The 114,498-nt window shown below is 43.4% G+C and carries 112 protein-coding genes and 1 other RNA gene (2 of these 113 only partly in view); 64 read left to right on the top strand and 49 right to left on the bottom strand.

Annotated elements, in window-relative coordinates; genetic code table 11:
- On the bottom strand, positions 1-431 hold the beginning of the coding sequence (locus MP3633_RS11105; protein ID WP_176335592.1) for a 2Fe-2S iron-sulfur cluster-binding protein. Its footprint begins 556 nt before the window's first position; only the first 431 of its 987 coding nucleotides appear in the window; the start codon lies at positions 429-431; the stop codon falls past the left edge of the window.
- A gap of 130 nt (positions 432-561) precedes the next feature.
- On the opposite strand from MP3633_RS11105, the gene MP3633_RS11100 reads away from it, so the two are divergent.
- From MP3633_RS11100 to MP3633_RS11090, 3 genes are all read left to right on the top strand, one after another.
- Positions 562-1,467, top strand: a complete 906-nt coding sequence (locus MP3633_RS11100; protein WP_176335591.1) for a LysR family transcriptional regulator — start codon at positions 562-564, stop codon at positions 1,465-1,467.
- Between the two features lie 943 nt (positions 1,468-2,410).
- On the top strand, positions 2,411-4,180 hold the full coding sequence (locus MP3633_RS11095) for a sensor domain-containing diguanylate cyclase (protein WP_176335590.1): 1,770 nt from the start codon (positions 2,411-2,413) through the stop codon (positions 4,178-4,180).
- Between the two features lie 239 nt (positions 4,181-4,419).
- Positions 4,420-5,934, top strand: coding sequence for a sensor domain-containing diguanylate cyclase (locus MP3633_RS11090; RefSeq protein WP_176335589.1), 1,515 nt, complete (start codon positions 4,420-4,422; stop codon positions 5,932-5,934).
- A 68-nt stretch (positions 5,935-6,002) separates the two neighbouring features.
- On the opposite strand, the gene csrA (MP3633_RS11085) is transcribed toward MP3633_RS11090, so the two are convergent.
- Both csrA (MP3633_RS11085) and MP3633_RS11080 read right to left on the bottom strand, forming a co-directional pair.
- Complete coding sequence (gene csrA, locus MP3633_RS11085; RefSeq protein WP_176335588.1) at positions 6,003-6,224, bottom strand: carbon storage regulator CsrA; 222 nt, start codon at positions 6,222-6,224, stop codon at positions 6,003-6,005.
- 130 nt (positions 6,225-6,354) lie between these two features.
- Complete coding sequence (locus tag MP3633_RS11080) at positions 6,355-7,002, bottom strand: LexA family protein (protein WP_176335587.1); 648 nt, start codon at positions 7,000-7,002, stop codon at positions 6,355-6,357.
- Between the two features lie 83 nt (positions 7,003-7,085).
- Here MP3633_RS11080 and MP3633_RS11075 point away from each other — a divergent pair, with 83 nt between their 5' ends.
- Complete coding sequence (locus MP3633_RS11075; RefSeq protein ID WP_112138188.1) at positions 7,086-7,289, top strand: YdaS family helix-turn-helix protein; 204 nt, start codon at positions 7,086-7,088, stop codon at positions 7,287-7,289.
- Between the two features lie 140 nt (positions 7,290-7,429).
- Positions 7,430-7,882 (top strand): S24 family peptidase, encoded by a 453-nt coding sequence (locus MP3633_RS11070; protein WP_112138189.1) that lies wholly within the window; start codon positions 7,430-7,432, stop codon positions 7,880-7,882.
- A 112-nt stretch (positions 7,883-7,994) separates the two neighbouring features.
- On the opposite strand, the gene MP3633_RS11065 is transcribed toward MP3633_RS11070, so the two are convergent.
- Positions 7,995-8,210 (bottom strand): DUF1127 domain-containing protein, encoded by a 216-nt coding sequence (locus tag MP3633_RS11065; RefSeq protein WP_112138191.1) that lies wholly within the window; start codon positions 8,208-8,210, stop codon positions 7,995-7,997.
- Positions 8,211-8,648: 438 nt separating this feature from the next.
- On the opposite strand from MP3633_RS11065, the gene MP3633_RS11060 reads away from it, so the two are divergent.
- On the top strand, positions 8,649-9,203 hold the full coding sequence (locus MP3633_RS11060) for a YaeQ family protein (RefSeq protein ID WP_112138192.1): 555 nt from the start codon (positions 8,649-8,651) through the stop codon (positions 9,201-9,203).
- Between the two features lie 34 nt (positions 9,204-9,237).
- Here MP3633_RS11060 and MP3633_RS11055 read toward each other — a convergent pair whose 3' ends face one another.
- The gene (locus MP3633_RS11055; protein ID WP_176335586.1) at positions 9,238-9,981 is read right to left on the bottom strand and encodes a dienelactone hydrolase family protein; all 744 of its coding nucleotides are present in this window, start codon (positions 9,979-9,981) and stop codon (positions 9,238-9,240) included.
- A 144-nt stretch (positions 9,982-10,125) separates the two neighbouring features.
- On the opposite strand from MP3633_RS11055, the gene MP3633_RS11050 reads away from it, so the two are divergent.
- The 3 genes from MP3633_RS11050 to MP3633_RS11040 all read left to right on the top strand — a co-directional run bounded on the left by MP3633_RS11050 (position 10,126) and on the right by MP3633_RS11040 (position 13,692).
- The gene (locus MP3633_RS11050) at positions 10,126-11,226 is read left to right on the top strand and encodes a tRNA-queuosine alpha-mannosyltransferase domain-containing protein (RefSeq protein ID WP_176335585.1); all 1,101 of its coding nucleotides are present in this window, start codon (positions 10,126-10,128) and stop codon (positions 11,224-11,226) included.
- Between the two features lie 294 nt (positions 11,227-11,520).
- A complete protein-coding gene (locus tag MP3633_RS11045; RefSeq protein ID WP_244959607.1) occupies positions 11,521-12,840 on the top strand; it encodes a YjiH family protein in 1,320 nt (439 codons plus the stop codon).
- Positions 12,841-12,957: 117 nt separating this feature from the next.
- Positions 12,958-13,692, top strand: coding sequence for a hypothetical protein (locus MP3633_RS11040; protein ID WP_176335583.1), 735 nt, complete (start codon positions 12,958-12,960; stop codon positions 13,690-13,692).
- Positions 13,693-13,811: 119 nt separating this feature from the next.
- On the opposite strand, the gene MP3633_RS11035 is transcribed toward MP3633_RS11040, so the two are convergent.
- From MP3633_RS11035 to MP3633_RS11000, 8 genes are all read right to left on the bottom strand, one after another.
- Positions 13,812-15,119 (bottom strand): alpha/beta fold hydrolase, encoded by a 1,308-nt coding sequence (locus MP3633_RS11035; protein ID WP_176335582.1) that lies wholly within the window; start codon positions 15,117-15,119, stop codon positions 13,812-13,814.
- A 177-nt stretch (positions 15,120-15,296) separates the two neighbouring features.
- A complete protein-coding gene (locus MP3633_RS11030; RefSeq protein WP_176335581.1) occupies positions 15,297-16,658 on the bottom strand; it encodes an NAD-dependent succinate-semialdehyde dehydrogenase in 1,362 nt (453 codons plus the stop codon).
- A 12-nt stretch (positions 16,659-16,670) separates the two neighbouring features.
- Positions 16,671-17,933, bottom strand: coding sequence for an ectoine hydrolase (gene doeA / locus MP3633_RS11025; RefSeq protein WP_112138207.1), 1,263 nt, complete (start codon positions 17,931-17,933; stop codon positions 16,671-16,673).
- Positions 17,930-19,189, bottom strand: a complete 1,260-nt coding sequence (locus MP3633_RS11020; protein WP_112138209.1) for an aspartate aminotransferase family protein — start codon at positions 19,187-19,189, stop codon at positions 17,930-17,932. Before MP3633_RS11020 ends, doeA begins: the two co-directional genes overlap by 4 nt.
- A 28-nt stretch (positions 19,190-19,217) precedes the next feature.
- Positions 19,218-20,387 carry a N(2)-acetyl-L-2,4-diaminobutanoate deacetylase DoeB2 gene (gene doeB2 / locus MP3633_RS11015; protein ID WP_176335580.1) on the bottom strand — a complete coding sequence of 390 codons (1,170 nt, stop codon included), beginning with the start codon at positions 20,385-20,387 and terminating at the stop codon, positions 19,218-19,220.
- A 593-nt stretch (positions 20,388-20,980) separates the two neighbouring features.
- Positions 20,981-21,454, bottom strand: coding sequence for an acyl-CoA thioesterase (locus tag MP3633_RS11010; RefSeq protein WP_176335579.1), 474 nt, complete (start codon positions 21,452-21,454; stop codon positions 20,981-20,983).
- 310 nt (positions 21,455-21,764) lie between these two features.
- Positions 21,765-22,115, bottom strand: a complete 351-nt coding sequence (locus tag MP3633_RS11005) for a hypothetical protein (protein WP_176335578.1) — start codon at positions 22,113-22,115, stop codon at positions 21,765-21,767.
- 133 nt (positions 22,116-22,248) lie between these two features.
- On the bottom strand, positions 22,249-22,860 hold the full coding sequence (locus tag MP3633_RS11000; RefSeq protein WP_176335577.1) for a LysE family translocator: 612 nt from the start codon (positions 22,858-22,860) through the stop codon (positions 22,249-22,251).
- Between the two features lie 104 nt (positions 22,861-22,964).
- Here MP3633_RS11000 and MP3633_RS10995 point away from each other — a divergent pair, with 104 nt between their 5' ends.
- Positions 22,965-23,741 carry an AraC family transcriptional regulator gene (locus MP3633_RS10995; protein WP_176335576.1) on the top strand — a complete coding sequence of 259 codons (777 nt, stop codon included), beginning with the start codon at positions 22,965-22,967 and terminating at the stop codon, positions 23,739-23,741.
- Between the two features lie 89 nt (positions 23,742-23,830).
- Here MP3633_RS10995 and MP3633_RS10990 read toward each other — a convergent pair whose 3' ends face one another.
- The 5 genes from MP3633_RS10990 to MP3633_RS10970 all read right to left on the bottom strand — a co-directional run bounded on the left by MP3633_RS10990 (position 23,831) and on the right by MP3633_RS10970 (position 30,872).
- Positions 23,831-25,903, bottom strand: a complete 2,073-nt coding sequence (locus tag MP3633_RS10990) for an AAA family ATPase (protein WP_176335575.1) — start codon at positions 25,901-25,903, stop codon at positions 23,831-23,833.
- Positions 25,884-27,065: an AAA family ATPase gene (locus MP3633_RS10985; protein WP_176335574.1), complete on the bottom strand. Its 1,182-nt coding sequence runs from the start codon at positions 27,063-27,065 to the stop codon at positions 25,884-25,886. Before MP3633_RS10985 ends, MP3633_RS10990 begins: the two co-directional genes overlap by 20 nt.
- A gap of 164 nt (positions 27,066-27,229) precedes the next feature.
- On the bottom strand, positions 27,230-27,865 hold the full coding sequence (locus tag MP3633_RS10980; RefSeq protein ID WP_176335573.1) for an ATP-binding cassette domain-containing protein: 636 nt from the start codon (positions 27,863-27,865) through the stop codon (positions 27,230-27,232).
- Positions 27,853-29,601: an ABC transporter permease gene (locus MP3633_RS10975; protein WP_176335572.1), complete on the bottom strand. Its 1,749-nt coding sequence runs from the start codon at positions 29,599-29,601 to the stop codon at positions 27,853-27,855. Before MP3633_RS10975 ends, MP3633_RS10980 begins: the two co-directional genes overlap by 13 nt.
- A 41-nt stretch (positions 29,602-29,642) precedes the next feature.
- Positions 29,643-30,872, bottom strand: coding sequence for an ABC transporter substrate-binding protein (locus MP3633_RS10970; RefSeq protein WP_176335571.1), 1,230 nt, complete (start codon positions 30,870-30,872; stop codon positions 29,643-29,645).
- A 186-nt stretch (positions 30,873-31,058) separates the two neighbouring features.
- Here MP3633_RS10970 and MP3633_RS10965 point away from each other — a divergent pair, with 186 nt between their 5' ends.
- Genes MP3633_RS10965 through MP3633_RS10955 form a run of 3 tightly spaced genes read left to right on the top strand, consistent with a single transcriptional unit; the run spans position 31,059 to position 35,531 of the window.
- Positions 31,059-32,201, top strand: a complete 1,143-nt coding sequence (locus tag MP3633_RS10965; protein ID WP_176335570.1) for a succinylglutamate desuccinylase/aspartoacylase family protein — start codon at positions 31,059-31,061, stop codon at positions 32,199-32,201.
- A 43-nt stretch (positions 32,202-32,244) separates the two neighbouring features.
- Complete coding sequence (locus MP3633_RS10960; RefSeq protein ID WP_244959605.1) at positions 32,245-34,551, top strand: ATP-dependent helicase; 2,307 nt, start codon at positions 32,245-32,247, stop codon at positions 34,549-34,551.
- A 20-nt stretch (positions 34,552-34,571) separates the two neighbouring features.
- Positions 34,572-35,531 (top strand): isopenicillin N synthase family dioxygenase, encoded by a 960-nt coding sequence (locus tag MP3633_RS10955; protein WP_176335569.1) that lies wholly within the window; start codon positions 34,572-34,574, stop codon positions 35,529-35,531.
- A 78-nt stretch (positions 35,532-35,609) separates the two neighbouring features.
- On the opposite strand, the gene MP3633_RS10950 is transcribed toward MP3633_RS10955, so the two are convergent.
- Together MP3633_RS10950 and MP3633_RS10945 are read right to left on the bottom strand one after the other, a co-directional pair.
- Positions 35,610-36,395: a class II glutamine amidotransferase gene (locus MP3633_RS10950; RefSeq protein WP_112138226.1), complete on the bottom strand. Its 786-nt coding sequence runs from the start codon at positions 36,393-36,395 to the stop codon at positions 35,610-35,612.
- Between the two features lie 80 nt (positions 36,396-36,475).
- Entirely contained in the window at positions 36,476-37,996 is a 1,521-nt protein-coding gene (locus MP3633_RS10945; RefSeq protein WP_244959603.1) for a methyl-accepting chemotaxis protein, read from the bottom strand.
- Positions 37,997-38,066: 70 nt separating this feature from the next.
- On the opposite strand from MP3633_RS10945, the gene MP3633_RS10940 reads away from it, so the two are divergent.
- Positions 38,067-38,228 (top strand): hypothetical protein, encoded by a 162-nt coding sequence (locus MP3633_RS10940; protein ID WP_176333944.1) that lies wholly within the window; start codon positions 38,067-38,069, stop codon positions 38,226-38,228.
- A 231-nt stretch (positions 38,229-38,459) separates the two neighbouring features.
- On the opposite strand, the gene hisI is transcribed toward MP3633_RS10940, so the two are convergent.
- Positions 38,460-38,873 carry a phosphoribosyl-AMP cyclohydrolase gene (gene hisI / locus MP3633_RS10935; RefSeq protein ID WP_176335567.1) on the bottom strand — a complete coding sequence of 138 codons (414 nt, stop codon included), beginning with the start codon at positions 38,871-38,873 and terminating at the stop codon, positions 38,460-38,462.
- 75 nt (positions 38,874-38,948) lie between these two features.
- A complete protein-coding gene (locus MP3633_RS10930; RefSeq protein ID WP_176335566.1) occupies positions 38,949-39,827 on the bottom strand; it encodes a 6-carboxytetrahydropterin synthase in 879 nt (292 codons plus the stop codon).
- Positions 39,828-40,036: 209 nt separating this feature from the next.
- On the opposite strand from MP3633_RS10930, the gene ffs reads away from it, so the two are divergent.
- Positions 40,037-40,133, top strand: an RNA gene (ffs, locus tag MP3633_RS10925) — signal recognition particle sRNA small type.
- A 142-nt stretch (positions 40,134-40,275) separates the two neighbouring features.
- Here the strand turns inward: ffs and csrA (MP3633_RS10920) are convergent.
- The gene (csrA, locus tag MP3633_RS10920) at positions 40,276-40,473 is read right to left on the bottom strand and encodes a carbon storage regulator CsrA (protein ID WP_176335565.1); all 198 of its coding nucleotides are present in this window, start codon (positions 40,471-40,473) and stop codon (positions 40,276-40,278) included.
- A gap of 154 nt (positions 40,474-40,627) precedes the next feature.
- On the bottom strand, positions 40,628-41,275 hold the full coding sequence (locus tag MP3633_RS10915) for a helix-turn-helix domain-containing protein (protein ID WP_176335564.1): 648 nt from the start codon (positions 41,273-41,275) through the stop codon (positions 40,628-40,630).
- Positions 41,276-41,362: 87 nt separating this feature from the next.
- Between MP3633_RS10915 and MP3633_RS10910 the strand changes: the two genes are divergently transcribed.
- The 3 genes from MP3633_RS10910 to MP3633_RS10900 all read left to right on the top strand — a co-directional run bounded on the left by MP3633_RS10910 (position 41,363) and on the right by MP3633_RS10900 (position 42,451).
- Positions 41,363-41,548, top strand: coding sequence for a Cro/CI family transcriptional regulator (locus MP3633_RS10910; RefSeq protein ID WP_084545987.1), 186 nt, complete (start codon positions 41,363-41,365; stop codon positions 41,546-41,548).
- A gap of 127 nt (positions 41,549-41,675) precedes the next feature.
- The gene (locus MP3633_RS10905) at positions 41,676-41,999 is read left to right on the top strand and encodes a hypothetical protein (RefSeq protein ID WP_176335563.1); all 324 of its coding nucleotides are present in this window, start codon (positions 41,676-41,678) and stop codon (positions 41,997-41,999) included.
- A 17-nt stretch (positions 42,000-42,016) separates the two neighbouring features.
- A complete protein-coding gene (locus MP3633_RS10900) occupies positions 42,017-42,451 on the top strand; it encodes an integrase (RefSeq protein WP_176335562.1) in 435 nt (144 codons plus the stop codon).
- A gap of 3 nt (positions 42,452-42,454) precedes the next feature.
- On the opposite strand, the gene MP3633_RS10895 is transcribed toward MP3633_RS10900, so the two are convergent.
- Positions 42,455-42,727: a hypothetical protein gene (locus MP3633_RS10895; RefSeq protein ID WP_176335561.1), complete on the bottom strand. Its 273-nt coding sequence runs from the start codon at positions 42,725-42,727 to the stop codon at positions 42,455-42,457.
- Between the two features lie 237 nt (positions 42,728-42,964).
- Between MP3633_RS10895 and MP3633_RS10890 the strand changes: the two genes are divergently transcribed.
- The 8 genes from MP3633_RS10890 (at position 42,965) to MP3633_RS10855 (ending at position 49,970) form a co-directional block, all read left to right on the top strand.
- Entirely contained in the window at positions 42,965-44,038 is a 1,074-nt protein-coding gene (locus MP3633_RS10890; protein WP_176335560.1) for a hypothetical protein, read from the top strand.
- Entirely contained in the window at positions 44,038-45,645 is a 1,608-nt protein-coding gene (locus MP3633_RS10885; protein ID WP_176335559.1) for a hypothetical protein, read from the top strand. The genes MP3633_RS10890 and MP3633_RS10885 overlap by 1 nt, the downstream gene beginning before the upstream one ends.
- A gap of 250 nt (positions 45,646-45,895) precedes the next feature.
- Entirely contained in the window at positions 45,896-46,468 is a 573-nt protein-coding gene (locus MP3633_RS10880; protein ID WP_176335558.1) for a KilA-N domain-containing protein, read from the top strand.
- 141 nt (positions 46,469-46,609) lie between these two features.
- Positions 46,610-46,909 carry a hypothetical protein gene (locus MP3633_RS10875; RefSeq protein ID WP_176335557.1) on the top strand — a complete coding sequence of 100 codons (300 nt, stop codon included), beginning with the start codon at positions 46,610-46,612 and terminating at the stop codon, positions 46,907-46,909.
- Between the two features lie 50 nt (positions 46,910-46,959).
- Positions 46,960-47,493, top strand: coding sequence for a hypothetical protein (locus MP3633_RS10870; protein ID WP_176335556.1), 534 nt, complete (start codon positions 46,960-46,962; stop codon positions 47,491-47,493).
- A gap of 328 nt (positions 47,494-47,821) precedes the next feature.
- A complete protein-coding gene (gene umuD, locus MP3633_RS10865; RefSeq protein WP_176335555.1) occupies positions 47,822-48,268 on the top strand; it encodes a translesion error-prone DNA polymerase V autoproteolytic subunit in 447 nt (148 codons plus the stop codon).
- Positions 48,268-49,539 (top strand): translesion error-prone DNA polymerase V subunit UmuC, encoded by a 1,272-nt coding sequence (umuC, locus tag MP3633_RS10860; protein WP_176335554.1) that lies wholly within the window; start codon positions 48,268-48,270, stop codon positions 49,537-49,539. The genes umuD and umuC overlap by 1 nt, the downstream gene beginning before the upstream one ends.
- A 128-nt stretch (positions 49,540-49,667) precedes the next feature.
- Positions 49,668-49,970 carry a transposase gene (locus MP3633_RS10855; protein WP_217909089.1) on the top strand — a complete coding sequence of 101 codons (303 nt, stop codon included), beginning with the start codon at positions 49,668-49,670 and terminating at the stop codon, positions 49,968-49,970.
- A 162-nt stretch (positions 49,971-50,132) separates the two neighbouring features.
- Here MP3633_RS10855 and MP3633_RS10850 read toward each other — a convergent pair whose 3' ends face one another.
- The 3 genes from MP3633_RS10850 to MP3633_RS10840 form a co-directional block, all read right to left on the bottom strand.
- Positions 50,133-50,873 (bottom strand): MipA/OmpV family protein, encoded by a 741-nt coding sequence (locus MP3633_RS10850; protein ID WP_176335553.1) that lies wholly within the window; start codon positions 50,871-50,873, stop codon positions 50,133-50,135.
- Between the two features lie 170 nt (positions 50,874-51,043).
- Positions 51,044-51,907 carry a sterol desaturase family protein gene (locus MP3633_RS10845; RefSeq protein ID WP_112138255.1) on the bottom strand — a complete coding sequence of 288 codons (864 nt, stop codon included), beginning with the start codon at positions 51,905-51,907 and terminating at the stop codon, positions 51,044-51,046.
- Positions 51,907-52,086, bottom strand: coding sequence for a hypothetical protein (locus MP3633_RS10840; RefSeq protein WP_176335552.1), 180 nt, complete (start codon positions 52,084-52,086; stop codon positions 51,907-51,909). The genes MP3633_RS10845 and MP3633_RS10840 overlap by 1 nt, the downstream gene beginning before the upstream one ends.
- A gap of 102 nt (positions 52,087-52,188) precedes the next feature.
- Between MP3633_RS10840 and MP3633_RS10835 the strand changes: the two genes are divergently transcribed.
- Complete coding sequence (locus tag MP3633_RS10835; protein WP_112138257.1) at positions 52,189-52,800, top strand: TetR/AcrR family transcriptional regulator; 612 nt, start codon at positions 52,189-52,191, stop codon at positions 52,798-52,800.
- A gap of 96 nt (positions 52,801-52,896) precedes the next feature.
- Here the strand turns inward: MP3633_RS10835 and MP3633_RS10830 are convergent, their stop codons facing one another.
- Positions 52,897-53,328 carry an Lrp/AsnC family transcriptional regulator gene (locus tag MP3633_RS10830; RefSeq protein WP_112138258.1) on the bottom strand — a complete coding sequence of 144 codons (432 nt, stop codon included), beginning with the start codon at positions 53,326-53,328 and terminating at the stop codon, positions 52,897-52,899.
- A 172-nt stretch (positions 53,329-53,500) separates the two neighbouring features.
- On the opposite strand from MP3633_RS10830, the gene ctlX reads away from it, so the two are divergent.
- Positions 53,501-54,421, top strand: a complete 921-nt coding sequence (gene ctlX, locus MP3633_RS10825; protein ID WP_217909003.1) for a citrulline utilization hydrolase CtlX — start codon at positions 53,501-53,503, stop codon at positions 54,419-54,421.
- Positions 54,422-54,498: 77 nt separating this feature from the next.
- Here the strand turns inward: ctlX and MP3633_RS10820 are convergent, their stop codons facing one another.
- Together MP3633_RS10820 and MP3633_RS10815 are read right to left on the bottom strand one after the other, a co-directional pair.
- Positions 54,499-54,867 carry a methionine-R-sulfoxide reductase gene (locus MP3633_RS10820; protein ID WP_112138261.1) on the bottom strand — a complete coding sequence of 123 codons (369 nt, stop codon included), beginning with the start codon at positions 54,865-54,867 and terminating at the stop codon, positions 54,499-54,501.
- A 156-nt stretch (positions 54,868-55,023) separates the two neighbouring features.
- On the bottom strand, positions 55,024-55,425 hold the full coding sequence (locus tag MP3633_RS10815) for a GFA family protein (protein WP_176335551.1): 402 nt from the start codon (positions 55,423-55,425) through the stop codon (positions 55,024-55,026).
- 254 nt (positions 55,426-55,679) lie between these two features.
- Here MP3633_RS10815 and MP3633_RS10810 point away from each other — a divergent pair, with 254 nt between their 5' ends.
- From MP3633_RS10810 to MP3633_RS10775, 8 genes are all read left to right on the top strand, one after another.
- Positions 55,680-56,390, top strand: coding sequence for a dienelactone hydrolase family protein (locus MP3633_RS10810; RefSeq protein ID WP_176335550.1), 711 nt, complete (start codon positions 55,680-55,682; stop codon positions 56,388-56,390).
- Positions 56,391-56,598: 208 nt separating this feature from the next.
- On the top strand, positions 56,599-57,618 hold the full coding sequence (locus tag MP3633_RS10805) for a LacI family DNA-binding transcriptional regulator (RefSeq protein ID WP_176335549.1): 1,020 nt from the start codon (positions 56,599-56,601) through the stop codon (positions 57,616-57,618).
- A 337-nt stretch (positions 57,619-57,955) separates the two neighbouring features.
- Positions 57,956-59,011 (top strand): ABC transporter substrate-binding protein, encoded by a 1,056-nt coding sequence (locus MP3633_RS10800; RefSeq protein ID WP_112138268.1) that lies wholly within the window; start codon positions 57,956-57,958, stop codon positions 59,009-59,011.
- Positions 59,012-59,092: 81 nt separating this feature from the next.
- Positions 59,093-59,911, top strand: coding sequence for an ATP-binding cassette domain-containing protein (locus MP3633_RS10795; protein WP_176335548.1), 819 nt, complete (start codon positions 59,093-59,095; stop codon positions 59,909-59,911).
- Positions 59,908-61,167 (top strand): sugar ABC transporter permease, encoded by a 1,260-nt coding sequence (locus MP3633_RS10790; protein WP_176335547.1) that lies wholly within the window; start codon positions 59,908-59,910, stop codon positions 61,165-61,167. Before MP3633_RS10795 ends, MP3633_RS10790 begins: the two co-directional genes overlap by 4 nt.
- A 23-nt stretch (positions 61,168-61,190) precedes the next feature.
- The gene (locus tag MP3633_RS10785; protein WP_112138273.1) at positions 61,191-61,922 is read left to right on the top strand and encodes an SDR family oxidoreductase; all 732 of its coding nucleotides are present in this window, start codon (positions 61,191-61,193) and stop codon (positions 61,920-61,922) included.
- Positions 61,923-63,557 (top strand): FGGY-family carbohydrate kinase, encoded by a 1,635-nt coding sequence (locus MP3633_RS10780; protein ID WP_176335546.1) that lies wholly within the window; start codon positions 61,923-61,925, stop codon positions 63,555-63,557.
- Positions 63,558-63,559: 2 nt separating this feature from the next.
- A complete protein-coding gene (locus tag MP3633_RS10775; RefSeq protein ID WP_176335545.1) occupies positions 63,560-64,255 on the top strand; it encodes an HAD family hydrolase in 696 nt (231 codons plus the stop codon).
- A gap of 108 nt (positions 64,256-64,363) precedes the next feature.
- On the opposite strand, the gene MP3633_RS10770 is transcribed toward MP3633_RS10775, so the two are convergent.
- Positions 64,364-65,467, bottom strand: a complete 1,104-nt coding sequence (locus MP3633_RS10770) for an ABC transporter ATP-binding protein (RefSeq protein ID WP_176335544.1) — start codon at positions 65,465-65,467, stop codon at positions 64,364-64,366.
- 16 nt (positions 65,468-65,483) lie between these two features.
- Positions 65,484-66,266 (bottom strand): IclR family transcriptional regulator, encoded by a 783-nt coding sequence (locus MP3633_RS10765; RefSeq protein ID WP_176335543.1) that lies wholly within the window; start codon positions 66,264-66,266, stop codon positions 65,484-65,486.
- 202 nt (positions 66,267-66,468) lie between these two features.
- Here MP3633_RS10765 and MP3633_RS10760 point away from each other — a divergent pair, with 202 nt between their 5' ends.
- The 16 genes from MP3633_RS10760 to MP3633_RS10685 all read left to right on the top strand — a co-directional run bounded on the left by MP3633_RS10760 (position 66,469) and on the right by MP3633_RS10685 (position 87,202).
- Positions 66,469-67,344 carry a carbohydrate ABC transporter permease gene (locus tag MP3633_RS10760; RefSeq protein WP_112138284.1) on the top strand — a complete coding sequence of 292 codons (876 nt, stop codon included), beginning with the start codon at positions 66,469-66,471 and terminating at the stop codon, positions 67,342-67,344.
- Positions 67,344-68,195, top strand: coding sequence for a carbohydrate ABC transporter permease (locus tag MP3633_RS10755; RefSeq protein ID WP_112138286.1), 852 nt, complete (start codon positions 67,344-67,346; stop codon positions 68,193-68,195). The genes MP3633_RS10760 and MP3633_RS10755 overlap by 1 nt, the downstream gene beginning before the upstream one ends.
- A gap of 23 nt (positions 68,196-68,218) precedes the next feature.
- Positions 68,219-70,363, top strand: coding sequence for an alpha-galactosidase (locus MP3633_RS10750; protein WP_244959600.1), 2,145 nt, complete (start codon positions 68,219-68,221; stop codon positions 70,361-70,363).
- A complete protein-coding gene (locus MP3633_RS10745) occupies positions 70,360-70,527 on the top strand; it encodes a hypothetical protein (protein WP_176335542.1) in 168 nt (55 codons plus the stop codon). The genes MP3633_RS10750 and MP3633_RS10745 overlap by 4 nt, the downstream gene beginning before the upstream one ends.
- Complete coding sequence (locus tag MP3633_RS10740) at positions 70,527-71,483, top strand: 2-dehydro-3-deoxygalactonokinase (protein WP_176335541.1); 957 nt, start codon at positions 70,527-70,529, stop codon at positions 71,481-71,483. The genes MP3633_RS10745 and MP3633_RS10740 overlap by 1 nt, the downstream gene beginning before the upstream one ends.
- Positions 71,483-72,133, top strand: coding sequence for a 2-dehydro-3-deoxy-6-phosphogalactonate aldolase (locus MP3633_RS10735; RefSeq protein WP_244959598.1), 651 nt, complete (start codon positions 71,483-71,485; stop codon positions 72,131-72,133). Before MP3633_RS10740 ends, MP3633_RS10735 begins: the two co-directional genes overlap by 1 nt.
- 75 nt (positions 72,134-72,208) lie before the next feature.
- Positions 72,209-73,078: an SMP-30/gluconolactonase/LRE family protein gene (locus MP3633_RS10730; RefSeq protein WP_176335540.1), complete on the top strand. Its 870-nt coding sequence runs from the start codon at positions 72,209-72,211 to the stop codon at positions 73,076-73,078.
- A gap of 3 nt (positions 73,079-73,081) precedes the next feature.
- The gene (locus MP3633_RS10725; protein WP_176335539.1) at positions 73,082-75,052 is read left to right on the top strand and encodes a beta-galactosidase; all 1,971 of its coding nucleotides are present in this window, start codon (positions 73,082-73,084) and stop codon (positions 75,050-75,052) included.
- 110 nt (positions 75,053-75,162) lie between these two features.
- A complete protein-coding gene (locus tag MP3633_RS10720) occupies positions 75,163-76,386 on the top strand; it encodes an ABC transporter substrate-binding protein (RefSeq protein WP_176335538.1) in 1,224 nt (407 codons plus the stop codon).
- A 195-nt stretch (positions 76,387-76,581) separates the two neighbouring features.
- Positions 76,582-78,141, top strand: coding sequence for an ABC transporter substrate-binding protein (locus MP3633_RS10715; protein ID WP_244959597.1), 1,560 nt, complete (start codon positions 76,582-76,584; stop codon positions 78,139-78,141).
- Positions 78,138-79,073, top strand: a complete 936-nt coding sequence (locus MP3633_RS10710; protein ID WP_176335536.1) for an ABC transporter permease — start codon at positions 78,138-78,140, stop codon at positions 79,071-79,073. The genes MP3633_RS10715 and MP3633_RS10710 overlap by 4 nt, the downstream gene beginning before the upstream one ends.
- Before the next feature lie 2 nt (positions 79,074-79,075).
- A complete protein-coding gene (locus MP3633_RS10705; RefSeq protein ID WP_244959595.1) occupies positions 79,076-79,852 on the top strand; it encodes an ABC transporter permease in 777 nt (258 codons plus the stop codon).
- Positions 79,849-81,237, top strand: a complete 1,389-nt coding sequence (locus MP3633_RS10700; RefSeq protein ID WP_176335534.1) for an ABC transporter ATP-binding protein — start codon at positions 79,849-79,851, stop codon at positions 81,235-81,237. Before MP3633_RS10705 ends, MP3633_RS10700 begins: the two co-directional genes overlap by 4 nt.
- Positions 81,238-81,442: 205 nt before the next feature.
- Positions 81,443-81,691, top strand: a complete 249-nt coding sequence (locus tag MP3633_RS10695; RefSeq protein ID WP_176335533.1) for a hypothetical protein — start codon at positions 81,443-81,445, stop codon at positions 81,689-81,691.
- Between the two features lie 118 nt (positions 81,692-81,809).
- Positions 81,810-86,288 (top strand): PAS domain S-box protein, encoded by a 4,479-nt coding sequence (locus MP3633_RS10690; protein ID WP_176335532.1) that lies wholly within the window; start codon positions 81,810-81,812, stop codon positions 86,286-86,288.
- A complete protein-coding gene (locus MP3633_RS10685) occupies positions 86,285-87,202 on the top strand; it encodes a GGDEF domain-containing response regulator (RefSeq protein ID WP_176335531.1) in 918 nt (305 codons plus the stop codon). The genes MP3633_RS10690 and MP3633_RS10685 overlap by 4 nt, the downstream gene beginning before the upstream one ends.
- A gap of 106 nt (positions 87,203-87,308) precedes the next feature.
- On the opposite strand, the gene leuA is transcribed toward MP3633_RS10685, so the two are convergent.
- Entirely contained in the window at positions 87,309-88,997 is a 1,689-nt protein-coding gene (gene leuA, locus MP3633_RS10680; protein WP_176335530.1) for a 2-isopropylmalate synthase, read from the bottom strand.
- 193 nt (positions 88,998-89,190) lie between these two features.
- Here leuA and MP3633_RS10675 point away from each other — a divergent pair, with 193 nt between their 5' ends.
- Together MP3633_RS10675 and ribA are read left to right on the top strand one after the other, a co-directional pair.
- Positions 89,191-89,664, top strand: coding sequence for an Lrp/AsnC family transcriptional regulator (locus tag MP3633_RS10675; protein ID WP_112138303.1), 474 nt, complete (start codon positions 89,191-89,193; stop codon positions 89,662-89,664).
- A gap of 98 nt (positions 89,665-89,762) precedes the next feature.
- Positions 89,763-90,377 carry a GTP cyclohydrolase II gene (ribA, locus tag MP3633_RS10670; RefSeq protein ID WP_176335529.1) on the top strand — a complete coding sequence of 205 codons (615 nt, stop codon included), beginning with the start codon at positions 89,763-89,765 and terminating at the stop codon, positions 90,375-90,377.
- Between the two features lie 93 nt (positions 90,378-90,470).
- Here the strand turns inward: ribA and MP3633_RS10665 are convergent, their stop codons facing one another.
- Positions 90,471-91,673 carry a DEAD/DEAH box helicase gene (locus tag MP3633_RS10665; protein WP_176335528.1) on the bottom strand — a complete coding sequence of 401 codons (1,203 nt, stop codon included), beginning with the start codon at positions 91,671-91,673 and terminating at the stop codon, positions 90,471-90,473.
- Positions 91,674-91,884: 211 nt separating this feature from the next.
- On the opposite strand from MP3633_RS10665, the gene MP3633_RS10660 reads away from it, so the two are divergent.
- Both MP3633_RS10660 and MP3633_RS10655 read left to right on the top strand, forming a co-directional pair.
- Positions 91,885-92,445: a DUF1415 domain-containing protein gene (locus tag MP3633_RS10660; RefSeq protein ID WP_176335527.1), complete on the top strand. Its 561-nt coding sequence runs from the start codon at positions 91,885-91,887 to the stop codon at positions 92,443-92,445.
- 79 nt (positions 92,446-92,524) lie between these two features.
- Positions 92,525-93,358, top strand: a complete 834-nt coding sequence (locus MP3633_RS10655; protein ID WP_112141651.1) for a CvfB family protein — start codon at positions 92,525-92,527, stop codon at positions 93,356-93,358.
- Between the two features lie 55 nt (positions 93,359-93,413).
- On the opposite strand, the gene MP3633_RS10650 is transcribed toward MP3633_RS10655, so the two are convergent.
- Positions 93,414-94,361 (bottom strand): ketopantoate reductase family protein, encoded by a 948-nt coding sequence (locus tag MP3633_RS10650; protein ID WP_176335526.1) that lies wholly within the window; start codon positions 94,359-94,361, stop codon positions 93,414-93,416.
- An 83-nt stretch (positions 94,362-94,444) separates the two neighbouring features.
- Between MP3633_RS10650 and MP3633_RS10645 the strand changes: the two genes are divergently transcribed.
- On the top strand, positions 94,445-94,930 hold the full coding sequence (locus tag MP3633_RS10645; protein ID WP_112138312.1) for a YajQ family cyclic di-GMP-binding protein: 486 nt from the start codon (positions 94,445-94,447) through the stop codon (positions 94,928-94,930).
- Between the two features lie 75 nt (positions 94,931-95,005).
- Here MP3633_RS10645 and MP3633_RS10640 read toward each other — a convergent pair whose 3' ends face one another.
- Complete coding sequence (locus tag MP3633_RS10640; RefSeq protein WP_244959593.1) at positions 95,006-95,317, bottom strand: MGMT family protein; 312 nt, start codon at positions 95,315-95,317, stop codon at positions 95,006-95,008.
- A 61-nt stretch (positions 95,318-95,378) separates the two neighbouring features.
- Between MP3633_RS10640 and MP3633_RS10635 the strand changes: the two genes are divergently transcribed.
- From MP3633_RS10635 to MP3633_RS10620, 4 genes are all read left to right on the top strand, one after another.
- Positions 95,379-95,849 carry an FxsA family protein gene (locus MP3633_RS10635; RefSeq protein ID WP_112138314.1) on the top strand — a complete coding sequence of 157 codons (471 nt, stop codon included), beginning with the start codon at positions 95,379-95,381 and terminating at the stop codon, positions 95,847-95,849.
- Between the two features lie 128 nt (positions 95,850-95,977).
- Positions 95,978-96,268: a co-chaperone GroES gene (locus tag MP3633_RS10630; protein WP_024022707.1), complete on the top strand. Its 291-nt coding sequence runs from the start codon at positions 95,978-95,980 to the stop codon at positions 96,266-96,268.
- 59 nt (positions 96,269-96,327) lie between these two features.
- Complete coding sequence (gene groL, locus MP3633_RS10625) at positions 96,328-97,971, top strand: chaperonin GroEL (protein ID WP_112138321.1); 1,644 nt, start codon at positions 96,328-96,330, stop codon at positions 97,969-97,971.
- Positions 97,972-98,414: 443 nt separating this feature from the next.
- Positions 98,415-99,320: a DMT family transporter gene (locus MP3633_RS10620; protein ID WP_176335525.1), complete on the top strand. Its 906-nt coding sequence runs from the start codon at positions 98,415-98,417 to the stop codon at positions 99,318-99,320.
- A gap of 65 nt (positions 99,321-99,385) precedes the next feature.
- Here the strand turns inward: MP3633_RS10620 and MP3633_RS10615 are convergent, their stop codons facing one another.
- The 10 genes from MP3633_RS10615 to MP3633_RS10570 form a co-directional block, all read right to left on the bottom strand.
- Positions 99,386-99,556, bottom strand: a complete 171-nt coding sequence (locus tag MP3633_RS10615) for a hypothetical protein (RefSeq protein ID WP_176335524.1) — start codon at positions 99,554-99,556, stop codon at positions 99,386-99,388.
- Positions 99,557-99,585: 29 nt separating this feature from the next.
- Positions 99,586-100,530, bottom strand: coding sequence for a class I SAM-dependent methyltransferase (locus MP3633_RS10610; protein WP_176335523.1), 945 nt, complete (start codon positions 100,528-100,530; stop codon positions 99,586-99,588).
- 168 nt (positions 100,531-100,698) lie between these two features.
- Positions 100,699-102,108 (bottom strand): PepSY-associated TM helix domain-containing protein, encoded by a 1,410-nt coding sequence (locus MP3633_RS10605; protein ID WP_244959592.1) that lies wholly within the window; start codon positions 102,106-102,108, stop codon positions 100,699-100,701.
- Positions 102,109-102,218: 110 nt separating this feature from the next.
- Positions 102,219-102,695, bottom strand: coding sequence for a DUF2946 domain-containing protein (locus tag MP3633_RS10600; protein WP_176335522.1), 477 nt, complete (start codon positions 102,693-102,695; stop codon positions 102,219-102,221).
- Positions 102,696-102,728: 33 nt separating this feature from the next.
- Positions 102,729-103,097 carry a DUF2750 domain-containing protein gene (locus tag MP3633_RS10595; RefSeq protein WP_176335521.1) on the bottom strand — a complete coding sequence of 123 codons (369 nt, stop codon included), beginning with the start codon at positions 103,095-103,097 and terminating at the stop codon, positions 102,729-102,731.
- Positions 103,098-103,222: 125 nt separating this feature from the next.
- The gene (locus MP3633_RS10590) at positions 103,223-104,239 is read right to left on the bottom strand and encodes an adenosine deaminase (RefSeq protein WP_176335520.1); all 1,017 of its coding nucleotides are present in this window, start codon (positions 104,237-104,239) and stop codon (positions 103,223-103,225) included.
- Between the two features lie 151 nt (positions 104,240-104,390).
- The gene (locus tag MP3633_RS10585; protein ID WP_176335519.1) at positions 104,391-105,458 is read right to left on the bottom strand and encodes a BMP family ABC transporter substrate-binding protein; all 1,068 of its coding nucleotides are present in this window, start codon (positions 105,456-105,458) and stop codon (positions 104,391-104,393) included.
- Between the two features lie 70 nt (positions 105,459-105,528).
- Entirely contained in the window at positions 105,529-106,461 is a 933-nt protein-coding gene (locus MP3633_RS10580; RefSeq protein WP_112138334.1) for an ABC transporter permease, read from the bottom strand.
- A 9-nt stretch (positions 106,462-106,470) separates the two neighbouring features.
- Positions 106,471-107,538: an ABC transporter permease gene (locus MP3633_RS10575; protein ID WP_176335518.1), complete on the bottom strand. Its 1,068-nt coding sequence runs from the start codon at positions 107,536-107,538 to the stop codon at positions 106,471-106,473.
- Positions 107,535-109,088: an ABC transporter ATP-binding protein gene (locus MP3633_RS10570; protein ID WP_176335517.1), complete on the bottom strand. Its 1,554-nt coding sequence runs from the start codon at positions 109,086-109,088 to the stop codon at positions 107,535-107,537. Before MP3633_RS10570 ends, MP3633_RS10575 begins: the two co-directional genes overlap by 4 nt.
- A gap of 527 nt (positions 109,089-109,615) precedes the next feature.
- On the opposite strand from MP3633_RS10570, the gene MP3633_RS10565 reads away from it, so the two are divergent.
- The 3 genes from MP3633_RS10565 to rlmM all read left to right on the top strand — a co-directional run bounded on the left by MP3633_RS10565 (position 109,616) and on the right by rlmM (position 112,566).
- Complete coding sequence (locus tag MP3633_RS10565) at positions 109,616-110,692, top strand: GGDEF domain-containing protein (protein ID WP_244959590.1); 1,077 nt, start codon at positions 109,616-109,618, stop codon at positions 110,690-110,692.
- 106 nt (positions 110,693-110,798) lie between these two features.
- On the top strand, positions 110,799-111,467 hold the full coding sequence (locus MP3633_RS10560; RefSeq protein WP_176336783.1) for a TIGR01621 family pseudouridine synthase: 669 nt from the start codon (positions 110,799-110,801) through the stop codon (positions 111,465-111,467).
- Positions 111,468-111,513: 46 nt separating this feature from the next.
- Positions 111,514-112,566: a 23S rRNA (cytidine(2498)-2'-O)-methyltransferase RlmM gene (rlmM, locus tag MP3633_RS10555; protein ID WP_176335515.1), complete on the top strand. Its 1,053-nt coding sequence runs from the start codon at positions 111,514-111,516 to the stop codon at positions 112,564-112,566.
- Between the two features lie 104 nt (positions 112,567-112,670).
- On the opposite strand, the gene MP3633_RS10550 is transcribed toward rlmM, so the two are convergent.
- Together MP3633_RS10550 and MP3633_RS10545 are read right to left on the bottom strand one after the other, a co-directional pair.
- Positions 112,671-114,341: a L,D-transpeptidase family protein gene (locus MP3633_RS10550; protein ID WP_176335514.1), complete on the bottom strand. Its 1,671-nt coding sequence runs from the start codon at positions 114,339-114,341 to the stop codon at positions 112,671-112,673.
- Positions 114,338-114,498: the 3' portion of a YkgJ family cysteine cluster protein gene (locus MP3633_RS10545; protein WP_176335513.1), read on the bottom strand. The gene runs 127 nt beyond the window's last position; 161 of the gene's 288 nt are visible here — the last part of the coding sequence; its start codon lies beyond the right edge, outside the window; the stop codon is at positions 114,338-114,340. Before MP3633_RS10545 ends, MP3633_RS10550 begins: the two co-directional genes overlap by 4 nt.

Genomic DNA, 114,498 nt, shown 5'->3' with positions numbered 1-114,498 from the left:
TAAGAGCGAGTACCGCCGTCTTTCCAAAAGCTGAGGTTGGCGAATTGACCAGGAGAATAGTCTAGGCCCTTGTTGGCTTTAAGCTTCAGTCTACGAACGTCATTGGAAAGAATGTCGTAAGAAACGACTTGAGCCTTTATTGTTTTGGTTGGGTGCGTAATGATTTCATCTGGTTCAGGAATCTCAATGATGGAATCAGTTTCTATACGACTCTGGCAGGCTAAAACAAATTGGCCATGTTGTGCTAAACGACCCTCAGCGGCGGATGGTCCGCTTACTGTGCCCTTAATTACTTTGCAACGGCAGGTGCCACAGCGACCAGATAAGCAACTATAGGAGATAGGAATTTGATTTTCCAAAAACGCTTCTAGCAACGTGCTGCCTTGAGAGGCTGTTATCGTTTTATTGGTGGGTTTAATTAAAATTTCCATCTTCGCTCTTACTTATTATTGTTTGATTTATGTGCGATGCTTTTGCATAAAATCGACTATAGAAGTTGTTGAGATATTCAGATATAAAATAACTCTTATAATGTATATTCACGACAGTGAGACCTCTATCATGATTCGCCTACAAAATATTGACTTAAACTTATTGGTTGTATTTCAACTAATGTACCGAGAACGTAAGACTGGTCTAGTTGCAGAACAGCTTGGACTAACCCAACCCGCCGTGAGTAATGCCTTAGCTAGATTAAGGCTAGCGTTGAATGATGAGTTGTTTGAACGAACAGCTCGTGGAATGAGGCCTACACCATTTGCTGACAGTATTGCTGAGTCTATTGGCTACGCATTAAGTACTCTGCAAGATGGTTTAAATTATCAAGAACGCTTCGATCCGCTTTCTAGTAATCGATCCTTTTGTATCAATATGACGGATTTAGGTGAGATCTATATGTTGCCGCGTTTGATGGCATATATTGCTGAACATGCGCCAAATATTTCAGTGAGTACTGTGAGAGACCAGGGTCAATCTCTTAAGGAAGAGTTGGAAATGGGCAGTGTGGATCTTGCAATTGGATTATTACCACAGTTAGAAGCTGGTTTTTATCAAAGACGGTTATTTGACCAAGATTACGTTTGTTTGATGCGTAAAGGGCACCCCTATTCTGAGGGAACACTCACGTTAGAAAAATTTTCTGAATCTGAGCATATTGTCATAGAAGCGAAAGATACAGGGCATGGACGAGTAGAAAAATTATTAGCAAAAAGCGGAGTTTTACGAGTCAGTAAATTGAAACTGCCACACTTCATTTCTGCACCGTATATTGTAGCAAAAACGGATCTTATCGCTACAGTGACAGAGAAGCTTGCCTTACAAACATCCGAAAATCTTGGTTTGATTGTCAAGCCACATCCCGTCGATATTCCTCCAGCACAAATCAACATGTTTTGGCACCGACGTTATCATCAAGATACCGGCAATATTTGGTTTCGCAATTTGGTTTTTGAATTATTTTCGGAGTAAATTAAAGAGTCGATGGGCTCCTAGTGTTTAACAGGCCGTGGTGGCCTTTAGATGCAAGAGTCTGGACTTGATCTGACTGCTTTACTTGATAGTTTCTCGTTTCGATAAATGGACTTCCTAGAAGTGGTTACCTCTAAAAAATACATTTCTTTGAACTTAGCTGGTGGTGCCACACCGCCTGTATGCGAGCAACGTGTTATGAATTAAGATTTCTTCTATACTGCTATACCAGATGGCGAATCTGAAATACACCATATGGTCTGAATGTTGGCTTGTTGCCGTTACCCTAATGAGGTAAAGGCGCATTAGCCGTTAAAAAATGAGATGCTTCTTTTTGCTGCTTTTTTGTAGCGAGAATTAATTCAAAAACATATTTTTGTAAAACTCGTTTTTTGATAAATCTTAAATTATGTATTTTTAAATATAACTAAATGATTTTAAAAGATTTATTCCTTCTTAATTTATTTATATCAAATTATATAAATTAAAGTAACGTATGAAAATCGGGCTCATAACCCGAAGGTCGTAGGTTCGAACCCTGCTCCCGCAACCATTTCTTATATTCCAATCAAAGCTATAACTTTTTCATCAAAAATTTTACGTTATTTTCTTTCCTCTATTGCTTCTTTGATCTTCTATGTCGTGCCTTTTAAAGGCTCATATGGCGAATCTGCGACCATATTGTAACCAAAATACATATCTACCCCTCAAAAAATCATACTACAAAGAAAGAGATCCTGAGTTTGATGTACTTCTTTGGCTCTTCTGCAATGGGGCTATCAATGATAGTGCCTTAGCTTTATCTGATAACAAATAATATTCGTGTCGTGTGTTTTCGTCATGAAAGGAGGTTATAGTTTAATGATAGAGGCTTTTTAAGTGCGACGAATTTTCTGGTAGTACTTAAGTTTAAATGACACATCATAAATTGAGTTAACTACACATGAAGACTGTTCCGTTACGCTGGTTGATTGTTGCCCCATTCGTAGTGCTTGCATTGATATCGGGTGTAACGATGTACTTGGTTTCCACGATAACAATATCGAATATTGCAAATACGGTGGGAATACAATATATCAAAGAGGTAGAGGGGCGTATTTATGACCGTGTGCAGGATTTCGTGGCACCGCTGAACAATATTGTTGAGGTTAATCTCAATGCTTTTTCTCACAGGCCTGAACTGCTTAATAATCTGATTCCTATCGCTAGCCGATTTTACGAGCAAGCTGCACCTTACGCGCAAATGACGTTTATTTCTATTGCAACGGTCGATGGGCGTTACCTTGCTTCAGCGCAAGACCCTATCAGAAGAGGGCAGCATAATATTGCAGCTAATTTTGTTTACAAAGCCCTCACAATGGAGGGGTTTGAATACGATCCAGTAAACGCTATTGGCGCTAAGATACAGTCCGATCCAACCTTTAGTTATGACCCTAGAGTACGGCCATTTTATACGGATGCTATAAAAGAAAGGGGAATGACGTGGAGTGACATTCATCCTTACTATGGTTATCCCGCGCTTGGTATTGGGTTGTCTGCTCCTATATACAATGTGAAAGGAGCGCTCCTAGGCGTTACCGCGACAAGCATTGCTCTGATCGAGTTGGATCAATACCTTGAATCTCTAAAACTAGTCGATGGTGCTTATATTTTTTTGGCCGAAGAAAATGGAGCACTAATTGCAACCTCGGAGCAGGGTGAACTATACAGAACCGCTGATGGTGTGACGACTCGAGCTAATCTTAATAACCATCCTAATGAAATTTTTCAGTTGGCGAGTCAGAACTTAGAAGAAGGAACGCAAACACTTAATATTAAAGGACAAGAGTATTTATATTATGTTCGACCGATAACGCTAAAATATGGAAAAAGTTGGCTGATAGGTATTTTAATTCCTAGTGCATATCATAAGAAAGTTTTAACAGATTACACCCACAGTACGATTATTATTACGCTGGTATTGTTTGTGTGCATTGGGTTAATTGGTTCATTGATTGCTCGCTATATTGGCAAGCCAATTCAGCTTCTCAATAAAGCAGCAAATGATAATAATATCAAGAGCATTCAAGTGCTACCTCAGCCTCTAAGTGGAATTCGAGAGATTAACTCTCTTAGCCAAGGGTTGAGCTCAATGGCAGATAACCTTTTTGATATAATGCAGAATTTGGAAGAAAAAGTGTCGGAAAGAACCTCTTATCTACAAGGTGAAAATAAACATTTACTAGAAAGCTCTCTAACCGATGAGCTAACGGGCTTATATAACCGCCGTGGATTCAACCTAGCATTTGATCAAGTCTTAAAGAATGTTCAGAAAAACAAACAGCAATTCACTTTAGTTTTGTGTGATATTGACCATTTTAAATACATTAATGACAAATTTGGGCATACAGTGGGTGATTTTGCTCTGGTTTCTGTTGCCATGAGCCTTAAGAAATATGCACGAGCTTCTATAGACATTGTTGTGCGCTATGGTGGTGATGAGTTTGCATTGGTGTTTCTAAATACCGATGTTGCTCAAGTGGAAAAAAGACTCAATAGCATCCAAGAAGAATGTGCTAGTACCCCAGTGGTTAAAAGCGAATATATCACGATGAGTTTTGGCGTTGTTCATGTCAGTGAGGGTTCATCTATTTCTGCGGAAGAGCTGATTGAACAAGCAGATAAGAAGCTATACCAAGCTAAGAATGATGGTAGAAATAAAATAGTCATCTAATTTTTTGTAGTATTTCCACCTATATTTAACGCCAACTACTTTGATAAGAAGGGAATGCTAATGGGTAAGTGGATAAAGGAGATCAGCCACGGTTACTCTTTATCACACTGGGAACTATATCTTATTGATTTATATAAAAGGTTTTATATGACAAAATCGTGAGTAAGACCCTAAAGAATATAGTTATGCGAAGGTGGAGAGGGATTTTGAAATTTATGTTATCACTTAGGTTTTTGATTGTGTCACTTTCTCTCTCTGGTGTCTTATTTACTATTGGGAATGGATATTATTCAACGTATCAATTACAAAAGAATCTTTTGATAGATGTATCACTAGAATCCAACCGAGTCTATGCGGAGAAGTTAGCCCATATGACAGAGAGTTTTTTAGAAAATGCTAAATCTCAGTTGGGCACTGGTGCTGTATTTGTCGCTCCTATGTTAGAGCGTAAAGTCATTCAACCTGCTGAATTACAATCAGGGTTAGACCAAATTAGAAATATGAGTCAAGGTTTTAATTCTGTCTCTATATTGGACCGAAATGGTGTAATTCTATCTATTTCACCAAAATTCATAGGTTTAGAAGGCAGCCGTTTAAGCGATTCTATAACCAGTAACTTTGAAGATAGCTCAGCGAAATTCATTGGTCCTATTACTGGACCCACAGGAACTTACCTCTCTTTTTTATCACACCCAATATTTAGTAAAACCGGTGAGTATATTGGTGACTTGCTGGGAACTATCTACCTTCACGAAAACCGATTTTTGGATCGTTTACTCTCACAGCATGGCTATGTGGATGGTTCTTATGTCTACGTTGTATCACCACAGAAAGACCTCATTTACCATCCATTGAAAAACCGAATAGGGGAAAAGGTAACCAATAACGAGGTTATAAATCGCGTTACAAAAGGTCAAAGTGGCTCGTTGGAAGTTGTTAATTCAAAAGGCGTTCCTATGGTCACTGGCTACGCGTATGTTAAAGAGTCAGGTTGGGGGATTGTTGCTCAAAGTCCACGAGCCACAGTCTTGAAGGAGCTAGATAGACAGCTATGGTTAGTGATGAAGCAGGCTATCCCTATGCAAATTCTTATCCTTACCTTTATTGTCGGCTCGGCTTATTTTATTGCTAGGCCCCTTCGTCAATTAGCTCAAAGTACAACAAATCGAGATAGAACGATCAAAATAAAAGCTTGGTTTTATGAAGCGTATTTACTTAAAAAAGTCATTCGGAAGGAAATCGATTTTTTGAATGATAAAGTGTCTAGGTTTGATGAAGATCGAAAAAAAGACGCTTTAACTGGTTTGATGAACCGTCGTGCAATGGATGAGCTTGTTGCAGATTTGGTTGCGCAGTTGACGCCCTTTAGTGTGATTTTCTTTGATATTGACCATTTTAAATACGTAAATGATGAGTTTGGCCATGATGTTGGCGATGACGTGCTTAAAGCTCTTACCAGAATAGTCAGTCAAAAAATAAATGATGAGGGGATTTTAATCCGTTCAGGTGGGGAGGAGTTTATAGTAATACTGCCAGGTAAAAAACCACAGCACGCGATAGACTTAGCCGAAGAAATACGCGTGCTTGTGGCGCAAGAAGTGATACCGCAAATTGCTAGACCCATTACTATTTCGCTTGGTGTTTCTAATTGGAATCATACAATGGAGGAAGGAGATGCATTCAAGCGCGCCGACCTTGCTATGTACGAGTCAAAAAACGCAGGACGTAACCGTGTTACAAGTCGTTTTTACTAATTGCATTTAAGCGCAAGTCAATCAGACCGAGGGGCTTCCCAGAACTTACTAGGTGGTATAGACCCATTTTACAGCGACGAGCTCGCAGTGTTTGTTTTTTGATTAGATGGATCCGTTTTTTGTGCCTGGGAGGATTGAATTCGGTTATAAATTTCTTCTCGATGAACGCTCACATCTTTTGGTGCTTTAATGCCAATGCGAACTTGAGGGCCTTGTACACTGATCACCATGATTTCCGTATCGTCTCCGATAATGATTTTCTCGCCGGGGCGTCGAGTGACTACGAGCATGATTCCATTCCTTTATTGGTTGTAGGCGATATTAAAAATACAGTTTATGTTGTTAGTTTGTCAACAATTTACAGTTTAAGATTTCTTAATTAGCTAGGGCTTGCTAGGAGTTTTGTGCTTGCTGGGTGGCTTAAAAGAGGGCTCTTGCTTGTTTGACAACGCCAATAATATTGACTTTTTTAGATACTTCAATCGGTCGGTAATTGGGATTTAATGGTTTTAAGTAGATTTGACCTGCGTCTATGACGAGCTTTTTAAAGGTAACTTCGTTGTTGCCTTCGGTATTGGCAACAATCAAATCACCATTTTTGGCGTTTTGATTTGGTTCAACAAGGATAAGGTATCCTTCTGGAATACTAATGCCGGAAACCGACGTCATGCTGTCGCCAACTACTGTTAGCCAAAATGCATTTCTAGATGTCTCAATAGGTGAATCTAACCATTCCGAATGATTGCTTAGATTTTTGTGTGCTGGCCATGCCGCTGCTTGCAAAGCGGTAATAATAGGTCGCTGATTATCTAATAGTGACTGCTGGGAAGGGGTGCCATTGTTATAACTGGACAGATTTTCTCTAACTTCGCACGCCGTTCCAAGTAATAACCACTCAGGGTCACAGCCAATCTCTTTAGATAGGCTTATTAATTTTCGAGGATTTTGTGTTCTGCCGTCCTCGATTTTTTGCAGCGATTGCTGTGTAATGCCAACACGTTTTGCTAACTCTGCTTGAGTTAGTCCTAGTTCTGTTCTTTTTTTCTTAACACGTTCAGCGATAGTCATTTCCTAATGATTACAACTTTATCTGTATTTGACAAACAATAAAAACTGTTATCATATACAGTAAAGGTTGTTAAGGAGGTTATATGTCAGCCATTGCAAAAGTAGTCGTAGTTGTAGGAAGTCAAACGGCACTTGCTCGAATGTTAGGTGTGAAACAAGCTCATGTTTGGAACTGGTTACATGTCCATAAGCGTTGCCCTGCCAAATATATACGGCGAGCCTCGTTAGTAACTAAGGGGGAAGTAACTGAAAGTGAGCTTCTGCAAGATCATGAAAGGATATCTTGAGTGTTAATTAAACAGAATCATTATGATGGTGTTTCTAATCTGTTCAATCGTCGTTTAATTGTGTTTGTTTATTAAAATTTACTAGGTTATTCGCGGTGTTTAAATCATACTGTACAGATATACAGTTTGAGTGTTTTTTTATGCGCGTTTCGTATCTTGGTTCTTCAGAGTCTGCTGCTTTCATTGCGGCAAACAGTATCCGAATTCCTCTTTACTCGGAGTCAGCTAAGCTTTCTCCGAAGAGTCAGCCGTCTAAAGATAAATCTTTGGACCTTAATACCTTATGTATTCAAAACCCGACGTCGACCTTTTTTGTACGAGCTCAAGGTGAATCGATTGCCAAAGTCGATATTCAAACGGGTGACGTGTTAGTAGCGGATCGTTCATTAACGGCTCGCCATGGGGATATTGTTATTGCCTATGAGCATGGCAAGATGTCGGTCATGATATTGGAGTTAAAACCTGATGTACTGCTTCGACCTAAAAACAAAGCCTATGCGGCAAGCGCTGCTCCTGTTGTCACATCAGAAACGTCGAGCTTAGAAATATTTGGCGTTGTGACCAGTGTGGTTCGTCAGTTAGATCGTGGTTAACATTTATCTATTGTAATAAAAACGCCTTTCACTACATGGTAGTGAAAGGCGTATTGGCCATCCAGCCTAGTGTTTTACCGTCACTTTAGAGCCTTCTATGGTGACGATCGAATTATCCGTCGCTCGGTTGCTCTCCCGGCGGAATTTGAGACTTTCCTATTACTGTCTTTTCGATGTCTTTGTTACCCGCTAATGGACGAATGTGCCCGTTGTCACGATAGAAACCAATGTCTTTTAAGTAGTGGTCGTCAAGTTGACGAAAAACTTGGTTGGTGCGGCGAGTTTCGAAGTAGTCTTTGGCTGCGTTGAATAGGGCAATGATACTCATAAATGTTCTCCAAATTAGTGTTATTGGCGGAACTTACGAGGCTTTTTTATAGAAGTGACCGCGTAAATTCCGCGGTCAATAGTGAATTACACAGGCATTGAACGCGTGGACAAAGTTGAGCGAATTCGTGAATAGCAAGTCGCCATCGAAGAAGCATAATGATTCAGTGTTTGTTTAGTCATCTGTCTTCTCCTTCATCTTTGTGTGGTATTCAATTGTGTAATTTTTGCTCTTTGAGCTCCTCGATTGAGCCTTTTTTCATGCCTTATGTCAATTGCTTATATCGAAATAATGTTTTTTTATTTTGTTTTTTTTGCTGGCCTCTTTTTGTCATAAAAACAATTGGCTGGTGATGATATTGCTGCTGCTTTTTGCTGTACAATTCATCGCGATTTTTATTGTCCTTTTTTTGTATTTAATCAGTGTAGTAGACCCCCCATGGCGACAAAAGCAACAGTTTATAAAGCATCGGTTCAAGTGTCTGATATGGACCGAAACCATTACCAAAGTTATGATTTAACCTTGGCATTACACCCTTCTGAAACCGAAGAGCGAATGATGGTTCGCTTGGCGGCGTTTGCTTTGTTAGCAGATGAAAAAGAAGGCGGTGAACAGTTAGGTTTTTCTAAGGGAATTAGCACAGAAGATGAGCCAGATCTTTGGCAGAAGAATTATTCCGATGAAATTTTACTGTGGGTGGAACTAGGTCAGCCAGATGAAAAGCGTTTACGAAAAGCCTGTGGGCGTGCTCAACAAGTAGTGGTCGTGAACTATAATGACAAATCAGATATTTGGTGGGAACAAAATAAAGGCAAAAATAGCCGTTTTGATAACATGCGAGTGTTGCAGTTTTCAGAAGTACAAGTACAAGCTTTGGCGAAAATTTGTACGCGCTCTATGCAGCTAAATGTCACGATTCAAGACAGCGAAATGTGGATCTCTGGTGAGTTGGGCGAATGCGCGTTAACACCAATGTGGCGAGGCGAGTCATAAGCTCGCTTCACACATTGATGTAAGTTTTACCGAATCAGGCTTTGTGTAGCGTGCTATGAAACAGGGCAACCGCCTTGTTATAGCATTCTAAAGCGAGGGCTGGGTCGTAACGATCGCCTTCGTCTCGCATGAACGCATGTTGACCGTTAAACTCATGCCACGTAAATAAGCGATCCGTATCGATCAATTGTTGATATACCTTTTGTCGACCTTGTGTTGAAACATGCGGGTCTTGCTTACCCCACACCATGACCAATTCTCCTTGAATGTCCTTGGTACGAGTGAAGGAGTCGTTATCTTCTTCGCAAGGGATGGTGTTGGAGTGAATGTCAGTTGCATACAGGCAAAAAGCCGATTGGATACAAGGGTTCAAAGCCGCTCGATACGCCAAATGACCGCCTAAGCAAACGCCCATCGCACCAAATTGGCCTGTGCAATACTCTTCCTGTTCAAAGTAACTAATCATCGCAACAGTGTCGCTGTCGTGAGCTTCAAGCGTTTTAGTGAATTTGTCGGAATTGCCTTTGTCTTTCCCCTCGTCATCGTAGCCCAAGACGGTACCAATTGGATTAAGCTCATGAAAAACTTCTGGAACGATAACCACAAAACCATGCCCTGCCATCATCGCGGCTGAACGAGCGATAGGTGAGGTTTGTTGGAAAATTTCAGAATAAAAGAAGATACAAGGAAAGCGACCTTCGGCTTGAGGGCGATAAACAGTACAGCGCATGGTGCCAGTTGGCGTGTTAATATCTTGATCGTGTCGTTGAATGATCATGGTTTTCCTTAAACGATTCGTTATTTTCCTACATGATATTCGACCCAAGACAGATGAGCTAGCAGTAAGCCGTGAATAATGTGCTTCGGAAAGGCTGAAAGCATTCGATTTAAAATCGACAAAAAAGATAAGTGAGAAGAACACGTGCGAATTTTATTGATTAGTGCTTATGAGGCGAGCAGCCATAAGGCTTGGGCAAACACCTTAATGAAGGGTCTGAGTGAGCATCGCTGGAGCTATTTATTTTTACCTGCTCGACATTTTGCTTGGCGTATTCGAGGCAATGCCATGAGTTTTGCTTTTGATCCTAGGTTCAAATCTACGCTGGAACAACCTTATGATTTGGTGGTCGCCACGTCGATGACGGATTGTGTTGGTCTAAAAGCCTTTTGCCCAGATTTACAAAATATTCCTTGGTTACTCTACTTCCACGAGAACCAATTTGCCTATCCTGCCAGCGACAAACAACAAGGTTTGATCGAAATGCAAATGGTGACTTTATACAGTGCTTTGGCGGCGGATTTATGTGTTTTTAATAGTCAGTTCAATAAAGATTCTTTTTTTGATGGTGCACGAGCATTATTGAAAAAACTACCTGATTACGTTTCACCAGATTGGTTGATCAATACTGAGCAAAAATCGCAAGTACTGCCTGTGCCGCTGGATATTCAGAGTCAACCAGAAAAGAGCGGTAGTCGAACGCCAGTAGAGGCACAGACCATTAAATTGGTGTGGTCTGCGCGTTGGGAGTTTGATAAAGGGCCTGATCGATTGCTAGCTATCTTGGAAGAACTGGAATGTCGCGATGTTGCTTATGAAATTGCGATACTTGGAGAGCAATTTCGTTCTATTCCAAAAGAATTTAATCAGATCAAAACCCAGTTCTCACATCGTATTACGCAATTTGGCTTTGCTCAAAGTAGGGTGGACTACTTGGCTTTTTTGGCGTCAGCCGACATCGTACTGTCTACCGCACTGCATGAGTTTCAAGGTCTTTCTGTTCTTGAAGCGGTTGCACTTGGTTGTGTTCCTGTATTGCCCAATCGACAAGTGTATCCTGAGTTGTTTGGCGACGAATATTTGTATTCAAGTGACATTAAAAATAGACAGGTAGAAGCCAATGCGGCGGTTGACCTAATTCAGCGTCTTGTTGTAAATGCTCAAAAAGCCCCGCTTGTTAGTCAATATTTAGCGAATGAGCTGCTACCACACTATGATGCGCTGATTAAGAAAATAAGTGGCTAACTCGTTTGTTATGTATAGACAACCTATCTTAATCCCCTAGTCTTCAACACCTGTCTTCATGTCAACAGCAATGCATGCTGTCTATATTTGTTGTGTATTATTAGTGCATAACGCTTTATTTTGCTCTTTACTTGTGCGATTCTCGCGGTGTTGGCGTTAAAAAATAAAAACAAAACTCTATTTATCTCTGTTTATAAAGCGGTGTTCATACAAATGTTTTAAATGTATATACATGTTGGTATGTATGTTGCTTTTTACTTAGTGATTAATAACGTTCTCATAGGAAGTCGCAATATGAATGCAACAGATTCAAACCAAAAAGGTCTATCACCGCTATCGCTTTTGAAGCTGGTAGTTTATAGCTGTATCGGTATTTTCTTCTTTTTTGTCCCCATCGACATTGGCGGTAAAGAAACGATTCCACTGGATCATATCGTTTCATGGCTAAGAAAAGATTTTGCTCAAGCCGCTGAAATTTATGCTGTATTGGCCGTTCTTGCTGGCGGCGCGTACCCCTTTGTAACGGGGAAATGGCGTGTAAGCAAAACGCAAACTGTCTTGTCTATTTTTAAAGTATTGGGTGTTATCACGGCCTTGATGGCATTTTTATCGATGGGTCCTGCGTTTTTATTCGAAAAGGACATGCTGCCATTCTTGTTTAGTAAATTGGTGGTTCCTGTTGGTTTGATTGTTCCTATTGGTGCGGTGTTTCTAGCCTTCTTAATTGGTTATGGATTATTGGAGTTTGCTGGCGTGCTTTTACAGCCGATCATGAAACCGCTCTTCAAAACACCGGGTAAGTCAGCGATTGATGCGGTAGCGTCTTTTGTAGGAAGTTACTCCATCGGTTTGCTGATCACCAATCGAGTGTATAAATCGGGTCAGTATTCAGCAAAAGAGGCAGCGATTATCGCAACGGGCTTTTCCACAGTATCCGCAACCTTCATGGTGATTGTGGCGAAAACCCTTGGTTTGATGGAGGTTTGGAACGTGTTTTTCTGGGCTACGTTATTGATCACCTTCGTCGTGACGGCCATCACGGTGCGTTTATTTCCGCTTAGCAAAATGGATGACACAGCAGAGCATCGTGAAATCGAAGTATTTGAACACTCGCGCTTTAAACAAGCCTTATTGGAAGGTTTAGAAGTGGCCAGCAATGCGGATTCTATTGGCCGTAACATTCTAAAAAACCTTAAAGAAGGCATGTTAATGGCGATGAGTATTTTGCCATCTATTATGTCTGTCGGTTTGTGTGGTTTGTTGTTAGCGAAATACACGCCTGTTTTCGAATGGATAGGGTATTTGTTTTACCCGTTCGCTTGGATTGCTCAATTACCCGATCCAATGATGGTTGCCACAGCGTCTGCAACCGGCTTAGCAGAAATGTTTTTGCCCGCATTAATCGCAGCAAAAAGTGTGTTTGTGGTGAAGTTTGTTGTCGGCGTCGTGTCTATTTCATCGATACTCTTTTTCTCCGCGTCGATTCCTTGCATCCTATCAACAGAGATTCCGTTGAATATTAAGCAAATGTTAATCGTTTGGTATCAACGTGTGGCGCTAACAATTTTGATCGCTTCGCCTGTCGCGTTTTGGGCAGAGCAATTCGTTCAATAACAAGCAGTTTACTTTAGTCGCCAAAGCAAAAATAAAACACGCTGTATTTGCGTGTTTTATTTTTTGCTTCTGAGTTTTCATTGGTGTCAGTCGAAGGCTTCGCTTATCATCCCAACAATGACCTCAACACTTCAGTATAAATCCGTTTACCTTCCCGTTTTCCTTGTGCTATGGCTGGGTTTGTTTTTAGACAGCCAAGTGGTGGCCGCTCGTCTGGAGTACAGCCAATGGCTGACTAATGGGTTGGTCTTACTGTGTTTTACTTGGGTGTATTTCAAAGCTACGCGAAAAATAAAGAAGTTAATGTTGTATGGTGTCGGCTTGGCTTTTTTGGGTGAAGTGGTTTTCTCCATTGTCTTAGGCATGTATGAATATCGTTTAGCGAATGTCCCGATTTATGTGCCTTTGGGGCACAGTTTGGTTTACGCCGCCGTGTTTTATATACACAAAGAAAAAGTTATTCAACACCACAAAACGATGATTACCTCGATGTTGTATTGGGGAATGATTGTTTATTCCAGTCTCTGGTTAATCTTCGATCAAGACTTGCTTGGCTTTCTTTGCATGCTAGCAGTCGTGCTACTGCTGAAAAAGAAAACGGGGAATGAGCTGTTCTTTCTCATTATGTTTTTCATGGTGGTGTATTTGGAATTACTTGGTACTTATTACGATTGTTGGGTTTGGCCTGATACGTGGTTTTCAACAATCTCTTTTATCACTAGTAGTAATCCACCGAGCGGTATCAGTGTTTTCTATTTTGGTTTCGACATCGGTTGTTTGTGGATGTATAAAAAACTCAATAGCCAGAAGTGGAAGCGAATGAAATCACTTCGGCTTTTGAGAAATTCTTAGGCAAACAACACCCTAATACAAGATTCTAATACAACAGGGCGTAAATAATAACATGAGGCCGTTACATGACACCGCTTGTGACGCCGAGCAAAGACCTCAAATATATGCCGTGCCAATCGTTAGCTTTTTAACGCCCCACCTTGATCTAAAAGCAATTCACGTAGTTTGCAAAAAACCTCAGAAGATTGGCGAACGCCATCATGTTCGTAACTGTTTGTCAGCCACACTTGTGTATTGCCAACGTGCTTGGCCGTCGCCATAGAAAGCTCCTGTGGCACATACATGTCGTTATAATAAACGGCTGCGACAACGGGCACTTTATTTTGTGCAAGCTTGGCGAGGTCGTAAAGTGGCGTGTAGTCTTGATAGTCCGCAAGGGCGTTGGCGGCACCAGCAAAGGGACTCAACGACGTGATTTGCTCGAACATCCACGGATACATCATTTCCCCTGTTAACATTAAAGGGGAATGGTCAGCATTGAATTCGCTGTATTGTCCACGGAGCTGTTCTGCCGCCCAGCTGGTGCTTTCGTTAGGCCGACCATAGATGCTTTCATGAATCACCGCAAAAAGAGGGCCTTCGTGATAACTGGTCAAGTTCATAGCTTGCTCTAAAAATGCATCGCTGAGTCGAGTTTTATCGCTGCCAGCAAAGGCTTCGTCAATAAACCAATGAACTTGATCGATACCGGGCCCCATGCCTAAAAGAATACCAATACTTTGGAATCGCTCTAGTGTGAGTACATCACCATCTGGTAAAAGTACTTTCTCGTTCGTTAGGCACTCTGCAATTTTTGCCATGATCTTGGCGTCATCTGGGTAGCGAGCATAATAGTTTTGGTTTTTTTCTATCACGCGCTGATACGTTAGCTGGTAAACATCGTGTGCCGAGGCTTCTAAACCAACAAGCCCTCCTGTGATATAGCAAGCAGCAAGACCTTCTGGCGCTTGGGATAAATACGCGAGAGTAATAAAGCCGCCATAACTTTGACCCAATGTTTCAAATAAGCGACCCGCATAAACCGTTTTCCGAAGGTGCTCGCAATCCGCGACAATGCTATCGGCACGAAATTTAAGCAGATAATCTCGGCCTTCTTCAGCAGACAGTTTACTAATCAGATGTTTATCAATACGACTGCTTTTACCTGTGCCACGTTGGTCTATTAAAACGACGCGGTGAGTTTTTAATGCTTCAATCATCCAAGGCAGCGAATCGGGCATAGGGCGAGGGGATTTCCCACCAGGGCCACCTTGTAAAAACAGCAGCAATGGCAGTTCGTCATGAACTTGGTTCAAGCTCACGACTTCGCGGGCAAAGAGTGTAATGCTTGGGCTGGTGGTGGGTGACTGCCAATCCAAAGGAACCTCTAGCTCATAATCGGTAATGAACATTCCTTTCATTTTGTATTGCTGATTTGTTACGTTCATTGTTTCTCCGTTATCTTTTGCAATAGCCTCATGGTGTGATGACTCGTTTGCGCTGACTGCTACTCTAGCATATTCGCAAGGCGTTCTTTATCCCGTTTTGTGGGTGCGATACCGATAAAAAAAAGAGCCTCAAATGAGACTCTTTAGATAATTCTTAAACACGATAGCAATATAAAGTTAGGCTACCCAAATCTGTTGTACATTGACGAACTCTCGAATCCCTTGTGGGCCAAGCTCGCGGCCATACCCTGATTTTCCAATACCGCCAGACGGTAAGCGGGGGTCACTTTTGACAATACCGTTCACCGCAATTTGTCCCGATTGTAATGTATTAATCGCTTGATCAATGATGGTTTGGTTTCGTGTCCAAATACTGGCGCCTAAGCCGTATTCCGTATTGTTGGCCAGTTCAAGGGCTTGGTCTATGTCTTTAATCGAACTGACGCTTAGCACTGGGCCAAAGGTTTCCTCATCAAAGGCGGCCATACCGGGTTTCATGTCCACCAGTAAAGTCGGTGGATAAAAGAAGCCTGAGCGAGAGGGTAAATCCCCCCCCACTAAGCAACGTGCTCCAGCGTCGATGCTCTGTGTTACTTGAAGGTGGAGTTGGTCTCGTAAATCCTCTCGTGCCAATGGCCCTAGATTCGTACTTTCATCTGTTGGATCACCACATTTTAGTTTGCTAAAGCGCTGTCGTAACGCTTCGCATACCTCATCGTAAATTGTCTGTTCGACGAACAAGCGTTTCACGGAAATACACGACTGCCCCGCATTAACCATCCGCGACAGCGTAATCACATTTAGAGCTTTCTCTAAATCCGCATCTGCCATTAAGATGCAAGGATCGGAGCCGCCCAACTCAAGCACGGCGGGTTTTAATCCAGCGGCAGCCTGCGAAGCAATGGATTGTCCCGCCTTACTTGAGCCAGTAAAAGACACCGCTTTAACAAGAGGGTGATCGATCATTTTACTAGCTACCGAATTCGGTACGGTTAAGTTTACCAGCACGTTTTTTGGTACGCCGGCGTGATAAAAACACTCAATTAATTTATTCGCCGTGGCAGGCACATTTGGATCGGCTTTTAACACGCAGGTGTTGCCCGCCATCAACGTGGGGGCAAGAAATCGTAACGCCAACCAAACCGGTGCGTTCCAAGGCAAAATCCCCAATACGGTGCCAAGAGGAGGGTATTGCACATAACTGTGACTAGCATCGGACTCCAGCGTTTCGGGTGCTAAAAATTTGGCGCCATTATTGGCGTAATACTCGGCACACCCTGCGCTTTTTTCTACTTCAGCAAGACCTTCTTTAATAGGTTTGCCCATTTCTAATGCCATTAAACCAGCAAGCTCGGCCTTGTTGTTACGCAAAGTGGCAGCGACAGCCTGTAACATTGTCGCACGCTTCGCCATGCTTTTTTCTTTCCATTGAGTAAACCCCTCTGCCACGCTATTGATGGCGGAATGAGCTTGTTCTAAAGTCATTGCAGGACAAGGGGGTAAAGCTTGTCCAGTGGTTGGGTTCGTTGTTTCTAGCATAGTCACCTCTTATCAGCTGGCGGCTTTCTTGTTGCTCGCCTTGGTTTTCTTTGCGGCATTTTTGGCTGGAAACGCACTGGAAAGGTCAATGGCGGACGTTTGGTCAGCAAGAGTCGGTTTCACTGTGAAGTCACGATCCATATTGAAAAAGGATCGACAGCCGTCTTCGGTTATTTCAATGGTGTCTGAAATACCGCAGGTTTTATTGCCTTCAATGCCCCACATCCATGGAATCATATGGAAGGTCATACCGGGTTTTAACACCGCCGAACTCCCTTGTTTTAAGCTAATGATATAGCCTTCATCCCAGCTCGGAGGGAAGGCGATGCCAATGGAATAGCCCGAGCGGGTAATCAGACTCGCACCCACTTGATTGTCCATAATGATATTGCGCACCATATTATCTACGTCCGACACCGTCATGCCCGGTTGCACCACACGGTGGATTTCATTGAGCGCGCGTTTCATAATTTCCTGCGATTGATACATGGCGTCCGACAGCTCGCCTAAAATGACCGTGCGCATCATGGCGGTATGATAACGACGATAACAACCGCCTACTTCCAAAAAGACATGTTCGCCATCTTGTACTGTGCGGCCTTCGAAAGTAGCGTGGCCAATCATGGTTCGTGGGCCAGAAGTGACATACGGCATCACGGCTGGCGTTTCGCCGCCCGCACGGAACATCGCCGCCGCAATCTCGGCGCCGATTTCATTTTCCGTAATACCCGGTCGACAAATTTCAATGCCCGCTTTCATGCCCGCTTCCGTGGCGAGCGCGGCGCGACGCATGACCATGATTTCTTCTTGCGACTTACAAATCCGACCTTCTTCCACAATGCCGAAGCAATCCATTAATTTGGCATTTTTCAAGGTGGTATGAATGCAATCTTGTTGATAAGCAGGAAAGAAATAGCTGTTTCTTTCATAGCCAATGCGTTTGTCACCTAAACCGAATTCACGCAATGCATCGACCAACATTTGAATGGCATCGCCCGTATCTGGGTAAGGGCGCGTTATTTCCACCCAAGTGCGCGCAAACACGTTAGATTCTTCCAGCGCACGCGTAATCATAAAGGGCTCTTTATCCAGCGGGATCACTAACGCCTGAAAGAAGGAATAACCCGTCGTCTGATAATCGGTTAAATAAGTGATGTTTTCTGGATCGGTGATCACAATGGCATCCAAACGGCGCTCTGCTATACGTACGCGCAATTCGCCTAACCGACGCTGATATTCAGCAAACGTAAACGTCATATCATCGCGTTCAATCATGCGGCTTCCTCCATAACAAAGCGTACGGCGCTTTTTAAAATATCCAAGCCTTCCATCAAATCCGCCTCAGGAATCGTCAACGGAGGAATGATCTTCAACACTCGACCCCCTTTGCCGCAAGCGCCAATCATTAAGCCTTTTTTAAAACAACGCTGTACAACTTTGGCCGCTACTTCACCGCTGCCCATATCCAAGCCTAAAATAAACCCTTTGCCGCGCAGCGCTTTGGCACTGTTTTCGGTGAGTAAAGGTTCAAGAGCATGACGGACTTGCTCCGCTTTTATCGTCACTTCAGACATCAACTTGTCGTCTTCAAAATAGCTCAAGGCTTCTGCGCCAGCGACAAACGACAAGTTTTGTCCACGGAATGTTCCGGTATGCTCACCTGGCGACCAATGTTTGTCCAAATCTGGATGCACCAGATTCATTGCCATGGGCGTGCCTGCGCCGCCGATGCCTTTTGCCAGCGTAATAATGTCAGGATTAATGCCCATGTCATCAAAGCTGAAGTACGAGCCAGTACGACCACAGCCGACTTGAATGTCATCTACAATCAACACAGAACCAAATTCCTTGGCGAGTTTTTCCAATGCCTGCATCCACTGAGCGCTGGCGATGTTGACACCGCCTTCTGCTTGAATGGTTTCGACCATGAACGCCGCAGGAGGCTTGATGCCGCTAGCAGGGTCGCGATACTGGCTTGCCAGCGTTTCTAGTGCGTTAAGTGCCGCTTCTTTGTCGTGCTCTTGATCAAATAATTCATGGCTGACGTGCAATAAAGGTACGCCAGACGCTTGGCGAAAATAGTCGTTCGCCGTCGCGGCCAATGCACCAAGCGTCATGCCGTGAAAGCCTTGGCTAAACGCCACGATATCGTGTCGTCCGGTGGCCTTTCTGGCCAACTTCATCGCGGCTTCCACTGCGTTTGTGCCTGTTGGTCCCATAAACTGCATACAATGGGGCATGTTTCTAGGTTCTAAAATAACGTCGGTAAATTTCTGCATAAAGTGCGCTTTGGCTTGTGTCTTCATATCGAGACTGTGTAACACGCCGTCTTTTTGCAGGTAATCAATCATGGCTTGCTTCATACGAGGGTTGTTGTGACCAAAGTTCAACACCCCAGCGCCAGCAAAGAAATCGATGTATTCCTTACCATCTTCGTCAACCTGACGAGCGTTTTTCGCCGTAACAAAAACCGTTGGGTACGTGCGAGCGTAAGCTCGAATGTTGGATTCTCGTTGTTCAAAAATGCTCATATCGTCTCCTAAGTAGCCGTTTGGTTATCTATTTGGTAAGTGATTGATTACGAAGGCCAGCCAGTTGGCAAAACCAACGGCAAACATCCGCAATCAGTCGATCATTGAAATCGTAATGGGGGCTATGGCAAGGAACGTCATGTCCTTCGCCATCGTTGCTGCCAATCAAGGCGAATGCTCCAGGAATGGCTTGCAAGTAGTAGCTAAAATCTTCCGACGCCATAATAGGTAAGGCTTGACCATGGTTTAGCGCTTGTTCCCCATAAAGCGCTTGCCAAACGTCTCGGGCTTGAGTGGCTGGTTCTTTATGGTTGATGGTTGCTTGGTAGCGGGTGTCATGTTGCACGACACACTCCACGCCATAAGCGGCCGAAGTTTGCGTTGCCACCGCAGAAATATGCTGATTAAGAAGCTGACGTGTTGCTTCATCTGGTACTCGAATACTGCCACTTAGCGTGGCGCTTTCTGGAATCACGGTCGGCGCTGAACCGCCATTCATTTGCGTGACACTAATCACCGCGGTCGCTTGTGGCGCAATGCGTCGGCTAACAATTTGCTGTAATGCCACATTCACCGCACTGGCGGCTAGTAGTGGGTCAGCGCATAATTCTGGTTGACTGGCGTGTCCGCCGCGACCTTTAAATTCCATACTAAAAGTGCCATTACCGCACATCACAATACCGTCTGGGCAAGCAATGGTGCCGTAAGGTAAAGCGGGCCAATTATGCCAACCGTAAATAGCGTCAACGCCTTCCAATGCGCCATCTTTAATCATTTCACGAGCGCCGTGAAAACCTTCTTCAGCGGGCTGAAAAATCAATACCACCGGTTGAGGGAGTTCACTTTCAAACTGTTTTAGCCAACGAGCGGTCGCTAATAGGGTCGCTGTATGCCCGTCATGACCGCAAGCGTGCATGCAGCCCTGATTCAGCGACTGCCACTCTTTGCCCGTTTGTTCATGAATCGGTAGGGCGTCCATATCGCCACGCAAGGCAATTGCCGCGCCTTTAGCGTCTTTATTCAGCCAAGCCACGGTGCCAGTCTCTGCGCAAGCCCGCCATGGAATATTCAGCGTATCAAGTTGACTACGAACCAGCGACGCGGTGTTTTTTTCTTGCCAGCTCAATTCGGGATGAGCATGCAATTTCTTACGCAATGTTTCAGCAAAGACAATATTTTCTTGCCATGAATTCTGCATAACGAACCCCTTAATAAAATCCAAAGTGATAAAGAATCTCGTAAGACTTCATACAGTAGTAATTAAATAATGAAGGGGTTGCAAGTGCGTAAAATCAAAATAACGTCAAGAAAAAGCAGAAATAGCAGGAAATAAAACGCGAAAGAAACAAAATAAACGCTCAAAACAAACACATAGAGAAATATGAAAAAACTTTAAAAAAACCTAAAATTTCACATTTATTTCTCTAAATATTGCCTAAAATCGGCATTTTTACGTGCTCTAAAAATACGCGTGAACGCCCTAAAATTAAGCAGTCAGCAAAAAAAGCATTTTTAAAAAGATGTCATCTCTAGCAATTAGATGTCTAAGGTTTATTTTTTATAAAAATTACAACTATAATGATTAGATATGTAATTTCTGTATATTAAACAAATTGACTTATTTAATGGGAAAGCAGAAAAGACGTGTGTGAATAATTGAGACAGGATGAAGCGGCATGTCTTTGCTAGGTTGAATGTTTAGTGCTCCACACTGAAGAGAGAAAAATTCCCAATTGGCTTTTCGCCACCAAATTAAAGCCTTTCGCAAATAGGTATAAACGTACTGTTTTTTTAGGTTTTTTTTGCTTCAAGTCTGGCCGTTACTTTTGCCATGACATACTCAGGCGAAATGGTTCCTGCTTTACTGATAACACAGCCAATGGACGTGCCTTCCGCGACCACTTTATCACCAACAAAGAAGGTGTGTATCATGTGAAAATATTTCTCATCCCAATTGATTATTTCCATCGTCACTACGTATTTTTGAAACGGTTTTAGTGAGCGTTTATATTTCATCGTATGCTCTGCGATAACAGGCATCCAACCTTCTTTTTGCATGGTTCTGGCTAAACCTGAGCGGATAAACATATCGACTCTCGATAGATCGCAAATGGTCAAATAGCGGCCGTTATTCATGTGCAAATTAATGTCTAAATCATTGGGTAAAACGCGTAACTTGAGCGAATTCTTCGGGTGCTTAATCGGTAATTGCGGTTTGAATTTTGACGCGATCAACAACATGATCATTCGAAAAATCAAGCTCATTGTAGGTTCCTTTATTATACTTATTAGCAATATGTTATGTGTGTTACTTGTCTTACTGACAGGCCTGCATTAATGCTAATTTTCTTTCTTTTTCGAAACCAGTACAGAAAAAGTCAACAATGCTAACAATTTACGCTTTAAACCGTATGAATTTTGGGAGGATTTAGAAGAAATATTGATTTGAAGTGTTGTCTCAAATTGTCTTAAAAGACCATAAGTCACAAAGGCATCAAAACACTTTTAAATACGCTGCGTTTATCGACTCATAGCAAATATTGAGGTTCTTAGGTTTTATTCCAGTGCATTCACGTTAGCGAACCGAGGATTCATTGATATACCAAGTATCGTCTTTACGGTGAATGCCAATAACGATCAAGGCTTCACGTTTTTCATAAAGGCCTTTCCATACAAATCGAAAGCAGCCGTCATGATCGCCTTCGCGATAGCCTTTTAAGGCACCAAAATACTCGTAACCGAGATTCATGCCATTTCGCGCTTGCATGTGTTTGATGTCGTTTTGAAAGCGCTCTATTGAAAAGCCGACTAGATCTTTTTCTTCATAGTGCTTAATGAATAGCTCATAATTGCCTGTATCGTCCGCCTCAAGCATTACCTTGAGGAAGTTCTCCGCGATGGATTTTTCATTTTCTAATTCAAGCATGGAAGGTTTCCTTTGTCTGGTACCAATTTATTTGTCAGAAGCGATTTGGAAAATATAGCAGATGCATCATGATAACTTTTATCAAAGTAAGCACTAAGTATAGTATTTTAATATGAACTAAATTTAGTGCTAACTAATCAATATTTTTGACCCCAAGAACCATAGCGGCAGCAATCAAAAGCGAGCCTGATATTTTATTTAAATACTGCCCGATATTTGATTGAAATTTCTCTGCAAAAAACGCAGCCAATTTACCGTAGAAGCATAAGAACAAACCATCTATAACAAGATAGGTGATACTTAAGGCGATAAATTGAGGGAGTAAAGGCTCTGACGCAGAGATAAATTGAGGGAACAGCGCTGCAAAGAAAATAATCGCCTTAGGATTTGATGCTGACGTGATAAATCCTTGCCAATATAAAGACTTAATGGAGCGAGGCGGAGAGCTTTTAAGGGGTGACTGATTTGAAAAAAGCAATCTCAGCCCCGAGTAAACAAGATACGCAACGCCTGCCCACTTAATCACTATGAAGACTTGTTGTGAAGAGTGAAGGCTCGCGGCTAAGCCAATGGACGCGGCCATCATTTGCAAAAAGTTAGCTGAAAGGTCACCACAAGCTGTAGCGATTGATTTTTTAAACCCGCTGCCAATGCTGTTAGACAGCATAAGAATATGGCTTGCTCCCGGTGGAAACATGAACGCCAACACTGTCCCAAAATACACTAACCATACTTCAATACTCATAAACCTTACCTTCTGATAACTTATTGGGTGAAGGTATATGCTATTTCATATTCAAATGGCTTAATTTATCCTATATGACATAAAACATTGATAAGTTGCCAATCATGAATGCAAACGAACTCATCCAACATTTATCTGATCATCAAGTTGTTTCGAAAATAATCGATCTGCCAGCGAATGAAGTAGAGGAATGGCACGCGCATCCATGGCATCAAGTGTTGTTTCCCACCTCTGGGTTACTGCAATCCAATATTGAAAGTAAAAGCATTATCGTTCCACATAATGGAATGCTCTTCATACCAGCTAATACCCTTCATAAGTCAGTGTCCGTAACGAAAACACAGTTTTTAGCGGTGTATTTAAATCCCCAAAGCCCAGTGAATTATGGAGATAATCCAAAGTCTTGTTTGGTCACGCCGTTCTTGAAAGAACTGATTGTGTTTTTGGTCGAGCATGGCTTGGATAATCACACAGAGCAAATGACGACGAGCTTACTTTGTGTGTTACGAGATCAAATTGCCATAGCAGAGCATTACGAAATTCCCTTACTCCTTCCAAGTGACAGAAGGTTGATGGCGATCTTCGTAGAATTGAACCAGCAGCCAGATTTGGCCTTAACCCTTGCAGAGTGGGCAGTAAAAGTCGGCGCATCTTCGCGTACACTGTCGAGGCTTTGTGCCAAAGAATTTAATCAATCATTCGCAATGTGGCGACAAAATATTAGATTGGTTTTATCGCTACAGTTACTTGAAAAAAACATATCCATTCAAAACATCGCTTTGGAGTTAGGCTACCAATCTGACTCCGCCTACATCCATGCCTTTAAAGGATTATTTACCCAAACGCCCAGCCAATATCGTAAAAAGTACTTATTGGTTTAGATTGTTATTTTGTTTTGGGCTTAAATACGAAAAGTCAGACATTTAAAATGACTGGCTTTGGGGGTCTGTTAGAGAATTAGCAAAGCACCTTATTGATATATTATTGCCAACTGATCAACCTTCTCCAATATTTCTGTGACTGTTTCCTCTAACTCTGAACCCATGCGCAAATATTCATTTGGATATTCATCTTTCATCAAAAGCATTAATACATAATGTATCGGCTTAAATTTTTCTATTAAATTATATTCTTTAAACCATTTGTTCACTAAGTGGGTTTGTTTTTTAGCTAAAAACAACATTAGTAAACCAATGATGGCTTGAGCGTGTTCTTCTAAATCTTGAGGCCATGTATCTCTAATAAATGTTTTTTCCATAGAATTCGCGGCTATTTTAAGCTCATTATTCCATAGAGCAATAGTCGAAAGGGTATGCAAACTATGAAAGTTTTCTTCATTGTCTACTCCTTGTTGTGCATAAATAAGGGCTTGGCCGTTCTTTTCCATAAACATATAATCAAAGTACAGTTTCGCTATTGGGGTGTAGACAAAACCAAAGCCGTGTTCTATTGCTTTAAGATAATTTTTCTCCGCCAGTTGAAAATCATTTAATACGAAATGATACAAGCAACCAATCATAAAGTGATTTCGAACAAGACCTTTTTCGACCGCTTTTTCGAAATGTTTGAGTGCTTGCTCAAAGTCATTTTTGCCCATGCAAGTAAATGCTTGATCAGCATATTCATCACCTTCTATTTCGGGCAATGATCTTAAATAACTGGCGTCATTTTGTTGTTTGAAAAAGGCATGAGCATGCTGATATATCTGTTCTTTTTCATTCACAGAGATGTTTTTACAGCCCAGTAGAGCTGAAGTATAGGCCAAGGTGCCAGGTAGGTAAGCGTCATTACTTAATCCCGAAGAAAATTGTGTAACTCGATGAGTTAAGTCTTCTTGGGTGCACCACATTTCAATAAACCGAGTTAGCCAAAGCAGTTTGTTTTTATCTCGACGACGGCCATAGCGCATGAGATACCAAATATTGAAAAACCGTTCTTGGATGCGGTAAAGATGGTTTTTATTGTCGGTGGGAATTTTCTCTACTATCCATTGCTTTTGTAGTTGGGATAGTTGAGCCGATATGGTTTTGCTGTCTATACGAGTTTTTTGGGCGATTTCTTTTACTGAGATGGCATCCCAGTGTTTGGCAATGGCGTGAACGATGGGCTTTTGCTGTTTACTTAGGTCGTCCATTCGATGTTTGTAAATGGGAGAAGCCATGTCGAGAGTGTCATCTAAATAACCAAAAGTGGTGCCGTGTGGGCCTTCGGCCAAAATATCAAATAATAACGCCATGGTTCTTGGTACGCCGCCAGTGAGTCGACGGATGGATTCTATTTTTTCAGGTTGCTGTTCGATGGCTAGTTTTATTTGTTGAACGGTACCTTCTCCTGCAGCTTCTGCCAGAGCTAATAGCAAATCTAGGGTTTCATCTTTCGTAAGCTTGCCTAAAGTGATGACGTTAAAAAACTGATAAAAAGGGTGTTTGTGATCATAGAAATTTTCAAGAGACACCGCAGAGCCGCCAATGATTCTCAGGTTAGCATTTTGACTTAATACTTCTCTGAGTATGGCTAAATCGAGCTTAGAGAAGTGATCAAATAATTCGGCGATATTATCGATAAAGATAATGATTTTTTGCTGATGCTTGTTTAGGGCGTTGTTGAGTAATTTGAATGCCGCTTTTGCGTCCTCGCCATCCTCTGGTTCAATGTCTTCTATTGTTTCTGCTAGACCTTTAAAGTTTGTCCCATATAAAGGGTGCTCTTCTAGATCTTCCGCGATACGCAACCAAAAACTAAACAAAGAGCTAATGCCATATTCTTCTTCTTTTAGTTGAATCGGGATTAACCAAGCTGATAACGCTTCACTTTCTTCAACCTCAATACATAATCGGGTGAGTAAGGTAGTTTTCCCCGCACCTCTTACACCTTGAATAATGTAATGCTGTTCAGGCGATGCCATATCAGACTGCGAAATTTCTTTCCATAGGCGTTTAAACTCTTTCAACCTGATGGCAAAGGTTTTCTTTAATACCGCTGTGGACGTATTTTGCGGGTTGTACTTTTTCGGTATTTCGTTTTTATAAGGCACGGTTGGCATATCGATTCCACCAGTCTTTTAATAGGGGCGAGGTAAAACGGTAAGTATTTGGTTCTGATTCAAAAATATAGCCATCATGCTCTAAGCAATTAATGACATAACCATGGTTGGTATCTTGATATTTTTCTTGTTGGCTTAAATTGAAATAATCGTTAAATGAGGCCTGTTCAGATTGAGCCAATAGATTCAAAAACTCTTTTGCCAGTTCTCTTTCTGACTTTTCAAGGCGATTGAGTCGTTCAACCCAATGGTTAAAGTTAGAGCGATAAGCTTGGTCAAATAAGGTGGTATAAGCAGTGTCAACGTCGCTGCATGTTGGGGTGAGGTTTTCAATTTCTAAGCAGTGGTCTTCAAGCCTCTCCCATAGAATTTCAATATAGTAAGGCATCAACCATTGAACTTTGCCAAGCATGTATATAGCAACGTCTGGCGTAATGTTTAATTCGCTGTCATTTTTGTTACTTAGAAAATCAATAAACGCCAATCCATCAGGTTGGCTTAAGGTAGAGAGACTTAATTTTTCTTGATCATTAATGAGATTCGACACACCGAGTCGATTGGCTAATGAATCTAATCCAATGGAACCGGTAAAAATAAACTGCACCATTTCGTTCAATGATGTGTCTTGGCACAAGGTGCGGGTGTTTTTCATGAATTTTTTGACTGCGGTTAAACCACCATCCTCATGAATCGCTTCAATTACATCGGGATATTCATCAAAAACAATGACCAGTTTTTTATCCAATTGAAGTTTACGAATCACCGTTGCTAAGTCTTGGTAAGTGATATGTCGAGTTTTGTCGGTTAACTTGATGCCTGAACCCGCTATGCTTATGTTATCAATCTTACTTAATATAGAACTAAGCCACTCTTTGCTTTTTTGGCTGTTTTTTTCTAGGTTTTTAATAAAGTCAGTATCGTACAATTGATCAAATATTTGCTTGTAGAAAGCTTGTTCCGTGGTACAGGATTGAACCATGGTATATAGGAAAATGTACTCTTCTTTAGGATTTTGCTCTAAATGCCTGAGCATTGAGGTTTTGCCAGATCGCCTAGGGGCAAGCAAAATGATGTGAGCGCCTCTATCTAAGCAACGCCATATTTTTTGTTGATCTTTGTGACGTTCGAAATACTTTTTTCCGAATACAACCTGACCTGACATATAACCTCCATGTTTTTGACAATGAATATTTTGTCAATATAGATAACAATAAATTCATTGTCAAATTTTTAGGCTATGAATTTATAGTCAAAACTGAAGGTGAGCAAAAATCTTTAAACAATATCGTTATCTTTAAAGGTATATTGTCATCTGGAGCAAAGTGATTATTTCACGACCCCCAATTCCAAACATTCCCCTTCCATTGCCTTAGCGTCTTCAGAGTCATGGGTAACAAGCAACGCGGGTATATTCGCTTGGCGTATTTCGGCAAGCACGAAGGCGCGTACGTCGCGGCGTAGTGCTGGGTCGAGTTTGCTGAATGGTTCATCGAGCAGTAGGTAGTGAGGCTGAGAAAGCAACGTGCGAAGTAGCGCGACGCGGGCTTGTTGGCCGCCGGAGAGCTCTTTCGGTAACGCGTTGGCTTTGTCGGTCATACCGAGCCGTTTTAGTGCATCGTGGGCTAATGGGAGTCGATCCGGTTTGCGCGTTTTGTCTGGTAACGCAAACAACAAATTTTCGATGATGCTCATGTGTGGAAACAACAAAGGCATTTGTTGTAGCAGGCCGACTTTCCGCATTTCTGTCGGTTTTGTATGGAGTGCGTCGCCATTAAGAAACGCTTCGCCAGACGCGGTAAACGATGGCGCTAGCGTGCCACTTAAAAAATTCAACAAGCTGGATTTTCCAATGCCGCTTGGTCCCATGATAGACAAGACGTGACCGTCGGCGATGTCGAAGCTTAAATTTTGAATCAGTGTTTTGCCATTTGATGACAAAGAAAATGCATTCACGCGGAGCACGTTTTATCCTTTTTTGTTAATGCCTTTTTAAGCCGTTTTTTGATGGTGAGTCGCCATTCCGTCCAGCGGCTTGGGATGATCTGCGCTAGCCAAAATACCATAACGGGAAAGAAAGCTTGTAGCAGCGCCATACTGCCTACTTGTTTTCGGTCGCCAGACGCCGCTTGCGCCACCGCTTCGGTGGTTAATGTACTGTAACGGCCTTCGCCTGCAATTAACGTTGGCAAGTATTGGGCAATACTGACGGAAAACCCCATGGCAAACGCGGTAAATAACGCCGGTTTGAGCATGGCGATTTTGACACTGACGTAATGACGCCAAGGTCGATTGTTTAAACGATTGGCTTGTAATAAATAGTCTTCGTTATAGGCCAAATAGGGGCCTTTTAGCGTGAGATAAACATAGGGCAATACGTACATGAGGTGCAAGGCGATAATGGCGCAAAGATCGCCATTTAGGTTGAGGTATATCAGCAACACATGCAGACCAAATAAAAAGCCAATTTGCGGCAGCAAGATTGGCACATAAATGAGCCAGTCAAAGGCGTATTGCTGTGAAGGGTTAGCAGAATTCGTCATGCTATGACGCTTTATTTCCAACATAAGCAAGCTTATGGCGCAGGCGATCAACGTTGAAAACAACGCAATGATTAGGGTGTTGGCGCTGAGTTCCATCAGTAAGGGTGCGGCGCGTTCTATGTTGTCCCAAGTCCACTGAGATGGCAGCGCGTCGGGGAAACGCCAGCGTTTGGCCAAAGACCAAAAAGGCAGCAGAATGAGGGCGATAAATGCGCTCAGTAAAGTGAACGCTCCTAGAATAACGCCAGTGCCCAGCAAGATGTCTGACACGCCGTGACGTTTGCCATTGCTGCGTTCACAGCGCGTCATGGCGCTAAACACCTTATGAGCCAGTTCCCACCCCCCAAGCGTTAAAACAATCGTAATCATCAAGAATATTGCGCCCGCGCTGGCCGTGTAACGCATGGCCAAATCGGGATCATTGAACCAGCGGAATAAAGTCACCGCTAGGGTGGACGGCGTATTTGGCCCAATGACTAATGCCAAATCCACGACGGTTAAGCTAAACGCCACGACGATAAAAATAGGCAAACGAATAATTGGATAAAGCTGAGGAATAAGTACTTTACGCCACAAAGTGAAGCGGCTGTAGCCTAGGGCTTGGCATGCTTGCATGCTTTCTCGTGCTTGAATGCTTTTCATCGCGGCGAGCATGACAAACAACAAGTAGGGCATTTCTTTGATGATTAACGCGAAGATCAATGAAATACCATAAGGGTCTTGTACGGTTATCCAATTCGGTGGGCGTTCAAAGCCGGTTAACCAAGGGCTAAAGAGTCGTACAATCCAACCCGATGGGCTCAATAAAAACAATAAACCGATCGCTATGGCGGCGTGAGGAATGGCTAAAATGGGAGAAAGCAGAGCTTCTATCTTTTTGAAAAAAGGTCGTTGATAGCCCCAAGCTAATAAAGACAGCGCCAGCCAAAGTGCCAATACGGGCGCACCAATGCCCGTGATTAAGGTCAGTTTTAGGCCCGCGTAAAATTCCCCTTGGGAAAACACGTTATACCAAGGGGATAAAGAAAAGTCATATTCGCCCAGTGGGGGGAAATAATGAAAAGCAGGAAGCAAGGTACCGACCAAGCCAATGACAATGGGAAGGGCCAGTAAAACAGTGATAAAACCTGTGATCCATTGAATGTGTTTTAGCGGCATCTTGCTTCTTATTGCTTATGTGGTTTTTGTTGAATGATGATTTACTGGGCGTAACGCTGACGCCATTTTTTTTCTAATGCGCCAACCCAGCTGGCGTGAGGTTCTGGTAGCGTTTTTCCAAGTTCTTCAATGTTCAGTGTTGCGATGCCACGTGGCAATGCATCGAATTTGGCTTGCTCGTCTTTAGAGAGCTTTGTGTATGACAAAACGCTTAAATCCCCCCAAACGGTCGGCGTTTGTTTTTTGATTTGTGCCTCGGGTGACAGTAAAAAATTAGCGACAACTTGTGCGCCAGCTTTCACGCCGCTGTTGTAGGGAATCGCTAAAAAGTGCGTGTTGCCAATAGTCCCGCCGGTAAATACATAAGAGCGTACAGTGTCGGGTAAGTTGCCTTTGTCGATCTGTACGGAAGCCGCCGAAATATCAAAGCTCAGGGCAACGTCTATTTCTTGATCGTCCAGTAAACGCATCATTTCTTCTGAACTGGATGGAAAGCTTTCGCCGCTGCGCCATGCGACGGTGTGTAGTTCATCAAGATAGGCCCACATTGGCGCGGTAATCTTATCAAAATCAACGCTGTCTACTGGCTGAGAGAGGGCTTTTCGGTGAGGTGAAAGTTCGTATAAAGCTTGCTTTAAAAAAGTCGAGCCAAGGAACTGCGGTGGCTCAGGGTACGTAATTCGACCCGGATGCGCTTTGGCATAAGTGAGCAGTTCGGGAATAGATTTAGGCGGGTTGCTTAAGGTTGCAGTGTCATGCATAAAGATGACTTGTGCCATGCCCCAAGGGGATTCCATGCCATCGACTGGCGTACCGAAATCTTGAGTGAGGCTTTGACGCGCGTTTTCATCGACGTATTTTGTGTAGCTGGGTAAAGTTTGGCTAAAAGGGCCAAACAGTAAGTGGTTGTCTTTCATGGCACGGAAGTTCTCGCCGTTAAGCCAAATAAGATCGATGGACCCTTTGGTGTTTTTACCTGCGGCTTTTTCAGCGAGTACGCGATTTACGGCATCGGATGTGTCGGTCAGCTTTACTTGTTTTAAGGTGACATTGTAGTCGTCTTTAATACGATCTGCCGCCCATTGAATGTAGTCGTTAATGTTGTCTGCGCCGCCCCAAGCATTAAAGTAAACGGTCTGTCCTTTGGCTTTTTGTAGGGTGTTTTTCCACTTTTCTGAGGTTGAGTTGGTTTGAGCTGAATGGGCTAGCATGGATGAGGTGGACAGTACTAATGTGGCGGCGATGGAAGCGGCAACGAACGATTTTTTCATTCCTTATCTCCTAATTATTATGGGCTATTGAGTCTAAGACGGTATGGATGTCGAATTTCTTACAGTTCTGGGAATTGTTTTTTATTAAAAATCGGTTTTAGCGTACCATGTTGCAGGCTCAAATTGGCGAATCTCACACTGTGCCTTTTCTCATTATAATATGAGCACAGCAATGTACGAGGTGTTATGTCTTATCAAATTTATTCTCATGTCTTGCCGAGTGCGACACCCGGTACCCAGCGCATTTTAAAAGCACATCATTTTGGTGAAGCGGGCGCTCGCCCTAAAGTGTATTTTCAAGCGGGTCTTCATGCTGACGAATGGCCTGGTTTTTTGGTGTTGAATAGACTGATTAAGCTACTGAAAAAAGCAGACAAATCTGGCTTGATTCAAGGTGAAATAGTCATTGTCCCAGTGGCGAATCCGATTGGTTTGGCGCAAAATTTCCACGGTTACATTCCGGGGCGCTTTGCCTTTTCGGATGGTGGCGGTAATTTCAATCGCAATTGGCCACAGCTCGGCTCAAAAGTACACAAACGCATTAAACACGATGTGACGGGTGATGCGGAAACGAATGTCACGCTGATTCGCAAGGCGATTCGAGAAGAGCTGACGTTGTTGCCAGAGAATACCGAGTTACAAGGTATGAAAAAGATGTTGTTGGCGTTGTCGATGGACGCCGATGACATTATCGATCTGCATTGTTCTGGCGAAGCGTGTATGCACGCGTATGTGGCACAAGAATTTGAGGATCACTTTAGGCCTTTGTTGGCGTTACTGGGTGCCAAGGTCGGTTTGTCAGAACTAGAAACCGGTGCGGCATCGTTTGATGAAACCAATGTCAGCGTGTGGCGGGATTTAAAAAGCCATTACGCGCATTTAGTGCCTTGGGGCAGTCGTTCTTTGACCGTGGAATTGCGCGGTGAAAATGACATTTCAGAGGAATACGCACAACAGGATGCCAAAGCGCTGCTCGATTATTTGATACTGCGCGAGGTCGTGTCCGGCGAAGCGCCAATCATTGATGACAGCGAGGTAAAATATTACCCATTAGATGCCATGGACTTAGTGAAAGCGCCGTGCGCTGGTATTGTGTGTTATCACAAAGCCATCGGCGAGGAGGTCGAAGCGGGTGAGGAAATTGGCGAAGTGGTCAACTTGATGGAAGACGATGTGGATACCTCCAGTTACCCTTTGATTGCTCGCACTAATGGTGTGTTTTTTGCTCGAGTTCAACGACGTTTGGTGGTGTATGGCGAATCCATCGCAAAAATCGCCGGTAGGGAGCATCTTGCTTTTCGTGAAATTGGGCACCTTTTCGAAGACTAGCACGTTCGAAGATTAGTAAGTTTTAACACTAGGCAAGATTATTTTGATACAAGCACAACCTAAAATAGAGGCTCATACCTCATTAACCGATGAGCAAAAGCTTGTTGTCCATCATGACCTTATGACACCCGCGAAAGTGATCGCCGTGGCGGGTGCGGGGAAAACCACTACACTCATTTCGCGTATCGAGCATTTATTGGCGCAAGGCGTTGATCCGTCTCATATCGGCGTGTTTATGTTTAATAAAAGCGCTCAGGAAGAGTTTGCAGATCGTTTGAGTAAGCGACTGATGTCGGTCGGGCATTTCCGTTCACCGAGTGTGATGACCTTTCATGCGTTTGGTATGAAGTTCTGCCGACGGTTAGAACAGCAAGGTTGGCTGCCGTCTGCAAAACTGGTCACCGATGATTTCAGTTTGATAAAAATGTTGCGTGAAGCCTTGCAGCGTTTGGTTCGAAACGGCGAAAAAATCGCCATGCTAGATGAGAAAGACTGGCTCGAAGACGTGCTGCTTTTTATCGATCAGGTGAAAGCGTCAGATCTATCGGCTTCCATCGTGTTTGAAGCCTTAGGTTGGTCGAAAGAGCGTCAGTTCTTCCCCGCGTTATACGATGAATTAGAACGGCTCCGAAAACGCAATAATATTCGTTTCTTTGCGGATTTACTCAGTGATCCTTATGAGTTAATTAGCGAACTTGCCGAGCCAGAGCGAGTTCGAATACGCGGTTTGGTACCGGACTTCCGTTATCTACTTATTGACGAATTTCAAGACATTAACCCTTGCCAATACGAGTTGCTTAAACAACTTTATCCGTCACCTTGCCAATGGATGATTGTTGGCGATGTGCAGCAATGTATTTATGAATGGCGTGGCGCAAGTCCAGATATCATGGCGACACAATTTGATGAAGACTTTGCCAGGGTGGCAACGTATCCGCTGAGCACCAGCTTTCGTTTTGGTCATGCAGTAGGGTTAATGGCGTCGAGCGTAATCAGTGAAAACGATCCGGATGCTTTAGTGATTGGCGCGGGGGAACGCACCCGAGTGTCCTTTGCTCGCGCGCCAAAAACCGGTAAGGCGTTGCTGGGTGAATTAAAAGCGTGGGTTGATGAAGGTAAAGCCTTGAGTGACACGGCAGTATTAGTGCGCTTATACAGCGACATGGTGCCGGTGCAATTGGCCTTGATGCACAAAGGCGTACCGTATCAGTTGCACGGTGATTCGCCATTGTTGGAAAACCGCCAAATTCGTATGTTGATGGCGTATTTGGCGGTGATTGCTGGTGGCTTAGAAAACACAAGCGCGTTTTTTCGTCCTGATGAAGTTGAATATTTGCTGACCGTACCGAGCCTTGGTGGCTCGTTTGCGCAACGTAAAACCTTGATTCAGCAAGCCAAGCAATCGCCGCATTTATTACCACAAATTATCGAATCAGTCGCAGATGCAACCGAGGGTTGGCGCGCCAAAAAACTGTATGAACGAGCCGATTGGTTACGCAGTTTAACCATTTATCGTACTGATCCCGCACAAGGTTTGGCTCACACTTTGGAGAAGCTGGGCATTTATCGTTACTTTGAAAGTACCAGCAGTAAGGATATTCAAACTCAAGAAAAAATCGCCACCTGCGATGCGTTTATGGCCTATGTTCGCGGTGTGGGTGGTGACGCTAAATCTATTTTAGAGCAACTGGCCGCTTTGAACGAACGACATACCGATGACAGCCACGGCGTGCATTTGATGACGATTCATAAATCCAAAGGGTTGGAGTTCGATCAAGTATTGTTGTCGGGTTTACAAGAGGGACGTTTCCCTTATTACGAGGAAGACCTCAGCGCGATAGATAAGCAAGCCGCGATGGATTTAGCTTCAGAGCGACGTTTGTTTTATGTGGCCATTACGCGGGCGAAACAAAAATTAGTGTTACTAGAAACACCAACGCCAGATGAGCATAAACGGATGAAACAAGGGGATATTCCGCGCGCTGCGCTAAAGAGCTTGTCCTTGTCGAGATTTGTGTTTGAAGCTCAACCTTATGCGGTCAGTCGCATCTGTGAAGCGTGGTATGTTGAGGCCAATGACGATCCCATTGATACAGAAAAAGGTTCGGTTTTTCAGCGTTATTTGAATGCCGTGACACCGTCGCCATTGCTGACTTTTCGCCATCGGGTAGAAGGTAAAAGTCATTTAAAACCGGGTGACAAAGTACGTCATGACCAGTTTGGACAAGGCGTTGTGGTACGACAAGAGCAAGGCGAGAAACAGATGATCTTCGTAGACTTTGGCGAGATTGGCCTAAAACGTTTTAATCCAAAGCACACTCAATTAATTAAACTGTCTTCACGAACGTAATTTTAAATAAGAGAAACAAGATGTCCATTCCTTTGATTGATCTAGCTAAATTAACCCATGAGAGTGATTTGATTCGCCAAGATGAAATACGCAGCTTAGACACCGCGTGCCGAGAAATAGGTTTCTTTTACCTAACCAATACGGGCATACCAAAAGAATTGATGGCGGCGTTGATGCGCGAAGCCAAGCGCTTCTTTAATCTGCCGCAAGAAGATAAAAATACCATCGATATCAAGAACAGCATTAACCATCGTGGCTACGGTAATATTGGTGAAGAACAGCTGGACGAAGTGAGCCATGCGGATTGGAAAGAGACCTTTGATATGGCGTTGGATTTTCCTGCCAACCATCCCTTGGTGGCAAAATACCCGACCATGTATGGGCCAAATCAAAATCCAACGAACCCTAAGACAGTAGAAGTTTTACAAGATTACTATGTAGAAGCGTTCACCGTTGCGCAAAAATTGCTAACAGCGATGGCGCAAGCGCTGTCTTTAGACGATGATTTCTTTACTCGTTGTTTTACTGATCACGTAACGGTATTGCGGATGATTCATTATCCGCCACGTCCAGTGAACGACCATGATAATGGCGCGGGCGCTCATACAGATTACGGTTGTGTGACCTTACTATTGCAAGATCAGATTGGTGGTTTGCAGGTGAAAAATCGCCAAGGTGAGTGGGTCGATGCGACGCCGATTGATAATGCGCTAGTGGTGAATATTGGTGACTTGATGCAGCGTTGGACCAACGATGAATACGTGTCGACAGCGCACCGAGTGCGAGCGTCTTTGCCCGATGTGCATCGTTACTCGTTTCCGTTCTTTGTCGAGCCTGACTACGAGACCAGCGTCACTTGCGTTCCAAGCTGCGCAACTGAACAAAAACCAGCGAAATACGACGCCATATTAAGCGGTGATTGGATTCAATCGCGTTTTGATGCAACGTACGCTTACAGAGAAAAAGACGAAGCGCTTTAATTCTCGCATTCTCGTTAGCGGTAAAGGCTAAACGGTACGGACTAAGCCGTTGCCAAAAAAAGGGTAAAAAAATGACCGCTAAGCGGTCATTTTTAATAATTCTGGTAATGGTTTAATGTGATATTTATTTTTATTGATTCTTGCAATGTGACCCGCAGGAACCAGTGTCCAGCTATCGCTCGATAGATCTAATGGTTCAGAACCAATCACAATGTGATGATCGAATTCTTTGCAGTACAGGCTTGGCGCTTGTTCGTCGCTGGAAAAACGCACCGCAATAATATCTTCACCGTCTGAAAATACGGCAGTAAAACGCAGCGGGTCTACAATTTTTTTGAGCTTCATCATGTCGATGATTTGCGTCAAAGTAACGCTGATCGCATGTTCTGGATTGGCTTCTAAACCATTGGCAATCATCAACAAAAAAATAACTTCTGAGTCTGTCGCGCCGTGTCGATGGCTATATAGGTATTCGGGAATCAGACGATCCAACTGCCAGCGTAAAGATTCATAGCCGCCAATTTGACCGTTGTGCATGAACAACCAATTTTTGTAACTGAATGGATGGCAATTAGAGCGGTTGGTTTCTGTACCGGTTGAAGAGCGAACATGGGCAAAGAATAAGCCGCTTTTAATGTGTTTGGCGAGGCTTTTTAAATTACTATCGCTCCAGGCTGGCAATACTTCGTGATACAGGCCGGGTTCTTCTCGTTCATCGTACCAGCCTAAGCCAAAACCGTCGGCATTCACGGTGACTTCTGATTTTCTCGCGCTTAAGCTTTGGTGTATTAAAGAATGCTCTTGTTTAAAGAGCAATGACTCAAGGTATACGGAATCCCCTTGATACGCCATCCAACGACACATGTGTTTCTCCTAGAATGAAAAAAGAGAAGTAATTTACTTCTCTTTTTATCTTAATTTAAAACGCTATTTTTGTGATAGTGCTAGACATTGAAATAACTGATTTTAGCGGATAGTTGCGTAGCTAACGCCGCCAATTGCTCCGCCGATTGGCTAATGGAGTGTATGGATTTTGTCGTTTTGGACGTAATGTCAGTGATGTTCGAAACATTACGGCTCACTTCAGCGGTAACGGCCGCTTGCTCCTCTGCCGTTGCTGAGATCCTGTCATTCATTTCACGAATCTTGGACACAGATGTATTTATATTTTGCAGCGATTCTTCTTCGTGCTTCACCTGAGTCACCGCATCGGTAGAACGCTGATGACTTGATGTCATGGCCTTTACGGCAGATGTTGCCCCAGTTTGAAGAAGCGTAATCATTTTCTCTATTTGCTGAGTGGCATTCTGCGTATTTTGAGCTAAATGGCGTACTTCGTCCGCGACGACGGCAAAGCCTCGTCCTTGCTCACCAGCACGCGCAGCTTCAATGGCAGCGTTTAGAGCGAGTAGATTGGTTTGCTCTGCGATGCCCAAAATAACGTTCAGAATGTTACTGATCTCTTTGGTGTTGGATTGCAGTTCATTGATCGTCGTTGCCGAGCTGGCAATTTCTGAGGCCAACTCTTCAATGCTACTAATGGTTTTCGTCACGATAGCTGTGCCTTCGTTCGCCGCCGTTTCGGCATTATGAGCGGCTTGGCTGGCATCGGTTGTGGATTCAGAAACATGAACGGCCGTTGCTTGTATTTCCTGAATCGCCTGAGAAATAAGGTTGGTTTCTTCTTGCTGACGATCCACCATGTCGGAAGATTCGTCCGTAATGCGGTTTAGGTCGTTGGCCGCGTTCGTTAGCATGGCGCTGGACTCGGAAACATCGTGTAAAATACTGCTAAGCTGAACAACCAGTTTGTCCATTGCCGTTTCTAACATGCCAATTTCATCTTTACGTGTGCTGGCAACTTTAGATTGAACTAACTCACCTGACGCGATCTCTTCTGCACGTCGTACGGCTTTAATGAGCGGTTTGCATATACCGTTTACAATGATGATGCTGACCGTAATGCCGATAGCTATCAATACAGCCGCCAATACGCCGCTGGCATAAATAGTCTGGTCTAGTTTGTTGTTTTGATTTTCAGCAACGGTGGTGTTGTATTCATCGATAGAAGCAATAATAACTTCCATTTGTTCGTTGACGCTGATTAAGCTGGCATCTGCCAAACGTCGAGCTTTGTTGGCCTGCATTGTTTTTAGTTTCACCCACCAACTGTAAGTTTCTGTACTGGCTTCTAGGAAAATCGCTTGTTGCTCTTCAAGGGTGGTAATTTGTTCAAAAAGACTGTTTAAACCGTCATTCTTTGGCATAGTGCCAAGAATGCTTTTAACATTTTCTATACTAGCGATCATCTCATCCGTGTAGGTTTTAAATTTTTCAGCCGATTCTGCGATTTGCTCCGTTCCGTATCCACCCATGGATTTTGCGATAGACACTTGGAAAAAACCACGTTCAAATTCGACGGATTGTTGAAGTAATAACTGACGACTTTTTTCTAGGTTTTTCATTAATTGGAGGCTCTGTGATGAGAGGCTCTGTAATTCAGACGAAACAGATTTACTTGAAAGGGCAGAGCTTATGCTCATACCAACAATGACCAATGAAAAAAGTGCGATGAGTGAGAGTATTTTTGTTCGTACGGAAAAATTCAGCATGTTTAAATCCAATGAATTAACGGTGTTTGGTGATATCTCTTTCCAGCAATACTTATGCCAATCAAGTTACGTTCCCTCACTCTAGGAAGGTAACCTTTAACTAGATTGCGTAACGTGTACTTTTTAATCTGTATTTGGCAACGTTTTGATTTATTTTGAGAATGTTCAGTTAACGGAGTTTTTAATGATTAATTTCAATGACTCGTTGAAGCGTGAAATGTGCAATAAAAACTGATGCTTATAAAGATAACGTGAAATGAAGAAAGAAGCATAGTGGTATTTCTTCAAAATGCTTCATTTATGTGCGTTTGTTGCGTTACTTGTCAGAAGAGGGTGCCGAACTGATCACGACGTCGTTGCCGTCAACCGTAAAAAAGAAACAATCACGGCGATTCGTATGACAAGCAGGACCTTTCTGATTTACTTTGAGTAGGATGCAATCACCGTCACAGTCAAACGACATAGACACCAACGTCTGGCGGTGGCCAGAGCTTTCACCCTTGCGCCAGTATGTTTGACGAGAGCGAGACCAGTAACAGACTTGCCCTGTTTCCAAGGTTTCACGAATCGATTTTTCATTCATGTAAGCCAGCATTAATACTTCGCCAGTATCGTGTTGCTGTGCAATGGCGGCGATCAAACCGTGCTCGTCTGTTTTTAAATTCGCTAATACCGTGTCCAGCGATAGCTTGTCGCCTTTGGCGAGGTTTTCGTATTCTTTTAAACTCATGTTATTACCTTCTGTAGAAAGTATTTTCTCTAAAGAGTGCTTTCTTTAAAGAGTACTTTTTTAAAGGGCGTCTTTTTAAAGAGACACCTTATGATCTGAGATCGCCCCTTTGCCGATACCTTCAAAGCCATGAGCTTCGATGTGCGTACCAGGGTTTTCTTGAGCCAATACGTTTGCAATATGAGCAGAGAGAGATTCCACCGTTGTATCGCAATCCAACATGTATACTTGATTGCTGTCTATCATGAGTTCAAATAACCCTTGCTGACTGGTGTAGCTGAAACAATGATAACGACGGCCGTCTTCTTCAATGTACTTATCTAAGTCTTCTTGTGTGCCTAAATAAATGTCTTTCCAGCGATCTGCCCAGTCTTTTTCCATGGCGTCATTACGAATGCCATCGGCGTATATTCCAACCGTAGAACGATGACCGTGGGCAATACGCTGGCAATTACCGGCGTGCTTTTTCAAACCGTGGCTATATTGGTATTCTGCACCGTCAATTTTTTCTGGTGAAAAACGTACACTGACCGCTTCAAGTTCCGCTGGTAACAAGTTCAATATTTGTGATTCAACCCACTTTGCGGCGGCATCAGGCGTAATCTTCGCCATTGGTAAAACACAAATAGCCTGAGCTGGCGCGTCACATTGAAAGCGGCGGCTGTCGTCTGGGTTTTCTTTACTATGATCAAAGCGAAACGAAACGCGATCATTGGTTAGCTTGGTTAAAGACGACCCAACATGTTTAGCAGGAATGGCCAGCATGTGATCGATGTGATCATCTAACCATTTTTTGATGTGCTTCTTAACAATACTAAAATCGCAAATCATGCTCTCGTCATTTAACTTACCAGTCAGAACGATGTCCGTCTGCCAGCTTTCACCCAACAAACCACGTTCCGTATCGAAGTACGATAAATCTACATGGGTAAGGTTTTTTACAAATAGCTTCAACGTGCGACTCCTCAATGCTTAATGGCGCGTATCTTACCGTAAATAAATAAGTCGATACAGAGTGTTACAGCTTAGGAAAAAAGCAATGGAGTAATGAAATAGAGGCATTTTTTTAAGTATTTGAAAATACGCAAGAAAGGCGGTTGATATTTCAATTTGGCTGCGTATAATTGCGCCCCAAGGTCAACAAGCCTCCTTTATGGTGTCTCTGCTGGTCCCCTCGCAACGATAAACCGTGAACCTGGTCAGATCCGGAAGGAAGCAGCCACAGCGGTGGACTTGTGTGCCGAGGTGCGGCTGGTAGAGGTGCCACCTTAATCTCTATCTCTATCCCTCTCCCAAAAAAAGAACGACAAATCCCTTAAAGAATTATTTTATTCCCGAGTATTACTGCGCTTTTTTCGTGATCTCTGTTTTTTTTGCATTGAGATTTTATGCCGCTCACTCGTTACGGCCAATACGACTCATTATCCACTTGACGCTTTTGATCCTCGATCCGTTTATAAATCTCTTCCCTATGCACTATCACGTTTTTTGGTGCTGTTACGCCGATACGGACTTGTCCGCCTTTTACGCTGATGATTTTGACTTGAATGTTGTTGTCGATATTGATGGTTTCGTTTATCCGTCGAGTAAGAATGAGCATACTTTTTCCCTTCCCTGTTTGGTTATTTCAAAACGAAAGTTTATATATTTAAACCAATAAAAGTCAATAAAAATATACTTGGTGAAGTTTATCTGATAGCACAGGCACAAAAAAAGCCACTTACTGTGGCTTTTTTTATTGGTGAAGAGAGGTGTTAAAGTAAAATTTTGGCCTCTACCACAACACCAATGATTCGATAATTATCGTAAACAGCAAGAGCGTGATAATTAGGGTTTAGTGGTTTTAGGTAGGTTTGACCGGCATCCACGACGAGCTTTTTAAATGTCAGCTCATCGGTTGAATCCAATTGAGCCACCACCAAATGCCCATTTTCTGCGGCCGCAGTAGGGTCGACTAAAATCAAATGACCTTCGCCAATGCAAGGACCAATAGGGGAGATCATGCTGTCTCCTACCGCCGCCATCCAAAACGCACTATCGCTTATTGTAGAAGGGGCATGTTCCCATTGAGTGTTTTTTTCTAAGTTGGGATGATCATGGTAGCCGTTCCATTTTTTCGCTAAATCATCGTTAATGACGGGCAGTAGTTTGGTGGCCGTCTGCGTTGAATTTACATGAGAAGAATGAGCATAGGTCTGATCGGAAGAGATTCCCCCAAATAACCAATTGGCATCACAGCGAAGCGCTTTGGTAAGAGAGACAATGTACTTTCCGCCAGGCGACGAAATGCCATTGAGCCACTGACTCACCGACCCTTTGGTCGCGCCAGTCATTCTCGCTAAGTCGACGGCTTTTAAATTGTGCTCCGTCATTTTTTGTCTGATTCGGTCTGAAATATCCATGTTAAGAATACTAAACTATATTGAGTTTGTTTTTATTTACTTGTAAGGTTTATAAAAACAAACTTCAGGGTTGGGAGGTATATTGTCATGCACAAGGAAAAAGTCATTCGCTATTTTGGTACTCAGCAGTGCTTGGCCAGCACATTGAGTATTTCATCAAGCTCGATTTCACAGTGGGGAAACGTGATCCCAGAAAAACAAGCCTTACGAATTGAGAGGCTCACCAATGGTGTACTGAAATACGACGCAAGGCTGTATATCAGATCAGTGTAGTGAAACAGGGCGCTTTATGTTTACTCATTATCGCGGCGCTCAAGATAGCAAAGCTTAAGAAAGTAGTGATTCAGAAAACAAGCGCTAAAGGGCGGCTTCAGAAAAGGGATGATTAGGAGAGGGAACGATGAAGAATCAATCAAGTTATTTTGCTGGAAAACCTGACCCCAGCTTCTTGCCCATAGAAAAAGCCTTATCAAGCTTAAGTTACGAATGCGCAGCCGTGATTCGCTGTTTTTATCATTGTGGCTTACACGATACGTCAATGTGCCAACACTTTATGGAAATTCAGAGTTTTATTGATGCCGCGATGAACGATATCACTCTATTTAATGACAATGCTAAAAGCCTAGATAAACTCGGAGATTTTTACTTTCAAGGAAAAAATACAGATGTAAGGTTTAGATTAGATGTGCGTAAGTTTTTTCAGCTAATCAATAGTGATAGGTAGATATTTAACGTAAATGGTTGGATTTAGGGTTAGCCGCGTCCAGCTACATAGGCAACCACCTACTGACACAGCTCGACCAAGTGCGACTCAACCACATCGACAAACCCTTACTGTACAAGCAACTCTACATGCCCATGCAAAGTGACTACGCGCTGTCCACCATAAAAGGCGTGCTTGGCGTACTCAAAACCGCCTTTAGCCGCGCCAAAGAACTCAGCCTCATCGCCAGCAACCCCACCAAAAACATCACCCTAAGCAGCTTCACCACCTCCCAGCCCGACAGCCAACCAGGGCGACTCAAACCCCACGACCTACCCGCGTTACTCGCCGCCATCCACAAACAACCCACATCACGGCGCGTCTTCTTCATGACGCAACTGCTCCACGCCACGCGAGAAGGCGAAACCAGCCTTGCCGAATGGAAGCACTTTTCGTCCAGCGCGTTGGAATAGTACCTACCGGCAGAGAACACCAAAAACGGCACCGAGCACCGCTTGCCCATCACCCAACACGCCATGGACCTGATCAACAGCCTGCCCAAACGTGGCACCTATATATTCAGCGTCAAAGGCATCAAACCCATTACCACACGCACCATAGAGCGTTGGTATCAAAGCCTCAGCGATGACGTCGGCATCAAATTCACAAGCCACGACATACGCAAACTCGCCCGCGACAGCTGGCAAGACAATGAGAGAGGCGCATCGACTGGGATTTCTTGTATTCAAAAGTGGGGAGATGCTACTCAACCACGAACGGGACGGACTGGACAAGCGCTACATGCACACCCATTCCAGAGAACAGATGCGCAAAGCGTTGGGGGAGTGGGGGAGGTTGGTGTTTTTATAATGAAATGGTTATATTTGAGTCAATATTATGTAAGTTTTAAATTATACTGTACATGCATACAGTGTTATTCTATTCTGAATAAGGCATGGATGCTGTGTACGAAACAGGAGGTTTTAGTGCCAGTTATTTCTTATGGTCATACATTACATAAATTAAGTGTACATGCTACAGACCCAGTTGATGTTGCATTCCCTGCAGACACAAGTTATTTAGAGCAATATATTAATATGGTTGTTGAGGATGTGATTGCTAGCCCTAGAAGTTGTAAATTTAGGTTTGTTGAACCCTTCGAATTGGTCCCATCTAGACTTTTATCACTTATTAATAAAAGTGAAACTTTTGAAGCTATTTCAGAAGATATTGTTAAGAAGCTGCATTCTGAAGAATTGGAAGTACAAAAGATAATAGAAAAGTTAAATAATGAAGTAAGTAAAGGGGTCTTAATTCAAGTTTACTTTAATCATGATGGTTTAAATAAATATCTCATAATCAAAGTTGATGATAATGAGTTTTTAGACTTGACAACTCTGAAACTTACTGATGGATTGCCTTCAGAAAAAACTAGAACACAAAAGACAGCTTTAATTACATTTAACGGAAATGAAATTTCAGAACTCTTGGTTTCCGATAGTAATAGTAAGATCTCAAGATTTTGGTGTGATAGATTTCTTCGCGCTGAACCATTGGTTTCATCTGAAATAAATACTTTTGAATCTTATACATCGATAGATAAAGTTTTAAGCAAAGTTAAAAAGAATTCTAGGTATGATTATCTTTTACTTAAAAATGGAATGATTAATTATTATAGAAATAATGATGGATTTGTTTTCGATGATGTTGTATCGATGATTAAAAATCATACAGTTGAAAATAAAAATATTTTAAATAAGATTGAAGATTATGACGAAAGTAAGTCGTATAAATTTGATGAGGTTTTCCCAGATATAATAACTGAAATTGAGTCTCTCCCTGATGTAAAAGGCTTTGATAGAGCCTTTGATATTACTAAAAGTGCGATTAAGTCAAGATTAAGTAATACTGTTGTTTTGGATGAATTTTTTGATTTGAACATTAAAGGTGATCTTAAAGATTTGAAAGGGAAAATCAAAGCAGGGATAGAGGCTGATGGTCGTAAATTCATTAAAATATATTCTGAACTTGGATATAGAGAATTTGAGAAAGGTGAGTAGTGATTAACTCTTTTGCTAATGATCTTATAAGATTATTTTTTGCTTCTGATTTTAAAGTTTACATTAGTAGCTTTGATAGCTTTCAAGTGAAAGCTAAAGTAAAAGCTGAGGAAATTTTCTATCCTAATGTTGACGAGTTGTTTGATTTATTTAAATTAGTTGAGGGGAAGAACTTACAGATTTCATTTGGTGGCTTTGGGAGTAGTGTAAGATTTTCTACAAATAAAGATGATTACTCTGAAAAAATGAGTGAATTGAAACAAGAAGTTCAAGCGTTAGATGATGATGAATTAGTTGAATTTGAGTTGGAGGTTTTAGATTTACGCAGTGAATCATCTGTTGATATATTTGATAAAACAGCTTTCTTTTTATACTTGTCTACTTTAAATGCTCAAACTCTTTTAGAAGAGTTTTCTAAGTTTAGTTTCGATGGAAAAATTGAGTTTAGGTTTTGGGAAGACATGAAATCGTTTAATAGCGAATCAATTTTTTTCATTTCCACTTACTCTAATAATGAAAAAAATCTAGACTTTTCTTTCATTAAAGAAAAGAAAAGGAAAAAAGTTATATTGGATAGAGCGAAAATAAGTCACTTTGTTAACGCTAAAGATAATTTTCTGATTCCTGATGATTTTAAAATTATTAATGGTGATGCTCATAATGAGATTGCTGGTATTTTGAACGGCATTCTTGGGGTTTTATGTCTTACTTTTATATCGGACTTTTCTTCTATTCATGATGATGATTTAGAGATTCAGATTAAAGGATATAAGAAGGTTCTTGATAAGTTATCTTTTAGTGAAATGAAGGTTGCTAATCATGATGAAATTTATAATGTTTATTCATGGGCTTACTCAGAAGGTAGTTTTGTTGATAAAATTGGAGTTGCTAGAAATGTAATGTCGATACATCTAGTTGATGGTCGTCTTCTCAATATCGAGAATGGACTTTTAGACTCTATTTTGTCTGGATATGACTTATATCTTAAAGAAAATGTAAAGCAATATATCGAAATAAAAAATAAGATAAATGATTTTTTATATGGTCAATCTGATAAGGCGCTTGATTTAACTAAAAGTGTATTTTCTACCGTAAAAGCTGGGATCTGGACTTTTATGACCTTCTTCGTGACTGTATTCTTGCTAAGAGCTATAAGTGGTAAGAGTTTGGGGGGGGCTATAAGTTATGAGGTTCTTCTTGTTGCTGTCCTATTAGTTATTATTTCAAGTATTTACTTTTGTGTATCTATTTTTGAAATTAACGTTGATAAAAAAAGACTTCTAGAACGATATGATGAAGTTAGAAACAGATATAAAGATCTTCTGAATGAGTCGGATCTTAATAAAATCATTAATGTGAATTCAATATCTCAAAAAGAATCCACATATATTGATAAGAAAAGAAATTTATATTGTTTAGTTTGGTTTTTGATTTGTTTTTTTACACTGGCTACAGTTTTTTGGCTATATAAACAAACTAATGATGTTGCACCTTTACCAGCTAATACGAATATAGAGTCTGAGGAAATTATTTTGAACTTAGAAAGCGCTCATATAAATTTTAGCTCCGACAAAGACGGTAGTTTCTTGACCCCCGCCAATCGTTGATCTACTATTTCCTTGCACTGGCAAAATCCAGTGTCGGGATTGCAACCCCGTTTGAACCGTAGCGGCCTAAAACACGCACCGCGTGTTTTTTTGTGGCCGGAGTCCGCCTGTTATGGTGGGTCTTTGTTTGGGCTAACTTCGGTTAGGCCGTTCCTACGGGCGGTTGTTGCAACCTGAATTTAGATCCACCACCTTATACGAGATTGCAACCTTGTTTAGGTGGTCTAACTTAGACCGTAGGAGGCCATAGATGGCTCATTTAATTATCTCTTCAAAAGACATCCGCACACTCGACGGATTGTATTCCCTTAATGATCTTCATAAAGCCGCTGGCTCAGAGTCGCGTCATTTACCAGCACAATTCCTAAGAAACCAACAAACCAAAGAGTTAATAGCTGAAATTGAAAACTATGCTAATTCGCATAGTTTAGCTGTTAATACAAATCAGGGTAGAAGTGGTGGCACTTGGGTGTGCAAAGAACTGGTGTACGCTTACGCCATGTGGATCAGCCCCAAGTTCAACCTGCAAGTCATCCGCGCCTTCGACCAAGCCCAACCAGAGCAACCGCAAGAACCCATCCAACAAGGCTTATCCGCCACCATCCAAGACGACGAAAAACTCAAACTCATTAACGACATCGCCCAATCCTTGGGAATAACAGAAAGCATTGTCGTCGTCCCCGCCGCCGATATAATGAATATGGTCGAAACCATCCGCAAATACCAAATCGCCGTTGATCAGCTTCAAACTAACCCACTACGGATCGATGAAACCATCGAGCGCGTCAAAAACACCACTGGCCGGCACTTCGGGGAAGGTTAGAACAGGGAAGGAACAGAAAAGGGGGGAGCTTCAAAAACTTATAAATTTACTATAAATTATTGTCACGCTTCATTTTTTATGCAAAATACTTACATCACACTGACTGTGATGATTTAAGTATATTAACTTTAAGGATGAGTAATGAATAAAATATTCTGCGTCTTGATTCTAGGGGCTTTTCTAGCTGGTTGTGCATCAATTCCAAAGCAGACGGTTGATCAAAAAGTTACTAAATATGAGCAGCAATGTCTCCCTCTAATGAATACAATAATTGAAGAAAAACTAAGTCGTGCTGAAAACACTAGTACCCGTGAAAAATGGGAAGAAGTGATTTTGGGTGATTATAGAACCGCTAAAAATACTAGTAATAGCGAGTCAGTAAGAAATGAAGCAATTGGAAGTGCTATTTTGAATTGTATGGTGCAAGAGAGATTACGTTAGTAGCAGACCTCATTAAAACTATTGTGAAAGTTTGATAAAAGGAAAAATCAATGCATAAAATAATGTTGAGAATAGTCGCCTGCTCTTTGCTGGTAGTTGGACTGGTTGGTTGTAGTACTACTCCAATGATTAAGACAACGGATCAGCTATATATTGAAAATATTTCTCTTACGCTAACCGAGTCAGTAACACCAGACATTGAGTATTATTCACAAGAAGAAATGCAAAAAATCTTCGAAGATGTACTGACAAAACGCTTAAAAGAAGAAAATCTATTAACATTGGATAACACCCAAAATTCGTTGAGTATTGAAATAACATACCGTAGACAATTTGCTGGCGATGGTACCCCGTTTCCTTCTGACTCTCTTCGTGGTCCTCGCATTGGTTATACAATCATCGTTAAAGATGGAAGTAAGGTTCTAACTAAAGAAAATCAATTCGGTTTGGAATATGTTGGGAATATGTTAATGAAATTGAAGATCGCCAGTTACACAATGAGAGAAAAATCTGATGAAGATGCGCTTATTAAAGGTGTGGCAGCAATGATCGCAGAAGATATTGAAGACTTAGAGAAACAGTAGAGTTTTTGTAAAAACTTACCAAATCATTCTCACCAAAAAGGCGATCCAAAGATCGTTTTTTTAAACCACCTTCGGGTGGTTTTTTTTCGTCTGAACTAAACATATTCATCATAAAACATCTGTGATTTGCTGCCAACAGGCCGCCATTGAGTTGATCAAGCGCTTTGCTTTAGCCCAATAAATGATATTTGGGGCCAGATGAAAAACTCTCTTTGGCCTCTCATTTCTGGTCGCAAAATCGGAAATCCTTCCTCTTACAAAAATTCACTTGGTCATTCACGCTGCTTAAAACTATACTGTATATCCATACAGTATTTTGGTGTTTGTTATGCGTGTGACTTATCTTGGTGTTTCAGAGTCGGCGGCGTTTATCGCGGCTAACAGTGTGCGAATCCCTTTGTATGTGGATTCCGTGTCGGCGGGGTTTCCTTCTCCTGCTCAGGACTTTGTTGAAAAATCCTTAGACTTAAATGAGTTCTGTGTCGCTCACCCAGCGGCGACGTTTTACGTGCGCGCTCAAGGGGATTCGATGATCGATGCGGGCATACATTCGGGTGATGTTTTGGTGGTGGATCGCTCGTTAACGGCACGTCACGGAGACATTGTGATCGCCTGCATTCATGGGGAAATGACCGTAAAAACTTTAGAGCTTAAGCCCAATGTGTTGCTTCGCCCGAAGAACAAAGCCTATAAAGCCATTCATATTACCGAAGAGTCCGAGTTGGAAATTTTCGGTGTGGTCACGGGCGTGGTTCGTAAGTACGAGCGCGGTTGATGAAGACGGTCTTTGCGCTTATTGATTGCAATAATTTTTACGCCAGCTGCGAGAAGTTGTTTCGGCCAGATTTGAAGCATACACCCGTTGTGGTGTTGTCGAATAATGACGGCTGTGTGGTGGCTCGATCCAAGGAGGCAAAGGCGCTGGGGCTGAAAATGGGCGTGCCGCTGTTTCAGGTTCAGGACGAGATAAGAAAACACGGCATTGTGTGCTTTTCGTCGAATTATGCCCTGTATGCGGATTTGTCGAATCGCGTGATGACCATCATTGAACAAGAGGCGCCTCGGGTGGAAGTGTATTCCATCGATGAGGCGTTCATGGATTTAACCGGTGTTGATCATGTGGTGGATTTGCTGACCTTTGGCAAGCAGGTGAAAGCGAAGGTAGATCAATGGACGGGCATTACCGTGGGTGTGGGCATTGCACCAACTAAAACGCTGGCAAAGTTGGCCAATAATGCGGCGAAGAAGTATCCGGCGACAGGGTCGGTGGTGGATTTGATGGATTCCGATCGGCAAAAACGCTTGCTGGCGTTGGTTGATGTGAGTGACGTGTGGGGCGTTGGTCGTCGTACCACGGAGAAGTTACGATCGAGGGGCATTCATACGGCGCTGGATCTTTCTAATGCCGACCCGAAAACCATTCGAAGTGAGTTTTCTGTGGTGATGGAGCGAACCGTTCGAGAGTTGAATGGGGTGTCGTGTTTGGATTTGGAATGCGTCAGGCCAACGAAACAACAGATTATTTGCAGTCGGTCATTTGGTCATAAGGTGACAGACAAGCAAGAACTTCGGGAAGCGATCGCTAAATACACAACTAGAGCGGCCGAAAAACTCCGCGGGGAAAAACGCCTGTGCCGTGTGGTGAGCGTGTTCATTCGTACCAGTCCCTTTATTCCAAACGAACCGCAATACGCGAGAACCCTATCGGCAGAACTGCCCAACCCAACCGACGACACGCGAGATTTACTAGACGTAGCCGATGTGATGTTTCACCAACTCTGGCGTGCAGGTTTCCGCTATATGAAGGCTGGTGTGATGTTGGCTGACTTCTATGAACACGGCGCCTTTCAGCAAGACTTATTCCGATTAGACAGCACAAAACTCAACTCAAAAGCCCTAATGACCGTCGTGGATCAAATCAACCACAGCGGCCTCGGCAACGTCTTCTTCGCCTCGCAAGGTGTATCGCCACAGTGGACGATGAAACGAGAGCATTTGTCGCCCGCTTATACGACCAAGTGGAGTGATCTACGAAACGTGTATTGAAGGCATAAGATATTTTGGGTCAGAGCAAAATTAAATCTACTCCCTAGAAAATTCCTCTTGGTGCTATCCTTTTCTATATTAAAGTATGAGAGAAAGGAGCCTCCATGCCACGTCGCCCAAGAGTTTAAATTCCAGATTATGCCGAGCACATTATTCAGCGCGGTAATAACCGCCAGCCTATTTTTTTTGCCTGCGATGAAGGCATTAAAGCCTATGCTTATTGGCTTCGTGAATACGCTGAAAAGTTTGAAGTATCGATACATGCTTGGGTGTTTATGACCAACCATGTTCATTTATTGTGTACACCCAGCAACACGTTCGATATTTCAATTATACCTATCAGCGTACTGGCATCTTATGGGAAGGGCGTTTTTAATACAGGTGATATTGAGGCTGCCAACCGAACCGCAAAGAATAATGTATGGATATAGATTCGCTAATACCAGCTTGAGATGGTTTTTTGATGCGGGTCCGCGCAGTCTGAACTCAAACAAAAAACGATACTCCTACTGAAGACTATGAATAAAATAGGGCCAGAGTAAAGCTAAACTGGCCCTTCAAAAAACTAGAGGTATTATTCAATTTCCAAGGTTTTAAAAGGTATATATCAATATAACTTCAACGGCCGTTTTAGTATTTTTTGTAACGATGGGACTCGCTTCTACATTATCGCTAAAGCGAATGTGCGTAAGGTCGGTTGAAAGCGTGAATTTTTCCGATAAAGGTTTGATCATGCTTATTCCATACGTTGTATAGTGAGTGCTTTTAGAGGTGTGTGTAGCGATAGCGCCGCTAGTGCGAGTAGACTCGGCAAAAGAAACGGAATATAAGTGCTGACTTAATTTTTCACTATTGTACGTATAGCCAATAGAGCCTATTAAAGTATAAGAACCTTGGTAAAGAGGTATGCTAATCAATGAATTAGCAGAGAAACCATCAGATTCTCCTGATAAGTCTTGCTCTAGTTCAATTTTGAGAATCCCTAATTCAATGGTAGATTTAGCGGTTAAGCCTCCTTTACGTTCATCTAGCTTTTTAATGTTGTTGTCATCTGAATTACTAGGATCAAAAAAAGATTCGTTGTAGTTTAGAGAAAAATCTATTTCTTTTGAAGCATGGTAGCCAATGGATGTTCCTTGGAGGAAAAAACTATCGCTGTCATAAGAAAGAAAAGGAAGGCTTTCTACACCACGATCAACCCCCTTATAAATTGAAGTTGAGTAATTGGTAAAAAAGCCTAATTCAAAGTTGCTTGAATGATTTTGGGCTAAACAAGAGCTTGTTGAAAAGATGGCTAATAACACTAAAATAATTTTATACGTGTGTTCATACATAACGATACTCCATTACCTTCGTATGATTTTTTGGTCTGAGCAACATATCGCCACTGACTAACGAAGGTTTTTCTGTGCAACAGGCTTCATACATCATTTGAAAGATCAGATGCGTTAGGCGCTTAGGACTTGAATTCGGGGGGAAAGGGCGGTTCTTAATAGCGTTTGGGTTAATCTCCACGGTCTTTTGGCTTCCAGCCAGGTCGATAAAACAGGAAGCCAACGGCATCACTTAATTTCTTAGTCTTCAGAATGTCTTTGATGATCTTCCAACATTCATAAAAATTAATAACCAGTGGATTCCAAGAACTAATAGGTGTCGTAATGCCGTATACAACTTTTTCTTGTTCTGATTTATACGTGCCAAATAGGCGATCCCATATGATTAAAATGCCGCCGTAATTTTTGTCGTGATATGGCTTGTTAGATCCATGGTGTACTCTATGGACAGACGGTGTATTAAAAACCCGATCCACCCACCCCAGTTTTCCAATTTTTTCTGTATGGATCCAAGTCTGATAAAGAACAACAATAGACAATGCGATGAAGGTTTGGATTGCACTGAATCCTATTAATATCATTGGCACAAAAAACAGCCACTCTACCATGCCCTCTACCCAAGCAAGGCGAAGTCCAGTCGTTAAGTTAAACTCAGGTGAAGAGTGGTGAACGCTATGATACGACCATAAAACACGCACTTGGTGTTCACATCGATGCATCCAATAATAGGTAAAATCAGCCATCAAAATGGCCATGATCCAGCTCCACCATGCTGTTGAAATAGTAAAAAAGGCGTAGGTTTGGGCGATGAATAATCCTAGAATAAAAACGAGTCCAAAAAGTGTTCGATCTAGTAAGTGGTTAGCAATAGCAATGATGAAATTCGCAGTGGTTTCTTTTAAACTTACCCGTTTTTTTATAGAAAAATCCCACAGTGTTTCCGCTATGATTAGAAGAAGAAAACCAAGTCCGATTGCTTCTAATACGCCGAGTACATCTGCAAACGCTTCAAATTGTTTGTCGATATAGTTCATTACTTTTCCACCTTATCTGTATTTTCTTCTGGTAAGAAATATAGAAACCAAAGGAGCCAGCAAAGATTGAGTAAATCCAGTGCGCTGCCTGTGCCCTGAAAGTAGCTAAGAACCTCTGGAAGCTTGTATAGCCCAATGCTCCCGAGAAATCCTAACCACCAATGTTTTTGCATAATCATAGCCATTACCTTATTATTAAAAATGAACAAGAAAATGAATGAACGTACGTTCGTTGTAATTTTAAACATGACTATGCTGATAAATCAAGTTAGAGTCAATATATGAAAAAAATACTGAATAAAAATCTCAGCCGAGATGAATCTACTCGAAAACGACGTGAGTTAATTCTAGAGACCGCGATAGAGTGCTTTGTGCTTAAGGGTTTTCATCAGACGAGTATTCGAGACATTGCTAACAGTGCTTCTATTAGCCTTGGCGGTCTTTATAACCATTTTGATAGTAAAGACGCTCTTATCTCTGAGATAGCGGTTCTTGAAGCGGTTGAACTCGAAAAGTTTGAAATGATACTCGCAAAATATAATGATCCTCTGGTCGCGATAGAAAAATTTTCTAGCGAATATTTGCACTATATTCAACAGCAACCCAACGCGACTTTGACCGTTGAAATAACGGCTGAAGCGATACGAAATCCTATTATTGCGGAAGGCTTTATTGCGAACAGAAAAAAAATGTCAGAATCTATATCAAGCGTTTTATCCAAGGGAATTGAGCTCAAACAGTTCGACCCTAAAATGAACACTAAAGAGGTTGCTGAACTTATCATCGATTTAGTAGAAGGGTTGGGATTAAGGTCTGCTTTTTTAGGTAAAAAAACCAGTAAAGTATCCAGAGCATCCTTACAATACATGATTAAAAAATGCTTAAGTATCTAAGGATTATACTTTAAAGGCTTTAGATAAAGGTTTTATTGTTTGCTTATGACGTAATGTTTTTTTCACTTACTTAGTGAAGCGGAGCGTTGCACTACACTACATGCTTGAAAGTAATAAACTGGTTTCGCTGTTCAATATGCCATCCACTTCTCTTACTCGACGCAGCACTCGATCAAACTCACCCAAGCTAGTGGTTTGTAATTCTGCCACTAAGTCCCAAGCGCCATTGGTTGTATGTAAGGTCACTAACTCGGGAATACCACGCAGTTTTTTGATGACTTGTGAGGTGGATTTCCCTGCGACTTCGATCATCATCATGGCGCGCACGGTTTCTTTTTCCACTTCTTGATGCACTCGTACGGTAAAGCCTAATATCACGCCGCTGGAAATCAGTCGATCAAGACGATTCTGCACCGTCGCTCGGGAAACTTTGAGTGTTTGTGCTAGATAAGAAATCGAGGCGCGGCCATCTTTTCGTAATTCGGCGATCAAGGCGCTGTCGAGAGAGTCATAAATATAAGGGGTCATTATTACCACTGAGACAAGATGGAATTACAAACGTGATTTAACAATTAGACAAGTGTGACTTATCAATATGTAATAAAACGTATCGAATTTTATAAGTAACTGACATTTTAAACAACACTAGCACTCTTTAATATGAGCATCTACTCCACTGACGCGATGAGAGATGTGTTGCATGATAAATAGCTTTGTTCATTCCCAGCCACCAGAAGCCATTGTGATGGTTCGGCCCCATTACTTTGTTTCAAACCCTGAAACCATGGCTGACAACGCTTTTCAGCGAACAATTCATACAGAGTCTGCTTCAGAATCCGCTTATGACGAAGTGACTCGAGCGGTGGATATATTAGAAGCAGAAGGCGTGACGGTGCATGTGTTTGAAGACACAAGCAACGCAACACCAGATTCTGTGTTTCCTAACAATTGGTTTTCTACGCATCATCACGGCACCTTGGTGAAATACCCAATGTACGCCCCCAATCGCCGTCAAGAATACCGCCAAGACATCATGGATTATTTAACAGAAGAATATGATTATTCTCACATAGTCGACCTGCGTGATGCGGCCAACCAGCACGAATTTTTAGAAGGTACAGGGTCCATTGTGTTTGATCATCGCAATAAGGTCGCGTACGCCGCGGCGTCGAAACGCACTCACGAACGTTTGTTTTATTCGCTGTGTGAATCAATTGGTTTTCAAGGCGTGTTGTTCGATGCGGCGGATGAAAACGGCATTCCTGTGTATCACAGCAATGTTTTGATGTGCATTAGCAGTCAGTTTGTCATGATCGGCATGGACATGGTGGCGCCAAAAGATCGCGGAAGGCTTTATTCGTTATTTGAGCAGGGTGGTTTGACTGTGATCGAATTAAGCCATCAACAAATACGAAATTTTTGTGGTAACGCGATTGAGTTAAAAGGGAAAGCAGGGTGTTTATTGGCATTGTCTTTAACGGCATTTCATGCGCTAACAGATTCGCAAAAAACCATTATTCAGCAATCAAATATATTGCTGCCATTGGCGGTATCTACTATTGAGTCGGCTGGTGGTTCGGTGCGTTGTATGATTGCAGGTATTCATCGCCGAATAGAGTAAAGTTTGCTAGAAAAAGGGTAAGAATTACCACAGGTAACGTGCGGTATCTGGCTTGCACGCTACCCTAATGGCGGGAGTTAAGCGTTGCTTTTGAATTTCATGGAAATGGAATTCACACAATGGCGGATGTTGTTTTCCGTGAGTCTTTCGCCTTCAAATACATGACCAAGATGGCCTTCGCAATTCGCGCAAACGATCTCAACACGACGACCATCTGCATCTGGAACACGCTTGACGGCGTCTTTGATTTCATCGTCAAAACTTGGCCAGCCGCAATGGGAAACAAATTTATGTTCAGAGGTATAAAGTGGCGCGTCACACTGGCGGCAAACGTATAAACCGCCTTCCATTGTGTCTGTGTGTTCTCCAGTAAATGGGCGTTCTGTGCCTTTATCAAGAATCACACTGGCTTCAGTTGGCGTCAGCTTGTTGTAGGGTTTACTCATATCAATTCACTCTCTTACCGCTGTGATGGGACTTAATTAATGTAAATTATGTCATGCCTTATCTTAGGATACTAAGACAATAAAATGAACGATGAGTTCTATTCGGTAATAAAAAAAGGAGCACTCGCTCCTTAGATTACTCGTTGAAATTGACGATCATACGACTTGTCGTTCATCGTACTGAGGCTTGTCATCGCAGATGTCATGCCATTCGGCTTTGGAGCCGACAAATATATGAGAAGAGGGCTTTCCGTCAATTTTGGTATCGAGTGTGCCTATTCTAAGGCGCAATAATTCAGGCATGTGCGGGCGACGACTATAAAGCGGTGAAGCGCATGTTTTGCAGAATACGCGGAAAACATCCGGTGTTGACTCGTATTCCGCCAGTAACTCTTTGCCTTTCAAAAGAACAAATGCCGTGGTTGGAATAGCGGCATTGGCTGCAAAGGCGGAGCCATTGGCTTTGCGGCATTTTTGACAATGACACTGCATGATGTCACCCAGTTCACCGCGTATCTCGTATTGAATGCCATTGCATAAACAGCTGCCTGATAACATAAGGTTCTCCTGATTATTGTTGTGTTTCGCGTATTTTAAGATGCGTTTCAGTCGCTAAAGTAACACTGATTGTTACGTTGTAACAACCTTGCTTTGTATGGCGTGGGTGGCAAAAATCCGTGTTTATATTGCACGTTAGCCGTGCTATTTCCGTATATTGGCTCATCCATTTGGTTTGCTTGATTTCACTAAGTTGGGCTGGTTACACTGGATGAAGACATTAGATTATCCAATAAAATTATAAGGAGCCACGTGTGAGCCAGACATTTGATTCAATATTTAAACAAGACGTTAAGCGGATTCATTATCAAATTGATGTATTAGATTCGAATAAAAGCCATATTCACGTTGTGATTTGGCCGACATTTTCCGGTTTGAGTGATTTTGAAAAAAGCGTCGCGGATCAGATCGCAGCATTTGGCTTCTCAGTGACCGCGATTGACTTATACGGCCAAGACAAGAACCCTGTGGCGCTGGATGAAAAGCGGGCAAAAATGGGTGCGTTGTTGGCAGAAGCAGAGCCTTTGCACGCGCTGCAACATCAGCTCACACAGTCTGCTTGCGATGGCATGCAGACTAAAACCATCGTTCATGTGGGTTTCTGTTTAGGCGGACGCTTGGCGTTAGAAGCTGGATTGCACTTTGAAGACAGCGCAGGTGCGGCGAGTTTTCATGGGTTGATGAGCTTCTTTCGCGCTCAATCAGAAGACAAAGCCAATACCAAGGCCAAAATATTGGTGTTGAACGGACATCAAGACCCATTAGTGCCAGAAGGCGATGCACAAGAAGCAAAACGCTATTGGACGAGCTTACGAATGGATTTCCAGTTTGTGGATTTCAGTAACACCGTGCATTCATTTATGTTGCCAAGCGCCGACAACCCTGATCACGGAAGCCAATATAATCCGCTGGTCGCGCAGCGCTCGTATCTTTATTTAGCAAATTTCTTAGAAGAGTTTGTTTAGGCTTTGTTCTGAGTCTTAAGCGACAAAAAGCCCGTTGTGTTGGCTTGATTATGAATCAATCTAGCACAACGGGCTTTTTGTTGTTTTTATACTATTTTCGAAAAATACAGTTAAACGTTTAACAAAGGACTTGATTGATTAAAACTTAGTCTGCTAGTCTTAGTGCTGTTAAACGTTTAACTATAAATATTAAAAAGGTACGTTTGCAATGAGAAAGCCTTCAATCCGTGAAGTCGCTAAATTAGCTGATGTTTCAACAGCGACGGTTTCTAATGTCTTTTCGGGCAAGAAACCGGTTAATGACGAGCTTAAAGAGCGAGTTCGCCTGGCAGCGACTCAACTTGGCTATCAAATGGATCGTGCTGCTTCTCAATTACGCTCACAACGAAACAAAGTTGTCACGGTTTTGGTGCCAAATATCACCGATACGTTTTTTGCTACCATTGTTTCCCACCTTGAAAACCTTGCATTTGAACATGGCTACGACGTTATTGTTGCAAGCTCACATGATCGAGATGATGTTGAAGCCTCTCGTATCAAAGCTCTGATGAGCTGGCGACCAGCAGGGATGATTGCTATCCCATGTTCTGGCCAGTTATCTGAATCACTTCTAGATCTAACATCCCATTGTCCAACCGTCTTGATTGACCGTGTTTCTGTTCATTCAGCGCCGTTCGATACGGTTACGATTGATAATCGAGCCGCTGGGGATTTAGCCTGCCAGCACCTTGCAGACGCAGGTCATGAGAGCATCCTTATTGCGGCGTCGAACTTGTCCTTTCCTCCTATTCGTGAACGTGTTGAAGGGGCTTTTTTGGCCATGGAAAAATCTCATTTGACCAAGCCAAATGTTATTGAGCTGGGGTCTGATTTAGAAGAAGGCGCTATAAAAATAGCGAACTGGTTAGGGCAAAATCCCAAGCCAACGGCGATCTTAGCGTTAACAAACGTGACAACGCTGAGCACACTTACTGCTTTAGCTGAATGTAATATTAAAGTCGGTCAGGATATTTCGTTGGTGGCCTTTGATGATTACGCTTGGATGTCTGCACGCAGTACGAGTTTAACCGCAATACGCCAGCCAGTGGCCGAGGTCGCCCAGAATGCGTGGTCTCGATTGTTAGAACGTATTGACTCAGAAAGAATAAATGTCGATCCAAAGGCCACCATTTTGGAAGCGACGCTTATTCAGCGACACTCTGTGAAAAATATTTCAGTAAAAAATTAGGACTGTCGAAGTGGGAAGGTCACGTTAGTGATCCAATTTGGAAAACAATAGAGAAATAAGTTTAGGAGGCCAAGATGCAGAATTAACGAGTGAGAAATGGAGCCGGTAATACAAACGTTTTACCTTAACAAATTAACCCTGCATCTTCGCGGAGGTTAGAGCTCAATAAAGATGTCTAACCGCCTTACATCACTGTTACAGCAGTTATGAAAGACGACGTTAGTGTATTACATCTGAGTTTTTTAACCAATAGTGTGAGTGAGGGTAACAAAGCATCAATCATGATTTGATTGTTGTGGGCGATTTTCGCCTAAAATTATTGATCGGAGTGTAAGTAATGAAAACTATAGCAACAAAAATAATCGGTTTTACTACGCTTGCCGCTACCTTTGGAACGTTCGCAGCACAAGCACAAGCGTCGTCGACAGTAGCGTTTTTGATGCCGGATCAGGCATCTACTCGATATGAAAAACATGACTTTCCAGGCTTTAAAGCCGCCATGGAAAAGCTTTGTTCAGATTGTAAGTTGATTTATCAAAATGCCAATGGCGACGTGTCTTTACAACAGCAACAATTTAACTCGGTGATTACTCAAGGGGCAAAAGTGATTGTTCTGGATCCAGTCGATTCCAGTGCTGCGGCTTCTTTAGTAAATTTGGCGCAAAGCCAAGGCGTTAAAGTGATTGCCTACGATCGTCCTATTCCAGGAAAAGCTGCCGACTTCTACGTGTCCTTTGATAATAAAGGCATAGGTAAAGCCATTGCAGAAAGCTTGGTCCAACACCTAGAAAAAATGGGCGTGCCAAAAGACAAAGGCGGCATTCTTCAAATTAACGGTTCTCCTACCGATGCCGCTGCGGGTTTGATCCGCGATGGTATTGATGAAGGATTGGATAACAGTGGCTACACGACCATTGCCGAGTACGACACGCCAGATTGGGCGCCACCAAAAGCACAAACTTGGGCAAACGGCCAAGTGGCTCGTTTCGGCTCAAATATATTAGGGGTTGTGGCTGCGAATGATGGTACTGGTGGCGGTGCGATTGCTGCGTTAAAAGCCGCTGGTGTGAATCCTCTTCCACCAGTAACTGGTAATGACGCGACAATTGCCGCTTTGCAGTTGATTATTGCGGGTGATCAGTACAATACCATTTCTAAACCGTCTGAGATTGTTGCTACCGCAGCAGCTCACGTTGCCGTTCAAATGCTAAACGGTATTACGCCTACAGCAAAAACTACTTTGTACAACACGCCATCTGAGCTTTTTGTTCCGGAAGTGGTGACGCGCGAAAACATCAAAGAAATTATTTTTGACAGCGGCGTTACCTTCGCGGGTGATGTTTGTACTGGTCGATATTTAGCAGGTTGTAAAGAGCTTGGTATTTGGCGCTAACGATACGCTAATACTCTAATGCTCCGCCGCTCACATCGTTTGAGCGGCGTCTTTCCTAATTTAACTCCTGTGGAGCAAATCATGTCTTCAAGCACTTCTGCGCGCTCAGAGGGTCGTCACCCCATTCTTAGTTTGCGTAAAGTCTCTAAAAATTTTGGTGCGGTTGCCGCACTCACGGACATTGATCTCGATGTCTATCCTGGCGAAGTAGTGGCCTTAGTTGGTGACAATGGCGCGGGTAAATCGACTTTAATTAAAACCTTAGCTGGCGCGCATTCACCTACGTCCGGCACCATTTTATTTGAAGGTAAAGAAGTGGTTATGGAAGGACCAAGTGCCGCGTTGGATCTGGGGATTGCGACGGTTTTCCAAGATTTGGCATTGTGTGAAAACTTAGACGTTGTCGCCAATATTTTCTTAGGACAAGAAAAAACGCCATGGCACATGGATGAAACTGAAATGGAGGTCACTTCTTGGACTCTCTTAAACGAGCTGGCTGCGCGTATACCCAGTGTCCGTGATGTCGTCGCGTCCCTCTCGGGTGGACAGCGTCAGACCGTGGCGATTGCTCGTTCTTTATTATCAAACCCCAAAATTATTATGCTCGACGAGCCGACAGCCGCGTTAGGCGTAGCGCAAACGGCAGAGGTTCTTAACCTAGTTGAGCGAGTCAAGGCGAAAGGGTTAGGGGTCATTATGATCTCACACAATATGCAAGACGTTAGAGCCATCGCGGATCGAGTCGTGGTATTGCGTTTAGGCAAAAATAACGGTGTTTTTGCAGCAGATGCATCCAATGAAGAGCTCATAGGTGCCATTACTGGCGCGACGGACAATGCGGTTTCAAGAAGAGCAAAACGTTTGGCAGAAGCTGATAAGAAAGTCGAGGAACAACAATGAGTGATTCAATAAAAAATTCTGGTAATAAAGAGGGTCTTTTAGACCGCAGTGACAGTCGTGTAACGCATGCAAACGGTTTTTCAGGCAGTCTCCACGCTTTTATTGATCGTGTTAAATCGGGTGATTTAGGTTCTTTACCGGTAGTGGTTGGTTTAGTTTTGATTTGGGGGATTTTTACGGCAATTAACCCTATTTTCTTGTCAGCGAACAACCTAGTGAACCTTTTATTTGATTGCTCTACGGTGGGCGTTATTGCGTTGGGTATCGTTTGCGTTCTAATGCTGGGCGAAATTGACCTCTCTGTTGGCTCAATGAGTGGAGTTGGTTCCGCTTTACTCGGTGTGTTGTGGGTGAATCAAGGTTGGCCATTAGCTTTAGCCATTGGGGCAAGTTTGTGTGTTGGTGCCATGATGGGATTTGGTTATGCCTATCTGCGAACTAAAATTGGTATGCCAAGTTTTGTTTCTACATTGGCTGGTTTATTGGCGCTATTAGGTTTCCAACTTTTTCTATTGGGTTCTACTGGTTCAATCAACTTACCCTATGGCTCGTCAATGGTGGATTTCGGTCAATTGATGATTATGCCGGCGTGGGTGGCTTATTCTTTTGCATTCATTCCTGGCATCGTCATTGTGGTGATGGGCAAGCGTATTCGTCAGAAACGACAAGCGTCAAACCTTTCCGCTAAAAGTCTGAACAGTATTTTATTAAAGGCACTGTTCGTTACGGTTGCATTAGAAGCTGCCGCGTTTTATCTGAATCAATCTCGTGGTGTGCCATGGATGTTTGGGTTATTTGTTTTGCTGGTAATCAGTATGGATTACGCATTAACCCGTACCAAGTGGGGCCGCTCTATGTTTGCTGTTGGCGGTAACGCAGAAGCAGCACGTCGAGCAGGTATCAACGTGAAAGCCATTTACATCAGTGCGTTTGTATTGTGCTCTTCTTTGGCCACTTTGGGTGGTGTGCTAGCGGCATCGCGTTTAGCCTCGGCGAGTCAGCAAGCGGGTACAAGCGACGTGAATTTAAACGCAATAGCCGCGGCGGTTATTGGTGGTACTAGCCTATTTGGTGGTCGTGGTTCTGCGTGGTCTGCGCTGCTGGGTATTATTGTTATCCAATCTATTGCGAATGGTTTAACACTACTGAACTTATCGTCTTCTCATCGTTACATGATCACAGGTGCGGTATTGGCCATTGCGGTGATCATTGACAGTTTGGCCCGTCAAAGCCGTGTTTCTCATGGTAAAGCGTAACGTGATCGTTAAGGAGTAAATTGATGAATACTAATTTGGAAGGAAAAGTAATAGCGATAACGGGCGCAGCGTCCGGTATTGGCTTAGCTTGTACCAAAGCGTTTATTGCAGAGGGTGCAGACGTGGTGCTTATTGACCGTTCGGCAACGGCGCTTGAAAAAGTCTGTCAGGAATTGGGTGATAAGGCTATTCCTCTGGTCGTGGACCTTATGAAGAAAGAAGAAGTGAATAGCATGTTGGAGCGTATTTTAGCGCTAACAGATGGCAGGCTGCATGCTTTTCACGCGAACGCTGGCGCCTATGTGGGCGGTGTTTTCGCGGACGGCAACCCTGACGAATGGGATCATATGCTGAATTTGAACATTAACTCTGTGTTTCGGTCTGTGCATGCTGTCTTGCCGCATTTAATCGCCCAAAAAGGCGGCGACATTATAGTGACAAGCTCCATCGCAGGGATAGTTCCAGTCGTCTGGGAGCCTATTTATACCGCGTCAAAACATGCGATTCAGGCATTTGTTCATACTCTGCGTCGCCAGCTTAGTGTCCATTCTATTCGCGTCGGTGCGGTCGCTCCAGGTCCTGTTGTTACCGCGTTATTGGATGATTGGCCAAAAGCAAAAATGGAAGAGGCATTGGCTAATGGCAGTTTAATGCAACCAGAGGCAGTGGCTGATTCTGTTGTCTTTATGCTAACGAGACCGGCCAATATCACGATTCGAGATTTGGTTATTTTACCCAACAGTGTGGATTTATAAATGAGTCGCTTAATTCATGACGCATCCGCTTCTTATGTAGTTGGTGTCGATGTCGGAACAGGCAGTGCTCGTGCTGGCTTGTTTGATTTGCAAGGTAATATGTTGCATGTCGCTAAGCATGAGATTACGACATTTCAAGATGCAAATGCACGGTATGAACAATCGTCCGAAAATATTTGGCAGGCCGTTTGTGCGTGTGTGAAAGCGGTTGTTAACGCATCCGGACTCCCCGTCGACACTATTGTCGGCTTGTCGTTTGATGCGACGTGTTCAATGGTCGTGATGGGTGAAAACAACCAGCCATTGCCTGTCGGTGAGCACGGTATTGCGGATCGTAATGTTATTGTTTGGATGGATCAGCGGGCGACGAAACAAGCCAGTAAGATTAATGAGCTTGGGCACAGTGTTTTAAACTACGTTGGAAATCGCATCTCGCCAGAGATGCAAACCCCCAAATTATTGTGGCTGAAGACACATTTACCAGAAACATATCACAGTGCAAAACATTTTTTTGATCTTACCGATTATTTAACTTATCGAGCTTCAGGGTCACAGGCTCGATCTATTTGTACCGTGGTGTGTAAGTGGACGTATCTCGCCCATGAGAGCCGTTGGGACGAATCGTATTTTGACGCCATTGGCCTAGACGATTTATCGGATACTCAATTTGCTAAAATAGGTACCGAGATTGTTGCGCCGGGAACATCTTTAGCGCAAGGGTTAACGCATCGCGCGGCAGAACAGCTTGGATTAAAAGCGGGTACGGCTGTGGCGGCAGGATTAATTGATGCTCATGCCGGTGGAGTCGGTTCGGTTGGGGCGTTAACGGAAGATGGTGCGGCCGCGCCAGCCGAGTGTTTAGCGTATGTTTTTGGAACGTCTGCCTGTACATTGACGACGTCGTCTAAGGCGATCAATGTGCCTGGCGTTTGGGGGCCGTACTTTTCTGCGATGTTGCCGAGTATGTGGTTGAATGAAGCAGGGCAGTCTGCCGCAGGTGCCGCGATTGACCATTTGGTTTTGATGCATCCGGCATCGACTGAAGCTAGCTTATTAGCAAAAGAAGCGGGTATTCCATTAAGCGTCTGGTTGTCAAAGCAGGCTAAATTGAAAATACTTACTCTTAGCGATGCGGTTAATCTGGCGGAAGGGGTGCATGTTGTTCCTGAGTTTCTGGGTAATCGTGCACCGTTTGCAGACCCCAATGCCCGGGCGATTATGGCGGGTCTCAGTATGGATAAATCGATTGATAGCCTTGTCGCACTTTATGTCGCGGGTATCTGTGGTCTGGCGTATGGATTGAGACAAATTATCGAAGCTCAGGCCGCGCAAGGTTTGAATATCGCTCGTGTTGTTATCAGTGGCGGAGCTGGGCAAGACCCATTAGTCCGCCAGCTCATAGCCGATGCAACGGGGAAAGACGTGGTCGCTCCCAGTGCTGATGAGCCTGTCATACTTGGAACGGCCATGTTAGCGGCGGTTGCGGCAGGGGCTTATTCGAACGTGGAGGATGCTATGAAAGCGATGTCGTCTTTCGGAGATCGATATTTTCCAGCTGCTGAGGATATTCGTCAATTACATGATGCGCGATATCTTGCCTTTACTAAGTTGCAAGCCATTGCTCGGGAGCTGTAAACGTGTTGAACGTTATTGAGGAAGCTCTACCGAAAATGCTGGACTTGATTATTTTTGACTGCGATGGCGTGTTGGTCGATAGCGAAATTTTGTCTATTGAGGTTTTGCATGATTTGATTCTCAAGCAAGGTGGAAACCTGACGAAAGAGGACGTTATTCAGCAGTTCCAAGGCCGCAGTATGAAATCGGCCCGGGATGAGCTGTTTGCATCGCAAGGCGTTGAGCTAACCGACGCTTCTATTACGGAAATGAACGAGTATTTGTTTGCTCGCTTTCAACAAGAGCTGCAACCCGTTTTAGGTGTTACTGCGTTTATTGAGTCATTAAATTTGCCGTATTGTGTTGCGTCGTCTTCTCATCCCGAAAGGATTGACGCGAGTTTAACGGCGACTAATCTTCGTCATTACTTTTCTGACAAGATATTTTCTTCGACTATGGTGGTACGAGGCAAACCTGCTCCAGATTTGTTCTTGTTTGCGGCTGAAAAGATGGCACTTCCCGCGGAGCGAGCTCTGGTAATTGAAGACAGCCCTGCCGGTGTTCAAGCGGCAAGAAGTGCGGGTATGTTGTGTATTGGTATTACGGCTGGATCTCATGCTAAGCACCCAGATCATAGGCAACGGCTTATTGATGCCGGTGCTAATTGGGTTGTGGAGAGTTACGACGAAGTCTCGAAAATCATTTTGACATTATCTTAATGGCACGGTTACTAACGCAGTTAGTAACCCGTTAAAAGCCAAGATAATAAAAATGCCTTCATACAAAGTATGAAGGCATTTTTTGTTTTTACTAATATTGTAGGTCTCTTATCGTGCTGGCACAGGGCGATTAATTAGCGCTTGGCCATCACGATTGAATAAGTAACAGTCTTCTTTTTTGATACCGACTTGGATATGTTCGCCGTTGCGAGTGAGGTTCGAACCGCTGACTTCAATGGTGAGTTTATGCCCTTTGAATTGACCATAAAGATAGGTTAAGCCACCAAGGTGTTCGGCCACGTCAATATCAATATCCAGCGTCACATCCGCTTCTTGGATGTTTTCCTTCACATGCTCGGGGCGAATGCCCAGTTTTACGGTCTCATTGACCGATACTTTAGTACCGTCTACTTCCAGTTCGATTACCTGTCCTGCAATGTTGATTACAGCAAGATCCGCCTTGTCTATGCTAATAATTTTTCCATCGAGAAAATTCATTCTTGGTGAGCCAATAAAACCGGCAACAAATTCATTTTCTGGATTATGATAAAGCTCGAGAGGCGAACCAACTTGCTCTACATTACCGGCGCGTAATACAACGATTTTATCGGCCAATGTCATGGCTTCAACTTGATCGTGAGTCACGTACACCATGGTGGCTTTTAGCTTGTTGTGAAGTTGAGCGATTTGAATGCGCATATCGACGCGCAGTTCAGCGTCAAGGTTAGATAATGGCTCATCGAACAAGAATACTTCTGGTTGACGAACAATGGCGCGGCCAATCGCCACACGTTGGCGCTGACCACCAGACAGTTGTTTTGGTTTGCGATCTAACAGTTCGTTGAGTTGCAAAATATTCGCAGCGTTGCTGACTTGTGCTTTGATTTTTTCAGGACTAACGCCGTTCATGCGTAAGCCGAAACTCATGTTTTCTTCGACCGTCATGTGAGGGTAGAGCGCATACGATTGGAACACCATGGCAACACCGCGATCGGCTGGCGCAACGTTGTTCATGTTAACGCCATTGATCTCAAGCTTTCCGTCTGTGATGTCTTCAAGCCCTGCGATCAAGCGCAGCAGCGTGGATTTGCCACAACCAGATGGGCCTACAAAGACCACAAATTCACCGTCGTTTAGATCTAGATCGACGCCATGAATTGTCTCGATATCATGAAACCGTTTGATGACGTTTGTTAGTTTTATCGTCGCCATAATGGACTTTCCTATGCTAGTTAGAGGCCATGGCCCCCATTCGGGTGGATACTTTCTTACAGGCGTCTTTGACCAATGTTTGAAAGTGTTGAAAGCGTGCGTTGTCTACTCGAAATTTTGGTGCGGTAATACTCAGCGCCGCAATGGATTCGTTTCTGTGATTTAAAATGACAGAAGCTGCGCATTGAATGCCTTCTTCGTGCTCTTCTAAATCTAAGGATATCTTGCTTTCGCGAATGTCTATGAGTGCTTTTCTTAGCGTAATTTCGTCAATCAAGGTCGTATCTGTGTGCTTGATAAAACTTTGTTCGTTAATGGCCTCGGCTAATAAATCTTCGCTTAAAAACGCCATCATGGCTTTGCCAACACCCGTGCAGTAAGCCGGCCCTTTTTTGCCGACGGCAGAAAAAAGTCGCAAGCTTTTCTGGCTTTCCAGTTTATCGATATAAATCACGTCGCCACGATCGAGTACCGCAAGGTGGATGGTTTCGCCTGTCTCGTTCCACAAATGCTTCATTTGATCCGCAGCAATGTCACGTACATCAATTTTTGACCAAGCTTGATGGGCCAATTCCAATAAACCGTAGCCCGGATGATAAAGCTGCGTTACTTCGTCAAAGCGTATCAGACCTTTCTCTGTCAGTGACGTTAGCGTTCGATGCGCAGTGGCTTTAGGCAAATCGGTTTTGTCGACCAAATCGGCAAAGCGTAATGGCACAGACGTCATGCAAACTTCTTGCAACAGACTGAGTGCTTTGTCTAGCGATGAGCCTCCGCTTTTAGTTTCCACGTTTGCCATTATCATTTTTCCTTGTTTTTTTAGAGGTTGAATTGACCGTAATGATACGGTCATGAAAAATGTTCTAAATTGAGTATTGCAAAAAATGGAACTTTATTCCATTATTTTATTAGACGAGTTATCTGTCCTCATATTCCGACTTGGATTACAGATAGTAAGTAGGGCAATAAATTAACTAATAAAAATAAGAGGTGTGTGCGCCATGCAAAAATTGCATAGCAGACCACAACAATGGATGCCGGTTTTATTCTTAGCGCCAGCGGTCATCATGTTTGTGGTCTACGTTATTTTTCCTATTCTCCAGAGTATCTGGTTGAGTTTTTATGAATGGGATGGCATTGGTGAAAAAACCTTTGTGGGTTTTAGCAATTACATTGAACTCTTCGATGACTATCAATTTTGGGTGGCGCTAAAAAACAATCTCTACTGGATGGTGTTCTTCATGTTGGCGCCGCCCATTGGTTTGGCTATTGCTTTATTTCTGAATCAAAAAATCATGGGGATACGCCTTGTTAAATCCATGTTTTTCTTCCCTTTTGTTATTTCGCAAGTCGTCGTCGGCTTAGTGTTTTCTTGGTTCTACGATCCATCCTTTGGTCTTTTTAATAAGGCGATTGGCTTATTTGGTGTGGAGCCGATAGCGGTACTGTCCGACGAAAATTGGGTGACGTTTGGCATTATTGTTGCGGGTCTTTGGCCGCAAATTGCGTACTGCATGATCTTGTACCTCACAGGCTTAAATAACCTCAATCCAGATCAAATAGAAGCAGCCCGTTTAGATGGTGCTCATGGCTGGAAAATGTTGCGTCATGTGATTCTTCCTCAGCTAAAACCAGCCACTTTTATTGCGATTGTGGTCACGGTGATCGGTGCATTACGTAGCTTCGACCTTGTGGCGACTATGACCAGCGGTGGACCGTTTGGCTCGTCCAGTGTGCTGGCTTACTTCATGTATGAGCAGTCTATTTTTAACTATCGAGCGGGTTATGGTGCGGCAATAGCAACTGTGTTGTTCCTGATTATGGATATTTATATTGCCTACTTCTTGTGGCGCATGCTGAAGAGTGAGAAAGCCTAATGTTTCCTACGCCTATCGAAAAAAGATCATTACCTTTTAATGTGAGTTATCGCGTTGCCGTGTGGATTTCACTGTTCCTTTGGTTGTTGCCACTGTTGGCTGTTTTGTTGACCTCTGCGCGCTCAACCGCCGACATTAACGCCGGTAATTACTGGGGCATTCCTTCTGAATGGATGCTGTTTGAAAACTACACCATGGTGTTCACCGAAACGCCGATGTTTCGGTATTTATTAAACTCCATTTTGATTACGGTGCCCGCGGTGATTGGCGCGGTGGCCTTGTCTACCTTGGCGGGTTACGCGCTAGCCAAGTTCAAATTTCGTGGCAATGTTGCTTTATTCGCGGCTTTTATTGCGGGGAACTTTGTGCCTTTTCAAATTCTGATGATTCCGGTACGAGACCTAACCATTGGCATGGGTTTGTACGACACGGCGACGGGTTTGATCCTTTTCCATATCGCGTTTCAAACGGGTTTTTGTACCTTATTTATGCGCAACTTTATTGTTGGTTTGCCCGATGAATTGATCGAAGCGGCGCGCGTTGAAGGCGTGAGCGAATGGCAGATTTTCTGGCATGTTGTGTTGCCTTTGGTTCGTCCAGCTTTGGCGGCGTTGTCGGTGTTGATTTTCACCTTTATTTGGAACGATTACTTCTGGGCTCTTGTGCTGGTACAAAGCGATGAAGTACGTCCCATTACCGCCGGCATTAGTGCGTTAAAAGGTCAGTGGATGGCGTCTTGGCAGTTGATTGCAGCGGGTTCCATCATCGCCGCGTTACCTCCGGTTATTCTCTTTTTTGCTATGCAACGACACTTTATTGCGGGCTTAACATTGGGTGCTACAAAAGGTTAACGATGATGGGAAATAAATTGAATATGAGTTTCTATCGACAAGACTTGCTAGGGCAAGAACCGCAAGGCAAAACCTTGGTAATTGCTTCCCCACAACAGGGCGCACCGGAATTGGTTTTTTTTGGTGATGCACTGCCTGCTAAAACCGATTTGGCGAGCCTGTACTTGTCTAAACAAATGGCCATTCCACAAGCCATGATGGACAAGCCTGCGCCCATGGGCCTGATACCAGAAGCGGGTCGAGGCTGGTTGCAATCGCCCGCGATGGAAGCCAGCGCAGAAGATCGCCCCGTGTGGGCAGCGTGTTGGTCATTAATCGACGTGAATGAATCCCAAACCGGTTTGGCGATTCGTTTAGAAGACAAAGTGGCTCAGCTTTCACTCACACTGGATATTGGTTTGTTGCCATCGGGCGTGTTGCGCCAACAATTGGCCTTGACCAATCAAGGTCGTGGCGATGTGACGGTTCAGCGTTTGGCGTGTACTTTGCCCGTGGCGAGTCATTTTGTCGAACGCATGGGGTTTTATGGCCGTTGGTGCCAAGAGTTTCAGCAAGAGCGCAGCGACTGGCAGTCAACTTGGTTGCAAGAAAATCGTAACGGCCGTAATTCTCACGCGAACTTTCCAGCGGTAATTGTCGGCGAACAAGGGTTTGGCGAACAGCAAGGCGAGCTGGTTGGCGCGCATTTAGCGTGGAGCGGCAATCACAGATTAAAAGCCGATTACACAGTAGAAGGACATCGTTATTTGCAAGCGGAAGCCTTGTATTTGCCGGGCGAGATCGTTTTGGCGACGAATGAAACCCTTTCTACACCAGAATTATTATCCAGCCACAGTTCAGTGGGCTTGAATGCGATGAGTCAGTCTTTTCATCAAGAGGCTCGCCAGCGTTTACAGCTTACGAAACCTCGCCCTGTGCATCTCAATACTTGGGAAGCGTTCTATTTTGATCATGATATGGCCCAACTGAAAGCCTTGGCAAGCGCCGCGGCAGAGGTCGGCGTGGAACGTTACATTCTCGATGATGGTTGGTTCCGTGGTCGTGATCATGACAAAGCGGCGTTGGGCGATTGGTTTGTGGATGAAACAAAATACCCCGACGGTTTGATGCCGCTGATCCGTTACGTCAAAGACGATCTCGGTATGGAGTTTGGTTTGTGGTTCGAACCTGAAATGGTCAATCCTGATTCCGATTTATTCCGCGCGCATCCTGATTGGGCGTTGCAATTACCACAATACGATGCGGCGTTGGCGCGTAATCAGTTGGTACTGAATTTCGCCAAACCGGAAGCCTATCAATACATTCGCGAACGTTTGTTTGCCTTGTTTACGGAGTATCCGATTGATTACGTGAAATGGGACATGAACCGAGATTACACCCAGCCAAGCGGCGACATTGCGCCACAGGCTCATGCGCAAGTGGGGGCTTTGTATCGGTTGCTGGATGAGATAAACCAAGCGTTTCCAGACATGGAGATCGAAAGCTGTTCATCGGGCGGCGCGCGAGTGGATTTTGGTATTTTGAATTACACCAAGCGTTTTTGGGCGTCCGATTGCAACGACGCATTAGAGCGCCAGAGCATTCAGCGTGGCTTTAGTTATTTCTTTCCGCCCGAAGTCATGGGGTCACACATTGGCCCAGATAAAAGCCACACCACCAGCCGAATTCACGATGTGGCGTTTCGAGCGGGCACCGCTCTGTTGGGGCATTTGGGTATCGAATGGAATCTGTTGGACGCCAACGAAGCACAAAAAGCGACGATTGCGAATTGGTTGTCTCATTACAAACAGCATCGTGACATTTTGCACAAGGGCAATAATTGGCGTTTACCGAGCGCCGATGGCCGAGCACAAACTCAATGGGCATTGAGCCAAGATGGCATGCAAGGTTTGGCGGTTTACAGTCAGCTTGCCATGCCAAAACAAGCGCAAACCTTGCCGGTGCGTTTACCCAATTTACTACCTGAACAGGACTATCGAGTGGTGGTGTTGGAACACAGCCCATTGCCAGGTCACCTTATGAAAGCCTTGCCTGCATGGTGGAAAAAAGACCTTGTTTTGAACGGTGCGAGCTTGAGTCAGGTTGGGCTGCAATTACCTATTTTAGACCCTGAATCCCTTATTTTATTAAGTATCCAAGCTGTGCCTTTGGCGGAGAATATCGAATGAGCAGTGATAATAAAAAGACAGACAATAAACCATTACGCAGTCAGCAGTGGTACGGAAAATTAGACAAAGACGGTTTTATTTGTAATCGACACTTTCGAGAGCTAGCGGTAAACAGCCGGATGATTTCTGGACAAAGTTTGGTAGTTGACGGAGGGCGTTTGTAATGAGCGCATCAAAAACGATTTCACCGTCTATTAGCGACAGTGCGAGCTTTATCGCCGTCGATTGGGGAACCACCAATTTACGCGCCTTTTTGATGAGTCAGGATGGTGACATTCAGGCACAACGCGACAGTGACCAAGGAATGTTAAAGCTGGGCGCGTCGGAATTCGAAGCGGTATTAGCGGATTTATTGGACGACTGGTTAACACCCAATTTACCCATTTATATGTCGGGTATGGTCGGCAGTCGTGGCGGTTGGCAAGAAGTGCCGTACCAGCATTGTCCGATAAAGCTCAGTGATTTATCTGAACATCTTTATTGGTTAAAAACCGCTTTACCTAATCCCATTGCAATTGTTCCCGGTTTGCAAGGAAAAGGCGTCGCGGGGTATTACGATGTGATGCGTGGTGAAGAGACGCAATTATTAGGCGCGATGGATTGGTTGGAAGCGCAAGGTCGCACAGAGGAAGCCCCTGTTTTTTGTTTGCCCGGAACACACTGCAAATGGGTGCAAATCCAAAACGGTCATGTGACTCAATTTTCGACGTCGATTACGGGAGAGTTATTTGCGCGTCTCAATGATGAATCCAGTTTGGTCAAAGGTTTGCCTAAGTCCGAGGCTTTAAACGAAGACGCGTTTAATCAAGGCGTATTGGCCAGCCAACAAGACGGTGGCATTTTGCATCATCTGTTCAGTACACGTAGCCGTTTTGTGTGCGGTGAATTGGCCGCCGATGAAGTGAGAGATTACTTGTCTGGAGTGGTGATTGGTCATGATGTAAATGACATTCTGGAGTCACTGAGCGCACCAGAAAGCTCGGTTGTTATTGTCGGAAGCAAAGCATTAAGTGCTCGTTATGCGTTGGCGCTGGCTTCACGTCATCTTAAATCTGAGTTTTTAGACGCCAGCGAGGCGAGTATTCGCGGCTTAAAACGTTTAGCGAATAATGGAGCGTAATGAACATGACACATTCTTTTGATGCACTGATGCAAGAGTTCCCCATGGTGGCCATTTTACGAGGCATTCGAAAAGACGAAGTGGTTGAGCATACCCGTGTTCTGATTGGCGCGGGCTTTCGTTTGATCGAAGTGCCGCTGAATTCACCAGAACCGTTTGTCAGTATTCGCTTATTGCAAGAGACCTTTGGCGATCAGGCGGTTATTGGCGCGGGTACCGTATTGACCATGGCGCAATTGACCGAATTGGTCGCCACGGGCGCAAAATTAATGGTGTGTCCGCATACCGATCCTGAACTGATTAAAGCCGCGAAAGTGGCTGGGTTGTTCGCTATGCCGGGGTTCTTTACCGCGAGTGAAGCGTTTGCGGCGTTGCACGCGGGCGCGGATGCAGTGAAATTATTTCCTGCAGAAGCCTTACCAACGATCAATGTGGTGAAAGCCTTAGGCGCGGTGATTCCAGCAAATACTTGGTTGTGTCCGGTGGGCGGCGTGACGCCAGACAATGTTGCTGACTATTTGAATGTGGGCGCGCGTGGCTTTGGTTTGGGGTCTGCCTTGTATAAAAAAGGGCAATCCGTGGAAACGACGAAAGTTAATGCACAGGCTTTTATGGCCGCTTGGAAGGCGTATCAAGTAAGCGCCTTCTAGAAGGTGCTCTTTTACCAAGAAGCCTTCTAAGCAAGAAGCCTTTAAGTAGACAAGACAATTGGGAGAATAAAAATAATGAAGCAAATTAGTACCCAGCGTCATCAATTAGCGGAAGGGCCATTTTGGAGTCAAGCCGAACAAGCCTTGTATTGGGTCGACATACCCGCTTGCCAAGTGTGGCGTTGGCACCAAGCGTCGAATGAAACGCAACATTGGACGCTGCCGAAAAAAGTCTCTGCGGTGTTTACCACTCAGAGCGATCGTCTGTTAGTCGCTCTGTCTGATGAAATTGCGTATTTAGATAAAACCACCGGCGAGCTAGAACACTTGTGCGATTTAGACACCGACATCGCCGGCAATCGAAGCAACGACGCTAAGTGCGATCCGAATGGTGTGCTTTGGGTTGGCACGATGGACGACGCCGAAAAAGTCGCGTCGGGTCGACTGTGGAAAATTACACCGGAAGGCAAAAAAACGCTCATGTTAGAAGGCATTGGCATTGCCAATACGCTGGCGTGGGATGAATCTCGCCAGCGCTTTTATTTTGGCGATTCCATGACACGAAAAATTCATGCTTTTCCGTATCCTGAATTTTATGACGTGCGCCAACAAAAGCCATTTTTTGAAGTGAAAGAAGGCATTGGTGCAGACGGTTCTTGTATCGATTCCGACGATTGCTTGTGGAATGCAAACTGGGATGGCGCTCGTGTCGTGCGCTACAGCCCTGACGGTGACGTGTTGCAAACGATTGAATTGCCTTTTTCTAAGCCAACGTGCTGTGTGTTTGGTGGTGAGAATGGCATGACCTTGTTTATTACATCAGCCAGTGTGGCAACGAGTGACGAGGCGCTGGCGAATCAACCGTTGGCGGGTCATGTGGTGGCGATTGATTTAACCAAAATGAACATTGCCGGTGCGCCAAGCCAGCCTTTTGCAGGAGCGTAGAAAATGAAATTAGGCGTTTGTTATTACCCTGAGCATTGGCCAAAAAGCCGTTGGGTGGAAGATGCGCAACACATGCAGCGCATTGGCATCGAATACGTTCGTATTGGTGAATTCAGCTGGAGCACGATTGAACCAGAACCCAATGAATTGCATTGGCAATGGTTGGATGAATCATTGGACATTTTTCACGCTCATGGCTTGAAAGTGATTTTAGGCACACCCACCGCGACACCGCCAAAATGGCTGGTGGACCGTCATCCTTCTATGTTGGCAAAAGACGAGCAGGGTCGAGTACGAGGCTTTGGCTCTCGTCGGCATTACACTTTTGCCAGTCTGGAGTATCGGGAAGCGTGTCGCCGAATAGTGACGTTAATGGCGGAGCGCTATGGTCAGCATCCTGCCGTGGCGTCTTGGCAGACCGACAATGAATACGGCTGTCACAACACCATATTGAGCTACGCCGAAACGGATCTGGTCGCGTTTCGCATTTGGTTGGCAGAGAAATACGGCACGATTGCGGCGTTAAATAAAGCGTGGGGCAATGTCTTTTGGAGCATGGATTATCGTTCGTTCGATGAAATTGAATTGCCGAATTTGACCGTGACCGAAGCCAATCCTTCACATCGTTTGGACTTTCAACGTTGTTGTTCTGACCAAGTGGTCGCCTTTAATAAACTGCAAGTGGCTATTTTGCGAGAGCATTCCGCGGGTCGTGATTTGGTTCATAACTACATGGGTTTTTTTACCGCGTTTGATCATCATAAAGTCGGTCAAGATTTGGATGTGGCGAGTTGGGATACTTATCCCTTGGGCTTTTTGGATCAAGAAAGCATTTATACCGAAGAAGAAAAACACGCGTATTTACGGGTCGGTCATCCTGACTTTGGCGCTTTTCATCATGATTTGTATCGCGGTTGTGGGAAAGGGCGATTGTGGATCATGGAGCAACAACCGGGGCCGGTGAATTGGGCGCCACATAACCCAACGCCGGCAAATGGCGCCGTGCGTTTATGGACGTGGGAAGCTTTTTCTCATGGTGCGGAACTTGTGTCGTATTTCCGGTGGCGTCAGGCGCCTTTTGGGCAAGAACAAATGCACGCGGGTTTATTGCGACCGGATGCGCAAGAAGCCGAAGCTGCACAAGAAGCGGCGTTGGTTGCCGCGGAAGTGAAGGTGTTGGGCGAATCGCTTGGGTTGGACGCGGACGAGTTGATGTCGTTGCCAAGTGCAGGGAAAGTCGCATTGATGTTTGATTACGACGCCTGTTGGTCGCTGGACATTCAGCCTCAATCTCGCGCTTATCGTTATTTATTTTGGTGTTACCGCTTGTATGAAGCCCTGCGTGAGCTTGGCTTGTCTGTCGACATTATTCCTAGTGATGCGTCGTTGGATACTTATGAATTGCTGGTTTTACCGGCACAGGCGCATATTTCGCCAGCATTACAAGTAAGGCTGAATGCGTTTAAAGGCGTGTTGCTGGCTGGGCCAAGAACGGGCAGTAAAACCGATACCTATCAAATTCCTAACAACCTTGCACCAGGACCATTGGCGAGCTTATTGCCGCTAACGGTAGAACGTGTTGATGCGTTACCCAATCACACTCAACCGGCGGTGTCAGGTCGCTGGGGTTCAGGCTCGCTGCTGCATTGGCATGAGCAAATTAAGACGGCACTGCCTTGTTTGCTAAAAGACGATGGCGGCAATCCTGTGTTGATGGGAGAGGGGCGTCATTTTTACCTTGGTTCTTGTATCGACAATGGCCTATTAAAAGCGAGTTTGGCCAAGTTGGCTGAAGCAGCAGGATTGTCGAGCGTTTACTTGCCAAAAGGGGTTCGCGTTCGTGAACGTGGCAAGGTTATTTTTGTCTTTAATTACGCGTCCCATGAGGTGTTTTTTGAACCAGAAGGGGCGGAGTTAGTCATTGGCTATCGACATCTAGCGGCGGCTGGTGTGTCGATTTGGAAAAAGCGTTAGAAAAGCGAAAAATAAAGTGGAACTTAGTTTCTTTTATTGATTATGTACTCAAATTAATCAATACTGAAACCCAGTTCCAATTAATAAAAATAAAAAGAGGGCTTATTTAAATGAAAAAAATCCAATCGTTATTAGTCGGTGCAATGGCATTGACTGCGGTTACCATTGCGAATGCCGGTACCTTGGTTATCAATTCGGATCAAGCGGATCCCGCACCGAAACAAGCGTTTGCTGAAATCGTGCAAAAATTTGAAGGGGAAAACCCGGATATCACCGTTAAATACAATTTGTATGACAAAGAAGGTTATAAAACCGCCATCCGTAACTGGTTATCGACGAGTCCACCAGACGTTGTTTTCTGGTATGCGGGCAATCGTATGAAGGCGTTTGTTGATCGCGGTTTGTTTGAAGACGTGAGCGATGTTTGGAAAAAAGAAGATCTGAAAGCAAACATGCCCTCTGCAACACCAGCGATGACGATCAATGATAAGCAGTGGGGTGTTCCTTACACTTATTATCAATGGGGTGTTTATTACCGCAAAGACATTTTTGATAAGTTAGGTCTTTCTGAACCTAAAACATGGGATGAATTCCTAGCGGTAAATGCCAAGCTAAAAGCCAATGACATCGCGCCCATTGCGATTGGCACTAAGTATTTGTGGACCGCTGCGGGTTGGTTCGATTACTTGAATATGCGCACCAATGGTTTGGACTTTCATATTGATTTAATGGATGGGAAAATTCCGTACACGGACCCCCGTGTTCGTAAGACCTTTGAGCACTGGAAAGTATTGGTGGATAACGGGTATTTCCTAGAAAACCATGCGTCTTATTCTTGGCAAGAAGCACAACCCTTTCTGTACAACGGCAAAGCGGCGATGTATTTGATAGGTAATTTCATTGCGCCAAACTTCCCGAAAGAGCTTGATGGAAAAATGGGCTTCTTCCAGTTCCCTCAAATTGATCCGGCGATTGGGATGGCAGAAGACGCGCCAATGGATACGATTCATATTCCTGCTAAAGCGGCCAATAAAAAAGACGCGCGTAAATTCTTAGAGTTTATGGCACGTGCTGATAATCAGACCTTGGTGAATGCGGCGTTGTTGCAAATTCCACCGCACAAAAAAGCCCATGCGCCCGATAATTACTTTTTGAACAAAGGCGTGAAAATGCTGAACAATGCGTCTGGTACGGCTCAGTTTTATGACCGTGATACGGATCCGAGTATGGCGCAAGAAGGTATGAAAGGTTTCCAAGAGTTCATGGTGAAACCTGAACGTATGGACGCTATTTTGAAGCGTCTTGAAGGTGTGAGAAAGCGTGTTTTCAAATAACGAATAATGCAGTGTCGTCTTTAGGACGGTGTGTGTTATGTATCACGTTACTCCATAAACCTGCTTCAATTTATTGAAGCTGGTTTTTTTTTTGCCTGGCATTTTCTCATTTAAATGAAATTCATTCTCAAATGATTGTTATTGTTATTTATTATGTTATATCATAACTTTTTTTAAGCTGTGGATAATACGAATATGAGTGTAATAACTTCTTTTAGACGAATGGTGACTTGTGTTTTTGTACTAGGAATTGCGTTGGCTACCAGCAACACTTTCGCTAAACCCACCTTGTCTAATACGTTGGCGATTAGTGCGGCCTTTGAGTTTACCAGCCTAGACCCTTCTAAAAATGGTTACATCTACAGTCGCATGCAAGTGCTGGAAACTTTACTGGATGTAGATGAAAACGGCTTATTAATTCCGGCCTTGGCGACACAATGGCAGGTTAGCAAAGACGCTAAAACATGGACGTTTACATTGCGTGAAGGAGTGCATTTTCATGATGGTTCTGGGTTAGACGCGGAGGCGGTTGTAAACAGCCTTGCCATTACGAAATTGAAACATGGTGCATTAAAAAAAGCCCCTATTGAAAGCATCGAGGTAGCGGGTCCAAACTCAATCGTTATTACTTTGAGCCACCCTTACACTTTGTTGGGCGCTGTACTGGCGAATTATGCCAACAGTATTTTGTCGCCATTAGCTTATGGAAAAGGCGGCGAGGTGTTGGCGTTGTCAGGAACGGGCCCTTATAAGCTGTATCAGTTTTCGCCACCGCATAAGTTAGTGGTCGAAAAATTTGACGGTTATTGGGGCAAACTTGCCAGTATTCCTTATGCGAGTTACTTAACGGGGCACCGTGCTGAAAGTCGTGTGTTGCAAGCCCGAAGCGGTCAGGCCGATGTTGTGTTTGGCTTGGATCCAGCGAGTCTCATGTCATTAAAACGCTTACCAAGTTTGACCCTTTATTCGAATGCCATCCCTAGAACCATTGTTTTGAAATTGAACAGCGGACATCGATTTTTGAACGATGTGCGGGCGCGAAAGGCATTGAGTTTAGCGATTAATCGCGAAGGTATTGCGAAAGGCATTTTACGCATACCGGGTTCTGAAGCGGTGCAAGTTTTGCCAAATTCCATGGCCAATTGGCATTTAGAGGGTGTGACCAAGCAAACAGAGGCGGCTGCTGGGACGCCTGAAAGCTTGTTAGCGGAGTTGGGTTGGTCAAAAAATGCTGAAGGTATATTGGAAAGAAACGGCGAGCGTTTTGAATTGACGCTCATCACATACGCCGATCGACCAGAATTAACCACGGTCGCCACTGCGATTCAAGCGCAATGGCAAGCCGTTGGTGTGAAGACAAAAGTCGAGGTGACCAATTCCAGTGCCATTCCTATGGGGCATCAAGATGGTTCATTGGAGGTGGCGTTAATAGCTCGTAATTACGGTTTTATTGTCGATCCTTTGGGTGTGATGCTGTCTGATTTTGGTTCGAATGGCGGTGGTGATTGGGGCGCAATGAACTGGAATAACAACAGTTTGAGTGCGAACTTACAAGCGCTGGAGCGTACGTCAGACCCGATCAAATACAAAGACATAGCTCAGCGTAGCGCGAAGATAATTTTTGACGAACGCCCTATGATTCCTGTGTCTTCTTACGTTCAGCAAACCTCAGTTAATAAACGCATTAAAGGGTTTCGTTTTGACCCATTTGAGCGCAGTTTTTATTTGAATGAAATGGAGTTTGTGAAACCGTGAAGACTCTGCTTTTAAAAAGGGCACTTCAATTGTTGACCGTGATTTGGGGGGTTGGAACACTGACGTTTATTTTGATGCGTTCTTTGCCTGGCGACATGGCGTATCGGATTGCTGCCAGTCGTTATGGTCAAGACAATGTGGATTCTCAGGCGGCTCAAATGGTCCGTGAAGAGCTGCAGTTAGATCAAAGTTCTTTGCTTGCGTATTGGCATTGGCTGACAGATCTACTGCAGTTCAAATTAGGCGATTCGCTCGTAAGCGGTGCGCCTGTCATAGAAACAGTTCAGCATATGTTGGGTCATTCATTGTTGTTGGCGTTTGCTGGCTTGATGGTGTCGATATTGATTGCTGTGCCGGTTGGGTTGTTGTGCGCTTGGCGAGGCAATCCATTGGACTCTGTTTTTATGGGGTTATCCAGTGTGATTCGCGCTCTGCCAGTGTTTGTGATTGGTGTGTTGTTTATTTTGCTGTTTGCTTTGCATTGGCAATGGTTTCCTGTCGCGGGATTTGGCTCTTTTTCTCACCTTGTATTGCCTGCCGTCACGTTGGCGCTTAGCTTGGCTGCAGTGTCTAATCGTGTGGTAAGAGATGCGGCTAAACAAACCTTTAAGGCGCCGTTTTATCAGTTTTCTAGAGTGAAAGGCTTGTCTGCTTGGCAAACATTTAGGCGTCATGGCATTCGAAATATTGCGGTGCCCGTTGTGGCTTTTTTTGGCATTCAGCTGGTGAGCATGATTGAAGGCATTGTGATGATTGAGTCTTTGTTTTCATGGCCGGGGATTGGTCATGGCTTAGCGCATGCGATTTTCGCTCGAGACATTCCTGTGATTCAAGGTGCGGCTTTGGTTATGGGGGTGTTGTTTGTGGTGTTGAATACCTTGGTGGATATGCTCTGTTTATGGATCGATCCTAGAGGGGAGAAGGACGTATGACAATGACTAAGTCTCAATGGGCTGGCGGAGGGATTTTGCTTTCGTTGGTGTTGTTTTCTTTGGCTGGTATGTTGCTTTCACCTTACAGCCTTTCGCAACAAGATTTAAATGCGATTTTAGAAGTGCCTTCGTCGAGCCATTGGTTGGGGACGGATCATTTTGGTCGTAGTATGTTTACACGCATGGCGTATGCGGTGGGTCTGTCGTTTGCTCTGGGTGTGTTATGTGTGCTGACGTCCGCCTTGGTGGGAACATCGCTGGGTATTTGGGCCGTCTGGGGCGGTAAAAAAGTGGATAGCACGTTAGGTGTTGTTGTTAATGTTTTGCTGGCTCTGCCCGGATTGGTTGTGGTGTTGCTTTTCGCTGCGATTGCGCCAGGGTCTTTTTGGGTTTTGTATCTGGCCATTTCTTTAGTGCAATGGGTTGAGTACTTTCGCGTGGTGCGAGCGGTGACGCAAAGCGTGATTCATAGTCCAGCGCGACAGTCTTCACATATGATGGGCTTTGGCCGGTGGTATCAGGTTAAACGTCATATTTGGCCGTCCATAGCACCTTCTGTGTTTACGTTAGCTGCCTTTGGTGGTGCGAACGCTATTTTGACTATGGCATCGCTGGGTTTTGTTTATGTCGGTATTCAACCGCCATTAGCGGAATTAGGCTTGATGACGGTCGAGTTGTTTCCTTATTACAGTGAGGCACCTTGGGTATTAGCGCAGCCTTTGATTGTCATTGCGTTGATGGTGTTTGCGTTCCATTTGTTGGCAGGAAAACGACTATGAAAGTGTTACTGAAACTGACGAATGTCGCAGTGTATGCCGGAGAAACCTGCTTATTGGAGCCTATTTCACTTGAGCTGATACAGGACCAACCTTTGACGATATTGGGGCAAACAGGTTCTGGTAAAAGCTTGTTGGCGCAAGCAATTATGGGGTTGTTGCCTGAGGCGTTGAGTGTTTCTGGTGAAATTGAGGTGTTCGGTAAGGTGATGACGATTAAAGAGCGTCGGGCATTATGGGGGAGAGTGTTGGTAATGTTGCCGCAAGAGCCTTGGCATGCATTAAATCCGCTTATGAAGGGTGTCGATCAAGTTAAAGAAGTCTATCAATGTGTGTTGGGGGAAAGTCGTCAAGAAGCATTGGCTTCTACTCACCAAGATTTGTTGCAAGTTGGCTTGGATGATAGTGCGCATAAAAGGCCGGATCAATTGTCAGGCGGCATGGCGCAGCGCCTTGCTATTGTCGCTGCGACAGCAGGCGGCGCGAATATGATTTTGGCAGATGAGCCCACCAAAGGGCTGGATGTGTCTCGACGGGATGGCATTGTGCGTATGTTGCAGTCTCGGTCAAATCTGGGCAGTTTACTGACCATTACTCATGATGTTGTGGTGGCTCGTCAGTTGGGCGGTAAATTGCTGGTGATGAAAGAAGGGCGAGTGGTCGAAGAAGGTGAGGCGTTATTATTGCTAAACAACCCCCAGGCTTGCTACACACGGGACCTTATTGCGGCAGAGCCAAGTGCGTGGCCTGAAATAGCACCTACGTCCCGACGAAGTGCCGCTGAAGATGTGTTGGTGGTTGACCAGCTTGCTATTGCACGAGGCAACCGCACTTTGTTTAATGGTGTTTCTTTTTCAATTAAAAAAGGTGACGTTGTTGGTATTGTTGGAGACAGTGGTTGTGGCAAGTCGTCATTAGGGGATGCTCTGCTGAATCTTTTGCCGATTTCGGCGGGCAGTATTACTCGTTTGAATCACGATGCTAAGCCACATCAGTGGTTGAAATTGTATCAAGATCCACCATCGGCTTTTTCGTCTAGTGTGTCATTGGGGCAGTTGTTGGACGATTTGGTGGTGTTGCATGACATAGATAAAAGCCGAGTGGCACCATTGCTGGATCGATTGAAATTGCCGAATGGAATTCTTGAACGAAACTGTTTGTCTGTGTCGGGTGGCGAGTTGCAACGCTTTGCGATTTTGCGTGCATTGTTGCTTGATCCTGTATTTTTGTTTGCAGACGAGCCGACGTCTCGACTTGATCCGATCACGGCCAAAGAAGTAACGACGTTATTGGTCGAATTGGCGAGCGAAGCGAATTGTGCTGTTCTGTTGGTCAGTCATGATGCAGCATTAATCAGAAAAACCTGCCATAAGACTATTTGTTTGTAGTAGGTGATTGTCGTGAGTCGTCGACATTAGAGTGAATGCGCTTCTGGTGGTTGTATCCAATCTAATGTTGACGACACTTTTGTTTTCATCATGTAATTTCTGGTTTGACTTTGTAAAGGGCGCCATAGGGATGGCACTTTAGGTTTAATCTTTTGTTGGTCTATGGTCTAATTTTTCTAACTGAATATCTTATTAGGAAAATATTATGTCGCTCAAAACCTCACTTTCTTTCGCTTTAGTGGTAGTCGCCGCCTCCACATCCAGTTATACCTTAGCTTTTGACGACTATTGCACTCCTAAGTTAGATGCCTACCTCAAAAATACTCAAAAAACCGTTGATTCTAAATACATCTCAGAGCGCCAAAAAGATGTTGCGCAAAAAATTCTTGATAAAGTAAAAGTGAGTCGTAATGAGACCAAGGATTGTGTGCTAATCGATAAGTTGTTGCCGTAATTATTACTAATTTTTTTATAGCAGAATGGGTGTTTTCTGATATGTTTTAATATATCGAGTAATTGGCATTGGTGCTTTACTCATAGTATTTGAAAATGTGATGAGAGGAAGAAGCTGAATGGGTAAATTAGAGGCGGCTTTAAAAGTCGCCAAGTCTCTTATGAGAATGCCTTGTGCTGGCCTCGTCTTTCAAGATGGTAGAGTCCTGTATTCTGGTGAGATTGCTGGTCTTAAATGGGCTGACTTTTCTCGCGGACTTTCTTATTCTCAGCTGTTGTCTTCCTCTCGCTTTCTTGATGTTCAAAATGCGCCCTCTGTCCCTTTAGCTTTTTCTAATTTTCCTTGTTTATCCAGTGTGATCGTTGAACCCTTGGCATGCTATAGGGCGAGTTTGTTTTTTTTAAGCGATGAGCCTTATTTACTGGAAGCCGCTGATCTAGAAGAACACACGACTACATTACTTGATTTGTTCTCTACTTTATTAGAAACCACGTCGCCACCTCCAGAAGCAGGTCAGGCTCGGATTAGTTACGATGACTTAATTCGATTAAACAATAACGTGCCTGTTTTAATCGCTTTGGTGAATAAAGATCTTCGTTATGAGTTTATCAATGACACTTACGAACAGCGTTTTTCAATACTGAAAGATGAGGTAGTAGGTAGGCATGTGAAGGAACACATTCCTTTTGATAGCAACTCAACCATTAAGACTAGGCTTGAAGAAACGTTACAAGGCAAGTCCTCCCGTTTTCATTATGAAGTGCGTCAAGGTGTTAATAATGAGTTGAGATTTATTGGGGCATATTGTGTGCCTCGTATTGATCAAGGTGAGGTGACGGGGCTTTATTTGTGTATGCAGGATGTCACTGCACAACGAAGAACGCTGCATACATTGAAATGCTTACATGAAGTGACGGCAAACACTTGTTTGTCATTAGATGAAAAGTTACAGCGTATTTTACAAGTTGGCGCTGAACAGTTTGCTTTACCCATTGGGCTGATTAGTTCAATAGAGGGTGAGTCCTATCGTGTTGAATATAGCCATACACCTAACGGTGAGGTGCTTCCTGGAGCCACATTTGAGCTAGGCAATACATATTGTGTGCATACGCTTGGAAGTGATTTACCAACGTCTTATTTTCATACTGCTATTAGTGATATCAAAGAGCACCCTTGTTATCAAAATTTTGGCTTAGAAGCGTACATAGGTATTGTTGTTTATGTTGGCGGAAAGCGTTGGGGGACATTGAATTTTTCAAGTCCAAATCCCAAGAAAAAAGCGTTTGGTGAGGATGATTATGAAGTGATGAAATTACTTGCTCAGTGGGTTGGTAATGAAATCACACGTCAGCAGAGTGAGGTGAAGCTAACAGCGGCTGAACGTCAGCAACGTCTCATTTTAGACGCGGTCCATGAAGGAATATTTGGTGTAAATGACGAAGGTGTTATTACCTTTGCTAATTCGGCTGCGTGCAAAATATTAGGTTATTCTTTAGACGAACTACTGAATAATACCTTGTTTTCGTTACTTTCTCATCGAGATGAGAGTGGCGCTCTTTATCCTTTAGAATTAAGCCCTATACATAAAACATTGAAAACCGGTGAAAGCAGTCAAGCTCGTGGCGAATATTTTGGCCGCAAAGATGATGTTTCTTTCGTGTGTGAGTATACCTGTATTGGGATGCGGTCAGAGCAGGGCGATGTAGAAGGTGCTGTTATTTCGTTCCAGGATAGAACCGAACAAATGGAAGCAGAGAGTGAGTTTCACGAACAAAAAGTGCTTTTTGAATCATTGTTTTTAAATGCCCCTGAAGCCATTATCATGATAGGGAGCGACCGTACAATTAAAATGATTAACCCTGCCTTTACAGAATTGTTTGGTTACCATCTTGATGATGTTCTGGAAAAAAGCACTAAAATGCTTTATGCCAATGAAAGTGACTTCATAAAACGAGGTAGTGCTTATGGCAATGACCGAGAAAGTGTCTTAAGTCGCTACAGAGTCAGCTACAAAAGTAAGCAGGGTCGTATTATTCATACCGAAACGATTGGCAGTATGATTCCTAATCCTGACGGTAGTTTAGGAGGGTTCATTGCCCACGTTCGTGATGTTAGTGAGCGATTAGAAGTCGAGCAAAAAATGATCGACACTAATCTACGCCTGTCTATTGCTGCCGATGCGGCAGGCATTGGTGTGTGGGAGCTTGATTTAGCGGATCATACACTTCATTGGGATGATTGGATGTACCGCCTTTATAGCTCAAGTAAAGAGGAGGGTGAATCTCCATTTCAAATTTGGGAAGCGTGCGTTTTTCCAGAAGATAAAGCTCGATTAGAAGAAGTCTTAGCCCTCCTAGAAAAAGATGTTGTCAATGGAAAAAGAGAAGGAAGTGCCTTTTCCATTTCCCAGTATTTAGATACAGACTTTAGAATTGTACGGCAAGATGGTCAAAACCGTTATTTGAAGTCTAATGCCGCTATTGTTTTTGATAAGGATGGGAGACCCTCTCGTCTTTTAGGGGTTAATATGGATATTACCTCAGGCAAAGAAACGGAGGTGGTTTTACGTGAAGCAAGCAAGCAAGCGGTGGCGGCAAGCAAAGCCAAAAGTGATTTTCTCGCAACGATGAGTCATGAAATTAGAACACCATTAAACGGTGTTTTAGGGATGGCAGAGCTTCTTTCTACCACCAGGCTAGATTCAGAGCAAAATGAGCAACTGCGAATTTTGAGAGAATCGGGAGAGAGCTTATTAAGCCTTATCAATGATTTATTGGATTTTTCAAAAATCGAAGCGGGCCATCTTTCTATTGAGAAAGTCGATTTTGATTTGGAAAAATCCATTTATGATGTTGCGCGTTTATTAATGGTAAGGGCTGAAGAAAAAGGCATCGATTTACTGATCGAGTATGATGATGATTGCCCGCGATTTTTGGTGGGTGATGTTTTTCGTATAAAGCAAGTTCTGATCAATTTAATGAGTAATGCGATTAAGTTCACGAATGTTGGTTATGTCTTAGTATCGACAAAAGGCGTGGTTAATCAGCAAGGCGTCGTATCAGTAACGATCAATGTTACCGATACAGGTGTTGGCGTTGCTAAGGATGCTCAGTCATGTTTATTTGATGCTTTTGTGCAGGCCGACAGCTCAACAACTCGTAAATTTGGTGGTACGGGTCTAGGGCTTGCGATTACCAAGCAGCTGATAGGGTTGATGCATGGCGATATCACATTGTTAAGTGAATTGGGAGTTGGGTCGACTTTTACGGTTCATTTTACTTTGCCAGAAAGCCATGCGATGCCCAAAATAGAAACCGTAGTCAATGAATCCTTGTTGGTAGGCAAGAAAGCATTGGTTGTTGATGATAATGAGATAAATCTAACAATCTTAAAGAATCAACTAAAATCCTGCGGAATTGATGCGGATATAGACATTAGTTCCGTCGATGCTTTGTGCCATATAAAACAGGCGATAGACAGTGGCTCGCCATACGATATTATTGTTTTAGATTACATGATGCCTGAATTAGACGGTTTGATGTTGGCTGAATTGATTCGTGCTGAAAGTAAGTCGATGGTTCAGCCTATTCTATTGATGACATCGTCAGCTGGTGTGTTGTCTCAAGAAGAGTTATCTATTGCGGGTATTAATGTGTGCATTGCTAAGCCTATGGGAAGGACTTCATTGAAGAAAGGCCTGATATCAGCTCTGTCTTCTGGTTTCATAGGGCAACAATTTTCCAGTGGTGAGTTGAGTCGACTTGATAGTAAAGAGGGCGAAAGCAGCGCATGCGATTTAAGGAAAGGCGTTATATTAGTAGTCGAGGATATGAAAGCTAATATGGCGGTTGCTAAAGGAATTTTGGTTAGAATGGGTTTTGAGGTTGTTGAGGCTGAAAACGGAGCCATTGGAATAGAACAGTGGGAGAGTCATAACCCGAACCTGATTTTTATGGATTTGCATATGCCGGTCATGGACGGGCTTTCTGCAATGCGTCGTATTAGGCAGATTGAGAAAAACGGCTATAATAAACGTGTTCCGATTGTAGCGTTGACCGCGGATATTATGCCTGCAACACTATCAGAAGTGCTTCGTGCAGGTGGTGATGGATTGGTACCAAAGCCCTTTAAACAAAAAGAGTTAATAGAGATGTTGGATAAATGGTTGTCAGTTGATCAGCAGTCATTGGTTGTTTCGGAAGATAAAAATGAACCGTTAGTGACATCTGTTTTTGATATTCAGTCTAATGTTGTGATTGATGAGTCAGTGCTTAATGATTTGAAAGCGATTTTGGGTGACGATTATTTATTGTTGGTTGACGCATTTTTTAGTGATGCTGATAGCATCATTGATGCTTTTAACAAGATGATTGAGAAAGGAGGCATGTCTGACTATACCTCTGTGTCTCAGCTTTCGCATAGTTTGAAATCGATTAGCCAAAATGTAGGGGCTATGGCCTTATCATCTATGGCGGCTCAGCTTGAATTGGAGAGTCGCCAAGTCGACGTGCCAAAATTGCAGGCTAAATTAGGTGCATTAATAGTGATGTACCAGAACGTTAAAAACGAACTTCAGCGCATAGTGGCAGGATTATGAAAGTATTAATTGTTGATGACACAAACACCGATCGTTTATTACTTAAACTGCATTTATCGAAGCTGGGTTATAAAGTAATAGAAGCGGCGAATGGACAAGAGGCAATAGAGCAATTTGTTGAACATTCGAATGAGCTTGATCTTATTTTAATCGATGTTCAAATGCCTTGTATGAATGGGTTTGAAGCAGTCAAATCCATTCGAAAAATACAAGAGCAGAAAAAACAGGAGTGGTTACCTGTTATATTTTTGAGCGCCAGCGCTGAAGATGCCGATATTGAAAAGGGTATTTTGGCTGGTGGAGACGATTACCTTATTAAGCCAATTAGTCAAAAGGTCCTTTCTGCCAAAATGTTGGCGATGAAACGAATTGCCGACATGAGGCGCCGATTGGTGGAATCCAATCGAATTCTTAATGAGTTGGCTACTACAGATCATTTAACAGGCTCAGCGAATCGTCGTGCTTTTGAGTCTACCCTAGAGCATGAGATGTCTTCTAGTCGTCGACATGGCAGTCGTTTAGCGTGTGCTATTTTTGATTTAGATAAGTTCAAAGTGATAAATGACACTTTTGGCCATGATGCTGGAGACGCTGTTTTGGTTGAGGTGGTTAATCGAATTAAAGCGAATTTAAGAGAAGGTGACACTATTGGGCGCTTAGGTGGAGAAGAGTTTGGTATTATCCTGCCTAATGTCGAGGAGAGTGAAGTCCTTGCTGCGTTTGACCGTTATCGTTGTATTGTGGCGGATCACCCAGTCGTGCATGAAAGTATCAACATTGCTGTTACTGCCAGTATTGGTGTGGCTGTATATGTAGGAGAGGAAGAGAGTAAAGAGGTTTTGTTGAAGCGCGCAGATGAGTCACTGTATGAAGCCAAAGAGACGGGGCGTAATCGAGTCGTTTATCACCCTTAGTCTTTCTCGTTCTGTAAATTGAATTTTTTGTTACTTAATTCTTTCAATAAAAAAGCCGAAAATTATTCGATTTTCGGCTTTTTTGTGTTCAGCTGATGGCGATTAGTTACGCAACCGCCGCGTCTTTACTCTGATTGATTTTCTGGTTCACCGTTGCTAGTAGAGCCTGAATAGAAGCAGAAACAATGTCGTTATCGATCGCAACACCGTTAAAACGATCACCATTAATATTAGCCTGAACATAGGCAATGGCTTGCGAGTCGCTGCCGACGGTTAAGGCGTGCTCTTGATACTGAATAATGTCGACACGCATATTGAAATGCTTGCCTAAGGCTTCGCTGAACGCAGACAGCGCGCCATTGCCATTACCTGTTATTTTCACCGTGGTGTCATTGGAGACAAGCTCGGCATTAACCGTATCAACATCATCTTTTGCAAGGTCGTATCGACCCAAGTTGTAGGGTGTGGTGCCTGTCATAAAGCTGCTTTCGAACAAATCTTTCATGGATTCTGCATTGACAACACCACCGGCTTGTTCGGCAAATTTCTGAACAATCGGGCTGAATTCAACCTGTAACCAGCGAGGTAATGCCAAGCCAAACTCTTGTTCAAGGGTATAGGCGATACCACCTTTGCCTGATTGGCTATTCACACGAATAACTTCTTGGTAGCTACGACCCACATCGCGAGGATCAATTGGCAAGTAAGCCACATCCCAAGGTTTGGCGTCAGTTTGATTCGCCAAGCATTTTTTAATGGCATCTTGGTGAGAGCCAGAAAAAGCAGTGAATACTAATTCGCCGGCGTACGGGTGGCGCGGGTGAACTTGTAACAAGGTGCAGGCTTGAACAACACTTATGATGCGGTCCATATCACCTAATGCTAACGTTGGGTCAATGCCTTGGCTGTATATGTTCATCGCCATTGTGACGATGTCCATGTTGCCTGTGCGTTCGCCATTACCTAACAAAGTACCTTCAATGCGGTCTGCGCCAGCCATAATACCTAGTTCTGCCGCGGCGACACCACAGCCACGGTCATTGTGAGTGTGTAAGCTGACAAACATACAGTCGCGCTTTTTAATGTTGCGGCAGAAATATTCAATTTGGTCAGCGTAACGATTTGGCGTAGACACTTCGACGGTTGCTGGTAGGTTGATAATAACTTTGTTATCAGGTGTTGGTTGCCAAACGTCCACTACAGCGTCTACAACTTCAATTGCGTAATCAATTTCGGTGCCAGTGAAGCTTTCAGGAGAATATTGGAAAACCCATTCTGTTTCTGGGTATTTTTTTGCGTGTTCTTTGACGCATTTTGCGCCGTCTACTGCAATCTTCTTGATGCCTTCCATGTCCATGCGAAAGACTTGCTCACGCTGTGTTTTTGATGTTGAGTTGTAAACATGGACGATGGCTTTTTTAGCGCCTTTTAATGATTCATAAGTACGCTCAATCAACTCTGGGCGTGCTTGAGTTAATACTTGAACATAAACATCGTCTGGCACTTGGTCTTCTTCAATCAACCAGCGAACAAAATCAAAATCTAACTGAGATGCGGCAGGGAAGCCAACTTCAATTTCTTTAAAGCCAACATCAACCAGTAGAGCGAAAAATTGTTTCTTTTGTTCCACAGTCATTGGTTCTACCAATGCTTGGTTGCCGTCACGCAGGTCGACACTAGACCAGATAGGCGCTTTGGTGATGTCATTATCAGGCCAAGTGCGGTTTTTGATAGCGACTGGTTTAAACGGCGTGTACTTTTTATGGTTGAAAGCTGTGTGGTCAAAAGATGTCATTATCTTTCCCTTCTTCATGTTGTAGAGCGGGTAAGCTCGGTTGTTATTTTATTCACTTGGTTAAGTGTTTTTCGATGTTTCTATCATAGCGAATTTTATTGAGTAAAAGATTGCGTTTTTTTATGGAAATATCATGTTAAATAGCATTATATTGCGTAACGATTATTAAAATTGGCAGCTTAGGGCTATTTATATGGGTCTTGATAAGATTGATTTGAACATTTTGCGGGAATTGCAGCAAGATTCTAGCTTAACAAACCAGGAGTTGGCTGATCGTGTTGGCCTTTCAGCATCGCCTTGTTTGCGACGTGTTAAAGCTCTAGAGGAAAGTGGGGTTATTGATCGAAGTGTTACTTTACTCGATGAAAAGAAACTGGGTTTAAAGTTAACCGCTTTTATACAAATCAGCATGGACCGTCATACCCCTGACCGTTTTGAGGTATTTGAGTCTATGTTGGCGTCTTATCCTGAGGTAAAGTCCTGTAATTTGGTGACAGGGCAGTCGGCTGATTATTTATTGGAAGTGGTCGTAGAAGACATGGAGCGTTATCAAGAATTTCTTCTTGGTCGGCTAACGCGTATCGCGGGAGTGACAGGCGTTCATTCGAGTTTTTTATTACGAAGAGTCATAAATCGAACTTCACTCCCTCTGGATCATTTGATTTAGGGGGTTATTTCCTTATTTAGCATTGATATTTTAGCTTTTGACCAGATTAATGGGCGTTATACTTGTTAAAGTAAAAAAGTCCCTAGAGAGAAGTAGTTATGAGCGATTTGACAATAAAGCGTCGAGTGATGATCCCAATGAGGGCGGGCGATGTGATGGCCGAATTCATTTCTTTTAACGGAGATGATTCAGGCAAAGAACACATAGGAATATTTTTCGAAGGAAAGCAGGAAAAAACGGATAATGGTGTGCCTTTAGTTCGTTTGCATTCAGAATGTCTAACGGGTGATGTATTTGGGTCTGGCCGTTGCGATTGTGGTGAGCAGCTTGATGAGGCCATTGACCGTATTAATGAAGAGGGTGGTTATATTCTTTATTTACGACAAGAAGGGCGAGGTATTGGTTTATACGCCAAGTTAGAAGCTTACGCATTGCAAGACCAAGGTTATGATACTTATCAGGCAAATGAAATGTTGCATTTACCCGACGATGGTCGAGATTTTGGCATTGCTGCCGACATGCTGCAAGCGTTAGGTGTTTCAAGCGTTCGTTTATTGACTAACAACCCTGATAAAGCGCAGCAATTGATTGATAATGGCATTGATGTGGTTGAATTGGTTCCAACAAAGGTTCACGTAAATCAGCATAATCGTTTGTATCTAGAAACCAAGGCTAAGCGGAAGTTTCATACTTTGAAATTTGACCCTATCTAATTAGAGGTTTGAATCAGAGCGAATGCTTAACATATTGACTGAACGTAAAAAGGCGCTTTGATAAGCGCCTTTTTTGTTTTAGCCGTAGATTCATTATTTTTTTGGTGCTGGTTTTTTCTTTTTCTTTTTCGCACTCGGTGAGCGAGCTTTTGTCTTTGGTTCAAGTCCTTCAATACGGCCAAATTTAATGTTAGCTTGCATGAAGCGCTGAATCTTTTCGATCATCGGTAGGTCGTTGATATCGATTAACGAAATGCAATCACCTGGCGCACCTTCACGAGAGGCGCGTCCGGCGCGATGGATATAGGAATCGGCTTTACGTGGGAGGCGAAGGTTGACCACGGTATTGATCTCAGGAAGGTCGATACCACGAGATGCCACATCGGTTGCCACCAATACTTGCAAGCGCCCGCGTTTCATCTGCTTCATATGCTCGCTGCGATCACCTTGTTTCATTTCGCCGTGCAAGCCGTCACACATTAAGCCCATTTTACGAATGCGCTGTACCCAGATATCAACGTGTTCACGGTTGGAAACAAATAAGACCGCTTGTTGAACACGCTCTTGCATTAGTAGATGCTTTAAAATGGCTTCTTTGTGTTCTTCGCTGTCGACTCGATAGGCAACTTGTCGAATTTGACTGGGTACTGTTCGAGAAGACTCACCTAAACGGATTTGTTGTGTTTCACTGTTTAGTAAAGCGCTTGCAAAACGCCCCATTTTTTCGCCTTCAAGAGTGGCAGAAAACATGAGGGTTTGGTGTTCTTTTGGTAATTCTTTGGCGATATGATTAATGGCGCTAACAAAGCCCATGTCCAACATGCGATCCGCTTCATCGATGACGAAGTAGGTGACGTCAGTTAGGTCTAGCCATCGTTTTTCGTCGAGCTCTACTAATCGTCCAGGTGTAGCGACAAGAATGTCGCATGGCTCTGACAATTGTTGTTGCTGCATACCGTAAGGCGTACCACCAATGATAAGGTGAGACTGAATGCGAGTATGTTGTGTTAGTTGCTCTACAACATTAAATATTTGACGTGCTAGCTCTCGACTTGGCGCCAATATTAATACTTTAGGAGCGGTTGTGGATTGTTCGTCTCGGTCAAGAATGTGCTGAATGGCCGGTGCGCAAAAAGCAATGGTTTTCCCTGTGCCGGTTGGTGCAGTAGCAAGGAGGTCAGAACCGTCTAAGGCGATCGGAATAGCTTGTTCTTGGATTTCAGTTGGGGTTTCAAAGCCAAGGTCACTTATGGCTCGTTCTATAGTGAAATCCAAATCTAATTCAGCAAATGACATGTAAACTCTCTGTAGCGGGATAAATGGCGCGTCCTCTATGATACTCGTAATGAGTATGGACGTATGGCCACTATAAATGGACTGTATTGTTAATCATGATACCTTGTTTTTAGGGGATTCGAAATCGAAACATCAGGTGATGGTCTTATAAGTTAGACCCTTTGTACGCTTTGCTCTAAAATACAAAAAAATATTGATAAGAAGGCGCGTTATGCTGCTATCGGATGAGTTAGTTACCACTCAAACAATGAAGTGGGTAAAAGATTTTATTGTGGCGTTAAATGTTTGTCCGTTTGCTAAGCGCGAAGTGGAGAGAGAAAGCGTTCGCTGTATGGTTTTGCGATCTAAGAAAATAGATGTGGCATTGGAAGAACTAATGTCGGAGGTTCAGTGGTTGGATGAACATCCTGAAACAGAAACGACACTGCTTATTTTTTCAACGCTGTTTCATGACTTTCATCGTTATTTAGACTTTGTTGAAGCGGCTGAAGATTTAATGTTCGATCAAGGCTGCGAAGGTGTTTATCAGTTGGCGACATTTCATCCTAATTATTGCTTTTCAGGAACAGAGCCAGACGATGTTTCGAATTACACCAATCGTTCGCCATATCCTATGCTGCACTTATTAAGAGAGGCCAGTATGGATAAAGCGATTGAGTTTTATGGTGATACGTCCCAGATCCCGAATCAAAATATTGAAAAAATGGAAGTGCTTGGGAAGTCCAAGTTAGACGATATGTTTGCTGTTTGTATGGCAGTCGATAAAGACTAACTTGAGATTTCAAACTATCAGTATTGCGCTTACTCATGAAGTGCGTATAGTGCGAAAAAAATTGCTTGCCGGAGAATTCATGGCTACTCAAATTGGACGCTTAAATACATTAAGAGTCGTAAAAGAAAAAGATTTTGGTGTGTATTTAGACGCCGATCAACTAGGTGAAATTTTGCTGCCTAAACGATATGTACCGAAAGGTCTGTTGGTCGACCAAGACGTAGAAGTGTTTGTTTATTTAGACTCGGACGATAAATTAATTGCGACAACGGATTTACCAAAGGCTCAAGTTGGTGAGTTTGCTGCACTAACTGCAATCGCGGTCAATCAGGTGGGTGCTTTTTTTGATTGGGGTTTACCAAAAGATTTGTTGGTGCCTTTTAGTCAGCAAAAAAATCGAGTAGAAGAGGGCGAAACACATTTGCTTTTTATCTACCTGGATAACATCACTAACCGTATTGTGGCAACAACAAGAGTGGATGCACTGCTCAATCGCGAAGAAGCACCATACAAAGTAGGCGATAAAGTTTCTATTATCATTGGTGATAAAACCAATATTGGTTTTAAGTGCGTTATTGATAATCGTTTTTGGGGTGTTTTGTTTTTTGAAGATGCTTTTAGGCAGCTCCGCAAAGGTGAAAAAACCACTGGTTTTATTAAACAGATGCGTGAAGATGGCAAGATTGACTTGAGTCTTCAAGAAGTGGGTTATAAGAAAGTTCGCAATATTTTAGATGATATTTTGGATTACTTGGATGCACAGGGTGGAGAGTCTCCATTAACAGATAAAGCGTCTCCCGAAGCTATTTATGCTGTTTTTAAAGTCAGTAAAGCGACCTATAAAAAAGCAATTGGTGCACTGTATAAAGAGAAAAAAATTCAACTTACAAAAGAAAAAATCACCAAACTGTAAGTTTTTTAAAACAGTTGGACTGAGTTTATAAATAGTTGAACCCCAAAAAAAGCTGCTAAGTAATACTTAGCAGCTTTTTTTGTGTCTCTTCACGTTGCTCTGGAAAGGCGATGCCATTAAACAGTAGTTGTTGAATTGGTAGGTCTATTGGGCTGTTATTCAGAAGAAAGCCAGAAATGAAACTGTTTTCAGTTTGTCGTTGTAATCTGATGTCTTCGTGCATTGAGGATCGATTTAAACGTGTCAGCTGAGCGATGGTATTCACCCTGTTTTTAAGATTTTCACAGGTTAAGTGTTGGCTTTGTTCGGCGTAGCTGAATTTTGGATGGGAAAATATATTTGCTAATTCAGACAATGTTGCGCTAACCAAGGGCTTGAACTCATCGTTTAGAATGTCGCCGTTGTGTATGTTGAAGATCGCGGTAATAGGGTTAATGACTGCATTGACGGCCAGTTTTTCAATCATCCTTTGGCGAATATTAGTGACGGTTAAGCTGTCAATTGGAAACGTTTTGGCTGGTGTTGATGGTCGCCATTCGCCAAAGTAAGTGTCACCTAAACCGGTATGTTTAATGTGATGGGCTTCTATTTTCAAAACCCCTTCACTGGTTATTCCTGCCCATAGCGTTTGGTTATCCGATAGCACGCTTTGCAATTCTTCTTGAGCGCCTATGCCGTTACACAGACAGGCAATATTCGCATCGTCTGTAATGTGTTCAGCGACTTTTAGAAACGCATCTTTTAAGTCAAATGATTTTGTGCAGAGCAGTACGTTGTCGTATTGCTCGCTTAGCTCGTCGGCGGCAAAGCTTTTGATTTTGTGTTTTGTCGCTGTGATTTTTTGCTGGCCGTCTTCATTGGTTAGTGATTCCAGCGTTATTTTTTTACCAGGACTCTCTGACCGATACACTAGATGGACCTTATTGCCGAGTTTTTCTAGCTTACAGGCCCAAAATAGACCGATAGCGCCAGCGCCGATGACTAACCAAGGCGTGTTCTTCATAATAGTTTTCCATTAGGTGTTTTATTTCAATCCCTGTTATTATCGCTCCAAAATACCTATTTGAACATGAAAAGGAGCAGAAAATGCCATCATTTGACGTAGTATCTGAGCTAGATTGGCACGAAGTCAGTAATGCCGTGGACCAAGCTAACCGAGAAATTGTCACTCGTTATGATTTTAAGGGTGTAAAAGCAAGTTATGAAATTAAAGATAAAACTAGTGTTGTGATGGAGGCTGAGGCGGAACCTCAACTTCGTCAGATGTCTGATATTTTAAATCAAAAATTGGTTGGCCGTAATATTGATTTAAAAAGTTTAGAAAAAGAAGACGTAGTAAAAGGCAATCTGCGTGCATCGCAAGCGGTTAGAATGAAAGAAGGGCTTGAAACGGATGAAGCGAAAAAAATCGTAAAGCTGATTAAAGAAAGTAAAATCAAAGTGCAGGCGCAAATTCAAGGTGATCAACTTCGCGTTACTGGTAAAAAACGTGATGAATTACAGCAAGTCATGGCGTTGTTACGTAGTGCTGACTTAGCTCAACCGGTTCAATTTACTAACTTTAGAGATTAAGTATTTAGACCTAATTTTTTTAGAGTGTAAGTTGAGAAAGGGGAGCCTTGATTTTTTCTAGCGCCCCCCTTAATTTTATGGATGTTCATTTATGGTCAGCCTTGTACCAACGATAATCCAACCTTCTTGTTCAAGCCTTGCCCTTTGCCTAATATAGGCGTCTGTATTTTCTGCGAAACTGATTTTGCGTTGCGAGTTTACTACTCTGTGCCAAGGTAATTTAGTGTCTTTGGGAAGGTTTTTTATTAAACGACCCACTTGCCGTGCATAGCTAGGAAAACCTGCTTGCTTGGCCAGCTCTCCATAAGCTATGCATTCTCCTGACGGCACTTCGTTTAAAATGACGAGTACTTGAGATTTAAAATGGTCCATCGCTTGATTAGTCACACGTTCGCCCATAGATAGGTGTTATTCGTTGAATTCAAGTATCAAATTAAAGAAGGTGATTATGAGATTTGCTCTTTTACTTTTTATTCTAGTGCCCATTATTGAAATGACGGTCTTGATCCAAGTCGGTAGTAAGATTGGAGCATTGGCAACCGTTGGTTTGGTATTTCTTACCGCTATTGTAGGTGTCACGCTCATTCGTAAGCAAGGGTTAGAAACCTCTTTAAAAGCGCAAGAGAAAATGCGTCGTGGTGAGTTGCCTGCCTCGGAAGTTGCTGAAGGCTTGATGTTAATTTTTGCAGGTTTGTGTCTACTGATCCCAGGGTTCGTGACGGACGCTATTGGCGCATTATTACTGGTTCCGCCACTTAGAAAGCTGTTCGCTGCCGGTTTGGTTCTTAAGTTCATTAGTTCAATGATGGCTCGTGGTAATCAATGGCGTGGTGGGCAAGGTTATGCATCACGACAAGAAGGGGAGATCATTGAAGGTGAATACGCAAATGAAGATAATGATTTAATAGATAAAAAATAATTTTTCGCGTGGGTTGAAATACGAATTACTAACCGTATATAAAGCCGATGAGAGATTCTTGTGTATACCATGAGATTTAAATCCTGCCAGGGGAATCCTGGTGTTGTTTTAATTGGAGAAAATGATTGATGAATATTCGCCCTTTGCACGATCGTGTTGTTGTTCGCCGTAAAGAAGAAGAGACAACAACCGCATCTGGTATCGTTCTTCCTGGTTCTGCAACAGAAAAGCCTACGCAAGGTGAAGTTTTGGCTGTGGGTACGGGTCGTATTCAATCTAATGGTGACGTTCAAGCGTTAGCTGTTAGTGTTGGTGACACTGTGTTGTTTGGTCAGTATTCAGGTCAGACAGTGAAAATCAATGGTGAAGAACTACTTATTATGAAAGAAGACGAAATTTACGGTGTTGTTGAAGCCTAAATTGTCTTTGTGGTTCATATTCGATTTGCAATATTTAAAACAGTTTAAAGGTATTAAGAATGTCAGCTAAAGAAGTTAAATTCGGAGACAGTGCACGTCAGCAAATGCTGAGAGGTGTGAACGTTCTTGCAGATGCAGTGAAAGTTACCTTGGGGCCTAAAGGTCGTAACGTAATTATTGAAAAATCTTTCGGTGCGCCACTGGTTACTAAAGACGGTGTGACGGTTGCGAAAGAAATTGAACTTGAGAATCGGTTCGAAAACATGGGCGCACAAATGGTGAAAGAAGTTGCTTCTCAAGCCAATGATGTTGCTGGTGACGGTACAACAACAGCGACAGTTCTTGCTCAAGCAATTGTTACTGAAGGTCTTAAAGCGGTTGCAGCTGGACGTAACCCAATGGACCTTAAGCGCGGCATAGACAAAGCGGCTGCAGCAGTAGTAAAAGAAATTGCTGCGCTTTCTACGCCTTGTAAAGATACTCGCGCCGTAGAGCAAGTTGGTACTATCTCTGCTAACTCTGATTCTTCTGTTGGTAAAATCATTGCGGAAGCAATGGAGCGCGTTGGAAAAGAAGGCGTTATCACGGTAGAAGAAGGCTCTGGCTTTGAAGATGAGCTTGCTGTGGTAGAAGGGATGCAGTTTGATCGCGGCTACCTATCTCCTTACTTCATCAACAACCAAGAAACGATGAGTGCGGAACTAGAAAATCCATTCATTCTTCTTGTTGATAAGAAAATTTCAAATATCCGTGACTTGCTACCAATTTTGGAAGGTGTCGCTAAAGCGTCTCGTCCTTTATTGATCATTGCAGAAGACGTTGAAGGCGAAGCGTTAGCAACTTTGGTTGTTAACAGCATGCGCGGTATTGTTAAAGTCGCTGCTGCTAAAGCGCCTGGTTTTGGTGATCGTCGTAAAGCAATGCTTCAAGATATTGCCGTTATTTCTGGTGCTACCGTTATTTCTGAAGAAGTTGGTTTGAGCCTTGATACAGCAACTCTAGAACTACTTGGTACTGCTAAACGCGTTACGCTAACGAAAGAAAGCACGACGATCGTTGATGGTGCCGGTGTTGCTGCAAATATCACTGGCCGTGTTGATCAAATTCGTGCCGAAATTGCTAACTCTTCTTCTGATTACGATAAAGAGAAGCTTCAAGAGCGTGTAGCTAAATTAGCTGGCGGTGTTGCCGTTATCAAAATTGGCGCAGCAACTGAATTGGCAATGAAAGAGAAAAAGACACGTGTAGACGACGCTCTTCATGCAACTCGCGCAGCGGTTGAAGAAGGTGTGGTTGCTGGTGGTGGTGTTGCACTGGTTCGTGCGTTGACTAAAGTTGTTGACCTTAAAGGTGATAACGAAGATCAAAATGTCGGTATCGCTCTAGCTCTACGTGCGATGGAAGCGCCAATGCGTCAAATCGTAACAAATGCTGGTGCAGAAGCTTCTGTAGTAGTAGATAAAGTAAAACAGGGCGAAGGTAACTACGGTTACAATGCGGCAACTGGTGAATACGGCGATATGTTGGAAATGGGTATTCTAGATCCAGCTAAAGTAACGCGTTCTGCACTTCAAGCGGCTGCTTCTGTTGCTGGTCTGATGATCACAACTGAAGCCATGATCGCTGATATGCCAAAAGAAGATGCTGGCATGCCTGATATGGGTGGCATGGGCGGAATGGGTGGCATGGGCGGAATGATGTAAAAAAATAGAGTGTAAACTCTATACCGCTACATTCTAGTCATAAGAAAAAGCCCGAATAGTAATGTTCGGGCTTTTTTATTTGTTAATGTGTCCCATCCTGAAATAGGTTTACACCTTGGAGGGCTATGATATGTGGGGTTATACCACCTGAAGGTGTCGGTGTTGCAATGACATCTCCCGCTTTCTTAGTAGCTGGTGATATTGTTCTCTGTGAGGTTGAGGGGTTGGGTTCGATTAATAGTCGGGTGAAATTGTAAGGTCTGCAAAGTCCACCCAGAGTAATTGGGTTTGCTATCAAGCTGGGCGATGCGCCAATTGAGTTACAGTCTCAAGGGGCCGGGACTCTTAAACGATACTATCCTAATGTCTTATTTTTTGGCTATTTCCAAGTGATGATGGCAGTTATACTGCTTTTCTTTTCTAATCGCAGAGATGCAAAAAACATGAAAGACCAGTCATCATTGGACACTAAGGTTATGGTGAAAGGCTACGCCTTGGCTTTAATTGCGATCATGGTGTGGACGGGTTTTATTCTGATCTCACGGGCCGGCGCATTAGCTTCACTGTCTTTACCAGACATGATGATAGTGCGATTTGGCACGGCGTTTGTGCTATTTTTTCCCTTTATTTGGATTCACCGAAAAGTGATTTTTCAATGGCGAATGATAGCGGTCGGTGCTATCGGTGGGTTGGCTTATTCGCTCTCAGTGTTTAATGGTTTTCAATACGCCCCTGCAACCCATGCGGCTTTATTATTGCCAGGGTTGATGCCAATTATGATTGCTGTACTAGCTTATTTTCTGGCTGGAGAACGGCACTCTCGGTTTGCTTGGATGGGAATAGGAATCAGCAGTTTAGGGATTTTAGCTTTGCTGTTAGAAACCTTGTTGTCAGGTGTTTCTTATTGGCTGGGTGATATCAGCTTTGTCGCTGCATGTTTATTTTGGGGTATATTTACCGTCCTGTTAAGGCGCTGGAAATTTGCTCCGTGGCACGCTACGTTGGGTGTTATTACAGTGACTACTTTGCTCTATACGCCTTATTACTTCACTCAGATGTCTAATGCGTTTCAGGGCGTTTCCTACAGCATGATTGGGCTACAGGCCTTTTATCAAGCGATTATGGCGATCGCGGTGCAGTTTGTTTGCTACGGTAAGGCTGTACATATCTTAGGTGCTACTAAAATGGGCGCGCTGATGGCTATAGTGCCGTTACTTGCGAGTATGTTCGCAGTTCCATTATTTGGAGAGCAAATTACTGTTGGGCTTATTATCGCTCTGGTTTGTATTTCGGTCGGTACAATAGTGGGGAATGTATTGCCTATTAAGCGACCTCTACTGAAAATTTGACGTTTCAGTGCTTTAGTAATAATAAAACGATAATAAAAAACGATTACCGTTTTATTTAGTGAATTTTAGTCTTTTTTCTCGATGGTAATTTCTAGCGTTTTAGAGCTGCCAGCAAACCATTTTTGAACATAGAGCGTTCCCATGATAGGCGCTTTCCCTTCTTCTGGGATTTCTTGATAGCGCACGCTGTTTTTAGTTTCTTTTTCGTATTCAAATGTCACGGTTGTTTTAGACATTGTGCTTTCCTTTGTTTTGTTAGTGTTCGTTATGATTTTTTCTTTTGGAAAATAAGTGCTTTTAAGCCGCTTTCGATATCAATGTCGAGAAACTCTGGCGGATTATCAAGTCGATACTGGTATTCCAAGCTGGGGGCTTCTTCACGCATGCCATCAATGAGAAACTGCGCAGGAATGGTCGGGTCGTTTACACAGGCAAGCACTTGACCATTTTCTGTGAGCAGCTCTGGTAATCGGCGTAATATTTTCTGATAGTCTTTTGTTAGCGCAAAACTGCCGCGCTGAAAGGTGGGTGGGTCGATGATAATTAAATCATATTCGCCGTATTTTTTAATTTTCCCCCATGACTTGAAAATATCATGAGCAAAAAATTTAACGTTATTTAAATCGTGCTTATTGAGTCGGTGGTTTTCTCTTCCTCGACTAAGAACGGCTTTTGCCATGTCTAAATTAACAACGAAATCGGCGCCGCCAGCGATAGCGGCAATAGAAAAGCCGCAAGTATATGCGAATAAATTGAGGACTCGTTTGTCTTGGCTGTTCTCTCTTACCCAGCGCCGCCCGTATCGCATGTCTAAAAAAAGACCGGAATTTTGGTTCTCTCCTAAATCGAGTTGAAAAAGTAACCCTTCTTCGTTAACGACTTGGTGTTCTTGATAATTGCCCCATAAGCATTCTGTAGGACTTCTCTCTCGACTTCGATGCTGAAGCAGGAGTGATTGCACTTTGCTGGCTGACCATTCTTTTTTATTCGTCCAATTGATAAGTTCATTATTTAATTTATCTAATGAATCCGACGTCGGCTCCTTGAAAAGGGAAACCAATACTTGACCTTCAAGCCAATCTACCGTGATGTGTTCAAGTCCTGGAAAGCACCTGCCTCGTCCATGAAAAAGTCGTTGGGTGTCTTGTGGTGACGATATAAGTTTGAGTAACACCTGTTCTGAAAGGGTAGCGAGTGCTTGTGAGTCCATAAAGATCGTTTTCTGGCGGCAATTTAATAAGGTGTGTATTTTACTGATAACAAGGCGAGAGGCCAGAAGAAACCCTAAAGAAAAGGGCTTTTGAAAGGCGGTGCGTTAAATAAAAGGCTCACCGAGCGCTATAAAAAAGCTCGGTGAACGATTGATTCTTTCTTTCTTTTATTGACGTTTCCAGCGCCAAATATCAATTAACAGGAAAGCCAGTAGGCTGACGCCCATAACCGGTAAGCTGACGCCCAAAAATAGTGTGACGAGAAGGGTCAGTGTTTTTTGAATGGCCGAAAGCTTCGCCCATGCTTGAAGCAAAGGCTTAGACGTTGATCCTGCCGATGGGCGACGAATCCACCACATTTTATAGCCCCATATAATCATTAAGCACAAAGACAAGCCGAATACCGTCAGTATGATTTGGTTGATGGCGCCAAACAAAATGCCCATGTGAGCATCAATTCCCCAACGAATTAATTTAGCGACCAGCGGGAAATTCGCAAAGTCAGCGCGGCTCGTGACGGTCATGGTGGCTGCATCAACAGCAACACTGTCTACTTGAGTCGGCCAAGAGCGGTCTATTTCACGTACGAACCAGGCTTTGCCTTCGCCTTTAGCGGGTTTTATTTCAAGCTTGTTGGCATCGATGCCAGCATTACGCGCCGCTGTTAACACACCATCAAATAATAAATCTGGATTTGTACGAATGTCAGGAGTGTCGACATTTGGCTCTGCATCGCGATGATGAATGTGATCAGCGTGCTCATCTGATGTGACAACTACATTGCTTGCGGCTAAATCTAAAGAGACAGAAGGGGTAACCCAGCCAATATTTTCGCGTAATGCGCCAATGTTACCGCCAGCCCATTTTGACCAGGTGAGGCCAGTGACTGAGACAAATATTAAACCAATGAAGATACACAGGCCTAATTGATAGTGGCGTCTGCGTTTGCGCAAATGTACTGTTTTCGATGCAAATTCAAGCTGATTTTTTTTCCCGCCCTTGTACCACAGAAATAACCCACCCAATGCCGAGATCCAAAGCCAAGACGCCGCCAATTCGCTGTAATAGCGACCTACTTCCCCTAGAAGTAGTTGGCGATGAAGGAAATCTATGGTGGTTCTCAGTGGTAATACGCCGCTGGTTCCGTATACAGGTAGATTACCTTTTAAATCCAATGTGACAGGGTCAATAAACAATGCTCTTGCGCCAGTTAGGTTGGCGGTAGGGTCTAGAAACATAACTCGTGTCGTGTCACCTTGTTCTGGAGCAGGGCGAACCGCAAATAAGGTTAAGTCGCTGCTAAGATGCGATCTTGCAGCGGTAATTTGCTCCGCAAGTGTTTTACTCTCTCCAACGCTTTGTGTTGTCAGTGCTTCTTTATAGATGGCATCCTCAAGTTGAGGAGAAAGGACATAAAGTGTTCCTGTTAAAGCGGCAATAAAAATAAACGGCCCGATAAAAAAACCGATATAAAAATGCAGTCGCGTAATCAGTAATAGCATGGCATTTGAAGGCTCTGAGGCCTTATTTTGTGTGCTTGTCGGCATGATAAATATTCTCGTATCAGAAAAGGGCATAACAACGCCTCTGAGCTTAAGCTCACTTTTCTAAAGTGATAAAAACGCACGGGTAGGTAATCATTCTGTGTTTCAAACAGAATAATTAACGTCGTGTGGTGTTTGGTGGGTTAGGTTGTTATGGCGGGCGGCGCTCTGGGCTGGATCGAAGTGAAAGGCACAGAGTATGTGTGCGAAATGGTCATCGTGACTATCGTGGGATAGTGACTTTGTGTGAGCGGAATCAGTTCGAAGGTTTTGGCATCGATCCAGTTCAAATGAAAGAGAAGTGAGCAATAGCCACAGGCTTCTAAGACGTTGGTGCTTTCTCCCTCTGCGTGGTGTCCATGATGGCCGTCATGAGCTGAGCTGTTGCTTGCTTTTTGAGACATCATTTGAGAGTGGTCGTGTCCCGCCGTCGACATGTTCTCCGTCATCATGACTTTCATAGCCATGTTTTTTATGATCGTTGGCTTGGGCGAGAGGGTCTTGGCTACTTGCGAGTAGAGAGGGGCGAAATAAATAAGAAAAACGGCAAGCAAGCAAACGCACACAGTAAATTGTGTGCGTTTGCTTGGCGTGTTAGGCCGTTTTAATTGGAAATGCATAATGCGTCCGGTTCTTTTTTACAAGAAAAGACACTATTTTTGTAGGTCGGCCGCATGTTCTTCAGCAGAAGAAACGATGCATTCACCGGCAAGGTTTGGAGCAACACCCACAGAGAATTTGTCGTTTTGCATGCCTGGCAGCCATTTTTTTGACCAGTCAGTCGCGCTTATTTCTAGACCTTTGAATCCTTCGTGATCTTTTTCACCCCAACCAGATGCGAGCGCTTCTGTTGGCCAAATTGGTAATACTTTATCGGTACCAAGATCGATGATTAAGCATCCCTCTGCATCGGCAAGCGCCCAGATGGATTGCGACTTTTTGATCAGTTGTAGAACCTGATCGTAGCGTTCGCTGCTTGTTAGACGGTAAAAGCTATCATCAATGGCGAGTGTATTTGACATGGATAGGGCTCGGTAGTTTAAAAAAGCGAATCTTACCATAATAAAATTGAGAGATTAAAAAGAATGATTGCCGATCATTCTTTTTAAGGCGTTTCCGTAAGGCGACTAAATGTAACCGGGGTTATTTATTTGAAGAGGGCGTGCAGCTGTTTTAAGTGTTTTTCTTTTGTGGTGTTTTTCATCCAGCTGCCAGTGATGCCATTTTTGGCCAGTTGCAGCAATTCTTCTTTGTTGATGCCGGTACGGCGGATTAAAGATGCATAGTTGTCATTCATATAGCCGCCAAAATACGCTGGATCATCAGAATTGACTGTTGCGTGTAGGCCGAGTTTCAGCATGTGTTTTATTGGATGATCTTTCATGTCATTAACGACACAAAGCTTTAGATTAGAAAGTGGGCAAACGGTTAGTGTTAGGTCTCGTTTTTTGATTTCTTCGATGAGCTTAACGTCTTCCAGTGCTCTATTGCCGTGATCTATTCTGTCCACACCGATTTGATTTATGGCTTGCCAGACATAATCTGGCGGTCCTTCTTCTCCCGCGTGAGCGGTTACTTTTAAGCCGAGGTTTTTACAGACTTCGAAAACACGTAAGAATTTTTCTGGCGGATGACCAAGTTCCGAGCTGTCTAGGCCAACACCATCAATCCAGTTAAGGAAGGGTTTTGCGTGTTCAAGTGTTTCAAAGGCACTTTCTTCACTCAGGTGGCGCAGAAAAGACATAATAAGTTTAGAGGTCATACCCCATTTTAGTTGGGCGTCTTGAAGCGCGTTATAAATGCCTTTTATCTGCACGTCGAATGGTATGTCGCGAGATAGGTGGCCCTGTGGGTCGAAAAAAATTTCCACATGAACGACGTTTTCGCTGTGCACTTTTTCCAAATACGCCATGGTTAGCTCGTAAAAGTCGGCTTCATGAAGCAGTACGGACATACCTTGATAGTATAGGTCTAGGAAATCTTGTAGGTTGGTAAATTGATAGGCCGCTTTAAGAGCTTCTACTGTGTCGTATTTCAATTTAACTTGGTTGCGTTGTGCTATGGCAAACATCTGTTCGGGCTCAAAGGTGCCTTCAATGTGTAAGTGAAGTTCGGTCTTCGGCATTGTCTTTGAAAGTTCGATCAGTGTGTCAGTTGTGTCCATAGTATTACCTTTATTTGGCTGTATTAATGCTGTGTTTAATTCTTAAATATAGCAATAAACACTAAGATGAAAAGAAAGGGTGTTCGTAGGTTGATATCACGATTCGAAAACGGGGGAATATACAGCCAGCGCCGCTGGCTGTATATAAGGATTAACGAGGAATTTCGTCGGTAATGCCTTCTACGTACCAATTTACTTTAGCAAGCTCTACGTCTGTTAACGAATGGTTAGCAGGAACGGCGATGTTGCCTTTGTTGTCTTTGATTGGGCCAGTGAATGGTTTGAATTCGCCGGATTTGATCATGGCGTAGGTCGCATCAATTTTAGCACGAACATCTTTAGGAAGATTTGGGTTAATAGACGCCAGTGTTAGCATGTCATCCTGAAAACCACCCCAGAAATCTTGTGACTTCCATTTCCCGTCCATAACCGCTTGTGTGGTTTTGACGTAATAAGGTGTCCAGTTATCGCGAACAGAAAAAATGTGAGCATTTGGCGCGAATTTACTCTGATCAGAGGCTTGACCAATAGCGCGTAAACCACGTTTTTCAGCGGCAATAAGCGGAGCTGGACTGTCTGTATGCTGTAGCATCACATCAACACCTTGGTCCATTAGTGCATTGGCAGCATCGGTTTCTTTGCCTGGATCGTACCAAGTGTTCGCCCAAACAATTTTTATCTTCACATCAGGATTAACGCTTTTTGCGCCCATGTAAACAGCGTTAATATCACGAATAACTTCAGGTATTGGGAATGAGCCAATGTAACCAATGGTGTTGGTTTTCGTCATCATGCCTGCCGTTACGCCTGAGACATAACGACCTTCATAAGTGCGAAGTGTGTAAGTGCCTAAGTTTTTAGACAGTTTATAGCCAGTAGCGTGTTCGAATGTCACGTTAGGGAAGCGTTTTGCTACTTTTACGGTTGGGTTCATAAAGCCGAAAGACGTGGTGAAAATAAGATCATTTCCTGCTTTTGCCAATTGAGTGATAACTCGCTCAGCGTCTGCGCCTTCTGGTACGTTTTCAACGAAAGTAGTTTTCACCTTATCACCGAAATGTTCTTCAAGGCCTTTACGCCCCATATCGTGTTCGTAACTCCAGCCTAAATCACCAACAGGCCCAACATAGACAAAGCCAATTTTTAACGGGTCTTCTGCTTGAGCAAAGCTTGCTCCAGCCAAAAGTCCTAGGCTTACCAGTAAACTTTTAAATTTCATTTTTAGCTCCTTTTGTGCCCGAAGGCATTTTTTTATGTAATGTTGAAAAATTAGGGTTTAAATCTAAATTCTAAGCCATGTTTCTCGGGTCAAAGGGTTTGCCTAAAGACCGAGGGGCGAGCAGTTTTTCTTTAAACTGATCTGCGCTGATGATGACCATAACAATAACGGTTGCTACATAAGGCATCATGGCGAGTAGGTTTGGCGAAATCGACCAGCCTAACCCTTGCAGTACCAAATGCATAATACTGGCCAATCCGAATAAATAGGCCCCCAGCATGATTCGTCCTACGCGCCACGACGCAAAAACAACTAGGGCTAGGGCAATCCAACCGCGGCCGGCGGTCATATTTTCAACCCACATGGGGGTGTAAACAAGAGACATATAGGCGCCTGATATCCCCGCCATAACGCCGCCAAACATGACGGCTAAATAGCGTACTCTTAGCACCTTTATACCGATGGCGTTGGCAGCGTGAGGGTTTTCGCCGACAGCTTTGAGAACGAGGCCGATACGAGTTTTATTCACAACAAAAATGAGCGCAAAGGTCATGACAAATGATAAATACACCAAGATGTCATGGCTAAACAATATGCGACCCAAGAATGGAATGTCAGATAAAAATGGAACAGCGATAGGTTGGAATCCTTGAACCGTTTGACCAACGACACCAGAACCTATAAACGCGCTCAATCCGGTACCAAAAATAGTTAAGGCAAGGCCTGTAGCCACTTGATTTGCCCCTAGGTGAAGTACGAGTACGGCAAAAATAAGGCTCATAAGGCAGCCCATTAACATGGCGGCGAGAACGCCTAATCCAGCGCTTCCTGTTCCGTAGGCGGCTAAAAAACCAACAACAGCGCCCATTAACATCATGCCTTCTTGGCCGAGGTTGAGTGCGCCAGATTTTTCACAAATAACCTCACCTAATGCAATAAAGAGAAGTGGTGTGCCGGTTTTGATGGCGGCAAACAAGATTTGTACGATTAGATCCGAGTCCAAAGTGTGCTCCTAGTTTGTCGCTTGGTTAGAAAAGGCGAGACGATTGTTGATAAAAAAATCACATGCCAAGAGAAAGAATAATAAAACGCCTTGAAACATACTGACAACGGCAACGGGAATGCCCATTTCTATTTGTGCTAGATCGCCGCCCATATAAAGTACCGCCATGAAAGCGGCTGCGAGAATGGCGCCGATAGGATGCAATCTTCCTAGATAGGCGACAATGATGGCTGAGTAGCCATAGCCAGGAGATACATTAGGTACTAATTGTCCGATCGGCCCAGTAGTTTCGCTGACACCGGCGAGTCCTGCTAAAGCACCAGCAAATAACATGACAAACCAACTTATTTTTTTGCTACTAAATCCTGCGTAGCGAGTGGCCGCTTCGTCTGCACCAAAAACGCGTATTTGAAACCCCAGATGGGTTTTACTTAAAATAAACCAACCGACAACACCGGATAAAACAGCAAAAACGATACCGAGGTGTGTTCGGCTGCTTTCAAACAGTGTGGGCAGTAAGGTGGCGTCAGAAAATAAGGCGGATTCTGGGAAACCAAAGCCTTCAGGGTCTCTTAGTGGTCCATGAACGGCCCAAATAAGAAGGTATAGGGCGATGTAGTTGAACATAATGGTGGTTAAAATAAGGTTCGAGTTATAACGCAACTTTAAGAAAGTCGGAATCGCGGCCCAAATCATGCCGGATGCAATGCCAGCCAATAGAGTGATAGGAAGTGCAAAAGAAGATTCAGAATCGATAAAGTAAAGCGCCATAGCAGAACCGCCTAACGCACCAGCGAGTAATTGTCCTTCTGCGCCGATGTTCCACATATTAGCTCGGTAGCATAGTGATAAGCCAACGGCACAAAGTAGTAGTGGTGCCATTTTCACGAACATCTCACCAATATTGTAACTGTCTGCCAAAGGTGCAATTAAGAGTACATGTAAGGCTTGAGAAGGCGACTTACCAATGGCTGAGAATAAAATGCAGCCAAAAATTAAGGTTAATGCGATGGCAAGCAGTGGGGAGACAACTTTCATCAAAGAACTTGGCTCGGTGCGAGCTTGAATGCGGATCATACCTTGGCCTCTGATGTTTGAGCCGTTTTAGTGTTGATAAAAGTGCCGGCCATCCATTGGCCTATCTGGTCTATGTTGGTGTCTTGTGTTTTTACCACGGGAGACAAATGACCATCGCAAACAGCAGACATTCGATCTGCTAAAAGGAACAGTTCGTCTATGTCTTCGGAAACAAGCAGAATGGCTGCGCCTTGATCACGAAGTTCTAATAGCGCCTGATGGATGGCGAGAGCTGCACCAACATCGACGCCCCATGTTGGGTGTGCACAAATAAGGACTTTGGGATTTTGGCCGATTTCGCGTCCCATGATGAATTTTTGTAAGTTGCCACCACTTAAGCTTTTGGCTTCTGAAAATTCACCGTGACATTTGATCTTATATTTAGCAATGAGTGCGGTGGTGTAGGTCTTAATGCTTTGCCACTCGACTAGCCCGTTTTTTATAAAGCCTTCACTGTGAGTTAGTAGTGTATTTTCAGTTAAACTCATGTCAGGAACAGCGCCTCGGCCTAAGCGTTCTTCAGGTACATAAGCCATACCAAGCTTGCGGCGTTCTCCAGCATGTAAATGGCCAATATCTTGTTCGCAAAGCGAAAGTGCGCGCTTAACATTGCGGTTATCTTCACCGCTGATAATCGCCATGAGTTCGTCCTGACCATTACCAGCAACTCCTGCAATGCCCAATATTTCACCGGATTTCAATTCGAAATTGATATTTTTTAGTGCTGTGCCAAAAGGTTGTTTGGATGGTAAAGACAAGTTGTTGACGCTGAGAAGGTCTTCTTTGCCTTCTTTTTTTGCGTAGCCAGCATCTTGTTCGGCCAGATCGCCAACCATCATTTTTGCAATAGAGGCGGGAGTTTCTTCATTTGGAACGCAGGTGTCGACGACTTTTCCTCCACGAAGAATGGTGGCTCTATGGCAAACTTCTGTCACTTCGTGCAATTTATGACTAATGAATAAAATGCTGCAGCCTTCCTTGGACAGTGTTCGTAGAACGCCAAATAGCCCTGCCACTTCTTGTGGTGTTAGCACAGAAGTAGGTTCATCTAAAATAAGCAATTTTACCGACTGGACAAGGCAACGCATGATTTCAACTCGTTGTCTCTCACCAATGGAAAGTGAATGAACATATCGGCTTGGTTTAACATTTAAGCCATACTCTTTAGAGAGCTGAGTAATTCTACCGGCTAAATCACCTATTTTACTCAATTGGACTTGGCTTAAGCACAATTCTATATTTTGGCTGACGGTCAGTGTTTCAAATAAAGAGAAGTGTTGAAATACCATTCCAATGCCTAAATCGCGAGCAACAGAAGGGGATTTGATACTGACTTCTTTGCCATCCCATATGATGTCACCTTTATCCGGTGCCACGACACCATAAATGGTTTTTACCAAAGTACTTTTTCCTGCACCGTTCTCTCCTAATAGTGCATGAATTTCACCTGGCATCAGGGTGATACTGATGTTGTCATTAGCAAGGCAACCTGGGTATTGTTTCGTGATGTTTACAAGCTCAAGGCGTGATACCGAGTCGTGTATTTTCAATGTTCCAGCACCTTTTTTCGCATTCAATTAAATTTTATTTAAGACGATTGTGATGTTGTCAATCGTCTGCTCGTTCTGCTCAAGCCAAATTCCAGATTAGGCTAGACTTTATGTTCTTGCACTGTTATAGCTCTTTCGCCCTTTTGTGGTGCGCTAGTTAGCTGGTTTCAATTCATTTTTTGACCGGTTGGTCGGTATTTTCAATGGCTTTTACTTGAGGCTACGAATGTTTTAATCAATATCCATGCCAGAAGTGTTTTTGAAACAGTGGATTAGAATACGGAAATTCAATGTACTTGTCTTTAAACATTATTTTTTATACTGATTGTATTAAGTGGTTTCAATCTTTGTAGTAAAGCGGCTTTCATCGTTTGAATTAATAGGAAAAAAGGATCGCTTTCTGTAGAATACGCAGGTGATTTTTCACTTTATAGTAGTCTATGTAGTGGCGAATATAGCGATTCAAGCTTGATTACTTTTAATACAGACAATAAGTGCGGAATACTGTGTTTTTTTCAATAAAAAAAATGACAAAAAAGCTCCTAAACCTCGGTTTTATCGATGAGTTTGGTAATGACCTTAATCAGAAGCATGTTGTAAATTTTTCTTACCTTATGTTCTGCGCTAGCTGTTTGTTCATGGTTGTTATGTTTTTTTATCGCCAAATGCCTTCTATCGCCTTTTTTTCCTTTATGGGTCTGGTCGTTGGTCTAGTGGGTTTGCGTTATAACTATATTGGGCTTTTCTCTCGCGCCCAACTCTTGATGCCGATTGTTAAAATCGGGCAAATAACCATTCTTAGTCTGTTTTACTTTGGTTCCGCTAGCGGCTTTCATTGGCTTTTTGTCAATGTTATTGCCTATTCTTTTATCGTGTTTAGAGCAGACCAGCGTTTCATTAAATATTGGGTTGTAGCGGGTTCTGTGGTGCTGTTTTTAGTGTGCGAATTTTTGAACACTAAAGGGCTGTATTTGACATCGCCAGATCAAAGTATTGTTTTGACCGCTGTATTCCTCTGTGTATGTTTTTACTTTGCTGTTGTTATTAATCTTGTGATGAGTCGATTGAAAGCGGTAAACAGCCATTTGCGTACTTTGGCTGAAAGAGATGAATTAACAGGGTTATCGAATCGACGAAAAGTGTTAGCAGATGCGGTTAATATTTTTGCGGATTCCGTTATCAATCGAGAGTCTTGTGTTTTCTCCATTGTCGATTTAGATCACTTTAAGAAAATTAATGATACTTTCGGCCACGAAGCTGGTGACTTGGTGTTGGCGCAAGTGGCGGCGATGATGGCGTCAGTCATTCGACCTCAAGATGAGATTGGTCGCTATGGTGGTGAAGAGTTCATTGTTATTATGCGCAATACTAACTTAAAGCAGGCCGAAGCGGTTATGGAGCGTTTACGGTACTCTGTCGAGAATATGTTGATAGAAACCGAGCTAGATATTGTTATCCCCGTTACTATTAGTGCAGGTTTGGCGTCTATTGCGCCAAACGTTTCTCGTTATGAAGAAATATTAGCTCAAGCAGATAAGAGTTTATATGTCGCGAAGCGAAACGGGCGTAATCGAATTTCTTTACAACTTAATTATCAGAATTAGAATATATTTACTTCTCTATATTGACATATGAGTTGTCCACTTTCTCTGTGGATAACCTTGTTGGCTAATCTATTTTTCCTTTATTTATTCGTGGTGAGGCAAGTTTCTGCAAATATTATTTCGTACTAATGACTATTGGATTATTGATAAGCCTGCCGGGATGAGTTTCCATGCAGAGTCAGAGGGGTTGGGCGTCATGCAGTCCTTGGCGGCGGCTTATCCAGATCAGACTTTTTTCCCCGTACATCGTCTGGATAAAATCACTTCTGGATTATTGATTGTTGCTTGTCATGCTAAGGCGGCGGCTGTATTTGGCAAAATGTTTGAAAAGCATGAAGTGGAAAAGCGTTACTTGGCGTTGTCTGCACGTAAGCCAAAAAAGAAACAAGGGACCGTTTCTGGTGGAATGCAGCCAAGTAGGAGGGGGCAGTGGAAGCTTTCTCAAGATAGTGAGAATTTGGCAACTACGCAGTTTTTTTCGGCGTCTTTTCAAGGCTATCGGCTGTTTATAGTCAGGCCTTTAACGGGTAAGACGCATCAGATTCGTGTTGCATTGAAGAGTTTAGGATCGCCTATTTTAGGCGATTTTAGGTATGGTGGAGAGGAGGCAGACAGAGGTTATTTACACGCTTACGTATTGCAGTTTGATTGGCGGGGTGAAATTAAGCGTTATGTTTGTCTTCCTACGTTTGGGGAGCGCTTTTCGTCTGAGTTATCTGATTTTGTTGTAACTCAATTTGATGAATCTTTATTGAAGTGGCCCTCTAGAAAGTAATTAACATGACTCAGCAGAGGTTGAATCTGGTTGAGAAGGAATTTTAATGAAAAATGTTTTGGTTTATTGTCGTCAAGGTTTTGAGAAAGACTGTGCGGCAGAACTGTCGGAAGTTGCTAGTAGCAAAGGTTTTTATGGTTACGCTAAAGTGGTGCAGGATGCGGGTTACATTGTGTATAACTTTGATCAGGAAGATGCGGGTGAGACGCTGATTCAGCAATTAGATTTTAATCGTCTTATTTTTGCACGCCAGATCATTGCGGTTAATGATGTGATTGAGTTGGAGCAAGGAGAGCGAGTTGAGTCTTTGTTAGAAGCCGCTCGTCAGTTGCCTCTTGCTGAAGAAATTTGGATTGAAACAGCCGATACTAATGAAGCGAAAGCACTGTCTAGTTTGATTAAAAAATTAGATAAGCCTTTGCGAGAAGGTTGGAAGAAATCTGGTGTGTTGCGTAATAAAGCAGTGGGTGTACGACATCATGTCTTTATGCTGGATGGTGAAGCAGCTTATCTAGGTGTGTCTTATGCGGCGTGTCGTAGTGAGTTTCCTATGGGAATCCGTCGGTTGCGTTTTCCAGCCGCAGGCCCAAGTCGATCTACCCTAAAATTAGAAGAGGCGTTCCTGCAATTCATTCCAGAGCGAACGCTTGAAGAGGATCTGATTGAAGGTATGACGGCGGTTGATTTGGGTGCGGCGCCTGGTGGTTGGACCTATCAGTTTGTTAAAAAAGGCATTCATGTTATTGCCATTGATAATGGTCCGATGCAAAAAGAACTCATGTCTACCGGACTGGTGGAGCACGAGAAGGCGGATGGTTTTAAGTATGAGCCACCTTATACGGTTGATTGGTTGGTCTGCGATATGGTCGAACGCCCAATAAAGGTTGCGGAGTTGATGGCTAAATGGCTAGCAAATGGGTGGACAAGAAGGGCTATTTTCAACTTAAAATTACCGATGAAAAAGCGCTATCAAGAAGTGACTCTGTGCATGCAAACCATAGAAGAGGTGCTTAAGAAAGCGGGTGTGCGTTATAAGTATCAAGTAAAGCATTTGTATCATGACCGCGAAGAAGTAACTGTTTGTATTATGGTTAGGTAGTCTTCAGTTTACTGTTTCTAGGGGAACAGTTTCTAATAAAAAACCTATAAGCGTTTGATGCGTTTATAGGTTTTTTTGTGTGTTTTGGATAGGGCAAAAGCGTGTTAAATTGAATCTCTAGCGCGGAACGCAGCGTATCCCATTGCTTCTTCCATAAGTGCGTCTCTTTCATAGATATCATTGCGGAATTCCAGCATTCCGTTAGCATTGGGTACCACGGTGAAATAAACCAAATAAACCGGAATGTAGGTAGGTAGAGAAATAACGGTGTTGCTTTCGTTTTTCAGCGCTTTGGTCATTTCATTAAATTGTTTGCTGCCTTTGGTGATCTCTCTTGCAAATTCAGCTGGATTCTCTAGTCGTACGCAACCTGAACTAAACGCTCGATCTTCTTCGCGGAATAGATGTTTTGACGGCGTATCATGGAGGTAAATTTCGTTTTTGTTTGGAAACATGAATTTGTATTGGCCTAGGGCGTTCCCTTCATCTGGTTCTTGTTCAAACCGAAAGGCCAATTTTTCTTCGCTGATGTCTTGCCAGTTTATTTTGGTTGAATCTAGTTCTTTAGCTCCAATGCTCCAGCTTGAATACACTTTATAGCCATGTTTGACAAGATAGTTAGGGTCTACTTGTAACTTAGGTAGTAAGTTCTCTCTGGCAATGCGGTGCGGTACGCGCCATGTAGGATTGGTGACCATATAAGTCATCAAACCCTTGAACACAGGTGTTTTTCTGTCAGGTTTACCTATAACCGCTTTCATTGAAGTGAGTTCACCGTTTAGGTGCATATCCACAGTGTAGTTGGTTAAGTCTACCCAAATGCGATTGGCTTCTAATTCACTTGGTAGCCAGCGCCATCTTTCTAGGTTGTAGGCAATTTGTTTTGCTCTTACTTTCAAAGGCGTGTTAAGCATTTCGATGGTTTTTGAGCCTGCTGCGCCATCCGCCATAATGTGATGGCGGCGTTGAAAGCGAATAAGGGCTTCTTTCAGGCGTAAATCAAATTGCTCTTCATTTACTTTTCGAGTTGAAAAGCGGATGTCACCAAGCTGGACCAGTCGAGCTCGTAGTTGTGCGACACGAGGTCCTTCGTCACCTGCGGATAAAGGAACGCCAGCATTAACAAAAATATCTTTTTCTTTTGCGCCCAAATCTTGGTAATACACTAGCCATTTTTGCAGAACTTGATACTGCGGGCTTCGAGGTGCAAGTAGAGGAAGAGAGTTGACCATATCTGTTGCAGAATCAAAGTACAGAAGATCTTTCCAGTTGTTATTGGGGGCATCCAGTTGCCAATTAGGGTCAATCAGCTGAGGTTCATAGCGGCCATTACTTAAGTCATGAGCGTAGCTAGCTAATGCAATGGTGGTAATGACATCCATCTCGGCCAGTTGTTGAGGTGTTGGTTGCTTTAGTTCTAAGTATTCTTTGATGATGGCGGTGTGGTAATGGATAGGATTAAGGCCATGAGTGTAAGACTGCTCAAGTATGTCGACTAATTTGTATATCGACATGTTAATTTTTTTGTCTTGTATCCATATCGGGTCATAACCGCGTGCCTTGTAGACCTCAAGGACGCTGTGGTTGGGAAGTGCTTGACCTGCAACAGGAGTAAATGCGTTTAATGTTAAAGACACTTGGTCTTTTACACTGCTTTCTATTTGCGATTCACTTGGCGGTATAACAATAAACTGCTTGTTTGAATTAGATGTGGAGCAGGCGCTAAGTAATAAACTGACACAAAGTAAAGGGAGTAGTTTTTTTGCTGGTGTCATTGGTCTTTCCTTTTTAATAAGCTAGTGTGTGTTGGGCTCGTATCGACTTCCATGAGCGTCAAAATAGTAATGGCTTCTTCTCTATTGTTGCCGCAGGCGTATTCTTCGGCGGTAAAATCTGTGCAAACCTTAGGTCTTGATGCGTCTCCAAAAATAG

This window comes from Marinomonas primoryensis, assembly GCF_013372285.1.
GTDB lineage: Bacteria > Pseudomonadota > Gammaproteobacteria > Pseudomonadales > Marinomonadaceae > Marinomonas > Marinomonas primoryensis.
Note: the sequence above shows the minus strand (reverse complement) of the source record. Positions and strands in the feature narration are given on the sequence as shown.

What these genes read in the sequence shown, in the direction of transcription:
- MP3633_RS11100 (WP_176335591.1), top strand. Translation starts at nt 562, where the DNA reads ATGATTCGCCTACAAAATATTGACTTAAACTTATTGGTTGTATTTCAA.
- MP3633_RS10595 (WP_176335521.1), bottom strand. Translation starts at nt 103,097, where the DNA reads ATGTCAAATACACTCGCCATTGATGATAGCTTTTACCGTCTAACAAGC.
- doeA (WP_112138207.1), bottom strand. Translation starts at nt 17,933, where the DNA reads ATGATTGAACGCGATGATATGACGTTTACGTTTGCTGAATATCAGCGT.
- MP3633_RS10735 (WP_244959598.1), top strand. Translation starts at nt 71,483, where the DNA reads ATGAACATGACACATTCTTTTGATGCACTGATGCAAGAGTTCCCCATG.
- MP3633_RS10705 (WP_244959595.1), top strand. Translation starts at nt 79,076, where the DNA reads ATGACTAAGTCTCAATGGGCTGGCGGAGGGATTTTGCTTTCGTTGGTG.
- MP3633_RS10770 (WP_176335544.1), bottom strand. Translation starts at nt 65,467, where the DNA reads ATGGCGACGATAAAACTAACAAACGTCATCAAACGGTTTCATGATATC.
- MP3633_RS10660 (WP_176335527.1), top strand. Translation starts at nt 91,885, where the DNA reads ATGCTGCTATCGGATGAGTTAGTTACCACTCAAACAATGAAGTGGGTA.
- MP3633_RS10760 (WP_112138284.1), top strand. Translation starts at nt 66,469, where the DNA reads ATGCAAAAATTGCATAGCAGACCACAACAATGGATGCCGGTTTTATTC.
- MP3633_RS11095 (WP_176335590.1), top strand. Translation starts at nt 2,411, where the DNA reads ATGAAGACTGTTCCGTTACGCTGGTTGATTGTTGCCCCATTCGTAGTG.
- MP3633_RS10615 (WP_176335524.1), bottom strand. Translation starts at nt 99,556, where the DNA reads ATGTCTAAAACAACCGTGACATTTGAATACGAAAAAGAAACTAAAAAC.
- csrA (WP_176335588.1), bottom strand. Translation starts at nt 6,224, where the DNA reads ATGCTCGTAGTCACTCGACGCCCCGGCGAGAAAATCATTATCGGAGAC.
- umuC (WP_176335554.1), top strand. Translation starts at nt 48,268, where the DNA reads ATGAAGACGGTCTTTGCGCTTATTGATTGCAATAATTTTTACGCCAGC.
- MP3633_RS10725 (WP_176335539.1), top strand. Translation starts at nt 73,082, where the DNA reads ATGAAATTAGGCGTTTGTTATTACCCTGAGCATTGGCCAAAAAGCCGT.
- MP3633_RS11065 (WP_112138191.1), bottom strand. Translation starts at nt 8,210, where the DNA reads ATGAGTATCATTGCCCTATTCAACGCAGCCAAAGACTACTTCGAAACT.
- MP3633_RS10790 (WP_176335547.1), top strand. Translation starts at nt 59,908, where the DNA reads ATGAGTGATTCAATAAAAAATTCTGGTAATAAAGAGGGTCTTTTAGAC.
- MP3633_RS10945 (WP_244959603.1), bottom strand. Translation starts at nt 37,996, where the DNA reads ATGAAAAACCTAGAAAAAAGTCGTCAGTTATTACTTCAACAATCCGTC.
- MP3633_RS11040 (WP_176335583.1), top strand. Translation starts at nt 12,958, where the DNA reads ATGACCTCAACACTTCAGTATAAATCCGTTTACCTTCCCGTTTTCCTT.
- MP3633_RS10655 (WP_112141651.1), top strand. Translation starts at nt 92,525, where the DNA reads ATGGCTACTCAAATTGGACGCTTAAATACATTAAGAGTCGTAAAAGAA.
- MP3633_RS11070 (WP_112138189.1), top strand. Translation starts at nt 7,430, where the DNA reads ATGCGCGTTTCGTATCTTGGTTCTTCAGAGTCTGCTGCTTTCATTGCG.
- MP3633_RS10685 (WP_176335531.1), top strand. Translation starts at nt 86,285, where the DNA reads ATGAAAGTATTAATTGTTGATGACACAAACACCGATCGTTTATTACTT.
- MP3633_RS10970 (WP_176335571.1), bottom strand. Translation starts at nt 30,872, where the DNA reads ATGAAAAAATCGTTCGTTGCCGCTTCCATCGCCGCCACATTAGTACTG.
- MP3633_RS11045 (WP_244959607.1), top strand. Translation starts at nt 11,521, where the DNA reads ATGAATGCAACAGATTCAAACCAAAAAGGTCTATCACCGCTATCGCTT.
- MP3633_RS10590 (WP_176335520.1), bottom strand. Translation starts at nt 104,239, where the DNA reads ATGGACACAACTGACACACTGATCGAACTTTCAAAGACAATGCCGAAG.
- MP3633_RS10800 (WP_112138268.1), top strand. Translation starts at nt 57,956, where the DNA reads ATGAAAACTATAGCAACAAAAATAATCGGTTTTACTACGCTTGCCGCT.
- MP3633_RS10875 (WP_176335557.1), top strand. Translation starts at nt 46,610, where the DNA reads ATGAATAAAATATTCTGCGTCTTGATTCTAGGGGCTTTTCTAGCTGGT.
- MP3633_RS10910 (WP_084545987.1), top strand. Translation starts at nt 41,363, where the DNA reads ATGCACAAGGAAAAAGTCATTCGCTATTTTGGTACTCAGCAGTGCTTG.
- MP3633_RS10785 (WP_112138273.1), top strand. Translation starts at nt 61,191, where the DNA reads ATGAATACTAATTTGGAAGGAAAAGTAATAGCGATAACGGGCGCAGCG.
- MP3633_RS10805 (WP_176335549.1), top strand. Translation starts at nt 56,599, where the DNA reads ATGAGAAAGCCTTCAATCCGTGAAGTCGCTAAATTAGCTGATGTTTCA.
- MP3633_RS10940 (WP_176333944.1), top strand. Translation starts at nt 38,067, where the DNA reads ATGCTCATACCAACAATGACCAATGAAAAAAGTGCGATGAGTGAGAGT.
- MP3633_RS10620 (WP_176335525.1), top strand. Translation starts at nt 98,415, where the DNA reads ATGAAAGACCAGTCATCATTGGACACTAAGGTTATGGTGAAAGGCTAC.
- MP3633_RS10600 (WP_176335522.1), bottom strand. Translation starts at nt 102,695, where the DNA reads ATGCATTTCCAATTAAAACGGCCTAACACGCCAAGCAAACGCACACAA.
- MP3633_RS10830 (WP_112138258.1), bottom strand. Translation starts at nt 53,328, where the DNA reads ATGACCCCTTATATTTATGACTCTCTCGACAGCGCCTTGATCGCCGAA.
- MP3633_RS10675 (WP_112138303.1), top strand. Translation starts at nt 89,191, where the DNA reads ATGGGTCTTGATAAGATTGATTTGAACATTTTGCGGGAATTGCAGCAA.
- groL (WP_112138321.1), top strand. Translation starts at nt 96,328, where the DNA reads ATGTCAGCTAAAGAAGTTAAATTCGGAGACAGTGCACGTCAGCAAATG.
- MP3633_RS10820 (WP_112138261.1), bottom strand. Translation starts at nt 54,867, where the DNA reads ATGAGTAAACCCTACAACAAGCTGACGCCAACTGAAGCCAGTGTGATT.
- MP3633_RS10840 (WP_176335552.1), bottom strand. Translation starts at nt 52,086, where the DNA reads ATGATTATGCAAAAACATTGGTGGTTAGGATTTCTCGGGAGCATTGGG.
- MP3633_RS10610 (WP_176335523.1), bottom strand. Translation starts at nt 100,530, where the DNA reads ATGGACTCACAAGCACTCGCTACCCTTTCAGAACAGGTGTTACTCAAA.
- MP3633_RS10575 (WP_176335518.1), bottom strand. Translation starts at nt 107,538, where the DNA reads ATGATCCGCATTCAAGCTCGCACCGAGCCAAGTTCTTTGATGAAAGTT.
- MP3633_RS10605 (WP_244959592.1), bottom strand. Translation starts at nt 102,108, where the DNA reads ATGCCCTTTTCTGATACGAGAATATTTATCATGCCGACAAGCACACAA.
- MP3633_RS10880 (WP_176335558.1), top strand. Translation starts at nt 45,896, where the DNA reads ATGGCTCATTTAATTATCTCTTCAAAAGACATCCGCACACTCGACGGA.
- MP3633_RS10975 (WP_176335572.1), bottom strand. Translation starts at nt 29,601, where the DNA reads ATGCCGCTAAAACACATTCAATGGATCACAGGTTTTATCACTGTTTTA.
- ribA (WP_176335529.1), top strand. Translation starts at nt 89,763, where the DNA reads ATGAGCGATTTGACAATAAAGCGTCGAGTGATGATCCCAATGAGGGCG.
- MP3633_RS10780 (WP_176335546.1), top strand. Translation starts at nt 61,923, where the DNA reads ATGAGTCGCTTAATTCATGACGCATCCGCTTCTTATGTAGTTGGTGTC.
- MP3633_RS11010 (WP_176335579.1), bottom strand. Translation starts at nt 21,454, where the DNA reads ATGAGCTTGATTTTTCGAATGATCATGTTGTTGATCGCGTCAAAATTC.
- MP3633_RS10850 (WP_176335553.1), bottom strand. Translation starts at nt 50,873, where the DNA reads ATGTATGAACACACGTATAAAATTATTTTAGTGTTATTAGCCATCTTT.
- rlmM (WP_176335515.1), top strand. Translation starts at nt 111,514, where the DNA reads ATGAAAAATGTTTTGGTTTATTGTCGTCAAGGTTTTGAGAAAGACTGT.
- MP3633_RS10950 (WP_112138226.1), bottom strand. Translation starts at nt 36,395, where the DNA reads ATGTGTCGTTGGATGGCGTATCAAGGGGATTCCGTATACCTTGAGTCA.
- MP3633_RS10585 (WP_176335519.1), bottom strand. Translation starts at nt 105,458, where the DNA reads ATGAAATTTAAAAGTTTACTGGTAAGCCTAGGACTTTTGGCTGGAGCA.
- MP3633_RS10845 (WP_112138255.1), bottom strand. Translation starts at nt 51,907, where the DNA reads ATGAACTATATCGACAAACAATTTGAAGCGTTTGCAGATGTACTCGGC.
- MP3633_RS10750 (WP_244959600.1), top strand. Translation starts at nt 68,219, where the DNA reads ATGAGTTTCTATCGACAAGACTTGCTAGGGCAAGAACCGCAAGGCAAA.
- MP3633_RS10870 (WP_176335556.1), top strand. Translation starts at nt 46,960, where the DNA reads ATGCATAAAATAATGTTGAGAATAGTCGCCTGCTCTTTGCTGGTAGTT.
- MP3633_RS10550 (WP_176335514.1), bottom strand. Translation starts at nt 114,341, where the DNA reads ATGACACCAGCAAAAAAACTACTCCCTTTACTTTGTGTCAGTTTATTA.
- ctlX (WP_217909003.1), top strand. Translation starts at nt 53,501, where the DNA reads ATGATAAATAGCTTTGTTCATTCCCAGCCACCAGAAGCCATTGTGATG.
- MP3633_RS11000 (WP_176335577.1), bottom strand. Translation starts at nt 22,860, where the DNA reads ATGAGTATTGAAGTATGGTTAGTGTATTTTGGGACAGTGTTGGCGTTC.
- MP3633_RS10730 (WP_176335540.1), top strand. Translation starts at nt 72,209, where the DNA reads ATGAAGCAAATTAGTACCCAGCGTCATCAATTAGCGGAAGGGCCATTT.
- MP3633_RS10965 (WP_176335570.1), top strand. Translation starts at nt 31,059, where the DNA reads ATGTCTTATCAAATTTATTCTCATGTCTTGCCGAGTGCGACACCCGGT.
- leuA (WP_176335530.1), bottom strand. Translation starts at nt 88,997, where the DNA reads ATGACATCTTTTGACCACACAGCTTTCAACCATAAAAAGTACACGCCG.
- MP3633_RS10700 (WP_176335534.1), top strand. Translation starts at nt 79,849, where the DNA reads ATGAAAGTGTTACTGAAACTGACGAATGTCGCAGTGTATGCCGGAGAA.
- MP3633_RS11075 (WP_112138188.1), top strand. Translation starts at nt 7,086, where the DNA reads ATGTCAGCCATTGCAAAAGTAGTCGTAGTTGTAGGAAGTCAAACGGCA.
- MP3633_RS10635 (WP_112138314.1), top strand. Translation starts at nt 95,379, where the DNA reads ATGAGATTTGCTCTTTTACTTTTTATTCTAGTGCCCATTATTGAAATG.
- MP3633_RS10815 (WP_176335551.1), bottom strand. Translation starts at nt 55,425, where the DNA reads ATGTTATCAGGCAGCTGTTTATGCAATGGCATTCAATACGAGATACGC.
- MP3633_RS10985 (WP_176335574.1), bottom strand. Translation starts at nt 27,065, where the DNA reads ATGTCAGGTCAGGTTGTATTCGGAAAAAAGTATTTCGAACGTCACAAA.
- csrA (WP_176335565.1), bottom strand. Translation starts at nt 40,473, where the DNA reads ATGCTCATTCTTACTCGACGGATAAACGAAACCATCAATATCGACAAC.
- MP3633_RS10755 (WP_112138286.1), top strand. Translation starts at nt 67,344, where the DNA reads ATGTTTCCTACGCCTATCGAAAAAAGATCATTACCTTTTAATGTGAGT.
- hisI (WP_176335567.1), bottom strand. Translation starts at nt 38,873, where the DNA reads ATGAGTTTAAAAGAATACGAAAACCTCGCCAAAGGCGACAAGCTATCG.
- MP3633_RS10795 (WP_176335548.1), top strand. Translation starts at nt 59,093, where the DNA reads ATGTCTTCAAGCACTTCTGCGCGCTCAGAGGGTCGTCACCCCATTCTT.
- MP3633_RS10720 (WP_176335538.1), top strand. Translation starts at nt 75,163, where the DNA reads ATGAAAAAAATCCAATCGTTATTAGTCGGTGCAATGGCATTGACTGCG.
- MP3633_RS10630 (WP_024022707.1), top strand. Translation starts at nt 95,978, where the DNA reads ATGAATATTCGCCCTTTGCACGATCGTGTTGTTGTTCGCCGTAAAGAA.
- MP3633_RS10765 (WP_176335543.1), bottom strand. Translation starts at nt 66,266, where the DNA reads ATGGCAAACGTGGAAACTAAAAGCGGAGGCTCATCGCTAGACAAAGCA.
- doeB2 (WP_176335580.1), bottom strand. Translation starts at nt 20,387, where the DNA reads ATGCAGAATTCATGGCAAGAAAATATTGTCTTTGCTGAAACATTGCGT.
- MP3633_RS11035 (WP_176335582.1), bottom strand. Translation starts at nt 15,119, where the DNA reads ATGAACGTAACAAATCAGCAATACAAAATGAAAGGAATGTTCATTACC.
- MP3633_RS10905 (WP_176335563.1), top strand. Translation starts at nt 41,676, where the DNA reads ATGAAGAATCAATCAAGTTATTTTGCTGGAAAACCTGACCCCAGCTTC.
- MP3633_RS11060 (WP_112138192.1), top strand. Translation starts at nt 8,649, where the DNA reads ATGGCGACAAAAGCAACAGTTTATAAAGCATCGGTTCAAGTGTCTGAT.
- MP3633_RS11080 (WP_176335587.1), bottom strand. Translation starts at nt 7,002, where the DNA reads ATGACTATCGCTGAACGTGTTAAGAAAAAAAGAACAGAACTAGGACTA.
- MP3633_RS10955 (WP_176335569.1), top strand. Translation starts at nt 34,572, where the DNA reads ATGTCCATTCCTTTGATTGATCTAGCTAAATTAACCCATGAGAGTGAT.
- MP3633_RS11020 (WP_112138209.1), bottom strand. Translation starts at nt 19,189, where the DNA reads ATGAGCATTTTTGAACAACGAGAATCCAACATTCGAGCTTACGCTCGC.
- MP3633_RS10990 (WP_176335575.1), bottom strand. Translation starts at nt 25,903, where the DNA reads ATGCCAACCGTGCCTTATAAAAACGAAATACCGAAAAAGTACAACCCG.
- MP3633_RS11055 (WP_176335586.1), bottom strand. Translation starts at nt 9,981, where the DNA reads ATGATCATTCAACGACACGATCAAGATATTAACACGCCAACTGGCACC.
- MP3633_RS10565 (WP_244959590.1), top strand. Translation starts at nt 109,616, where the DNA reads ATGACAAAAAAGCTCCTAAACCTCGGTTTTATCGATGAGTTTGGTAAT.
- umuD (WP_176335555.1), top strand. Translation starts at nt 47,822, where the DNA reads ATGCGTGTGACTTATCTTGGTGTTTCAGAGTCGGCGGCGTTTATCGCG.
- MP3633_RS10715 (WP_244959597.1), top strand. Translation starts at nt 76,582, where the DNA reads ATGAGTGTAATAACTTCTTTTAGACGAATGGTGACTTGTGTTTTTGTA.
- MP3633_RS10740 (WP_176335541.1), top strand. Translation starts at nt 70,527, where the DNA reads ATGAGCGCATCAAAAACGATTTCACCGTCTATTAGCGACAGTGCGAGC.
- MP3633_RS10835 (WP_112138257.1), top strand. Translation starts at nt 52,189, where the DNA reads ATGAAAAAAATACTGAATAAAAATCTCAGCCGAGATGAATCTACTCGA.
- MP3633_RS10695 (WP_176335533.1), top strand. Translation starts at nt 81,443, where the DNA reads ATGTCGCTCAAAACCTCACTTTCTTTCGCTTTAGTGGTAGTCGCCGCC.
- MP3633_RS10665 (WP_176335528.1), bottom strand. Translation starts at nt 91,673, where the DNA reads ATGTCATTTGCTGAATTAGATTTGGATTTCACTATAGAACGAGCCATA.
- MP3633_RS10645 (WP_112138312.1), top strand. Translation starts at nt 94,445, where the DNA reads ATGCCATCATTTGACGTAGTATCTGAGCTAGATTGGCACGAAGTCAGT.
- MP3633_RS10745 (WP_176335542.1), top strand. Translation starts at nt 70,360, where the DNA reads ATGAGCAGTGATAATAAAAAGACAGACAATAAACCATTACGCAGTCAG.
- MP3633_RS11030 (WP_176335581.1), bottom strand. Translation starts at nt 16,658, where the DNA reads ATGCTAGAAACAACGAACCCAACCACTGGACAAGCTTTACCCCCTTGT.
- MP3633_RS10690 (WP_176335532.1), top strand. Translation starts at nt 81,810, where the DNA reads ATGGGTAAATTAGAGGCGGCTTTAAAAGTCGCCAAGTCTCTTATGAGA.
- MP3633_RS10915 (WP_176335564.1), bottom strand. Translation starts at nt 41,275, where the DNA reads ATGGATATTTCAGACCGAATCAGACAAAAAATGACGGAGCACAATTTA.
- MP3633_RS10650 (WP_176335526.1), bottom strand. Translation starts at nt 94,361, where the DNA reads ATGAAGAACACGCCTTGGTTAGTCATCGGCGCTGGCGCTATCGGTCTA.
- MP3633_RS10995 (WP_176335576.1), top strand. Translation starts at nt 22,965, where the DNA reads ATGAATGCAAACGAACTCATCCAACATTTATCTGATCATCAAGTTGTT.
- MP3633_RS11005 (WP_176335578.1), bottom strand. Translation starts at nt 22,115, where the DNA reads ATGCTTGAATTAGAAAATGAAAAATCCATCGCGGAGAACTTCCTCAAG.